At 30.5% G+C, this 115,343-nt stretch carries 109 protein-coding genes and 1 tRNA gene (2 of these 110 only partly in view); 32 read left to right on the top strand and 78 right to left on the bottom strand.

The window, feature by feature from the left end; translation table 11 throughout:
- Positions 1-99, top strand: partial view of a universal stress protein gene (locus DIS07_RS06405; protein ID WP_109404390.1) — the 3' end only. 693 nt of this gene lie to the left of the window's left edge; only the last 99 of its 792 coding nucleotides appear in the window; its start codon lies off the left edge, out of view; it ends in the stop codon at positions 97-99.
- 63 nt (positions 100-162) lie between these two features.
- Here the strand turns inward: DIS07_RS06405 and DIS07_RS06400 are convergent, their stop codons facing one another.
- The gene (locus DIS07_RS06400) at positions 163-393 is read right to left on the bottom strand and encodes a hypothetical protein (RefSeq protein WP_109404389.1); all 231 of its coding nucleotides are present in this window, start codon (positions 391-393) and stop codon (positions 163-165) included.
- Between the two features lie 22 nt (positions 394-415).
- Positions 416-3,154, bottom strand: a complete 2,739-nt coding sequence (locus DIS07_RS06395; protein WP_109404388.1) for a PD-(D/E)XK nuclease family protein — start codon at positions 3,152-3,154, stop codon at positions 416-418.
- A 79-nt stretch (positions 3,155-3,233) separates the two neighbouring features.
- On the opposite strand from DIS07_RS06395, the gene DIS07_RS06390 reads away from it, so the two are divergent.
- On the top strand, positions 3,234-4,010 hold the full coding sequence (locus DIS07_RS06390; protein WP_109404387.1) for an amidohydrolase: 777 nt from the start codon (positions 3,234-3,236) through the stop codon (positions 4,008-4,010).
- Between the two features lie 3 nt (positions 4,011-4,013).
- On the opposite strand, the gene DIS07_RS06385 is transcribed toward DIS07_RS06390, so the two are convergent.
- The 18 genes from DIS07_RS06385 to DIS07_RS06300 form a co-directional block, all read right to left on the bottom strand.
- Complete coding sequence (locus DIS07_RS06385) at positions 4,014-4,436, bottom strand: cupin domain-containing protein (RefSeq protein ID WP_181374552.1); 423 nt, start codon at positions 4,434-4,436, stop codon at positions 4,014-4,016.
- A 16-nt stretch (positions 4,437-4,452) separates the two neighbouring features.
- Positions 4,453-5,436: an acyl-ACP desaturase gene (locus DIS07_RS06380; RefSeq protein ID WP_109404386.1), complete on the bottom strand. Its 984-nt coding sequence runs from the start codon at positions 5,434-5,436 to the stop codon at positions 4,453-4,455.
- 5 nt (positions 5,437-5,441) lie between these two features.
- Positions 5,442-6,170: a lysophospholipid acyltransferase family protein gene (locus DIS07_RS06375; protein WP_109404385.1), complete on the bottom strand. Its 729-nt coding sequence runs from the start codon at positions 6,168-6,170 to the stop codon at positions 5,442-5,444.
- Between the two features lie 3 nt (positions 6,171-6,173).
- Positions 6,174-6,596 carry a hypothetical protein gene (locus tag DIS07_RS06370; protein WP_109404384.1) on the bottom strand — a complete coding sequence of 141 codons (423 nt, stop codon included), beginning with the start codon at positions 6,594-6,596 and terminating at the stop codon, positions 6,174-6,176.
- A gap of 94 nt (positions 6,597-6,690) precedes the next feature.
- The gene (locus DIS07_RS06365) at positions 6,691-7,806 is read right to left on the bottom strand and encodes a hypothetical protein (protein ID WP_146190712.1); all 1,116 of its coding nucleotides are present in this window, start codon (positions 7,804-7,806) and stop codon (positions 6,691-6,693) included.
- A gap of 12 nt (positions 7,807-7,818) precedes the next feature.
- A complete protein-coding gene (locus DIS07_RS06360) occupies positions 7,819-10,395 on the bottom strand; it encodes a TonB-dependent receptor (protein WP_109404382.1) in 2,577 nt (858 codons plus the stop codon).
- Between the two features lie 217 nt (positions 10,396-10,612).
- Positions 10,613-12,181 carry a glucose-6-phosphate isomerase gene (gene pgi / locus DIS07_RS06355; RefSeq protein WP_109404381.1) on the bottom strand — a complete coding sequence of 523 codons (1,569 nt, stop codon included), beginning with the start codon at positions 12,179-12,181 and terminating at the stop codon, positions 10,613-10,615.
- 5 nt (positions 12,182-12,186) lie between these two features.
- Positions 12,187-13,452 (bottom strand): M23 family metallopeptidase, encoded by a 1,266-nt coding sequence (locus tag DIS07_RS06350; RefSeq protein WP_109404380.1) that lies wholly within the window; start codon positions 13,450-13,452, stop codon positions 12,187-12,189.
- A gap of 100 nt (positions 13,453-13,552) precedes the next feature.
- Positions 13,553-14,323, bottom strand: coding sequence for a DUF3108 domain-containing protein (locus tag DIS07_RS06345; RefSeq protein ID WP_109404379.1), 771 nt, complete (start codon positions 14,321-14,323; stop codon positions 13,553-13,555).
- 105 nt (positions 14,324-14,428) lie between these two features.
- The gene (locus DIS07_RS06340; protein ID WP_109404378.1) at positions 14,429-15,346 is read right to left on the bottom strand and encodes a tryptophan 2,3-dioxygenase family protein; all 918 of its coding nucleotides are present in this window, start codon (positions 15,344-15,346) and stop codon (positions 14,429-14,431) included.
- Between the two features lie 91 nt (positions 15,347-15,437).
- The gene (gene hppD / locus DIS07_RS06335) at positions 15,438-16,601 is read right to left on the bottom strand and encodes a 4-hydroxyphenylpyruvate dioxygenase (protein ID WP_109404377.1); all 1,164 of its coding nucleotides are present in this window, start codon (positions 16,599-16,601) and stop codon (positions 15,438-15,440) included.
- Positions 16,602-16,649: 48 nt separating this feature from the next.
- Positions 16,650-16,961 (bottom strand): four helix bundle protein, encoded by a 312-nt coding sequence (locus tag DIS07_RS06330; protein WP_317045901.1) that lies wholly within the window; start codon positions 16,959-16,961, stop codon positions 16,650-16,652.
- An 85-nt stretch (positions 16,962-17,046) separates the two neighbouring features.
- Positions 17,047-18,204, bottom strand: a complete 1,158-nt coding sequence (locus DIS07_RS06325; protein ID WP_109404376.1) for a homogentisate 1,2-dioxygenase — start codon at positions 18,202-18,204, stop codon at positions 17,047-17,049.
- 282 nt (positions 18,205-18,486) lie between these two features.
- The gene (locus DIS07_RS06320; RefSeq protein WP_109404375.1) at positions 18,487-18,993 is read right to left on the bottom strand and encodes a ferritin; all 507 of its coding nucleotides are present in this window, start codon (positions 18,991-18,993) and stop codon (positions 18,487-18,489) included.
- A gap of 108 nt (positions 18,994-19,101) precedes the next feature.
- Entirely contained in the window at positions 19,102-19,302 is a 201-nt protein-coding gene (locus DIS07_RS06315) for a hypothetical protein (protein WP_235869102.1), read from the bottom strand.
- A 178-nt stretch (positions 19,303-19,480) separates the two neighbouring features.
- A complete protein-coding gene (locus tag DIS07_RS06310) occupies positions 19,481-20,536 on the bottom strand; it encodes an NAD(P)/FAD-dependent oxidoreductase (protein WP_109404373.1) in 1,056 nt (351 codons plus the stop codon).
- A gap of 71 nt (positions 20,537-20,607) precedes the next feature.
- On the bottom strand, positions 20,608-20,844 hold the full coding sequence (locus tag DIS07_RS06305) for a NifU family protein (protein ID WP_109404372.1): 237 nt from the start codon (positions 20,842-20,844) through the stop codon (positions 20,608-20,610).
- A gap of 4 nt (positions 20,845-20,848) precedes the next feature.
- Positions 20,849-21,988, bottom strand: a complete 1,140-nt coding sequence (locus DIS07_RS06300) for an Mrp/NBP35 family ATP-binding protein (RefSeq protein ID WP_109404371.1) — start codon at positions 21,986-21,988, stop codon at positions 20,849-20,851.
- Between the two features lie 164 nt (positions 21,989-22,152).
- On the opposite strand from DIS07_RS06300, the gene DIS07_RS06295 reads away from it, so the two are divergent.
- Positions 22,153-22,605, top strand: coding sequence for a hypothetical protein (locus tag DIS07_RS06295; protein ID WP_109404370.1), 453 nt, complete (start codon positions 22,153-22,155; stop codon positions 22,603-22,605).
- Positions 22,606-22,658: 53 nt separating this feature from the next.
- Here DIS07_RS06295 and DIS07_RS06290 read toward each other — a convergent pair whose 3' ends face one another.
- From DIS07_RS06290 to DIS07_RS06280, 3 genes are all read right to left on the bottom strand, one after another.
- Positions 22,659-22,994 (bottom strand): MGMT family protein, encoded by a 336-nt coding sequence (locus tag DIS07_RS06290; protein WP_109404369.1) that lies wholly within the window; start codon positions 22,992-22,994, stop codon positions 22,659-22,661.
- Between the two features lie 80 nt (positions 22,995-23,074).
- On the bottom strand, positions 23,075-23,746 hold the full coding sequence (trmB, locus tag DIS07_RS06285; RefSeq protein WP_109404368.1) for a tRNA (guanosine(46)-N7)-methyltransferase TrmB: 672 nt from the start codon (positions 23,744-23,746) through the stop codon (positions 23,075-23,077).
- A 9-nt stretch (positions 23,747-23,755) separates the two neighbouring features.
- On the bottom strand, positions 23,756-23,965 hold the full coding sequence (locus DIS07_RS06280) for a DUF6341 family protein (RefSeq protein WP_109404367.1): 210 nt from the start codon (positions 23,963-23,965) through the stop codon (positions 23,756-23,758).
- Between the two features lie 41 nt (positions 23,966-24,006).
- Between DIS07_RS06280 and DIS07_RS14985 the strand changes: the two genes are divergently transcribed.
- Positions 24,007-24,936, top strand: a complete 930-nt coding sequence (locus DIS07_RS14985; RefSeq protein WP_109404366.1) for a DUF6427 family protein — start codon at positions 24,007-24,009, stop codon at positions 24,934-24,936.
- Here the strand turns inward: DIS07_RS14985 and upp are convergent.
- A complete protein-coding gene (gene upp, locus DIS07_RS06270; RefSeq protein WP_109404365.1) occupies positions 24,931-25,584 on the bottom strand; it encodes a uracil phosphoribosyltransferase in 654 nt (217 codons plus the stop codon). The two genes, DIS07_RS14985 and upp, sit on opposite strands and share 6 nt — an antisense overlap.
- 271 nt (positions 25,585-25,855) lie before the next feature.
- Here upp and DIS07_RS06265 point away from each other — a divergent pair, with 271 nt between their 5' ends.
- From DIS07_RS06265 to DIS07_RS06230, 8 genes are all read left to right on the top strand, one after another.
- Complete coding sequence (locus DIS07_RS06265) at positions 25,856-26,752, top strand: DMT family transporter (RefSeq protein WP_109404364.1); 897 nt, start codon at positions 25,856-25,858, stop codon at positions 26,750-26,752.
- Between the two features lie 36 nt (positions 26,753-26,788).
- On the top strand, positions 26,789-27,655 hold the full coding sequence (locus DIS07_RS06260) for a YicC family protein (protein WP_235869101.1): 867 nt from the start codon (positions 26,789-26,791) through the stop codon (positions 27,653-27,655).
- Positions 27,656-28,255 (top strand): guanylate kinase, encoded by a 600-nt coding sequence (gene gmk, locus DIS07_RS06255; RefSeq protein WP_109404363.1) that lies wholly within the window; start codon positions 27,656-27,658, stop codon positions 28,253-28,255.
- Between the two features lie 75 nt (positions 28,256-28,330).
- Positions 28,331-28,912, top strand: coding sequence for a nicotinate (nicotinamide) nucleotide adenylyltransferase (nadD, locus tag DIS07_RS06250; protein ID WP_109404362.1), 582 nt, complete (start codon positions 28,331-28,333; stop codon positions 28,910-28,912).
- A 48-nt stretch (positions 28,913-28,960) separates the two neighbouring features.
- A complete protein-coding gene (locus DIS07_RS06245) occupies positions 28,961-29,818 on the top strand; it encodes a M23 family metallopeptidase (RefSeq protein WP_109404361.1) in 858 nt (285 codons plus the stop codon).
- Positions 29,818-31,317: a GH3 auxin-responsive promoter family protein gene (locus DIS07_RS06240; protein WP_109404360.1), complete on the top strand. Its 1,500-nt coding sequence runs from the start codon at positions 29,818-29,820 to the stop codon at positions 31,315-31,317. The genes DIS07_RS06245 and DIS07_RS06240 overlap by 1 nt, the downstream gene beginning before the upstream one ends.
- 206 nt (positions 31,318-31,523) lie before the next feature.
- Entirely contained in the window at positions 31,524-31,976 is a 453-nt protein-coding gene (locus DIS07_RS06235; RefSeq protein ID WP_109404359.1) for a 6-pyruvoyl trahydropterin synthase family protein, read from the top strand.
- 72 nt (positions 31,977-32,048) lie between these two features.
- Positions 32,049-32,585, top strand: a complete 537-nt coding sequence (locus tag DIS07_RS06230; RefSeq protein WP_109404358.1) for a hypothetical protein — start codon at positions 32,049-32,051, stop codon at positions 32,583-32,585.
- A gap of 46 nt (positions 32,586-32,631) precedes the next feature.
- Here DIS07_RS06230 and pth read toward each other — a convergent pair whose 3' ends face one another.
- The 3 genes from pth to DIS07_RS06215 all read right to left on the bottom strand — a co-directional run bounded on the left by pth (position 32,632) and on the right by DIS07_RS06215 (position 34,922).
- Positions 32,632-33,261: an aminoacyl-tRNA hydrolase gene (gene pth, locus DIS07_RS06225; protein WP_109404357.1), complete on the bottom strand. Its 630-nt coding sequence runs from the start codon at positions 33,259-33,261 to the stop codon at positions 32,632-32,634.
- A gap of 93 nt (positions 33,262-33,354) precedes the next feature.
- On the bottom strand, positions 33,355-33,963 hold the full coding sequence (locus DIS07_RS06220; protein WP_109404356.1) for a 50S ribosomal protein L25/general stress protein Ctc: 609 nt from the start codon (positions 33,961-33,963) through the stop codon (positions 33,355-33,357).
- Positions 33,964-33,980: 17 nt separating this feature from the next.
- On the bottom strand, positions 33,981-34,922 hold the full coding sequence (locus DIS07_RS06215) for a ribose-phosphate pyrophosphokinase (protein WP_109404355.1): 942 nt from the start codon (positions 34,920-34,922) through the stop codon (positions 33,981-33,983).
- A 124-nt stretch (positions 34,923-35,046) separates the two neighbouring features.
- Here DIS07_RS06215 and DIS07_RS06210 point away from each other — a divergent pair.
- A tRNA-Leu gene (locus tag DIS07_RS06210) sits at positions 35,047-35,128 on the top strand.
- Between the two features lie 47 nt (positions 35,129-35,175).
- On the opposite strand, the gene DIS07_RS06205 is transcribed toward DIS07_RS06210, so the two are convergent.
- The 21 genes from DIS07_RS06205 to nirB form a co-directional block, all read right to left on the bottom strand.
- Entirely contained in the window at positions 35,176-35,427 is a 252-nt protein-coding gene (locus tag DIS07_RS06205; RefSeq protein WP_109404354.1) for a heavy-metal-associated domain-containing protein, read from the bottom strand.
- A 296-nt stretch (positions 35,428-35,723) separates the two neighbouring features.
- The gene (locus tag DIS07_RS06200; protein WP_109404353.1) at positions 35,724-36,998 is read right to left on the bottom strand and encodes an alginate export family protein; all 1,275 of its coding nucleotides are present in this window, start codon (positions 36,996-36,998) and stop codon (positions 35,724-35,726) included.
- A 126-nt stretch (positions 36,999-37,124) separates the two neighbouring features.
- Positions 37,125-37,955, bottom strand: a complete 831-nt coding sequence (locus DIS07_RS06195; RefSeq protein ID WP_109404352.1) for an ABC transporter ATP-binding protein — start codon at positions 37,953-37,955, stop codon at positions 37,125-37,127.
- A gap of 5 nt (positions 37,956-37,960) precedes the next feature.
- A complete protein-coding gene (locus DIS07_RS06190; protein WP_109404351.1) occupies positions 37,961-38,812 on the bottom strand; it encodes an ABC transporter ATP-binding protein in 852 nt (283 codons plus the stop codon).
- A 37-nt stretch (positions 38,813-38,849) separates the two neighbouring features.
- A complete protein-coding gene (locus DIS07_RS06185) occupies positions 38,850-39,956 on the bottom strand; it encodes an ABC transporter permease (protein WP_109404350.1) in 1,107 nt (368 codons plus the stop codon).
- Between the two features lie 54 nt (positions 39,957-40,010).
- Positions 40,011-41,396 carry a CmpA/NrtA family ABC transporter substrate-binding protein gene (locus DIS07_RS06180; protein ID WP_109404349.1) on the bottom strand — a complete coding sequence of 462 codons (1,386 nt, stop codon included), beginning with the start codon at positions 41,394-41,396 and terminating at the stop codon, positions 40,011-40,013.
- Positions 41,397-41,682: 286 nt separating this feature from the next.
- A complete protein-coding gene (locus tag DIS07_RS06175; RefSeq protein ID WP_109404348.1) occupies positions 41,683-42,420 on the bottom strand; it encodes a Crp/Fnr family transcriptional regulator in 738 nt (245 codons plus the stop codon).
- A gap of 140 nt (positions 42,421-42,560) precedes the next feature.
- A complete protein-coding gene (dsrP, locus tag DIS07_RS06170; RefSeq protein WP_109404347.1) occupies positions 42,561-43,778 on the bottom strand; it encodes a sulfate reduction electron transfer complex DsrMKJOP subunit DsrP in 1,218 nt (405 codons plus the stop codon).
- Between the two features lie 26 nt (positions 43,779-43,804).
- Positions 43,805-44,938, bottom strand: coding sequence for a 4Fe-4S dicluster domain-containing protein (locus tag DIS07_RS06165; RefSeq protein WP_109404346.1), 1,134 nt, complete (start codon positions 44,936-44,938; stop codon positions 43,805-43,807).
- A 6-nt stretch (positions 44,939-44,944) separates the two neighbouring features.
- Positions 44,945-45,562 carry a cytochrome c3 family protein gene (locus DIS07_RS06160; protein ID WP_109404345.1) on the bottom strand — a complete coding sequence of 206 codons (618 nt, stop codon included), beginning with the start codon at positions 45,560-45,562 and terminating at the stop codon, positions 44,945-44,947.
- Positions 45,555-46,247 (bottom strand): nitrate reductase cytochrome c-type subunit, encoded by a 693-nt coding sequence (locus tag DIS07_RS06155; protein WP_109404344.1) that lies wholly within the window; start codon positions 46,245-46,247, stop codon positions 45,555-45,557. Before DIS07_RS06155 ends, DIS07_RS06160 begins: the two co-directional genes overlap by 8 nt.
- Positions 46,248-46,250: 3 nt before the next feature.
- Positions 46,251-48,575: a molybdopterin-dependent oxidoreductase gene (locus tag DIS07_RS06150; RefSeq protein WP_109404343.1), complete on the bottom strand. Its 2,325-nt coding sequence runs from the start codon at positions 48,573-48,575 to the stop codon at positions 46,251-46,253.
- 6 nt (positions 48,576-48,581) lie between these two features.
- The gene (locus DIS07_RS06145) at positions 48,582-48,818 is read right to left on the bottom strand and encodes a hypothetical protein (protein WP_109404342.1); all 237 of its coding nucleotides are present in this window, start codon (positions 48,816-48,818) and stop codon (positions 48,582-48,584) included.
- A 144-nt stretch (positions 48,819-48,962) separates the two neighbouring features.
- Positions 48,963-50,396 (bottom strand): rubredoxin, encoded by a 1,434-nt coding sequence (locus tag DIS07_RS06140; protein WP_109404341.1) that lies wholly within the window; start codon positions 50,394-50,396, stop codon positions 48,963-48,965.
- The gene (locus DIS07_RS06135; RefSeq protein WP_109404569.1) at positions 50,393-53,914 is read right to left on the bottom strand and encodes a nitrate reductase; all 3,522 of its coding nucleotides are present in this window, start codon (positions 53,912-53,914) and stop codon (positions 50,393-50,395) included. The genes DIS07_RS06140 and DIS07_RS06135 overlap by 4 nt, the downstream gene beginning before the upstream one ends.
- Before the next feature lie 127 nt (positions 53,915-54,041).
- A complete protein-coding gene (locus DIS07_RS06130; RefSeq protein ID WP_109404340.1) occupies positions 54,042-55,472 on the bottom strand; it encodes a NarK family nitrate/nitrite MFS transporter in 1,431 nt (476 codons plus the stop codon).
- A gap of 167 nt (positions 55,473-55,639) precedes the next feature.
- A complete protein-coding gene (locus DIS07_RS06125) occupies positions 55,640-56,302 on the bottom strand; it encodes a response regulator transcription factor (protein ID WP_109404339.1) in 663 nt (220 codons plus the stop codon).
- 54 nt (positions 56,303-56,356) lie between these two features.
- Entirely contained in the window at positions 56,357-58,168 is a 1,812-nt protein-coding gene (locus tag DIS07_RS06120) for a sensor histidine kinase (RefSeq protein ID WP_109404338.1), read from the bottom strand.
- A gap of 16 nt (positions 58,169-58,184) precedes the next feature.
- Entirely contained in the window at positions 58,185-58,769 is a 585-nt protein-coding gene (locus tag DIS07_RS06115) for a DUF4202 domain-containing protein (RefSeq protein WP_109404337.1), read from the bottom strand.
- A gap of 136 nt (positions 58,770-58,905) precedes the next feature.
- Positions 58,906-59,283 (bottom strand): nitrite reductase small subunit NirD, encoded by a 378-nt coding sequence (gene nirD, locus DIS07_RS06110; RefSeq protein ID WP_109404336.1) that lies wholly within the window; start codon positions 59,281-59,283, stop codon positions 58,906-58,908.
- Between the two features lie 104 nt (positions 59,284-59,387).
- Positions 59,388-61,904, bottom strand: a complete 2,517-nt coding sequence (nirB, locus tag DIS07_RS06105) for a nitrite reductase large subunit NirB (protein ID WP_109404335.1) — start codon at positions 61,902-61,904, stop codon at positions 59,388-59,390.
- A gap of 224 nt (positions 61,905-62,128) precedes the next feature.
- Between nirB and DIS07_RS06100 the strand changes: the two genes are divergently transcribed.
- The 5 genes from DIS07_RS06100 to DIS07_RS06080 are packed head-to-tail and all read left to right on the top strand — an operon-like array spanning position 62,129 to position 65,840.
- Positions 62,129-62,710, top strand: a complete 582-nt coding sequence (locus DIS07_RS06100) for a HupE/UreJ family protein (protein ID WP_109404334.1) — start codon at positions 62,129-62,131, stop codon at positions 62,708-62,710.
- A 3-nt stretch (positions 62,711-62,713) separates the two neighbouring features.
- Positions 62,714-63,013 carry a DUF1905 domain-containing protein gene (locus DIS07_RS06095; protein ID WP_109404333.1) on the top strand — a complete coding sequence of 100 codons (300 nt, stop codon included), beginning with the start codon at positions 62,714-62,716 and terminating at the stop codon, positions 63,011-63,013.
- 54 nt (positions 63,014-63,067) lie between these two features.
- Positions 63,068-63,496 (top strand): deoxycytidylate deaminase, encoded by a 429-nt coding sequence (locus tag DIS07_RS06090; RefSeq protein ID WP_109404332.1) that lies wholly within the window; start codon positions 63,068-63,070, stop codon positions 63,494-63,496.
- Positions 63,486-65,060 carry a S41 family peptidase gene (locus tag DIS07_RS06085; protein ID WP_109404331.1) on the top strand — a complete coding sequence of 525 codons (1,575 nt, stop codon included), beginning with the start codon at positions 63,486-63,488 and terminating at the stop codon, positions 65,058-65,060. The genes DIS07_RS06090 and DIS07_RS06085 overlap by 11 nt, the downstream gene beginning before the upstream one ends.
- Positions 65,061-65,075: 15 nt before the next feature.
- Positions 65,076-65,840, top strand: coding sequence for a UDP-2,3-diacylglucosamine diphosphatase (locus DIS07_RS06080; protein ID WP_181374550.1), 765 nt, complete (start codon positions 65,076-65,078; stop codon positions 65,838-65,840).
- Here DIS07_RS06080 and DIS07_RS06075 read toward each other — a convergent pair.
- From DIS07_RS06075 to metG, 3 genes are read right to left on the bottom strand one after another with little or no spacing between them, the layout of a single operon-like run.
- On the bottom strand, positions 65,837-66,739 hold the full coding sequence (locus tag DIS07_RS06075; protein ID WP_109404330.1) for a histone deacetylase family protein: 903 nt from the start codon (positions 66,737-66,739) through the stop codon (positions 65,837-65,839). The genes DIS07_RS06080 and DIS07_RS06075 overlap by 4 nt on opposite strands.
- Complete coding sequence (locus DIS07_RS06070; protein WP_109404329.1) at positions 66,740-67,321, bottom strand: hypothetical protein; 582 nt, start codon at positions 67,319-67,321, stop codon at positions 66,740-66,742.
- Between the two features lie 13 nt (positions 67,322-67,334).
- The gene (gene metG, locus DIS07_RS06065; RefSeq protein ID WP_109404328.1) at positions 67,335-69,389 is read right to left on the bottom strand and encodes a methionine--tRNA ligase; all 2,055 of its coding nucleotides are present in this window, start codon (positions 69,387-69,389) and stop codon (positions 67,335-67,337) included.
- A gap of 135 nt (positions 69,390-69,524) precedes the next feature.
- Here metG and DIS07_RS06060 point away from each other — a divergent pair, with 135 nt between their 5' ends.
- Positions 69,525-70,520 (top strand): S66 peptidase family protein, encoded by a 996-nt coding sequence (locus DIS07_RS06060; protein ID WP_449421194.1) that lies wholly within the window; start codon positions 69,525-69,527, stop codon positions 70,518-70,520.
- A gap of 31 nt (positions 70,521-70,551) precedes the next feature.
- Here DIS07_RS06060 and DIS07_RS06055 read toward each other — a convergent pair whose 3' ends face one another.
- Positions 70,552-74,289: a glycosyl hydrolase gene (locus DIS07_RS06055; protein WP_109404327.1), complete on the bottom strand. Its 3,738-nt coding sequence runs from the start codon at positions 74,287-74,289 to the stop codon at positions 70,552-70,554.
- A gap of 166 nt (positions 74,290-74,455) precedes the next feature.
- A complete protein-coding gene (locus DIS07_RS06050) occupies positions 74,456-75,352 on the bottom strand; it encodes a DUF1207 domain-containing protein (RefSeq protein WP_109404326.1) in 897 nt (298 codons plus the stop codon).
- 48 nt (positions 75,353-75,400) lie between these two features.
- Between DIS07_RS06050 and DIS07_RS06045 the strand changes: the two genes are divergently transcribed.
- The gene (locus DIS07_RS06045) at positions 75,401-75,760 is read left to right on the top strand and encodes a YraN family protein (protein WP_109404325.1); all 360 of its coding nucleotides are present in this window, start codon (positions 75,401-75,403) and stop codon (positions 75,758-75,760) included.
- Here DIS07_RS06045 and DIS07_RS06040 read toward each other — a convergent pair.
- Together DIS07_RS06040 and DIS07_RS06035 are read right to left on the bottom strand one after the other, a co-directional pair.
- On the bottom strand, positions 75,757-77,121 hold the full coding sequence (locus DIS07_RS06040; RefSeq protein ID WP_109404324.1) for a TlpA family protein disulfide reductase: 1,365 nt from the start codon (positions 77,119-77,121) through the stop codon (positions 75,757-75,759). The two genes, DIS07_RS06045 and DIS07_RS06040, sit on opposite strands and share 4 nt — an antisense overlap.
- 55 nt (positions 77,122-77,176) lie before the next feature.
- Entirely contained in the window at positions 77,177-77,533 is a 357-nt protein-coding gene (locus DIS07_RS06035) for a hypothetical protein (protein ID WP_109404323.1), read from the bottom strand.
- 79 nt (positions 77,534-77,612) lie between these two features.
- On the opposite strand from DIS07_RS06035, the gene DIS07_RS06030 reads away from it, so the two are divergent.
- Both DIS07_RS06030 and DIS07_RS06025 read left to right on the top strand, forming a co-directional pair.
- Complete coding sequence (locus tag DIS07_RS06030; protein WP_109404322.1) at positions 77,613-78,128, top strand: CvpA family protein; 516 nt, start codon at positions 77,613-77,615, stop codon at positions 78,126-78,128.
- Positions 78,129-78,181: 53 nt separating this feature from the next.
- Positions 78,182-78,568 carry a hypothetical protein gene (locus tag DIS07_RS06025; RefSeq protein WP_109404321.1) on the top strand — a complete coding sequence of 129 codons (387 nt, stop codon included), beginning with the start codon at positions 78,182-78,184 and terminating at the stop codon, positions 78,566-78,568.
- Positions 78,569-78,649: 81 nt separating this feature from the next.
- Here DIS07_RS06025 and DIS07_RS06020 read toward each other — a convergent pair whose 3' ends face one another.
- From DIS07_RS06020 to DIS07_RS05950, 15 genes are all read right to left on the bottom strand, one after another.
- Positions 78,650-79,279, bottom strand: coding sequence for a carbonic anhydrase family protein (locus DIS07_RS06020; protein WP_109404320.1), 630 nt, complete (start codon positions 79,277-79,279; stop codon positions 78,650-78,652).
- An 11-nt stretch (positions 79,280-79,290) separates the two neighbouring features.
- Positions 79,291-81,153 carry a SulP family inorganic anion transporter gene (locus DIS07_RS06015; RefSeq protein ID WP_109404319.1) on the bottom strand — a complete coding sequence of 621 codons (1,863 nt, stop codon included), beginning with the start codon at positions 81,151-81,153 and terminating at the stop codon, positions 79,291-79,293.
- A 75-nt stretch (positions 81,154-81,228) separates the two neighbouring features.
- Positions 81,229-82,017 (bottom strand): universal stress protein, encoded by a 789-nt coding sequence (locus DIS07_RS06010; RefSeq protein WP_109404318.1) that lies wholly within the window; start codon positions 82,015-82,017, stop codon positions 81,229-81,231.
- A gap of 11 nt (positions 82,018-82,028) precedes the next feature.
- A complete protein-coding gene (locus tag DIS07_RS06005; protein ID WP_109404566.1) occupies positions 82,029-83,609 on the bottom strand; it encodes a SulP family inorganic anion transporter in 1,581 nt (526 codons plus the stop codon).
- 84 nt (positions 83,610-83,693) lie between these two features.
- Positions 83,694-83,957, bottom strand: a complete 264-nt coding sequence (locus DIS07_RS06000) for a hypothetical protein (RefSeq protein WP_109404317.1) — start codon at positions 83,955-83,957, stop codon at positions 83,694-83,696.
- Positions 83,958-84,067: 110 nt separating this feature from the next.
- Positions 84,068-84,826, bottom strand: a complete 759-nt coding sequence (locus DIS07_RS05995; protein WP_109404316.1) for an SH3 domain-containing protein — start codon at positions 84,824-84,826, stop codon at positions 84,068-84,070.
- Between the two features lie 2 nt (positions 84,827-84,828).
- Entirely contained in the window at positions 84,829-86,598 is a 1,770-nt protein-coding gene (locus tag DIS07_RS05990; RefSeq protein WP_109404315.1) for a BatD family protein, read from the bottom strand.
- 24 nt (positions 86,599-86,622) lie between these two features.
- Positions 86,623-87,450 carry a tetratricopeptide repeat protein gene (locus DIS07_RS05985; protein WP_109404565.1) on the bottom strand — a complete coding sequence of 276 codons (828 nt, stop codon included), beginning with the start codon at positions 87,448-87,450 and terminating at the stop codon, positions 86,623-86,625.
- Between the two features lies 1 nt (position 87,451).
- Positions 87,452-88,498: a VWA domain-containing protein gene (locus DIS07_RS05980; RefSeq protein ID WP_109404314.1), complete on the bottom strand. Its 1,047-nt coding sequence runs from the start codon at positions 88,496-88,498 to the stop codon at positions 87,452-87,454.
- A gap of 2 nt (positions 88,499-88,500) precedes the next feature.
- Positions 88,501-89,505, bottom strand: coding sequence for a vWA domain-containing protein (locus DIS07_RS05975; protein WP_109404313.1), 1,005 nt, complete (start codon positions 89,503-89,505; stop codon positions 88,501-88,503).
- Positions 89,492-90,424 (bottom strand): hypothetical protein, encoded by a 933-nt coding sequence (locus DIS07_RS05970; protein ID WP_181374561.1) that lies wholly within the window; start codon positions 90,422-90,424, stop codon positions 89,492-89,494. Before DIS07_RS05970 ends, DIS07_RS05975 begins: the two co-directional genes overlap by 14 nt.
- A 157-nt stretch (positions 90,425-90,581) precedes the next feature.
- Positions 90,582-91,451, bottom strand: coding sequence for a DUF58 domain-containing protein (locus DIS07_RS05965; RefSeq protein ID WP_109404312.1), 870 nt, complete (start codon positions 91,449-91,451; stop codon positions 90,582-90,584).
- 119 nt (positions 91,452-91,570) lie between these two features.
- Positions 91,571-92,560 carry an AAA family ATPase gene (locus DIS07_RS05960; RefSeq protein WP_109404311.1) on the bottom strand — a complete coding sequence of 330 codons (990 nt, stop codon included), beginning with the start codon at positions 92,558-92,560 and terminating at the stop codon, positions 91,571-91,573.
- 202 nt (positions 92,561-92,762) lie between these two features.
- Entirely contained in the window at positions 92,763-94,913 is a 2,151-nt protein-coding gene (locus tag DIS07_RS05955) for a xanthine dehydrogenase family protein molybdopterin-binding subunit (RefSeq protein ID WP_109404310.1), read from the bottom strand.
- 18 nt (positions 94,914-94,931) lie between these two features.
- Positions 94,932-95,393, bottom strand: a complete 462-nt coding sequence (locus tag DIS07_RS05950) for a (2Fe-2S)-binding protein (RefSeq protein WP_109404309.1) — start codon at positions 95,391-95,393, stop codon at positions 94,932-94,934.
- A gap of 242 nt (positions 95,394-95,635) precedes the next feature.
- Between DIS07_RS05950 and DIS07_RS05945 the strand changes: the two genes are divergently transcribed.
- From DIS07_RS05945 to DIS07_RS05925, 4 genes are all read left to right on the top strand, one after another.
- Entirely contained in the window at positions 95,636-96,049 is a 414-nt protein-coding gene (locus DIS07_RS05945; protein ID WP_109404308.1) for a hypothetical protein, read from the top strand.
- 253 nt (positions 96,050-96,302) lie between these two features.
- The gene (locus tag DIS07_RS05935) at positions 96,303-98,387 is read left to right on the top strand and encodes a sensor histidine kinase (RefSeq protein ID WP_181374549.1); all 2,085 of its coding nucleotides are present in this window, start codon (positions 96,303-96,305) and stop codon (positions 98,385-98,387) included.
- A gap of 5 nt (positions 98,388-98,392) precedes the next feature.
- Positions 98,393-98,953 carry a response regulator transcription factor gene (locus tag DIS07_RS05930; protein ID WP_109404306.1) on the top strand — a complete coding sequence of 187 codons (561 nt, stop codon included), beginning with the start codon at positions 98,393-98,395 and terminating at the stop codon, positions 98,951-98,953.
- A 90-nt stretch (positions 98,954-99,043) separates the two neighbouring features.
- A complete protein-coding gene (locus DIS07_RS05925; protein ID WP_109404305.1) occupies positions 99,044-101,608 on the top strand; it encodes a choice-of-anchor H family protein in 2,565 nt (854 codons plus the stop codon).
- Between the two features lie 480 nt (positions 101,609-102,088).
- On the opposite strand, the gene DIS07_RS05920 is transcribed toward DIS07_RS05925, so the two are convergent.
- Entirely contained in the window at positions 102,089-102,424 is a 336-nt protein-coding gene (locus DIS07_RS05920; protein WP_109404304.1) for a single-stranded DNA-binding protein, read from the bottom strand.
- 157 nt (positions 102,425-102,581) lie between these two features.
- Here DIS07_RS05920 and DIS07_RS05915 point away from each other — a divergent pair, with 157 nt between their 5' ends.
- Genes DIS07_RS05915 through DIS07_RS05905 form a run of 3 tightly spaced genes read left to right on the top strand, consistent with a single transcriptional unit; the run spans position 102,582 to position 104,236 of the window.
- Positions 102,582-103,136: a GNAT family N-acetyltransferase gene (locus tag DIS07_RS05915; RefSeq protein WP_109404303.1), complete on the top strand. Its 555-nt coding sequence runs from the start codon at positions 102,582-102,584 to the stop codon at positions 103,134-103,136.
- Positions 103,126-103,476 (top strand): hypothetical protein, encoded by a 351-nt coding sequence (locus DIS07_RS05910; protein ID WP_109404302.1) that lies wholly within the window; start codon positions 103,126-103,128, stop codon positions 103,474-103,476. The genes DIS07_RS05915 and DIS07_RS05910 overlap by 11 nt, the downstream gene beginning before the upstream one ends.
- A gap of 52 nt (positions 103,477-103,528) precedes the next feature.
- Entirely contained in the window at positions 103,529-104,236 is a 708-nt protein-coding gene (locus DIS07_RS05905) for a hypothetical protein (RefSeq protein WP_109404301.1), read from the top strand.
- Positions 104,237-104,243: 7 nt separating this feature from the next.
- Here the strand turns inward: DIS07_RS05905 and DIS07_RS05900 are convergent, their stop codons facing one another.
- Positions 104,244-104,708 (bottom strand): CBS domain-containing protein, encoded by a 465-nt coding sequence (locus DIS07_RS05900; protein WP_109404300.1) that lies wholly within the window; start codon positions 104,706-104,708, stop codon positions 104,244-104,246.
- A 108-nt stretch (positions 104,709-104,816) separates the two neighbouring features.
- Between DIS07_RS05900 and DIS07_RS05895 the strand changes: the two genes are divergently transcribed.
- Positions 104,817-107,114, top strand: coding sequence for a M28 family peptidase (locus tag DIS07_RS05895; RefSeq protein WP_109404299.1), 2,298 nt, complete (start codon positions 104,817-104,819; stop codon positions 107,112-107,114).
- 55 nt (positions 107,115-107,169) lie between these two features.
- Here the strand turns inward: DIS07_RS05895 and pyk are convergent, their stop codons facing one another.
- The 5 genes from pyk to DIS07_RS05870 form a co-directional block, all read right to left on the bottom strand.
- Positions 107,170-108,597, bottom strand: coding sequence for a pyruvate kinase (pyk, locus tag DIS07_RS05890; protein ID WP_109404298.1), 1,428 nt, complete (start codon positions 108,595-108,597; stop codon positions 107,170-107,172).
- 4 nt (positions 108,598-108,601) lie between these two features.
- On the bottom strand, positions 108,602-109,072 hold the full coding sequence (locus tag DIS07_RS05885) for an IPExxxVDY family protein (protein WP_109404297.1): 471 nt from the start codon (positions 109,070-109,072) through the stop codon (positions 108,602-108,604).
- 91 nt (positions 109,073-109,163) lie between these two features.
- Positions 109,164-109,901 (bottom strand): ribonuclease III, encoded by a 738-nt coding sequence (gene rnc, locus DIS07_RS05880; protein ID WP_109404296.1) that lies wholly within the window; start codon positions 109,899-109,901, stop codon positions 109,164-109,166.
- Positions 109,902-109,907: 6 nt separating this feature from the next.
- Positions 109,908-111,161, bottom strand: coding sequence for a beta-ketoacyl-ACP synthase II (gene fabF / locus DIS07_RS05875; protein ID WP_109404295.1), 1,254 nt, complete (start codon positions 111,159-111,161; stop codon positions 109,908-109,910).
- Positions 111,162-111,168: 7 nt separating this feature from the next.
- Positions 111,169-111,405 carry an acyl carrier protein gene (locus DIS07_RS05870; protein ID WP_004569249.1) on the bottom strand — a complete coding sequence of 79 codons (237 nt, stop codon included), beginning with the start codon at positions 111,403-111,405 and terminating at the stop codon, positions 111,169-111,171.
- Positions 111,406-111,578: 173 nt separating this feature from the next.
- On the opposite strand from DIS07_RS05870, the gene purN reads away from it, so the two are divergent.
- On the top strand, positions 111,579-112,142 hold the full coding sequence (gene purN, locus DIS07_RS05865) for a phosphoribosylglycinamide formyltransferase (protein WP_109404294.1): 564 nt from the start codon (positions 111,579-111,581) through the stop codon (positions 112,140-112,142).
- 1 nt (position 112,143) lies between these two features.
- The gene (locus tag DIS07_RS05860) at positions 112,144-112,779 is read left to right on the top strand and encodes a ribonuclease H1 domain-containing protein (RefSeq protein WP_109404293.1); all 636 of its coding nucleotides are present in this window, start codon (positions 112,144-112,146) and stop codon (positions 112,777-112,779) included.
- A gap of 31 nt (positions 112,780-112,810) precedes the next feature.
- Here the strand turns inward: DIS07_RS05860 and DIS07_RS05855 are convergent, their stop codons facing one another.
- Positions 112,811-115,343, bottom strand: partial view of a carboxypeptidase-like regulatory domain-containing protein gene (locus tag DIS07_RS05855; protein WP_109404292.1) — the 3' portion only. Its footprint extends 137 nt past the window's final position; only the last 2,533 of its 2,670 coding nucleotides appear in the window; the start codon falls outside the window, past its right edge; the stop codon is at positions 112,811-112,813.

Here is a 115,343-nt window from a genome sequence, read left to right as displayed (position 1 = left end):
CGCAAACGCGGATTCTTTACTAAGCTTTGGGAAAAGAACACCATTTTAAAAGAAGAGTTTCATACTTCTAAGCCTTTGTTGATTTTAAAAGGAAAATAGTTTTGTAAAATTATTTTGAGATTTCTCAACTTCATTTCATTTCGTTTGAAATAACAAAATAATCTAGTATATAGGTTTGAAAGTTAAAACTTCTCCAAAAGAAAAATCATAACCTACAATACAGGTATATTTTGAAAAATGAGATATTGTATTATAATCTAAATCTGTCACAATTTCTGCTAAAGGAACAAATGCAAAAATTAACATCAAAAAAATAGACATTAGTTTTACACTTTTCGATTCTTTATCGGTTTCAGAATATTGAATTACAATAGGATTGTAGTTTTCTTTCATAGTTATAAAGATAATGAAATAATTAATATTTTAAATCAGCAGGCTCCAAAAAAGGGATTTCTAAATCGTAAATTTCTTTGATGTAATTCTTTATTTCCTCAATAAAACTGTCTAATCTTTCTTGGTTTATCTCTAAATCTGGTTTTCTGTAATTGGATGAAAAATTGACTGATAAAAAACCGTTATTTAAATTTTTGAACGAATAAATTCCGGCTTCTAAAGGTTTTGTAAAATTATAGTTTTTTGTTTTTGAGTAAATATAAGCATACAGCAAAACTTGAATCGCTTTGTGATGTTTATCATCACGTAAATCCTCAAAGTTGGGAACTCTTAAATTAGAACTACTTACCATTCCTGTTTTGTAATCGATGATTCTTAAAACACCATTCAATTCATCAACTCTATCTACTTGACCGTGAATTTTTATAGGAAAATCAATTCCGTCTATCTCGATTTCTGTAGCTAAATTTTCTTCTGTCGCAATAATTTTTAGTTGATTATTTTTATCACTTAACAACTCCTTTTCTTGATTTAAAAAATTAATCACAAATCGATTGGCAACTTCAAAAATTAGACGATTTCTTCCTGTAGATAAATCACCGTTTTTAAATTCTTCTTTAAAATACTTTGTCACCAATTTTTTGGTTTGATTTTTCATTGCATCAATGTCTTCAACCTTTAAATATTGACCGATAAATGCAGCATACAATTCATCTAGAGTATTGTGAACAACAGTTCCTAAAGTATTATACGCAACTGTTTCTTCTACATCTTCAAACTCTTTTAACTTTAAAACTTTCTGCTTGTAAAAAGCAATTGGGTTGTGCAAATAATTGGTTAACGCTGAAGGTGAAATTCCTTTTTCTGCTAATGTTTTCAAGCTTTCTAAAACACGTTTATCTTTCTTTATTTCTTTCAATGTTATATTTTCTGCAACCACTTTTGGAGAAATAATTTTCTGAACAATATCTGTCCTCATCATTTCTAATTGTGTTACAAATCGGCTTTTTTCTCCGCTTCCAAAAACATCGTGTTCTGTATTGTAAATGATAAAAACATTTTTGGCTCTTTGTAACAATCTAAAAAAGTGATAAGAAAAAATTGCATCTTTTTCTCTATAAGTAGGCAAACCAAATTCTAATTTTACATCAAAAGGAATGAAAGAGTTTTGTTGTGAATTTGCTGGCAAAACACCTTCATTGGTTGAAACTAAAATGATGTTTTCGAAATCTAAAACACGCGTTTCTAACATTCCCATTAATTGCAAACCTCTTAACGGTTCTCCTTGAAAAGATAAACTTTCTGAAGAAATTAATTGTCTAAAAAATTGTGCTAAGGTTTTTAAATCTGGGAAATATTGATACTCTTTTTGTAATGACTTTAGTTGATTAAAAGCTGTGTAGAATCGAAACAAATATTCTTTTTCTAACTCGCTAACATCTTCTTTTAATATATTGATGAGTGATAAAATTCTGTCTAAAAATTCATCTACAGATACAAAAGGAGAAAAAATAGAAATTATCGTTTCTTTTAAATCCTTTTTAAGATCTTTTAAAAATGGATGCAAATATGCTGTATTAATAAAGGTTTGATTTTGTTTGGCAACTTCATCAGAAAAAACAGCAATATTCGGCAAGAGATTGAAAATTGATTGATGTTTTAAAAAGCGAATAACATCTTTATAATAGAATTCGTTTACAACTGTTTTCTGTAGCTTTTCTTGAGAAATAAACAACTGAAAAACAGCAAAAATCAAACTTGTTGTAGGTACATCTTTTAAAGGATATCCCATTGTAATATTAATGGCATTGATGTTTTTAGGTAATGAATTTAAGGTAATTGGCAGCAACGTTTCATCAGCCAAAACCAGCGCAGTATTACTAAAATCATCGAATTTTTCTAAAATCTCACCTGCATATTTAACTTGGGTAGTGTTTTTTGAAGCTCCAATGAGTTCAATTTTTTTAGTTTCATTAAAAGAGCTTCCTAAGGTTTTTAAATCGTTTTTTTCATAAAACCTCCATTCAGTTTTGTACTTTCTTATGAATGTACCTGCTTGATGATTGGACTTAAAAAATGCAATATCTATATCCCAAAAAATATCAGAATTTCCCGTTTCTAACACTTTTTGAAATAAGAATTCTTCTGCTTTATTTAAAGCATTAAAACCAATAAAAAAGAATTTTTTGTTTGAATTATTTTCTAAAAAAGCATCAATTTTTTGATAAGATTCTCTATAAATTAAACCTTGATATCCAATCCCTTTTTCTTTTAAAAAGGTGTAAAATGGATTGTAAAAGTTATTCAATTTTTCTAAAAAAGAATAATGGTCTTTCATTAATTCAGTTTCTTTAAACTCTCCTTTTACAGACCACTTTTTTAAACGCTGAATATCTCTTAAATAAACAAAAATCTCTTTGGTATTGACTAAATGTTGATCTATTTCATTAAAATCTTGTATAACTGTAATTGCCCAAGAAGCGAATACATCAAAAGTTACAGGATCTTTTTCTATATTTTTATAAATGGTATAAAAATGAAACAGTAACTGAATATTATCTGCTTTTTCTATTCCAGAAATCTGATTGATAAACTGCTCTATATTTACAATTTCAGGTAAAAATCCAACAGAAATTTTATCTTTTATTGTTTGTTTTACAAATACTTTTGCTCTTTGTGAAGGCAGTATTAAAACCACATCTTCAAAAGAAGTTGTCGTTTTTAAAATAGCATCTAAAGTTTCTGAAATGAAAGATTGCATCAATTTTTTTGAATCAGTTGGAATTTCTAAATTACAAAAACTTACTTTTATATATCTTTAATCCATAAATTATTTTTTGATGCAAAACGAATTAAACGTAGTTGGAATTCAAGCTGATTTAGCTTGGGAAGATTCAGAAAAAAATATTACTTTTTTTGAGCATCAAATCAACTTGCTTAAAAATGTTGATTTAGTAATTTTACCAGAAATGTTTACCACTGGTTTTACAATGCATCCTGAAAAAGTTGCTGAAAAAATGAATGGAAAATCCGTTTCTTGGATGAAAAAAATGACGCAGAAACATAGTTTTGCCATTTGTGGAAGTCTTGTAATTGCTGAGAACAACAACTATTACAATCGTTTTGTTTTTGTGCATCCTTCAGGAAAAATTGAAACTTATGACAAAAGACATTCGTTTACTTTGGCTGGAGAAGATAAAGTCTATAATTCTGGAACTCATAAATTGATAGTAACATATAAAGGATGGAAAATTTGTCCGTTAATTTGCTATGATTTGCGTTTTCCTGTTTGGGCAAGAAACAGAGAAAATTACGATTTATTAATTTATATGGCTAATTGGCCAGTGGCTAGAATAAAAGCTTGGGACACTCTTTTAAAAGCACGTGCCATAGAAAATATGACTTATGTTATTGGAGTAAATAGAACAGGTAAAGATGCTAACAATTACGAGTATTCTGGTAATTCTTTAATTGTTGATTATTTGGGTGAAGAGGTTTCTTCTTTAGAAAACAACAAAATAGGTATAATTAAAGCTATTTTAAATAAACCTCAACAAAATAAAATACGGGAAAAACTAGGGTTTTTGAATGATAAAGATGTTTTTAAAATTCTCTAAGAATTATTCTTTAGCCAACACTGTAATAGGAATATCTACTGCACCTGCGTAAAAAACTACAATTTCTACAGGTTTGTTTTTTTCGTTAATTCCGTAGTGAATTTTATTTACCAATTCTACAATAACATCTCCTTCTTTTAAGATCAATACATTGTTGTTAATATCCACTACTTTGAGTTCACCTTTTAACAAAATACCTGAATTTATAACAGGATGATAATGCTTATGTAATTTTGTTTTAGGTGGAATTATAATTTTTAAAACCGTAACTTTTGGTTTCCCTTTTGGGTAGTTAGGTAATTCATCACCATTCCAACTTTTAGAAGTTTCTGCTAATTTTAATACTTGAATTTCTTTAATTTTTGAAGCTCCACAAGAGGTCAAAACCAGCAAACAAATCGTAAAAAATAAGAATTTTATTTTCATGTTAGTACCAAACCATTTAGCTTGGTTGTAACATCCATTTAAACTTAAAATCAGTATCTGGAACTACAATTCTTTCTGTAATTCTATACATTCTTTCTGGTAATTTCATTAAAAAATCACGTGCTTTTTCAGCTTCAGGAGTAAGGTTGGTAATCTTATCTATTTCCCAAGCTGAATTTAACTTCTTTAAGATATCTACATAGTCAAAACCAGTGTAAACTCCTAATCTTTGAGCAACGGCAGAAAAATCATCAAACAAGGTTCCTTTGGCATCAAAAGATTCCCTTAAATGCATTGCGGGCATTACAATTTTATGTTTCATCATATGATGAAAAGCCAACATCATTTCGCTTGGATCAATTTTAAAAATTTCTCTAACAAAATCGGTATATGCTTTATGGTGGCGCATCTCATCACCTGCAATAATTTTTGACATTTTTGCTAAGGCTTTATGACCTTTTTTACGGGCAATTTTAGCCACATTATTATGAGAAATATAGGTAGCTAATTCTTGAAAACTAGTATATACAAAGTTTTTATAAGGATCAGTTGATGTACCAATATCAAAACCATCTGCTATTAAATGCTGTGTAGAAATTTCTACTTCACGCATATTTACACGACCGGATAAATATAAATATTTGTTTAACACATCTCCATGTCTGTTTTCTTCAGCGGTCCAGGTTCTTACCCATTTTGCCCAACTATTGTCTGGATCTTGAGAAACTCCGTCTAAATCCAAAAGCCAAGATTCGTATGTTGGTAAGGCTTCTTCAGTAATGGTGTCTCCTACTAAAACAATCCAAAAGTCATCGTGTAATTCTTTAGATAATTCTCTAATTTCTTCTACTTCAGATATAAAAGAATCTTTCTGAGAATTTGGCAAAAAATCTGTGGGTTGCCAAACTTTTTCTGGTGTAATTAAATATTTATCTACGAAGTGTTGCATGTTCTTTTCTAAAGTCTGCATTACTTCAATCCTAATATTTTTTATCGACATGATGTTTATTTTATGTGTTCTGTAATGACTTTTTCAGTCTTTTCTAGCAATTCTTCAAAGGGTAAAGAATCAATTTTGATTGGCTCGTGAGTTGTAATTATCATTGGACTACCAATTCCCATTGGGAATTTTCCATATTTAAAAACTTTCCAAGAATTATTTATCGTTAAAGGTACAACATATCCGTCTTTATTGAACTTTGTAATTACTTTTAATCCATTTGAGGAAAATTTTTTGGGTTTTCCATTTCTACTTCTTGTACCTTCTGGGAAAATAATAGCTCCCCATTTGTTTTTATGAATTCTTTTTGAAAACTCAACCAATTCTCCTATTGCTTGTTTAGGATCTTTTCTGTTAATAAGAGCTGCTCCTCCATTTCTTAAATTAAAAGAAACACTTGGTATACCTTTACCTAATTCGATTTTTGCTACAAATTTTGGTTTATGTTTTCGAAAAAACCATCCAATTGGAGGAATATCAAAAGTTGATTGATGATTTGCAACAAAAATTAAGGTTGTGTTTTCTGGTAATTTATGCTTGTTAATTAATCTAACAGGAACACCAATGATCAACATCGATTTTACTAAGAAAAAGTTTAAAACATCAATTACTTTATGATGTGCTGCTCTACCAAAGATATTTAAACTTATCCATTGTAATGGATGAAAAATGACTAAGAATAAAAAAAACACCAATGCAAAGATTGGTGATAATATGTAGCTTAAAATTTTCATTTCTTAAAACCAGTTATTCCAAGGGATTCTTGATAAAATTAAAACCAATGCCAATCCATAAAAGATTACAAATGTTTTAAATTTTGCTGAATCCTCTGTCTTCTTTTTGTGTTTAGACCATCCTATGGTTATTAATATAATTGCTAAAATCATCATTATTGGATGCTCTACCGCTAATAATCTTGCCGTTTTATCTCCCATTACATCTCCTGCACCAGATTTTAGAGCTTTGTACCAAGGTGACATAAAGTACCAACCTAGACCAATTAATAATTGAATATGAGAAACAATTAAAGTAAATAATCCTACTCTTAAATCTTTATCTGTAAATTCTTTTTTTTGAGTTAATCCAATAATAGCATTAACAACTGTAAAAATTAAAATTGCTAAAACAAGATATGCCCAATAGGAATGAATGTCTTTCATAATATAGTTAGTTTAGGCGGTAAAGTTACAATTTTAAGTATAAAAAAACCACCTAGATTAAGGTGGTTTTTTAAAAATTTAAAAAGACTTTATACTATTGAAGAACGTATTCTCCTCCTGTTTTAATGACAGCCATAGTCCATACACCATTTGCACCGTTATAAATATTATAACTTACAAGGTATTTTTGTCCCTCTGCATCATTAGGAAAATTATTTAACAAAATAGTATTAATTTTTGCTACACGTGCTTCAACGGTTTCTTCATCTCTTCCCGATCTAACATCGAAGTTTCCGTATCTATCATTACCAACTAAAGCATAGTCTGCTGCAGTTAATGTGTACTTGATAGTATTATCGGGAACCCAATTAGTCCCATCATGTCCAAACTTAATAGTTTGATCTATTACGTTATTATATTTAGTCCAGTTTACTCCATCATAAATAAAGAAAGCTACAAAACTATATACAGTTCTATCATCTGTTCTACCATCACCATCGACATCTTGAGTATCAGTTACGTATAATTTATACATAATTCCTTCAATATCTCCCGCAACTTTGCTCTCATATTTAAACCTATCTTTTAAAAATACAGGTATTTTAGCTAAAGCTTCATCTTCAAAAGAGAATTGTGCTCTTGATTCTCCCATTGAAGTATATTCATCATCTGTTATACCCGTTGACATTTCCCATGTACCACTATTATTGATAAATCCATTGTTTAATTCTACTACACTAGCTCCGTTATAATATTTATACGTTAAAGAAACAAGAAGTCTATTTTCAGCACTTGGATACTTAGTATTTAAGAAAGCTACAATATCATTATAACTAGAAAAGTTTCCAAACCTTGCTACATTACCGCCTTGTGCTGTATAATCTGCAGCATCAACTTCGTAAACTGCCAAACTTTTTTCATCTCTTTTCGGATTGTACAACTTAAAAGTAACCGAAGCTAAAGATTCTTTACCCCAAGTAGGGTATTTTTTTGATAAAAAGCTTGGTAACATTTGTTTCGCATCATCTTCTGAGCTAAAGTTTCCGAAACCTAAATCTAAAGCATCATAATCATCATCTGTTAAAGTTATTTCCGCTTCTCCAGAAATTACAGTTTCAACAGCATCAAGTTCGCTGTATATATCTTCCATTGGGTTACAAGATGTAAACACCAAAGAAAGTATTACGAATGAATAAAATAATTTTTTCATTTTTTTTATTTTTTAAAATTTAATTTTTACATCTAAACTAAACGTTCTCCCAAACCCAAACCATACTAATGGGTCTGCTGCATTTAAAGCATCTGCAATATATTCTGTGTCTAAAAGGTTATTCACACGAAATGTTACAGTAGTATCAAAGTTACCAAATTTAAAACCGTGACGCAAACTTGCATCAACAGTGCTATAATTTGGAGCTTTCCAAGTATCTCCAGGTCTTGTAGTTATTGGACCACTTGAAGCGTAATCTAAAACATTAATTTGAGAATATAAATCTGCAAAATAATTGTAATCAAAAGTTATAGAAGTTCTGTCCCAAAACTTATACAACATCCCTAAAGCCGCAGTTGTTTGTGCTGCATCAGAAACTCTTAACCCGTCTATAGGTAAAGAAATAGTTCCTCTTTGATTTTGATTTTCATCAAAAAGAGGTTGGTCTATTAAATCGTTATTCCATCTCCAATCTCCTAAAGATAACATTCCTGTAAAGTTTAAGTTATCAGTTGGTCTGTATGTAAAATCAAATTCCACACCTTGATGTAATGCATTTACTCCAGTTAAGTTTGCAGTAAAATCTTCAGAACCAGGAATACTTGGGTCAGCTGAAACTCCTCTTGTAAAAGTTCTATCATTCCACTCTGTTCTATATAAGTTTATATTAGCTGCAAATTTTTCACCTCTAACACCATACCCTAACTCTAAACTAAAAATTTTCTCGTTTTCTGCATTTGGATTTACATCTTCGTTATTAAAATTTTGAAAAACTGCATCAAAATTAGCTGGTCTTTCAAAATATCCAATGTTAGCAAATACGTTTTGAACATCATCTAATCTATAGTTAGCTCCACCTTTAATACTATATCCATTAAGTTTAACTTTGTCTGTTGTTGCTAAATCTCTACCAGCTTGAGTACTTAAATCATATTGGAAATAATCAATTCTTTGGTAAGAACTTCTTTGTAAAGATGTAGAAATAAAAGCATCAAAGTCTTCAGTAGCATATTCTACTTGACCAAAGAATCCTAACCAACCTACTTTTCCATCATTGTTATACCCCATTTTATCTCCAACTCTTAATGGTGCATTAGGATTGTTTACATTATTTGGGTTTCCTCTACTATCAACATCTAAGAAATATTGACCTCCTAATAAATCGGTTACTTCTCTAAAGTGTTTTCCGGTATAAGTTCTCCAATCTAAACCAGCAATTAAACTAATTTCATCTGTTATTTCTGTTTTAAAAGTTGATAAAACTCCATACCACTCATGATCATTTCTCGAAGCTCTTAAAATTGCTTCAGATCCTAAAGCACCATTAGCTTTATTTATATTTACGATATTATCTAAATCTACAGGTTGATCTGACCCTCCTAACCTAACATTAAATAAATCTCTGTTAGTTCCGGCAGTACCACCACCACCACCTGTTCCATAAGAAACATAAGCTGCTGTTGATAAAGAAGTAACATCACTAATTGTCCAATAATGGTTTAAAGAAGTTTGTGATTTGTGGTAAAAGTTATCTTCTATATGAGTTACTTGTCCATTTTTATAACCCCAATCTGGGTTAAAACGAATTCCAGATTCAGCATTTCTGTAAGTAGAAATTGTGCTTCTATTTTGTCTTTGTCCGTGTCTTTGCGGAGCTCCAAAACTTGTAAAAGATAGTTTATGGTTATCATTTAACTCTTTTGAAAAGTTTATAAAATAATTAAACCCATTAAATTGAGTTCCATCAACATATCCTTCTCCAGAAATTTTAGCAAAAGAGACAGTAGCAGCTAAACCATTATCCATTAATCCTGTAGATAATGTAAATCCGTATTTTTGGTAACCATCATTACCAGTTGCAGCTATTATATTACCACCTTTTTCAACATCAGAAGTTTTTGATAAAATATTAATTGTACCACCAATAGAAGGTACAGCAACTTTAGCAGCTCCTAAACCTCTTTGAACCTGCATAGCAGATGTTACATCTGATAAACCAGCCCAGTTAGACCAATAAACTCTTCCGTTTTCCATATCATTAACAGGAACTCCGTTAATCATAACAGCAACATTTTCTGAATTAAATCCACGTAAATTAATACGACCATCTCCAAATCCACCTCCAGATTTAGTAGCATATACACCTGGTGTAGATTTTAAAATCTCAGGAAATTCTTGAGATCCTAATTTTCTTTCGATGTCTGTTGCCTTAATAGTAGAAACAGCAACAGGAGTTTTTCTATCTATTGCAAATGAAGTTGCAGTAACAACAATTTCATCTAAAACCCCACTATCTTCTGCTAATTTAATAGTGCCTAAGTTAGTTTTTGCAGAAGAAAAAGAAACTTCCATTGATTTATAACCAATAAAAGAAACTACCACAGTTCCTGAACTTTTGTTGGTTTTTAATACAAAATTTCCATCAAAATCGGTTGATGTTCCGTTAGTTGTTCCTTTTACAACAACACTAGCTCCAGGTAAAGGTTGATTTGTTTCATCAACTACTTTACCAGTAATTTTAGTTTGTCCTAAAACAGCGGCAGATACAAAAAGTAATGCCACAAATAATAAGTTTTTAAAATTTTTCATTATTTGAATTTATGTTATTAAATGTTCTGCAAAATTGATTTTTTTACAGAGTTATAATGTTAATTTAATGTTAATATTTAACAAGAAATTAAGACATTGAAAAGTAAATAAAATAACAGTTATCATCTGAAAATGAACCTATTATATATTAACAAGTTTATTAACAAAAGTTATTAAAAAGTTAAAATTTTGAGAGTTTTATTATCAATAATTTATTTTATTGATTTTTCAACAACTTATTAGCCAATTCTTTACCTAATTCTACTCCAAATTGATCATAACTATATATATTCCATAAAATTCCTTGAGTGTAAATTTTATGCTCATATAAAGCGATTAATTTCCCTAAAGACTTTGGTGTTAATTTATCAAAAAGTATAGCATTGCTTGGTCTATTTCCTTCAAAAACTTTGAATGGTAATAATTGATTAATTTTATCCTCATCTCCAGAAAATTTTAATTCTAAATGTACTTCTTCTTTTGTTTTACCAAAAGCCAGAGCATCCATTTGACCATAATAGTTTGCCATTAGTTTTTTATGATGATCTTCTAAACCATATAAAGATTCTTTGTAACCAATAAAATCAGCTGGTATTAATTTGGTTCCTTGATGAACTAATTGCATAAAAGCATGTTGCATATTAGTTCCTGTACTACCCCACACTATGGTTCCGGTCTGATATTCAATTTTATCTCCATTTCTATCTACTCCTTTACCATTACTCTCCATAATGGCTTGTTGTAAATAATCTGGAAGCTTTTTTAAATATTGAGAATAAGGTAAAACAGCTTCGGTTTCAGCATTGTAAAAATTATTATACCAAACACTTAACAAAGCTAAAATTACCGGAATGTTATTTTCAAAATTTTCATTTCTAAAATGAATATCCATTTCTTCAGCTCCTTCTAAAAGCGCTTTATAATTATCAAATCCTACAGATAAAGAAATTGATAAACCAACAGCAGACCAAAGTGAGAAACGCCCACCAACCCAATTCCACATTGGAAAAACATTCTTTTTATCGATACCAAAACTATCTACAGCTTCTAAATTTGTAGAAACTGCAACAAAGTGTTTTGGTATATCAAAAATAGTAGCAGATTTTAAAAACCAGTTTTTTATGGTTTCTGCGTTCGAAATTGTTTCTTGAGTTGTAAATGTTTTTGAAACTATAACAAACAAGGTCGTTTCTGGGTCTAACTTTTTAATCACTTCAGATACGTGATCTCCATCAACATTAGAAACAAAATGTGTATTTAATTGATTTTTATAAAATTGTAATGATTCTACTACCATATCTGGTCCTAAATCTGAACCTCCAATACCAATATTTACAACATCAGTAATTGATTTCCCTGTATATCCTTTCCATTTACCAGAAATTACTTTGTTAGAAAAACTTCTGATTTTTCTTAATGTAGACTGAATTTTAGGTTTAATGTCTTTACCATCAATCAAAACTGGCTCTTCAGAAGTACTTCTTAAAGCGGTGTGCAACACTGCTCTTCCTTCTGTAACGTTAATTGTTTCTCCGGTAAATTGTTTTTCAATAGCATCTTTTAAATCTATATCTTTTGCAAGATCTACTAATAAATTAATTGTTTCTTTTGTAATTCTGTTTTTTGAAAAATCTACTAATAAATCATCAAATTGAATTGAAAAATCTTTTTGCCTATCAGTATCTTTATACAAATCTTTTATGTTAATGTTTTGAACATTATTAAAATGATTTGTTAGTGCTGACCAAGCTGCTGTTTTAGTTGGGTTGATGTTTTTAAGAGCCATTTTCTTTAATTTTGTGCTATAGTTTCTATCACTTCTGGTGCTGTGACAGGAAGTTGTTTATGATCTAATTGATACTTAAGAGTTTTGATAAACTCTAAATATCTTGGTTTTATACTTTTCTTTAAAGGTTTTGCAGAAGGTAATTTTTGCTTAAATGGATCTACTTGTTTTCCATGTTTCCAAAAACGGTAACATACATGGGGACCGCCTGTATTTCCAGTCATTCCAACCCAACCAATAACTTCTCCTTGTTTTACATATTGACCTCTTTTTACTTTACGTCTTTTCATATGTAAATACTGAGTAGAATAAGTGCTATTGTGCTTAATTTTTACATAGTTACCATTACCACCTCTTCTTGCAGATTCAGTAACTGTTCCACTAGCTGTAGCTATAATTGGTGTACCAATGTTAGCTGCAAAATCGGTTCCTCTATGTGGTCTTACTCTATTACCATAATAGGCTATTCTTCTTCTTAAATTATATCTAGAAGATACTCTATACCTAAATTTTATTGGGGCTTTTAAAAATTGACTACGTAACATATTACCCTCTTCATCGTAATACTCTGGAATGCCTTTAATGGTATCTGGTATAAAACGAAATGCATACAAGTCTTTTCCTTTATGTTTAAATACTGCTGATTTAATATCTCCATAACCAGCAAAAAGGGAATCTTTTATATATTTTTCTTCAAAAACTAATTTAAATGAATCTCCTTTTTGTAGTTTATAAAAATCTAAAGTCCATGCATAAATGTCTGCAACCGCCCAAGTTAAATTAGGATTTAAGTGTAAACTATCCATAGTGTTGGAGAGATTAGAATAAATTTTCCCTTCAATAATTCTTTCAACAGTTTTTATAGGTTCCTTAAATCTTTGGGCAGTTATTAAAGAATCTTTAAAATCTAATATGGTTGCATTAATTCTATCGTGGTTATATATAAAAACTTGTGCTGTTTCTGTTGAGTCTTTAGAGGCTAGAATTGTATAAGGCCTTCCTGCTCTTACTCTTCTTACATCAAAAATTTCTTTAACACTTGATGTAATTTTATTAATCTTAGGATAAAAAACATGGTGTCTATCTAAAATAATTCCAAAACTTTCACCTTTTTTTATGGTGTCTTGAATTACTTTAAATTTATCTAAATTGTATCCATATTTAATAACAGGCTTAGGCTTTTCTTCTATTTTGTGTATGGTTTTTACCTCTTCTTTTTTGCATGTAGAAAAGGTTGTTAATAAAACAAGAAGTAATACTATTTTTTTCAAGAAGTTAGCCTTTAATTAAACTTCTCAAAAGTACAAATAAAATTGATTTTTAATGAAGCAATATTGATGAAGTTTCGATAACGGTTTCGTTAAAGCCTTTTTATTTTTTTAGAAAAGGATTTGCTAAACCTTTATAAGCTTCTAATTCTGCTCTAAGAGAACCTACTGCCAAATCTGCTTTCATTTTAACTGGAATTTTATTAGCATCATCTGTAATCCATAACGTAACACTTTCTTGTGCTTTAAAAACTCTACCAGATTGCACTAAAGGTCTAAATAGCATCGTTTTTATTTTGCCAAATTTAGTTTTTAATATTTGTCTACCTAAAAACCTTAATTTAAAAGGATATACTTTAGAATCCATAAACATATCGATTGCTATTTCTTCTCCTTTTTTCATTCCTTTTACATTTTTATTTCTCAAATAATAAAAAGAAGACAACATATCTTGTACATTCTTAAAAGTAACAGAAGTGTCTTTTTGTTCGGTAAAATCTTGTACATAGGCCTTATTATACTCGTAATTAAAAGAAGTTATTCTATGTTTTTTGTAACCTCCTTCATCAATTTTTCTTTTAAATAAATAAGGTTTTATAGTGTCTTTATCAAAATAACTTTCGTATTTATCATCTACTTTAAAAAACCATTTTATCATACCAGTTGTCCAACCAGTACCTTTAGTATGATAAACTTTTTTGCCATTATAAGCTATTTCTTCAACTTCTAAAATTGCGGTTCCAGCTCTTAAAAAACCACTATAGCTCATCTTATAGCGTAACCATTCTCCACTTTTAAAAGCTTGTTCTTTTTCTTGACTAAGGGTCGTTGTCAAAAGAAATAAGCTAAACACTAAAATAATCGTCTTTTTCATAAAAAATCAAACTTATAAAAAAGGAATGACAAAACCCGTTCCAAAATGAAAAAAAGTCATTTACTTTTAATTCGTAAATGACTTTTATAATAATTTTAAGAATTCTTAAAAAGTTCCCCAATTTTTTAACTCATCTTCATCCCACAAATATGGAAAGAAAATTCTACGTTGATATTTTGGATGCATATATTTACGCCAATTACTGCCTCCTGTAGCTTTTAAGTCGGAGTCATCTCCTCCTATATATTTTCCAGCAGCATTGTAATGAGCCATTACCCACTTAACATTAACCGTATAATCGTAATGACGCATTGCTTTGATTAAATCTTCGTTTCTTTGAACTTCTTTAGGTAGTTGTTTGAATTTTAAAGAAAGATTGATATCATTATAATCTTCCATAAAATCTATAAAATCTCCCATATATTTTTTCTCAAAAAGATTTAATAAGGTCGATTTTTGCCCAGTTGTATAGTTTTTACCAGCTGCTTGCCAATACAAATGATTATAGGCGTTTCTAAAGGATGAATTTCTATCAATAGTATCTCTAAATCTTGCATCAATCAAATTGATGAGTTCTGTAGAAGCAAACTCTATTTTACGATATTGCGCTGATTGAAAACCACTTGCAGGCGTTAAAGTGTTTCTAAACTTAAGATACTGTTCTCTTTCCATTCCATCAGCCATCACTGTAAAAGAACTGCATAACATATCGAAATAACGACTAATTCTACCTAAATGCATCGAAAATTTATCAGCGGTAATTTCTATTGATTTAGAGACTTGATCTATTTCCCACAACACCATTTTAAACAACAGTTCATTTACTTGATGGTACATAATAAATACCATTTCATCTGGCTGTGTTGTTCTTGGTGTTTGTAGTCCCAACAATGCATCTGTTTGAATATAATCCCAATAGGTAATTGGAGTACTGTGTAATAAACCCTCTAGCATAGAATCTACAGGAACACCCAACTTGTCGTACTTTTCTTCTATGGCTTTTAAAATTTCGTCTCTGTTCATTTTCTTTATATTCGTCATTGCGAATTTAATGAAGCAATCTGTTTATACAAAGAGATTGCTTCGTCATTCTTCCTCGCAAAGACAAAAATTTTTACAAAGTTCCTCTTTTTTGTTGTTCTCTTTCAATAGATTCAAATAAAGCTTTAAAGTTACCAGCTCCAAAACCTTTAGCCCCCATTCTTTGAATGATTTCAAAAAATAAAGTTGGTCTGTCTTCAACTGGTTTTGTGAAAATTTGCAATAAATAACCTTCTTCATCAGCATCTATCATAATTCCCAAGCCTTTGAGTTTCTCAATATCTTCTCTTAATTCGTGGCTAAATTCTTCCAAACGTCCTGGAACTGCTCTATAATATTCTTCTGGTGGAGTAGATAGAAATTCAACACCATTGGAACGTAATTGAGTTACGGTTGCAATTATATCGTCTGTAGCTACTGCAATATGCTGCACTCCTGCACCTTCATAAAAATCTAAATATTCTTCTATCTGTGAACGTTTTTTCCCTTCTGCAGGTTCATTAATTGGAAATTTGATTCGTCCATTTCCATTAGACATTACTTTACTCATTAATGCTGAATATTCTGTATGAATTTGCTTATCATCAAAAGATAAAAAGTTTTCAAAACCCATAACATCTTCATACCATTTTACCCAAATATCCATTTGATTCCAACCTACATTACCAACCATATGATCTATGTATTTTAAACCTGCAATTGGCGGATTGTAATCAGATTCCCATTTTTGGAAACCTGGTAAAAAGGCTCCATTGTAATTTTTACGTTCTACAAACATATGTACAGTTTCTCCATACGTGTAGATTCCTGCTCTAACAACTTCACCAAACTCATCTTTTTCAATTGTTGGTTCCATATACGATTTTGCACCTCTTGATGTTGTTTCTTTATATGCTTGTTTGGCATCTTCTACCCAAAGTGCTACTACTTTTACACCATCTCCATGTTTTACAATGTGTTCGTTTATTGATGATTTACTGTTTAATGGAGTTGTAAGCATCAACTTGATTTTGTCTTGTGTTAAGACATAACTCACTGAATCTTTTGCCCCAGTTTCTAATCCACGATAAGCGTGAGATTGAAATCCGAAAGCTGTTTTGTAGAAATGGGCAGCTTGTTTTGCATTACCTACATAAAATTCCACATAATCTGTTCCTAATAATGGAAGGAAATCTTGTGCCCCTTCAAATATTTTTTCTAAACCGTAGTTTACTGATTTTATTTCTTTATTACTCATTTTTTATGTTTTATAGAAAAGAGAATCAAGAAGCAAGAATAGAGACTTTTAGAGCTTATTTTGAAAGCCCATTGTCATTTTTTGAAATTCTTGAATTTTTAATTCAATCTTTGTTAATTGTTCTTTATTAATGTACTTCCTTTTAAATGCAATTATTAATTGTGTTTCTAGTTCGAAAGAAGAACCTAAAGCAATGTCAATAAAGTGAGAAAAAGATTTATCCGTTCTTGATGAACCTTCTGCAATGTTACTAGGAATTGAGATAGAACATCTACTAATTTGAGAAATTAGTCCAAATCTTTCATCTTTAGGAAAATTTTCAATTATAGATATAGACGTCATCAACAATTTCGATTCCAATTTGCCAAATCTTTAAATTCTTATAATTGTGCCTTTGCCTTTTCGCCATTCTCTTTGTTCTTTACTCTTTGCTCTCTTCTCTTTTTTACTCCAACCAAGATTTGTAATAATCTTCGTCTGCAATTTTCATTGCCTCTTCTGTTACCTGTAAGGGTTTAAAAGTATCAACCATTACTGCCAATTCTTCTGTAACAGTTTCACCAATGCTACGTTCTGTAGCTCCTGGATGTGGACCATGAGGAATTCCTGCTGGATGCAAGGAAATATGACCAGCTTCGATATCGTTTCTGCTCATAAAATCGCCATCTACGTAATATAAAACCTCATCTGAATCGATGTTACTGTGATTGTATGGAGCAGGAATTGAGTTTGGATGATAATCGTACAAACGCGGTACAAAACTGCAAATTACAAAGGCATTGGTTTCGAACGTTTGATGCACAGGTGGTGGTTGATGAATACGACCTGTAATAGGCTCAAAATCGTGAATTGAAAATGCATAGGGAAAATTATAACCATCATAACCCACCACATCAAAAGGATGTGAAGCGTATGTCATTTCAATAATTTCTCCTTGTTTCTTCACTTTGATTAAGAAATCGCCCAACTCATTATAAGTTTCTAATTCTTGGGGTCTGCGTAAATCACGCTCACAAAATGGCGAATGTTCTAACAACTGGCCAAACCAATTTCGGTATCGTTTTGGTGTGTAAACAGGGCTGTAAGATTCAACAATAAAAAGGCGATTATTATCATCATCGAAATCTAATTTGTAAATAATTCCACGTGGAATTACTAAATAATCTCCATATTTAAAGTCGAGATTCCCTAACATTGTGCGTAATTTTCCTGTTCCTTTATGGATGAAAATTACTTCGTCTGCATCTGTATTTTTGTAAAAATAATCTTTTGTCGATTCTTTTGGAGCGGATAAAATGATGTTACAATCTGAATTTGTTAAAACTATTTTTCTGCTTTCTAGATAATCGTTTTCTGGAGAAACTTGAAATCCTCTAAAACGATAAGATTTGATATTATTGGCTTTCGCTATTTTTGGTTTAACAGAATATTGTTTACCAATTTTTTTGACCATTGTTGGTCTGTGCTCGTGGTAAGAGTTGGTTGACATACCATCAAATCCAATAGTGCCAAAGAGTTGCTCATAATATAAGCTTCCGTCTTTTTTACGGAATTGTGTGTGTCTTTTGGGTGGAATTTCTCCTAATTTGTGATAAAAAGGCATAACTTTTAATGTAATAATGAATTAATAATTTAATGTAAAATGCTCTTAAAAGAACATTATTGATACATTATTTAAATTGCTCAATGTTACATTAAACGCTCATTCTGGGTTGCGCTTGATTAAGAATTTTAAGTAAGATAGTAAATCTGAATACATGTAACTCAATCGATTTCGTAATTGATACAAATATACAAAAAAGTGACTCTAATAATTTGTTAAGTTTTTTACATAAAAAAACCGAAACAAAATTGTTTCGGTTTTCTAGTTATTATTTTAAAAAGACTAAGCTGTTGGTAGTCTTTCATCAATCATTTTTAATGGCATATCACCCATTAATTCAAATACATCTAGAATACTTCTTACTGTATCTTCTTCTTCTACTTGCTCATTCACAAACCATTGTAAAAATACTTCTGATGCATAATCATTTACACTTCTAGCTTTACTAAAACATTTATAGATAGATTGTGTTACTCCTATTTCTTGATCTAAAGATGTTTCATAAATTGCTTGTAAACTTTCAAACTCATTATTTACATGAGGAATTGCAGGCGAAAGTGCTGCTCCTCCAGCATCATTAATAAAGTTAAAAATTTTCATTCCGTGCTCTCTTTCTTCTTCTGCTTGTTTGTAGAAAAATGCTTTACTATTTAATAATTCACGCTGATCACACCAAGAAGCCATGGCTAAATATGATGCTGACGCATGCATTTCTAATGCTATTTGCTCGTTTAAAACATCCATTACTTCTGGATGAATTGTCATTTGTCTTCTAATTGCCGTCTTCATAAATATTGTTATTTTCTATCAAATATACTGTAAAAACAGTTTATTTCTATAATTGGAATAAAATTTAAACCTAATCTAAATAAAAGGGAGTTCTTTATGGTAGTATAGTTAATAACTATAAAAACACAATTCGATTTCTTCTTTTAAATCTAGAAGCTTAGGAACTTCTAAATAGACAAGATGTTTTCTATCTGCTATAAATAACAATACAAAATTCTCGTTGTTGATAACATTCTCTAAATTTTCTGGAGAAGTATACTCATTTATCTTTTGACGCAATTGTAATAGCTGAGGAAAGGTGAGAAACATCTTTTTATGATCAATGACTAATTGATATTTACAAAAAGTAACTTTTTGAAGTTGTATATTGAATTGTATGTCTGTAAAAATACTCACGTTACAAAAATATGCATTTATTTAGAATAAATAAAGATAATTTTTGGTAATAATAACAAATTGAGATTGCCTCACTTTGTTCTCAATGATATTACTCAATCTTCTTAATCACTGCTTTTGGAGCTTCTTTTCTGGTTCCATCAAAACCATCTACTCCACCAACAGTAGTGTATTTCATTACATATTTTTTATCAGGAAAAATACGTTTGTAGGCACTTTGACACATTAAAGTAGCTTCATGAAAACCACACAAAATCAACTTTAATTTTCCAGGATAGGTATTTACATCTCCAATGGCATAAATACCTGGAATGTTAGTTTGATAATCTAAAGCATTATTTACTTTAATAGCGTTTTTCTCTATTTCTAATCCCCAATTGGCTATAGGACCTAATTTAGGTGACAAACCAAAAAGTGGAATAAAATGATCCGTTTCTATTATAAATGGTTCTTCACCTTTTTTAACTACTGAAACACCTTCAACTTTGTCAGTTCCAACAATTCCTTTTACTTCTGCTGGTGTAATTAAAGTTATTTTACCAGCATCCTTTAATTCTTGCACTTTATCAACCGAATCTAAAGCGCCTCTAAATTCATTTCTTCTGTGAATCAACGTAACCTCAGAAGCAACATCTGTTAAAAATATTGACCAATCTAAAGCAGAATCTCCACCTCCAGAAATAACCACTTTTTTATTTCTATAAAACTCAGGGTCTCTAATAATGTATTCTACTCCTTTGTCTTCAAAGTCTGCAATATTAGGAATAGGAGGTTTTCTTGGTTCAAAACTACCTAATCCTCCAGCAATGGCAACAATAGGCGCGTGATGTTTTGTTCCTTTATTTGTAGTTACAATAAAAGTACCATCTTCTTGTTTTTCAACAGTATCTGCTCTTTGTCCTAAAGTAAAACCAGGTTCAAATTGTTTAATTTGTTCCATTAATTTATCCGTTAAATCACCCGCTAAAATTTCTGGATATGCAGGAATATCATAAATGGGTTTTTTAGGATAAATTTCAGAACATTGTCCACCCGGTTGGGGTAAGGCATCTATTAAATGACAACGCAATTTTAATAAACCTGCTTCGAAAACGGTAAATAATCCTGTTGGTCCTGCGCCAATAATTAGAATATCTGTAGTAATCATTAATTAAAAATATCTGTTGAACAAAAATAAATGTATTTGAAGTAATTCTTTGTGACAAAAGTCACACAGCATTAAGCAACATTGATGACTTCTTCTATATGTGGAGCATACTTTTTTATAGTAGCTTCCACACCGTTTTTTAATGTCATTTGATTTACAGAACATCCAGTACAAGCGCCTTCTAACTGAACTTTAACAATGGTTTCTTCTATGGAAAGTAATTTGATATTACCGCCATCGCTCATTAAAAAAGGACGGATTTCATCTAATGCTTTTTCAACATTATTTAGAGTTTCTTGTGCTGTCATAACTTTACTTTTTAACTGCGCTACAACCACTCATATTTGTGATTCTTACAACTTCTGTAGGTGGTAAATTAGCGTTTCTTTTTAATAATTGAGAAACCATTTCTTTAGTAATTTGATTAAATGATTCTTCTAAAATGGTTCCATCTTGTAATGCCACAGGATGACCAACATCACCTGCTTCTCGAATACTTTGTACTAATGGAATTTCACCTAAAAATTGTGTTTTTATATCCTCTGCCAAATTTTTAGCTCCATCTTGTCCAAAGATATAATATTTATTGTTTGGCAATCCTTCTGGTGTAAAATATGCCATATTTTCGATAATTCCTAAAACGGGAACATTAATACTCTCTTGTTGAAACATTGCTACTCCTTTTTTTGCATCGGCTAAAGCTATATTCTGTGGTGTAGAAACTACTACAGCTCCATTTATAGGTAATGCTTGCACAATTGATAAATGCACATCTCCTGTTCCTGGAGGCAAATCAATTAAAAGGAAATCTAATTCTCCCCAAGCTGCATCGAAAATTAGTTGTTTTAATGCTTTACTTGCCATTGGTCCACGCCAAATTACTGCTTGATCTGGATCTGTAAAAAAACCTAAAGATAATAGCTTAACACCATAATTTTCTATTGGTTTCATTTTTGACCTTCCATCTACATTTACAGAAAGCGGCCTTTCTCTTTCTACATTGAACATTATATGTTGAGATGGTCCATAAACATCAGCGTCTAAAACTCCTACGTTAAACCCCATTTTAGCTAATGAAATAGCAGTATTTGCTGTAATTGTAGATTTTCCAACACCCCCTTTACCAGAAGCAATAGCAATAATATTTTTGATATTTGGAATTTCTTTTCCTCTAATCTGGTTTGGGTTTTCTTTTGGTGCTGGTTTTTCAACCTTAACATTAACTTTAACATCAATATTTTCAGCAACATTTGTTTTAATTGCTTTTGATATTTCGTTCTCAATTTTCTTTTTTGCCTGTAGAGTAGGGTTGCTAATAATTACATCAACATTTACTTCATTTCCAAAAATTACAACATTTGTTACGTTGTTATTTTCAATTAAACTTTTACCTTCTCCAGGAGCTGTAATCGTTTCTAACGCGTTATATATATCTTGTTTTTTAAAACTCATTTTTAGGTTTTAATTTATTCGGATTAATTCTAAATTGCAAAGATACAGTTAACTGATAAGAAATTAAAGTGAATAGATTAGGAATATTTATAGACTAATAGCCTGACTTTATTTGAGTTCAAAAAAAATTATTATATTTATGGAATAATTTTATCCCCCTTATTATGAAAAAAACAAACACCCTAAAGTCTGTTGTATTCTTCTTATTGATATCATTTTATTTTCAAACTTCATTTTCTCAAGATTTTGCTAAAAGTATTGCTTTAAAACCTTACTCTAAAATGTATGAGATGTCTAATAATATCGCCATTAAAAATGCGGTTTTAAATGATGGAAAATACACCTACAAATTTAAGGAAAGAGACATTTTGGTTGAAATTAAAAATGGTTTTTACTATGAATATCATCCAAAAAAAGAATTTATTAAAGCTAAAATTGATTGGATTTCTGAGTTTGAGTATAACTTAACCATAGTCGATTTAGAAATGAGAGGTGCGCCTTTTAAAATTGGTAGTATGCTTACCGCTAAAATTACTCAAATTAAAGGAAACAGATATTTCTATAAGTCTACTTTTAATAACAAAACTGGAAACGGAAGTTTTAAAAGGGTAAAATAACTTATTGTATTCTGTAAATTTGTTAAAAACTCATCAAGTTTTGATGAGTTTTTTTATGATAATTCATCAATAGGGTTCCAAAAGATTTTCTCCAAATCTTGAATTTGATTATCAATAACAACAATTCCTTCATTTTCCAATAGTTGCTGCATTAGGTTAGTTCCATCAAAATGATGTTTCCCAGTTAATATCCCTTTTTTATTGACTACTCTGTGCGCTGGAACTTCTGGTTCTTGACTTGCAGAATTGTTCATGGCCCAACCCACCATTCTTGCAGAACGGGCTGCTCCTAAGTATGTAGCAATAGCACCGTAGCTAGTAACTCTACCAAAAGGAATTAAACGTGCTACTTGGTAAACTTTATCAAAAAAATTATCAGTTTCTTTCACAATATTAAGGTCCTCTTTTTATAAGATTCTGAAACAATCTTTCGACTGCTCACAGGATAACAAGTTTAAAATGAAAAAAGCTAATACTTTAATCGAAATTTAATATAAGTAATAGGTTTACCAACTGCTAAGTATTGATTTTCATAAAAAGTTTGAGTCTCTATAACTTCTTTTGGAGCACCCTCATTTTTATAAACATTGTGGTTTGCAATTAGAATTTCATGACCCTCACCATGCAACAAACCTAAGGTATAACCGTGCATAAATTCGCTATCTGTTTTCAAGTTCACTATACCTTCTTCTTTTAAAATATGATGATATTTTTTTAGAAATGTAGCATTTGTCATTCTATGTTTAGTGCGCTGATATTTTATTTGTGGATCTGGAAAAGTAATCCAGATTTCAGAAACTTCATTTTCTCCAAAAATAAAATCAACTAATTCTATTTGAGTTCTAACAAAAGCAACATTAGGTAAATTTTCTTCGATTGCAGTTTTGGCACCTCGCCAAAAACGTGCTCCTTTAATATCGATTCCAATATAATTTTTATCAGGGTTTTTTCTTGCCAAAGCTATGGTATATTCTCCTTTACCACAACCTAACTCAACAATAATGGGATTATTATTATCAAAAAAAGAATGCCATTTTCCTTTGTAAGAAAAGTTAGTAATAACTTCTTCTCTTGTAGGTTGAATGACATTTTTAAACGTCTCATTTTCTTTGAAACGTTTTAATTTATTTTTACTTCCCAAGGTGTAAAATTAAGCTCTATCTTCAGTTCCTTCGCGTAAGAACTTGGCAGATTCTTTCATCCAGTACCAAAATAAAACTAACAAAACTGCAAGGAAAATCCAGTTCACAGTATTTGATGACCACCAATTAAAATCTCCTTTTCTAAACCAATCAAACGGAATGAATAATAAATCTGTAAATAAACTACCAATCCATCTAAAAATATTGTTTGCTATCATAACTTAATTATCTTTACCGTGCAAAAATAACAAAAGAAACAATGTTAACCAATTTTTTAGAGAAATCTAAACCAATCAATTTTATTATTTATTTAAGTTTGTTTTTTTGCTTCTTTTTGTTCGCTTTAATTTCTAGTTTTTTTGCTGATAACTTTACATGGACAAAAGTATTAGAGAGTACTCTTTTTTTTGTTCTTTTCTTGTCAATATTCTTCTTTTACAATTTTGTAGTTACTAAAAACAATCTCACATACGATCATTCTTATGCTTTCTTACTGTTTGTATTAACTTTGATCTTATTTTTAGAAAAACTTCTTGATTTTAATGTCCTTATATTATTACTCGTACATCTACTTTTTTTAAGGAAGGTCTATAGTTTACGTTCTTCTAAAACCGTAATTCAGAAGCTTTTTGATAGTGGTTTTTGGTTAGGAATTTTATTCATTTTAGAACCTTTTTCCTTACTTTTTTCTATTTTGATAGCAGCATCGATATTATTACATCAAAAAATAACCTTTCATAATTTGTTAACCCCTCTTACAGGATTTATTACTCCATTAATTATTTATTTTACTTATTTATTTTGGATTGATGGTCTAGAAGAATTTAAGCACCTATTTTATTTAAAAGTTAATAATAACATGTTTATTTTTGATGAAGATTATACTAATTGGGTATTTGGAGTGATTCTTTTATTAACTTTTTGTTCTGTATTGTTAAAATCACCGAGAGCATTGTCTGTAAATAATTCTTTTAAAAAAAGCTGGCTACTTTTAATTATCAACTTTATTATTGGTATATTTTTTGTTTTTTTAATTAAAGAAAGAAAAGGTGCCGAAGTCATTTTTTTAGCTATCCCCACAACAATAATAATGGCAAATGGTTTTGAAGTAATTCAAAAAAAGATAATTAAAGATATTCTTTTTGGTGGGTTTATTTTAGCAACAGTATTTGCTTTTTTTAGATTATAGTTTAGCTCCAAAAGCTAAATCTCCAGCATCACCCAAACCAGGAACTATATATCCTTTAGAGTTTAATTCATCATCAATAGCTGCAATCCATAAATGTGTGTTTTTTGGGAAATTCTCTTTGATGAATTCAATTCCTTCTTTAGACCCAATAACAGTAAGAATGTGGATTTCTTTTGGAGTTCCAAATTTTTTTATAGCTTCTATAACTGCTACCAAAGATTGACCTGTTGCCAACATTGGATCTGCCAATAACAACGTTTTCTTGTTTAAAGATGGTGCTGCAAAATATTCTACAACAATCTCAAACTCTGCATCATTATTTGAATGATGACGATACGCAGAAATAAAAGCATTTTCTACATCATCAAAATAATTTAACAATCCTTGATGCAAAGGCAAACCTGCTCTCAATATAGAACACAATACTATACTATTGCTAATTAATTGCTCTTGACTATTGCCTAATGGGGTTTCTATATCTTTAACAGAATAGGTCAATTGCTTGCTTAACTCATAACCCAAAACCTCACCTATCCTCTCAATATTTCTTCGAAATCGAAGAGAGTCTTTTTGGATCTTTACGTCTCTAATTTCTGCAATAAATTTATTTAAAATTGAGTTTTTTTCTTGAAGGTGATGAATAATCATTATAGGCAAATTATACAAACAAATGTAAAGCAATTACTTAAAATTTGTATATTGGCTATATAAAAAAATCAAAATAATATCAAAATCAATAAACCTAGGCTATAACAACAATTTAAGATTTATACTAGTTAGGTTTTAATAATACCACTATTAGTGGACTAACCAAAAGTTAGATAACCAAAGCGATAAGAGTTTCAGCAATTTGTTGAAACTCTTTTTTATCCTCAATTTAAATTTTATCATCAACTTTGCAAAAAGTTTTAATTACTCCATGAATTCAAGAATATTAGCATTAATTGCTGTTTTTATTGCTGCAATAATATATGGTCTAAACTACACCATAGCTAAAGACGTAATGCCTTTTTACGTAAAACCTTATGCTTTTATTTTATTAAGAGTATCTGGTGCAACTTTATTTTTCTGGTGTATTGGCTTTTTTATCAAATCTCAAAAAATCGAGAAATCTGATTATAAGAAGATTTTTTTAGCTTCTTTGTTTGGAGTAACTATAAATATGCTTGCTTTTTTTAAAGGTCTTAGTCTAACGACTCCAATAAGTGCTTCTGTTGTTATGGTAACCACACCAATTATGGTTTTAATTTTTTCTGCAATTTTGTTAAAAGAAAAGATATTAAAATTAAAAATAGTAGGAATCACAATTGGATTAATTGGAACTATTATTCTAATTGTCTATGGAAATACTTCTGAAAATAATGCTAATGATAGAATTTTAGGAAATTTTTTAGTCTTTGTAAACGCAAGTTCATACGGGCTTTATTTAGTATTAGTTAAAGGAATATTAAAAAAATACAACCCATTTGTTTTTATTAAATGGTTTTATTTATTTGGATTTATAACGGTATTACCCTTTAGTATTTTTGAATTTACAGAAATTTCTTGGTCAACTATGCCAAGCTCGATATACTTAAAAATAGGTTTTGTAGTATTATTTACAACTTGTATTACCTATTTATTTAATCTTTACGGATTAACTAAATTAAAGCCAACAACAGTAAGTGTTTTTATCTATTTACAACCAGTAATTGCAACTGTTTTTGCTTTGTTTGTTGGTAGTGATTCTTTAAATATTGTAAAATTCTTAGCCATTATTATTATTTTTGCTGGTGTTTATTTAGTTACAAAGCAAGTAGATAAACCAATCAAATAAAAACTATATTTGCATTTCATTTAAAATTACGATTGTATGATTCAATCTATGACTGGATATGGCAAGTCTGTATTACAACTACCTACAAAGAAAATAACCATAGAAATTAAATCTTTAAACAGTAAAAACCTCGATTTAAGCGTTCGTATTCCTTCTTATTACAAAGAAAAAGAATTAGCTGTTCGAAAAAAATTGGCTGAAGCCTTAATTCGTGGAAAAGTAGATTTTTCAATTTTTGTAGAAATGACTGCCGATGAAACCTCTACAACTGTAAATCATGGAATTGTAAAAAACTACATGCAACAACTTAGAAATGTTGTACAAACTGGAACTTCTGATGATGTTGAGTTATTAAAAATGGCTGTTAGAATGCCAGATGCCTTAAAAACTGAGCGTGAAGAATTAGACGAGAACGAATGGTCTGAAATAGAAAAAGGTATTCATATTGCTATTAAAGAAATTGTACAATATAGAATTGATGAAGCCGCTTCTTTAGAAATTGATTTTAAAGAAAGAATTGCCAACATCAAAAAATATTTAGAAGAAGTAAAAGATTTAGATGGTGATAGAATTGAAAATGTTAAAATGCGTTTACTAAAAGCAATAGACGAGTTAAAAGTAGAAACTGATGAAAATCGTTTTGAGCAAGAATTAATATACTATCTAGAAAAGTTAGATATTAATGAAGAAAAAGTTCGACTAGCTAATCATTTAGAGTATTTTTTACAAACCTTAGCAACTCCCGATTCAAATGGAAAAAAATTAGGATTCATAATCCAAGAAATGGGAAGAGAAATTAATACCACTGGTTCTAAAGCTAATTTTGCACCCATGCAAAAAGCAGTTATCCAAATGAAAAACGAGTTAGAGCAAATTAAAGAGCAAATTTTAAACGTTTTATAAATGTCTGATTTTAAAGGAAAATTATTTGTATTTTCAGCACCTTCTGGCTCTGGTAAAACAACCATTGTACGTCATTTATTAAAACAAGAAAGGTTTAATTTAGCCTTTTCTATTTCTGCAACTTCTCGAAAAGCTCGTGGAACTGAAAAAGATGGAGAAGATTACTATTTTATTTCTTTAAAAGAATTTAAAAACAACATTAAAAGTGATGCTTTTTTAGAATGGGAAGAAGTATATAGAGATAACTTTTACGGAACACTTAAAAGTGAAGTAGAACGTATTTGGGCTCAAAAAAAGCATGTTATTTTTGATATTGATGTTGTTGGTGGATTGCGAATTAAAAAGAAATTTCCAGAAGAAACACTAGCAGTTTTTGTAAAACCACCGAGTGTAGATGAGTTAAAAATTCGTTTAAAAAAACGTTCTACAGAGAGTGAAGATAAAATTAACATGCGCATTGCTAAAGCTTCTGTAGAGTTAGCTACAGCTCCACAATTTGATAAAATCATTAAAAACTATGATTTAGAAGTTGCTCTTAAAGAAGCTGAAGAATTGGTAGATGATTTTTTAGGATTAAAGGAAAATAAAGAAGAAAATTAAAAACGTGAAGATAGAAATATGAAGCCGTAAGTTAAACACAGACTACTTCAAACTCTCTTCTTCAAACTTTATAAAATGAAAATCGGTTTATACTTTGGTACATTCAACCCAATTCATGTTGGGCATCTTATTATTGCCAATCATATGGTTGAAAATTCTGATTTAGATGAAATTTGGATGATGGTAACCCCTCATAATCCATTTAAAAAGAAAAGTTCTTTGTTAGAAAACCATCATCGTTTTGAATTGGTATATAGGGCTACAGAAAACTATCCAAAAATAAGACCTTCTGATATCGAATTTAAATTACCTCAACCCAACTATACTGTGCATACTTTAGCGCATATTTCTGATATATATCCTGAGAAAGAATTTTGTTTAATTATGGGAGAAGACAATCTAAAAAGCTTACATAAATGGAAAAATTATGAAACTATTTTAGAGCATCATCATATTTATGTATATCCAAGAATTGCTGAGGGAACTGTGGAACATCAATTTAAAAATCACCCTAAAATTCATAAAGTTGATGCACCCATTATACAAATCTCTTCTACTAAGATTCGTAATGGAATTAAAAACCAAAAGAATATAAAACCTCTTTTAACAAAAGAAGTTTGGGATTATATTGATGAAATGAATTTTTATAGAAAATAGTTTCGCTTAAAATTCGTTGTATATTTGTGAAACATCAAATAATTTTCTGTGGCTAAAAAGAAAGGAAAACTTAAACGAAAACTAACTGATAAATACAGGTTGGTTGTTTTAAATGAAGACACTTTTGAAGAGCGTTTTTCATTAAAATTATCGCGATTAAATGTATTTATTTTAGGCGGTGTTTTTTCTATTTTATTAATTGCAGCTACTACAATTCTCATAGCATTTACACCTATTAAAGAATACATTCCAGGGTACTCATCAACAGCCTTAAAAATAAAAGCCGCTAAACTAACTTTCCAAGCAGATTCTTTAAAAACTAAATTGGCTATTTTAGAAAATTATACAAAGGCCATTAAACCAGTTCTTACTGGAGAAATTGAACCAGAAAGTATCGACTCTATTCAAACTGAAGCAAGACAACGTCTTATTGATGAAAGTAAGTTAAATGCATCTAAAGAAGATTCTTTGTTTAGAGAAAAAATAGATCGTGAAACTCGTTTTTCACTTCAAAATAATGCTAATAATAAAGTAAAATTGGTCTTTTTTGCACCATTAAATGGCACAATATCGCAAAATTTCGACACGACTTCCAAACATTTTGCAGTAGATATCGTTGCCAAAAAAGGAACTCCAGTTAAAGCAACTGCTGACGGTACCGTAATTTTTTCTGGTTGGACTACTGAAACTGGTTATGTAATAATTTTAAAACATAGTAAAGATTACATTTCTGTCTATAAGCATAACGGAACGTTATTAAAACAACAAGGAGATTTTGTGAAATCAGGTGAAGTAATTGCTACAGTTGGTTCTACAGGAGAACTAACAACAGGTCCGCATTTACATTTCGAACTTTGGAATAGTGGCTACTCTGTAAATCCAACAAATTTTATAGATTTTAAATAATGAGTATTAAATCTTTATTTGCTATTCCGTTTGCCAAATTTGCGACAAAAAAAGTCAATAAATGGGCAAACAATCCGCATAAAACTCAAGAAAAAGTTTTCAAAAACTTAATTGCAACCGCTAAAAATACAGCCTTTGGAAAAGATCATCATTTTGATAAAATAAATTCTTATAATGATTTTAAAAAATACGTAAAAGTTCAAGATTACGAAGGTTTACGGACTTATGTTGATAGAATGGTTGCAGGAGAATCTGATGTGCTTTGGACTGGAAAACCATTGTATTATGCTAAAACTTCTGGTACAACCTCTGGCGCAAAATATATTCCGATTACAAAAGAATCGATGCCAACCCATATAAAAGCAGCAAGAAATGCTTTGTTATTTTATATCGTGGAAAAAAATGATGCAAGTTTTGTAGATGGAAAAATGATTTTTTTACAAGGAAGTCCGGTTTTAGAAGATAAAAACGGAGTAAAGTTGGGAAGATTAAGCGGAATTGTAGCACATTATGTTCCTCAATATTTATTAAAAAACAGATTACCAAGTTGGGAGACGAATTGTATTGAAGATTGGGATACTAAAGTAAATGCAATTGTTGAAGAAACCCTTAATGAAGATATGACTGTGATTAGCGGAATTCCTTCTTGGGTGCAAATGTATTTTGAAAAATTAATTGAAAAAACTGGGAAAAAAGTATCTGAACTTTTCCCTAATTTTAATTTTTTTATTTATGGTGGTGTAAATTTTGAACCTTACAAGAACAAATTTGAAGCCTTAATTGGTAAAAAAATAGATTATATAGAATTGTATCCTGCATCAGAAGGTTTTATTGCGTATCAAGACAGTCAAACCGAAAAAGGGATGTTGCTACAATTAGATTCGGGTATTTTTTATGAATTTATTCCTGCTACTGAGTTTTTTGATGAAAATCCGACAAGGATTTCTCTAAAAGATGTAAAAATTGGCGTAAACTATGTCATCATTTTAAATACAACAGCTGGTCTTTGGGGTTATAATATTGGTGATACTGTAGAATTTACATCAACAAAACCATTTCGAATAAAAGTTACTGGTCGTATCAAACATTTTATATCCGCCTTTGGCGAACACGTTATTGGTAAGGAAGTTGAGAAAGCTTTAAATGATGCCATACAAGGCACTGATATCAATATTAGTGAGTTTACTGTAGCGCCACAAGTAAATCCAGAAAGTGGTTTACCTTATCACGAATGGTTTATAGAATTTGAAAATGAGCCAAAAAATTTGGAAAAATTTGCCCTTAAAGTAGATGCCTCTATGCAAGATCAAAACATCTATTATTTTGATTTAATTGAAGGAAAAGTTTTGCGTCCACTTATTATTAGAAAAGTTAAAAAAGGCGGATTTCATAATTATATGAAATCTATTGGTAAATTTGGCGGACAAAATAAAATTCCGCAGTTGTCTGATAATAGAAAAATTGCAGATGTTTTACAAAATTTTTTAATTGAAGAATAACAAAATATAATTATATATGGGAGGAGATTTTTTATTTATAGGATTAGCAATAGCTTTAGTTATTGTATACTTTTACAACAAATATAGAAACAGACGTTAATTAGTAATAGTTTGTCATTCCCAACGAAGTATGAGGAGGAATCTCTTTGTCAAAAGATTTCTCAATCGTTCCTCATTTCGAAATGACATATTCATAAAATTTTTGAATGAGTACAATTAGAATTACCAAGCAGTTTAATTTTGAAACTGGCCACGCATTATATGGTTATGACGGAAAGTGTAAAAATGTTCATGGGCATTCTTATAAACTTTCAGTTACTGTTTCTGGGGAACCAATTCAAGACAATACCAACGTAAAATTTGGAATGGTTATCGATTTTGGCGACTTAAAAAAAATAGTTAACGAAGAAATTGTAGATCTTTTTGACCATGCAACTGTCTTTAATAAAAACACACCACATATTGAGTTGGCAAAGGAATTAAAAGATAGAGGTCATCACGTAATTTTGGTTGATTATCAGCCTACCAGTGAAATGATGGTGATTGATTTTGCTGAAAAAATAAAAACAAGATTGCCAAAAAATATCAAACTGCATTCTATAAAATTACAAGAAACTGACACAAGTTTTGCTGAATGGTTTGCAAGTGAAAATTCTTAATTAATAAAAAACATTTAACTTAAAACAATATCAACTCTTTTAATCTGTTATATTTGACAAAAACTAATTCTTATGAAAGCATTTAAATATATAATTACATTTTTTGTAGCTACAATTACACTAATAGCTTGTAGTGATAATAATGATAATATTGTTGCATTAGATTTATCTGCAACAAATGTTTCTGGTACCTATAAAATTAGTAGCTTAAATGCTGATGTAACTAATACAACAGTTACTCAAGGGGCAACAGTTATTATATCTACAGCAAAAATAACAAGTGATACTTTTGAAGTTGATTTTGTATTAAATAAAAATGGAAAGTTTACAGTTAAAGGTCAATATAGAAAGATAAATACTGTAACTGCCGCGAATGGAGACGTAACAGTTATTCCAAAAATTATTAATATCGATAACTCTGGAAGTTATACCATAAACACAATTAATAGAACCATTAGTTTTAATGCCATAAATGACAATCTTTTAAAAGGTATATTTGATGTGAATTTCTTCAATGAAGATACATTAACAGTTACACAAGATTCAGAAGCTATTGATGGTTCTATTTCAACTGCAACAACAACAAAAATCATTTTTGTTAGAAAATAATAAAAACATTAAAAAAACTTGAAGCTGTTCCTTTCTGAACAGTTTTTTATTTCCCATTATAGGTATTCATAGTATTTGCTAAACCAGCAGTACCAAAAGAAGTAATCACTTTTGCTGAGGTTGGTAATCTTTCTATTAATTGGCTCGTTTCTTCTTTACTCCATTCACCTAAAACGAAATCTACTTGTCTTCCTTTCGAATAATTAGCGCCTACACCAAAACGAAAACGTGCATATTTCTGATGTCCTAATTTTGTTTCGATATCTTTTAAGCCATTATGTCCACCTGCAGAACCTTTTGCTTTTAAACGAATTGTTCCAAAATCAATATTAACATCATCGGTAATTACCAATAAATTCTCTAAAGAAATTTTTTCTTTATCCATCCAATATTTAAGCGATTTTCCACTTAAATTCATAAATGTACTTGGCTTTAATAAAATAAAAGTTCTTCCTTTAAATCGAAATCTAGCAATGTCTCCTAACTTTTCAGTTTCAAAAGCGGTATTGTGTTCTTCTGCTACTTCGTCTAGAATTTTAAAACCAATATTATGACGTGTATTGGTATATTTATCGCCAATATTACCAAGACCAACAATTAAAAATTTCTTCATCAATTCTTCTTTAGATTCAACTTTTATACCAAATAATTTAGAAAAGAAGTTTCTTAAATTCATACAACAAAAATAAGACAAGTTCTTAAGATAAATTTAACCCAATAAAAAAGCGTTACAAATTTGTAACGCTTTTCTAAATTATATTTGTAAAACTTATTCTGCAGCAGTCGCTTCTGGAGCTGCTTCAGTTGTTTCTTCTGTTTCTTCTTCAGCAACAGCATTTCTAGAAGTTCTAACTTGAACTACCACTGTATTATCTGGATGCATAAACGTATAGTCATCGTTCTTTAATTCGGTAACAAATAATTTATTTCCTATTTTTAATTTAGAAATATCAGCTGACACAAAATCAGGTAAATTAGCTGGTACAGCTTTTATTTTTAATTTACGGTTAGTAAAACGTAAAGAACCACCATTTAATACTCCTGGAGAAGTACCTGTTAATTTAACTGGTATGTTCATTGTAACTTCTTTATCATCAAATAATTGATAGAAATCTACGTGTAAAATTCTGTCAGTTACTGGGTGAAATTGAATGTCTTGTAAAATTGCTGGTATAGTTTGTCCATCAACATCAATTGATGCAGTATATACATTTGGAGTGTATACCAAGTTTTTAAACGCTTTTTCTTCTGCTGAAAAGTGAATTGGTGTTTTTCCTCCGTATATCACGCAAGGAACCATGCCAGCATTACGTAAGGCTTTAGTCGCTGACTTACCTACGCTTTCTCTTTTTGATCCTTTAATTGTAATTGATTTCATTACTTTTTATTAATTATTTACATTAAAAATTGTCCACTAATTGAGGTGTTATCTTGTACTTTATGCATAACAGCCGCAAATAATGGCGCGCAAGATACTACTTTTATTTTAGATGTAGACTTTTTTAACGGAATTGTATCAGAAACTATTAATTCTGTTAACGCAGACTCTTCAATTCTTTCGTAAGCAGTTCCGGATAGTATTGGGTGCGTACAAATTGCACGAACACTTTTGGCTCCTCTCTCTTTCATTAAATTGGCTGCGTGTGTTAACGTTCCTCCTGTATCAATCATATCATCTACCAGAATTACATCTTTACCTTCTACCTCCCCTATTACCTCCATATGACCAATAACATTAGCTTTTTTACGTTGTTTATAACAAATAACAACATCTGAATGCAAATGCTTGGAGTATGCATAAGCTCTTTTAGACCCTCCCATATCTGGAGAAGCTATCGTTAAGTTTTCTAATTGCAAACTTTTTATGTAAGGCATAAAAATAGTGGATGCAAATAAATGATCTACAGGTCTTTCAAAAAATCCTTGAATTTGATCTGCATGCAAATCCATTGTCATTATTCTTGTTGCACCAGCAGCTTCTAATAGTTTTGCAACTAACTTTGCTCCGATTGCTACTCTGGGTTGGTCTTTTCTATCTTGTCTAGCCCAACCAAAGTAAGGCATAACAGCAGTGATATGTCTAGCAGATGCTCTTTTAGCTGCATCTAATATTAAAAGCATCTCCATTAAATTATCAGAATTTGGAAATGTTGAACCAATAATAAAAACTCTTCTCCCACGAACAGATTCTTCAAAAGCTGGCTGAAATTCTCCATCACTAAAGTAGGTTATCTTTATATTTCCAAGCTTAGTACTATATTCTTTAGCAATTTTTTCTGCCAAAACTTTACTTTGCCTACAGGCAAATAGTTTTGGTGCAAGTTGATTTATAGACATTTATCTGTTTTTTGTTGTATTGTTGTAAGTGAACAAAAGTAGAAATTATTTATTGACTTTGAAATTTATTTTTTTACTTTAAAATAAAATAATTTAATACATTTGCAATCCTATATACACACTTGCTCAAGTGGCGGAATTGGTAGACGCGCTGGATTCAAAATCCAGTTCTTTCGGGAGTGTGGGTTCGATTCCCACCTTGAGTACAAAAAAGTCGAAGCTTTAAACTTCGACTTTTTCTTTGGTTATAATTTTAATTGTTAGAAACTTCTTGCAGACTTCCTTTTTTAATAACAGTACTATCTTCAGTTATTGGATAGCCTATTTTTTTTAAGTAAATCCGTATACCTTCCATGGCATTATGACTTATACAGTTAAAGTTTAAACTCCCTTTAGTAATATCAATTTCAATATTAGAAATAGTATTAAATTTATCAAGAGCAGCAATCACTTTATCTTTACAAGTATTACATCTTAAATTCTTGATGATTACTGTTGTTTCCATTTTACAAAGTTTTATGATGCGAAACTAGTATCTAAAGAGGACGTAAAAAATGATTTTTATCAGCTTTGATTAGTATTCTTTAAAGATAACCTTATGTAATTATAATAATCTTTATTAAAAACTTAATTTTTAAAACTTTTACTAATTATTTTTTAAAAGACAGCACTTCAATGTAAATACTAAAAACTAATTTTCTTAAAACAAAAAATCCCTCTTTCGAGGGATTTAAATATTAATTTATATAGTCTATTAACACTAAAACCAACCATACAACCAATATTATTTTTTATACTTATTTATTTTCCGCTTAAAAATTTAGGCTTAATAACTAACATAACCCAAGCCCAGTTTTGAGTACCTGCTGCGGCAGCCTCTGTAACTCCTTTTAATTCATACATTCCATCAGAAGCAAAAAGCTGTGAATATCCTGCAACTAAAGCAAACCCTTTAAATTTTCTTTTGTAAACTAAATCTATTTCTGTTCCTAAAGATTTTTCTCCACTTGCTAAAGCTTGCTCACCTCTAAAGTTTAATACTTTAGCCATTAAACTTGATGATTTACTTAACTTAAAATTAGCACTTGCGTGAATATCTACCAATCCGATAGAGTTTGCATGGTTACCTACATAGAAATAATCCATAAAACCATTAAATTTATGGTTGGTTCCATATAAAGGAAAGAATGCTCCTGTTTCACCTGCTCCAGCATCATTTCCACTAATTATTTCTAAACCTGCACCTAGTGTAACTTTATCTGATGCTTTTAAACTTGCATCTAAACCTAGTAAAAAAGCTCCTTTTACGCTAACATCTCCTTGTCTGTTTCCTGTTTGTAAAAATGCATTTGCCGCTAAACCAAAGTTTCCAGATTTATAGTTTAAGTGTGTACCTAAAGTTTGTAAATTACTTACACCATCAGCAGACCCAGCTCCATTAAAATCTTGAAATCCGTTATTTAGTAATAATAAACTACCTGTTAATTTTTCCCATTTTTGTTTCATATACAACATTTGCATTGTTTTGTAAGAGAAAAACCCTGCAGTATTGTATCCTGTTCCTTGAGAAATAAATCCAGTAGGATGTGAATAATCTTGATTAAAAGCCAAACCAAAATCCAACATAAAGTTTCCTTTTTTATATTTAATTAAAGCAGCATCATGATTTCGCCCTTGTTGCGCCCAATCTAATCCTCCTAAAATTCTTTGGTCATCATAAGACAATACTTGACGTCCTAACTTGGTTGATGTATTTTCCCCTAATTTAATTTCTGCCCAAGCTTGAAAAACAGCAAAAGAATTATTTTGATCGTAAGGTAAAATTTGTCTGTTCTCACCCCAAACCATAATATCTTGTAAACTTACATATACCCAATAATTATCTGTCATAAAACTTGAGTTTAACCTTACTCTGGTTGAAATACCAAAACCTGCATCTACTGCATCAGGAATTAAATTACCAAATCCATGACGATATTCTGATCTTGGTCTAAACTCTCCATCTAATGTAAACTGCGCTGTTGTAAATTGAAAACATGCTAACATTAGCCCTATAATTATGTATTGTTTTTTCATTTTTATTAGTTTTTGATTTATTTTTTATTTTGTTTTTTAAACTTGTCAAATATAAAAAGACAAAAATGTCTTATTTATGACTTTTCTCATGTTTTTATAGCTTCTTTTTAGTTGCAAATACTATTTTTAATGCTCTAAAAAGTCTATTAAATGTTTACGGTATTTATAATAATCATTGTGCTCTAACACCGATTTTCTTGTTCTTGGTCTTTTAAAATCGATATCTAAAATATCACCTATTTTTGCGCTTGGTCCACTTGTCATCATCACTACTCTGTCTGCTAAAAAAATAGCTTCATCAACATCGTGAGTAATCATTACAGCAGTGATTTTTTCTTTATTCCAAATTTCAATTAAGATATCTTGTAACTCACCTCTAGTTAATGAATCTAACATTCCGAAAGGTTCGTCTAACAACAATACTTTAGGTTTTATAGCAAAAGCTCTAGCAATACCAACTCTTTGTTGCATTCCTTGTGATAAATCGCTAGCTTTTTTATGAAACGCATCTTCTAAACCCACTTTTTGCAAGTAATATTTTGCAACATCTGTTCTTTGAGCTTTGGTTGCATGAGGAAATACTTGATTTACGCCCAACATCACATTTTGTAAAGATGTCATCCAAGGCATTAAACTTGGCGCTTGAAAAATAACACCTCTATCTGGTCCTGGACCTTTAATATGTTTCCCTAAAACTGCAATGTTTCCTCCAGAAATTGGATTTAACCCTGCAATCATAGACAACATTGTGGTTTTACCACAACCTGAATGACCAATGATAGTAACAAATTCTTCCTTACGAATTTGCAAATTCAAATCTTCTAAAACTACGTAGTCTCCTTTAGGTGTTGGATATACTTTTTTTAGATCTTTTAAATCTAACATAACATCTTTAGAAGGAAACTTAGTCTTTCCTAAAACCTCTTTTGTAATGGTACTTTCTGTTATCACTCTCATAATTTCTAATATCTAAATTGGTTTACAAAATCTTTTGGAGTTAACTCTGGCAAAATATACTCTGTTGTTGCTTCAGATTTTCGTTCATTACCTATGTCCATTAAATACTCTATAATAGCGTTTCTAGTTGCTTTATAACTGGTATTATCATTCATTTCGGTTTTATCTCTAGGACGCTCAATATCAATTTTAAACTCTGGTCCTAAAGTTGCTTTTGGTCCTGGACGTAAAGGAATAATTCTGTCTGCCATATAAATTCCTTCATCAACATCATTGGTTATTAATAGTGCTGTACGTTTGTCTTTACCCCAAATGTTTAAGATTTGATCTTGTAAATTTCCACGTGTTAAGGCATCTAATGCCCCTAAAGGTTCATCCATAATAATCATGTCTGGTTTCATAGCCAAAGCTCTTGCAACTGCAACTCTTTGACGCATTCCTCCTGATAATTCTTTAGGAAATTTGTTAATCGCTGGAGTTAAGTTTACCATATCTATATAATATGCTGCTTTACGTTTATAAACCTCTTTTTCGCGTTTTGGAAAAGCTTCTTTAACCGCCATTATTACATTTTGTTCTACTGTTAACCACGGCAATAAAGAATAGTTTTGAAAAATTACTCCTCTTTCGTGACTTGTATCCACAACGGGTTCTCCTTTAAATAACACCTCTCCACTTGTCGGCTGAATTAAACCGTTAATTAAGTTTACTAAAGTTGTTTTTCCACTTCCTGTAAAACCAACAATAGCAACAAATTCTCCTTCCTCTATTTTAAGATTAATGTTAGACAACACCTCTGTTTCATCAGTTCCTTGACCGTAGGTTTTGTATATATTTTTTAGTTCTAAATAAGCCATATTCTAGTATTAAAAGATTGAATTTTTGAATAAAAATTTATATTGCATCAGTTTTATCAAAAGACACCCAATTTTGGATGGTTAACATTAACCTATCTAACAAGAAACCAATAATACCAATAACAAACATTGCTACGATTATTTTTGCGTTAGAATCGTTGGCTCCGTTTTGAAATTCTTCCCAAACGAATAAACCTAAACCAGGACTTTGTGCTAATAATTCTATTGCAATTAGCACCATCCACGCTACCGATAATGTAATTTTCAATCCTGTAAAAATTAGCGGTAAAGACGATGGCAACACTACTTTAAATATCTTTTGGAATGTTCCCAATTTTAACACTTTAGCTACATTAATATAGTCTTTGTCTACCGTAGAGACTCCCATTGCAGTATTAACCAATGTTGCCCACATAGAACATAAACCCACACTAATAAAAGAAATGGTAAAAGAGCTATCTTCTGAAGAACCAATTAATACTGTTTTTACAATCATAAAGACTAATAAATACCAAACTACAGGCGATACTGGTTTAAAGATTTGAATAAACCAATTGAAAGCACTTTTTAATGTTGGACTTAATCCGATAAAAATTCCTAAAGGAACAGCAATTAATAAAGCCAATAAAAATCCTGCGAATACAGTTTGTAAACTTCTAAAAATTTGATCTACAAACGAAGGTCTTCCGGTATATACAATTGGGTCTTTTCCAGCTGCTATTCTTTTTTCATTTAAAGCAGCTGTTTTTTCTATAAAAGCAGCTTTATCAGCACTAATAATATTGTGATCTCTTAACAAAGACTGGAAAGATTCCCAAACCTGAGCTGGAGAAGGCAATGTGTTTGGTTGGCAACTAGAATCACCAGAAGCAATACAGGCTTTCATAGCATCTGCTGCTACTTGACCTTGATCTTGCAACGCTTTTGCAATTTTAAATTCTGCTTCTGTATTGTACAATGTTTTTGCTCCTAAGTGCCATAACCCTATAAATAAAATTATGGAAGCAAGTGGCACTATTACTTTACGTAAAAAAGCTTTGAAATCTTCTTTTTCTAACTTTCCTGTAAAAAGGTCTTTTAAGGTGATAAAAAAACTTAATCCCATAAATTTAGAGACCTTACCTAATGTTAAACTTGCTTTCATAATTTTAGTGTTTAGTGTTAATTGTTTTTATAAGTCTTAAGGAGTGTTGTGCTATTATTTTTTGTCTTTGTTTCCTATTTTAAAACTATTAATGTATCCTATTGGATCCTTTGCATCGTATTTTGTGCCGTCTATAAAATCTGTTGTTGCTGGTTTATAACCATCTGTTATTGGAATGTCTGATGCAGGAATATTACCTTCTTCTGCCAAAAGTGTTGCTGCTTTTTTCCAGATATCTGGTCTATAGATATCTTTAATGGTTTCAGAGTACCAACTAGTTGGTTTTGCATCAGGAATTTGCCCCCATCTTCTCATTTGCGTTAAGAACCAAATTCCATCAGAATAGAAAGGATATGTTGCATTGTATTTATAGAATACGTTAAAGTCAGCCATTTCACGTTTATCACCTTTTTCAAATTCAAAAGTACCTGTCATAGAATTTGCTAAAACCTCTTCTGGAGCGCCAACATATTGTGACATTGATAAGATTTTTACAGCTTCTTTTCTGTTTTCTGGTTTATCTAACCATTTACCAGCTCTGATTAAAGCTTTAGTTACTGCAATTGCTGTATTCGGATTTTCTTTCACAAACTTCTCTGTCATTACAAATACTTTTTCAGGATTGTTTTTCCAGATATCGTAGTTAGTTACAACTGGCACTCCAATTCCTTTAAAAACAGCTTGTTGGTTCCATGGCTCACCTACACAATATCCAAAAATTGTACCTGCTTCTAAAGTTGCTGGCATTTGTGGTGGAGGCGTTACTGATAATAATACTTCTGCATCAATTTGACCTTGAACATTTTCTTTAGTATACATTCCTGGGTGAATTCCTGCTGCAGCTAACCAATATCTAATTTCATAATTGTGAGTAGATACAGGAAATACCATTCCCATTTTAAAAGCTTTACCAGAGTTTTTATAATCAGTAATTACTGGTTTTAAAGCATCAGCTTTAATTGGGTGAATAGGTTTACCACTTCCATCTTTTGGTACATTTGGTTTCATTTTAGACCAAACATCGTTAGAAACAGTAATTCCATTTCCATTTAAATCCATAGAAAAAGGAGTTACTAATTTAGCTTGACGACCAAAACCTGCACCCGCAGCAATCGGTTGACCCGCTAACATGTGAGACCCGTCTAATTGTCCATCAATAACTCTGTCTAAAACATTTTTCCAGTTAGATTGTGCTTCAACAGAAACAAATAAACCTTCATCTTCAAAGAAACCTTTTTCTTTTGCAATAGCTAAAGGTGCCATATCGGTTAACTTAATAAAACCAAATGTTAACTGAGGTTTTTCAATTTCTAATTGCTTTGTTTTTGATGTTTTTGCATCAACAGTTGTTGTTGATTTTTTTGTCTCTTTACCACCACAAGCAAATAATAACATTGCTACTGATAAAATGTAAGTTGATTTTTTAAATATAGATTTCATTTTTTTAAGTTTTATTAATATACGTATTAATACTTATTTTTTTGACAAATATATAAGTAGATAAAGTTTTCATTCATGGAATTACCCATATTAAAACCTCTTTTTAAGACATGTTAAAAACTGCGACAAATCAGTTTTAAATCACAAATACCTGAATTTCAATTATTTGAATCTTATGAAGATTACTAACATTTTATACGTATTTAATTTAAGTACTAATTAGACATAAAAAAACCTTCAGGTTTTTAAACCTGAAGGAGCTATTTAATTCCTTTTATAAGTTTATTTAAGAATCTAAGAAATAGTTATGCTCACTAATTTCATTCTTTAAATTTTGTACATCATTAATCCCTATCTTCTTCCCTTTTGCAGTAATTAAACCTTCTTTTTTCAAGGCAGAAAAAATTCTAATAACTTGTTCTTCTGTGGTTCCGGCATAATCTGCATACTCTTTTCTACTTAAAGGTAAGTTTAAGAAACCTCTTAAATCTCCAAATTTTCTATGAATATAGAGTAATGTATCAATAACTCGTTCGCGAACAGTCATTTGTGAAATAGATTTTACTTTTGATTCACTTCTATTCAATTCATTAGCATAAAATAGCATCATGTCATAAGAAAACTTCGGGTTTTTTAATAATATTTTTTGCAAATACTCTTTAGAGAAGTAGTACAACTCTGTGTCTTGAAGCGCTACTGCACCAATTGAGTAATACTCTTGAGTACCAAAACCGCGATGTCCAATAATTTCGCAGTCTTTAGCAAAACGAACAATTTGCTCTCTTCCATTTATACCTGTTCTAAATACTTTAACTGTTCCTTGTTTTATAAAAAAGAGACCATTTACAGGAGCACCCTCAATAATAAACTGTTGCCCTTTTTTACATTTTAAAACAATACTTTGAGATTCCGATTCAGCTAAAAGAACATCACTGTACTTATGCACTAAACAATTCTCATTTTTGCAGACTGTAAATGAATCTTGTTTTTCTATAATTCTAAAAGATGAAGAAGTTGAAAGCATTATTATTTTTTTCAAAAATACGTAATAATACTTACTTTTAAAAAAAAGTACTTATTTTTAGAGTTATCTGAAAAAAAATCTTAATATATTATACACTTATAAAATTATTAGATACTTTTTTTAGAATTAGAAAACAAACTTCATTCTTTATAGCGAAGTTTACCAATTTCGATGTTGATAGCTACTTTTGCTAAAATTGTAAAAACTAAAGCGCCTAGAGCCCAAATACCCAAAGTAACTCCAATTTCAATTCCTGTTGGTGTATATTCTGCAATTTTTCCATATGGCCCGGGAATAAATCCTGGTACAATTAACCCAAACCCTTTTTCAATCCAAATGGCAACAAACAAAATAAAACATGCAAAATAGAGTACTTTTAAATTGTTTCTTAACTTGTGAAAAGTCAGAATTACTGTAGCTAAAACGTTTAAGGATATTGCAGTCCAAATCCAAGGTAATAATGCTGTTTTTCCATCTAAACCAAAAAACAAATAATATGCGCTTTCGCTGTGGTGTGTTGGTGCATAAAACTCTTTAAATAGTTCAGACACCAACATAATAATATTTATTTGAGCTGCAACAGTTACAACCATTGCTATTTTTTTAATGGTTTTATTAGGGACTTTAAATTCTGTAAAACTTCTTATAATAGCTAAAACTAAAATAATTAAAGCAGGCCCTGCAGCAAATGCAGATGCTAAAAAGCGTGGTCCTAGAAGTGCATTATTCCAAAAAGGTCTTGCTTGTAATCCTTGATATAAAAAGGCAGTAACTAAATGTATCCCCACAGCCCAAAAAACAGATAATATTGCTCCAGGTACATAAACCTTTTTCTTAGATTCTTTTCCTTGAAAATGCCTAAATAATATGTAAAAAGGAATTGTAATATTTAAAAACAAATAACCATTTAATACCAATACATCCCATGTTAGCATAGAATTAGGAAAATTAAAAACTCCAATGCCAGGTAACATATGCCATAAAACAGATGGCCCTCCCATATCAGCAATAACAAATGCCAAACACATTATTAATGCTGCAACTGCTAATCCTTCACCAATTAAAACTGCTTGTTTAAAATCGATATCTTTTAAAACATATGTTGGCATAACCAACATTACTGCTGCTGCTGCAACACCAACTAAAAAGGTAAAATTAGAAATATACAACCCCCAACTTACTCTATCGGTCATACCTGTTACGCTTAGACCTTCTTCTAATTGAATGGAATAACAATACATGCCTGTTAACATTACAAAAGTTAAAAGTGCCATCCAAATATGATATCTTTTAGATCCATGAGTAATCACATCTAAACTACCTTTTATTAAACTTTTAAAAACCTTAAATCGTCTCATATTTTTCTTTTATCAATTAAAAAAAATTAATCCATATAGTACCAAAACTTTGGTTCTGTTCCTAAATCTTCTTTTAATCTGAATACTTTTTTGTTTTCCAAAACCCAACGAATTGTACTATTTGGGTCTAATAAATTACCAAAAACACGTGCCCCGGTAGGACAAGCTTCTACACAAGCAGGATTTTTACCTGCTCTAGAACGTTGCACACAAAATGTACATTTTTCCATCACACCTTTCTTACGCATTCTGTTTCCTAAATAGTGTTGATTTTTGTTAACTTCAGCTTCAGGAACTTCTGGCTTACTCCAATTAAATCTGCGTCCATCATAGGGACAAGCTGCCATACAGTACCTACAACCTACACACCAATCGTAATCTACAACCACTAGACCATCTTCTTCTCTCCAGGTTGCTTGTACAGGGCAAACCTCTACACAAGGTGGATTATCACAATGAAAACATTGGGTGCCCATATAAAAATGGCCTTTTGCAGGTACTTCGTGATAATAATTATCATCTGCTTCATTAAAGTTAAACCCTTTACCATCTTTCATTTCATGAATTCGGATATACTCCATTTGTGAGTTTCTATCTTGATTGTTTTCTTCAACACAAGCACTTACACAATCCATGTAACCCTTACATTTCGAGATATTAAAGGCATACCCAAACAACACATCTTTTTCGGCATTTTTTGATGACATGTTTATGGTTTTACCAGTTCTAATTTGATAAGAACGAACCAACCTCTCTACAGTTTTTTTCTTCTCATCATCAGACATTAATTTGTAGTTGCCTTTAAACTGTTCTTCCCAATCTATCTGGGCTTTTTCTTTAGATTCTTTATCCGAAGTAACGCTTGTACAAGATGATACTGCTCCGGCTCCAATTAATAAACTTGCCGTTAATTGTTTAAATGCATTTCTTCTGTTCATTTTTACATCAAAAACCTGATCAAAACCATCTTTTTTGGTTTCTTCTCCTATAGATGCATTAACTGCAGCTTCTAAAAAATCGGTTTCAGTTAACTCTTCATTATTTTGATGAGATCCACACTCTCTTGTATTACTACCACAAGTACATGAATGTGTCTTTCTATTTTGCTTTTGCCTACTATTTAGGTTTAAAGAAAACCATTTGTTTTTATTATCACTCATGCCTAATTATTTTCTTTCTTTAATTTTTTGCGTATTAAAACGCGCTGGCCATCTACTCTCAAAGTGTGGCTTATGTGGATTATGACAGTTTACACAAGTCATGGATGCTCTTGGTGGTGCCCAACCTCCAATTTTTTTTCCATGAGCCCCACCTTTCCAATCTTTAAACTGTTTTGAATGACACTGACTACATAAGTTATAACTCTTATTAAAATCAATCTTTAAACCTGTTAAACTCTTTAACTCATCCATATTCTTTTCATTGTGACATGTCGTACAGCTCATCGTTTTTTTATCAGCATGATTTAAAACAATGTCCCAATGCGCCTTTTTAAAATCTTTGCTTTGTAATTTATTCAATGGTTTTGTATGACATTCAGTACAAGCATATGATTTTATTTTACTTTTTCTCTCTGGTATTAAAAATGTGTGATCTCCTTCACTAATTTTTATCATTTTAATATCATCAAAAAAATCTTCAGATGAAACTGAAACTCCATGATAATTTTTACTTTTTGCTTCAATTTTATCTGTAATACTATGATACTCTTCTTCTTTGTGTTTACAAGATGAAACTAAGATTATCAATAATAAAACATATATAATTCTGTTGCGTTTATTCATTTTTAATATTTTTTATAAAAATACCTATATCCTTAACTTCTTTGTTGTTTATAACATGGCATTGTCTACAATTAACACGTTCTGGATGAGAAACTCTAATTTCTTTTGGAGCACTTGGACCCGCATGACAAGACAAGCAATTTTCATGCATTTGTATTTGATGGGGAATTATAGGAGGACTTGTTAAAAGAGCATTATTATTTCCAACAACAGGTGCTTTTAACTTCTGATATTTTCCTGATTGAAATAGTGTATTTTTTTGCTGTTCTACATGACATTGTTTACAACTCACTAATTCTGGATGAGGTACAACTGGGGTATAAGCACTGTATTTTTCTACAAAACCTCCATTTTCATGACATTTTAAACAACTATTTTCGCCTACATTTTGTTTTTCATCTATTGGATGCGGAATACTGGGTGGCGCTCCATGATAAGCTCTATTTTTATAATATGTCTTTAAACTTCTTTCGTGATTCTTATCTATTGGCATATTTGCATAATCAATTGCAAATTTAGATCTCTCAAAAACTCCTGTTTCCGAAGGAATAATTGGTGTAAGATTACCTCCTTTTAAGGGGATATAGGCCTCCTCTTTGCCTGATTCATAACTATAATTCCATACCGTAATAAAAGCAGCGAAAAGAATTACAAATAATGATATGATTCCTAATCTTTTTTTCATGGCTTAAGCTTTTTCTATTCTTACCGCACACTTCTTATAATCTGGCTCTTTAGATATGGGACAAAATGCATCTAAAGTAACGTCATTAATCAACATATTTTCGTCAAAAAATGGCACAAAAACCTGTCCTTTAGTAGGCAAACCTCTTTTATTTATCGATGCAGGTAAAATACATGAACCTCTTCTAGAAATAACTTTTACATTTTCTCCATCTCTAATTCCCATGTTTTTAGCATCTTCTGGATGAAATTCTACATAAGAGTTCGGAACTGCTTTATGTAAAACTGGAATTCTTCTCGTCATTGAACCCGTGTGCCAGTGTTCTATAACTCTCCCTGTATTTAACCAAAAAGGATATTCTTTATCTGGAAATTCTGCAGCAGGCTCATAAGGACGTTGCCATATAACAGCTTTTCCATCTGGTTTCCCATAAAAATGAAAATCTTTCCCATTATCACAAGCCGGATCATACTTAGCATTAAACCTCCATTGAGTTGATTTTCCATTAACATAAGGCCAGATAGCTCCAGATTCTTTTTTCAGAACTTCTAGTGGCGCCATTCCATGTTTAGCACCTTCATGAAACTGACGATATTCGTTGTAAATTTCTTCAACATGATTTTCTTCGCTGTAAGGAAATAAATCACCATACCCCATTCGTTTTGCCACCTGTATGGTCATCCACGCATCTGGTGTAGTTTCACCTGGGCCTTCTACCATTTTATCCCAATGTTGCGTTCTACGTTCTGAATTTCCGTACAATCCAGATTTTTCAATATGCCATGAAGCTGGTAAAATAACATCGGCAACATCTGAGGTTGGTGTAGGAAAAACATCAGAAACTACCACAAAACAAGATTCTTTTTCCATTGCAGGTCTATATCTGCTTGTTTTTGGTAAAGACACTAAAGGGTTTACAACTTGTGTCCAAATAAATTTAATGTCACCTCTATCTACTGCTCTAAACATTTCAGTTGCATGATAAGTAGGTTTTGAAGGGATTCTTTCTACAGGAACTTTCCAAATTTTTGCCGCTAAAGCTCTATGCTTTGGATTCATTACCACTCCTTTTGGTAGTTTATGTGTAAATGTTCCTACTTCTCTTGCTGTACCACAAGCAGAAGGTTGTCCAGTTAATGAAAAGGGTCCATTACCAGGTTGTGAAATTTTACCCGTTAATAAATGAATATTATACATCAGGTTATTCATCCAAGTTCCTCTTGTGTGTTGGTTCATTCCCATACACCAATAAGAAACTACTTTTTTATTTGGATCTCCATAAATCGAAGCCAAATACTTAATGTCTTTAGCAGAAACTTTAGAATATTTTTCAACTTTCTCTGGAGTATAATCTTCTAAAAATGTTTTATACTCATCAAAATTAATTTTTATTGGTTTGTCTTTAAAGCTAAATTTGTCTTCCATTCCATACCCTATCTTAGTAAGCCCTTTACTAAAGTTAATATGATTATCAACAAATTTCTTATTCATCCAACCGTTATTTATAATTTCATAACAAATGGCATTAGCAACTGCTAAATCTGTTTGAGGTTCAAATAAAATAGACCTATTAGATGCAGTACTAGATCTTGTTGTTCTGGTTGCAAAATCAATAATTTTTGCTCCTCTTTTATTTTTTTGTTCTAACATTCTCGAGAATAAAACCGGATGCATTTCTGCCATATTATTTCCCCAAGTAATAAAATAATCTGCGTGCTCAATATCTTCGTAACAACCCATTGGTTCATCTGCACCAAAGGTGGTTAAAAAACCTGCTACCGCACTAGCCATACACAAACGAGCATTACAGTCTAAATTATTGGTTCCGATAGCCCCCTTCATTAGCTTAGAAGCTACATATCCTTCAGGAATGGTAGACTGACCAGAAGTGTACATGGCAACAGCATCTTTACCATGTTTTTCTATGGTAGATTTCATTTTACTAGCTACAAGATCTAAAGCTTCGTTAATTGGCGTTTTTATGTATCTACCATTTTTCTTAACAAGTGCGTGGGTTAATCTATCACTAGCCTGAATACACATAGTTTGATGATATCCTTTTACACACAATAAACCTTTGTTTACCGACGATTTTGGGTCCCCTTTCACAGCAACTGCTTTACCGTTTTCTACACCTACTAAGATTCCACAACCTACTCCACAAAAACGACAAGGTCCTTTTTTCCATTCTAAATTCCCATCAGTAACTCCTACCAATTGCTCATTAGCAAAAACAATTCCTGGAAACATAGTTGCTGCCGCAGACATTGCTGCTGTGGCTGCCATTTTTTTAATAAAACTTCTTCTGCTTGATAATGGTGCACTCATTTGTAATTATTTTTTTGGTGTATTAAAGCCAGAAACTAACGCAAGTAATTTTAAACTTTTAAAAGTTTCTATTTTCTGTTTTAAAATATCGTCTTCTGTATCGCTCGCTGTATCGGTAACAAGAACAAGAACCTCTTTATTATCTGCAGGAATTATTTCGCAATTCTCTAAGGCAGTTAACTCATTTACAAGTTGTTCTTTTTGTCCTGTATGTGGATGTGCTAAGTAGCTTTTTATAGGCATTTAATATTTTGTTTTTTATAATCGGATAAAACTATCTTTTATTCTTTTATTATAATATGATAATTATCATGCAACAAAAAAACCCTCTTTCTAAAAGAGGGCTGAATATGATAGTAATGTGTATATGATTTTAAAAGTCTAGATTTATTTTACTAAAACTCTTTTTTTGAAATTGCTTTTTGGAGCTTCACAAAGTGAACATATGTAGGTTTCTGGCAAATCTTTAAACAGAGTGTTTTTAGATATGTTTTGTGTAATGTCTCCATAAGTTTCATTGTATATTGTTAAACAGTCTTGACATTGATATACTTCTTCTTCTAAAGTTTCTTTTTTGTTTTTTTGAACAACAACTTCTTCTTTTTCAGAACCTAATTGATCAAAATACAACTGACTCAATTCCATCAATAAACCAGGTAACTCAACCTTATCTACATCTTGAACATGTGTAATGTATTCTCTTGTATTTGGGTCAAAATTTTTAGCATATAATAAGTTGTAAGTATCTCTTGTTTGAAAATTTCCAATCAATTCGGGTTGTTTGTTTTTCTCTACAACAATAGATGTAAAGTAATAAGAAGACTTGCTGTAATCTGTTATTCCAAAGGTTAACCCATAAGTACTGATGTCGTTTTGATCAAAATTTGTAACTAAATATTTTTTTAGATTTAAAGCATCTTTATTTGCCACAGGTAAATGCCAATTTAATTCTAACATCGAATGACGCACATTAATACCTCTTTTACCTAAAAATTTTTCCCAAACTAGTTTAGATTCTCTTGGAATTCCTTTTACTATAAAAGATTTCCACGGTGTAATAGATATTTTACCAATCTTATTTTCTGAACACAATTCACACATATCCTTTAGAAAAGAAATGTCGTATTTGTTATTTCTCCAATACAAACCCAACCAATATTTATCTATTCCAATTTTGTTCATCCCTTCAAAATAAGGAAAGGGATAAAAAGAGACTTCTAAAGGTTTATCTACTGTTCTATTGTTGGTGTCTACAGCATCACTTACCAATTCAAAAATGGTTTCAATAGTTTCTGGTTCTTCTTGAAGGATGTTTTCTATGGCAGTTTCAATCTTATCTAAATCCCAACTATAGATTAATGCAGGATACATTTTTGTAGTTTTCCACTCAGGTAACCTAATGTACAAATACCAATAATCTTCGTGTTCTGAAGCAATAAAATTGATGTGTCCTGTAAATAATGGAACCAATCTTTGTTTAGGATCTGTAAGGTTTATTTTTAGTTTCGATTTTGCACCAAATTGTTCTAAAAGGTATAAATATCTATCACCTGTTAGCCAAGAAGTACTCGGAAAAATATCTGCACAAACATAAGAAGAAACAACATTTTCTACACCCACTTCATTAAAGTCTACAACTTTTAATTTATCAAATTGATTTAAATCTTCTGGTTTTACTTTTTTAGGCAATAAAATATCTTGCCTAGACCCAAAAGAAATGGTTTTACAACCCAAACTTTCTACAGAATCGCAAATGTATTTTAATTCTCCAGGAGATAAAACTCCTCCTTTAACAATAACTCGATTTAACAACTTGTTCATATTCCTACTTTTGCGTTATTCAGTATTTCTCTCACTTCTGTTTTACAACTTCCACAACCCAAACCTGCACCTGTTTTATTACATAATTCTGTAAAATTGGTACACCCATTAGCAATGGCTTCTTCAATATTTCCAGAACCTACTTGACTACAAGAACAAACCAATTCTCCTAACATTGGCACATCATTAGAAGCGCCTCTTAACAATGTATTTCGTTTGTCAGACATTTCGATTTTGCTTTCTATCATTGTTTTGAATTCTGCAAATTCGTTTTTATCGCCCATTAAAACTGCGCCAATTAACAAATCGTCTTTAACAATACACTTTTTATAATAACGTTTAGAGATGTCTGTAAAAATAACTTCTTCGTAACTATCATCGTTTTCTGGGACTTCAATTTCGCCAATACTACATAGATTTAAATCGTTAAATTTTAAGATATTCATTAATACAGAACCTTTGTAAGATTCACTAATATCTCCTGCAATAAAATTAGCCAAAATACCCGCTTGTTCTTCTGCTGCTGATGTAATTCCAAATAATTTGTTGTTAAATTCAGCTATTTCACCAATGGCAAAAATATCTGGATGAGAAGATTGTAAATGTTGATTTACTTTGACACCTCGTCCGCAAATAATTCCGTTATTTTTGGCAATTTCAATGTTTGGTCTTGTACCAATTGCATAGACAATTGCGTTGGCTGTAATGTATTTTCCAGATTTTAAGTTGATGGTTAATTCGCCTGTATCTTCATCATCAAAAACGGTACTTACTTCATTATCAAAATAAATTTGAATACCTCTTTCTTGCACATCTAAAGACAATAATTTACTTGAAATTTTATCTAATTGGCGTTCCATTAAACGAGAAGCTCTTTGAATAATAGTAATTTTTACATTTTTATGCTTCATTGCAGCTGCCAACTCTAAACCTAATAAACCTCCACCAACAATAACTACGTGTTGTTGTTCTGGTGGTAAACCTGTGTTGTCTAAATATTTTTTAAACTGATCTGCATCATTTTTATTACGCATTGTAAAACGACCTGGCAAATCGATTTGAACATCTCTTGGAATAAAAGCACGACTACCTGTGGCTAAAATTAACTTATCAAAATTGTGAATTTCTCCATTAGAATCTGTAACATTTTTTTTCTCTTTATCAATTTTATCAATAACCGTTTCTGGATGAACTTTGATATTTAATTTGCTTAACTCAGCATTTTTAATCTTTAATAATTGTTCCCAAGAAAGTTCTTCAGTGATATATTCTGGCAATAAAACTCGGTTATAGAAGAGGTTAGATTCTTTCGAAAAAACGTGAATTTCATCAACTTCATTATAATCTCTATAATTCTGTAAAAATCGAAAAGCCGCTGCACCAGCACCTGCTATAATTATTTTCTCTTTTGGTTTTTTATATTTTGAAACTGAAACTGAAGTAAACTTAAAATCTGGTTCTTTTGAAACAGGGTCTATGTGCGTGTTTGTTAAATTATTGGCTCTATTTAAATTACTTTGCAACACTTTACCCCAATGCATAGGTAAAAATACCACACCTTTTTTAATAGCATCTGTAATTTTAGCACGAACCCTAACTACACCATTTGTGCTTTTAATTTCGGTAATATCACCGTCTTTTATATTATTTAAATAGGCATCAACTAAATTAATTTCTAATACAGGTTTTGGATAATGTGTTTTTAATCTTGATACTTTTCCTGTTTTTGTCATTGTGTGCCACTGATCTCTAACACGACCTGTAGTTAAAATCAACGGAAATTCTTCGCATGTTTTTACGGATGTATTTTCTAAGGATGATGGGATATTAAAAATGGCTTTTTGAGATGGAGTATAAAACTTTTTATCTTCAAAAAGACGTGGAGTTCCAGAATGACGATATTCATTTACTGGCCACTGAAAAGTACCTTCGTTTTTTAATCGATCATAATTTAAGTAAGAAACATCAATATTTGTGCCTTTGGTCATTGATGCATATTCATCATAAATTTCTGATGCGTTGTTAAAATTAAAGCCTCTAAAACCCATTCTTTGCGCAAAATCGCAGAAAATTTCTACATCTGGTCTTGCTTCTCCTGGAGCCTCAATTTCTTTTGGCAAGTAGGATATTCTTCTTTCAGAATTAGTCATTGTTCCTTCTTTCTCTAACCAAGCAGCAGCTGGCAAAACCAAATCAGCAAATTTTACTGTATCTGATTTATGAGAAATTTCTTGTACAACAACAAACTTAGAATTTGCCATTGCTTTTTCTATTTGATTAGAATTTGGTAAGCTTACCAATGGATTTGTACACGCAATCCAAACTGCTTTTAATTTTCCACTTTCCAAAGCATCAAACATTTCTGTAGCTGTTAATCCTGGTTTTGGGTTGATTTTATCTACCCCCCAAAATTGTGCAACTTCTCTTCTGTGTTCTGGATTCATTAAATCTTTGTGAACCGCTAATAAGTTTGCCATTCCTCCAACTTCACGACCACCCATAGCATTGGGTTGCCCAGTTAATGAAAAAGGGCCAGAACCAGGTTTACCAACTTGACCAGTAATTAAAGATAAATTTAAAAGTGATACATTTTTATCTGTACCCACAACACTTTGGTTTAGACCCATTGCCCACATACTGATAAAACCACTAGACTGTCCAATAATTTTGGCTGCTTTTTGGATATCATCTTCTGAAACACCACAAATTTTAGACGCTTCTTTTAAACTTGTTTCAAAAATGAGTTTTTTGTAATCTTCAAATCCTTCTGTATATTTTTTTATAAACGTTTTGTCTATCCATCCTTTTTTAAACAAACATCTTGCGATTGCATTGTATAAAACGACATCAGTTCCAGGAATTAATTGCAAATGTAAATCTGCAAAATTTGCTGAGTCTGTTTTACGAGGATCAATTACAATAATTTCTACATCCGGATTTTCCTCTTTTCTTTTTTCTATCCTTCTAAATAAAATAGGATGACACCAAGCAGGATTTGCGCCTGTTATTAAAAAAGTATCTGCCAATTCTATATCTGCATACGAAATAGGCACACTATCTTCTCCAAAAGTTTTTTTGTAACCAACTACAGCAGAACTCATACACAAACGTGAGTTTGTATCAATATTATTCGTTCCTAAAAAACCTTTTGTCAGCTTATTAGCTATATAATATTCTTCTGTTAAACTTTGTCCTGATACGTAAAAAGCTACAGAATCTGGACCATGTTTTTTGATAATGGATTTAAAAACATTAGCAGCTCTATCTAAAGCAGTATCCCAAGAAACACGCTCCCTTGGATGTGAACGAGACCATCGCATTTCTGGATATAAAATTCTGTCTGAAATATCATTGGCAACATAATGCAAGTTCATCCCTTTAGAACATAACATTCCTTGATTTACAGGATGGTCTTTATCTCCTTCAACAAAAACCTTGTTGTTATTGTCTTTTTTTACGATAATTCCACAACCTACACCACAATAAGAACAAGTTGTTTTAATTTCTTTTTTCATCATTTTAGACTCAGGTTTCATACTAAATAAGGCATTAAATTTTTACTATCCAAACTTTGATTTTATTATTCTGAATACCTTAAAAAACAGTACTTTGAATTTGTAAATCAATAAAAAAAGATACCTTAAATTAGCTTTTTACTTTTACAGGAATTAATTCAGGTGCAATTATATTTCCATTGTTTTTAACTTCTTCCTTCTCTTCTTCTAAAGAAAATTTAATTGTTAAAGCAACAATACCAGTTACCACAACTACAAAACCAATTAACAAATAACCACTAGAAACTGCACTTGAAGATGCTGCCGCTTGTGCCGTTTTTATAACCTGTTCTCCTAATCCCTCGTTAGCAGTAATAGCCGCTTTTTCTGCAAATGCAGATTTAGATTTTAACAACATTGCAGCTAAAAAAGCACCAACATTACCACCAGCACCAACAATACCAGAAACAGAACCGATGGCCTTTTTGTTGATAAATGGCACTACAGAGAAAGTTGCACCTTCTGCCATTTGAACACTCAAACTAAATAAAATTAATAATACAATACCTACAATTAAACTAGTGGCACCTGAAAAAGAAATCAGAACTATGCCTTGTAGTGTTAATATAAAAGATAAGAATAATACACGACCTCTTAATCCTTTTAGTTTTCCGAACTTATCACCAAAAAAACCACCCAATGTTCTTGCAAAAATATTCATTAAAGCAAAAGACAGAACAATATTCCCTGCTGTTACCCTTTTTAATTGAAAAGTATTTTGCAAATAATCATCCATGGTTCCGTAAACTGTTAATTCTATTCCAAAACTTGCAGCATACACTACAAATAAAATCCAAACTCTATAATCTTTTAATACCTCTAAAAAACCTATTTGATCTTTCTTTGTAAAAATCATTTCTCCTGATTCTTTTAAATCTTTAAAATTACCTTTTGGTGTATCTTTTGTAAAAAAGAAATATATAATTCCCATACAAAAACAAATAATACCTGCAATAACCATAGAATACCTCCAAGCCTCTGCATCTGCTACTCCAAAACTTACTACAGCGGCTGCAATTAAAGGCATTCCTAATCTATTGGCACCACCACCTAAATTACCCCATCCTGCAGAAGTTGCATTTGCAGTACCAACTATATTTGGCGCAAACATTAGAGAAGTATGAACTTGTGTAATTACAAAAGAAGCTCCAATGAAACCAATAAATAACCTACAAACCAAAAATTGAGTGGGTGTTTCTACTAGACCACAAAGAATAACTGGAATAGCACCCAACATCAACAAATATGTATAACACAATCTTGGACCATATTTGTCACACAATTTACCTATTAATAAACGAGCAAAAACTGTCCCTGACACAGCTAATATGATTGAATTCCATTTTTGATCAGGTGTTAATCCTAAATCTTTTACTACATCTGGCATAAAAGGAACAATGCCAAACCAAGAAAAGAAGCATAGAAAAAATGATATTGATGTAATCCAAAATGTACGAATTGATACGTTCTTAAAATTGAGTAAACTTAACTTAGTTGCTTTCTCTTGAGATAAATTTGACATGATACATATTTTTATATCACAAAACTAAGTATAAATACTTAATTTATGTGTATAAAATTACGTAATTTTTAATTATTAGAGATTTAACAATGGATGTTTTTTATTTTAAGAATATCTTAAAAAAACAAGTTGAAAATGAATTGATTTTAAATTACCTGAGAAGAAAACTATGTTAAATTGTACTCTTTAGCCTTATTTGTTAGCTCCATTAGGTTTTTTACCTCTAATTTTTTCATCAAATTAAAGCGATGTACCTCTGCTGTTCTTTTGCTAATTTTTAGTTCGTCAGCTATATCTTTATTATTTTTTAACTCTAAAACTAAACTAAGTATTTGTTTTTCTCTTTTAGTGAGTTTAAATGGTAATTCTTTTGGAGCCTCAGTTAAAGGTTCTATTGAATTATTAGTATTTCCATTAACAAAATTACTCATAATTATTGCAGTAACATCACCTGTAAAATATTTACCCCCTGAGGCAACTTTTGTTAATGCTTTAATAAATTCATCTTTGCTTGCTCCTTTTAACAAATATCCATCAGCTCCGGCTTGGATAGATTTTACAACATATTCTTCAGAATCGTGCATAGAGAGCACCAAAGTTTTAACATCTGCGTGGTTTTTATTAACCTTAGCAACTACCTCAATACCGTTCATTTCTGGCATTCTAATATCAACAATTAAAACATCTGGTTTGTTCTTAGCAATTACTTCTAAAGCTTCTTTTCCGTTTGAAGCTTCATCAATAACTGTTATTCCTGTTTGATCTTCTAAAAGTGCTTTGATACCATTTCTAACCAAAACATGATCGTCTGCTAATACTACATTTATCATAAAAACAACTCATTTATACTTACAAAAATACGCTTTTTAAGTAAAACTACGTATTTAAATTGGGATGTTAAACGTTACTCGTGTTCCTTTTCCTGGTTCTGAGTTTAAAAACATCCTTCCATCAATATATTTAATCCTTTCTTTCATAAAGGTCATTCCCATTCCACCATCACCATTTTTTACTTTTTTAACTTTAGAAGGCTCAAAGCCTATACCATTATCATCAATAACAATACTTAGTATTTTTTTACTATGTGAAAGTGATACCAAAATGTGTGAAGACTCTGCATACTTAATAGCATTATTAATTGCCTCTTGAGTAATTCTATAAATGTTGATTTCTTTTAACGAATCTAAACGTAGATTAAAATGCGTTTTATTGTAAAATATGATTTCCTTACTTGTTAACCTCCCTAATTCATGGGTTAGTTTTGTAATTGCGGGCACAATTCCATGATCTGACAACTCGGGAGGTGTTAAATTAAAAGTTGCAGTTCTTACACCTTTTATAATATTAGTTGTCAACTCTTTTAAGTCTTTAATTTTTATTTTCGTTTTGTCTAAATCATTAATATTTATACTTTCTAAATTGTATTTTAAACCCGTTAACATTTGTCCAATTCCATCGTGAACGTCTTTTGCAATTCGGTTTTGCTCTTTTTCTTGATTTTCAATAATCTTACTTGAGATTATTTTTTGTTGATTCATTTTTTCTTCAAAACTTATAGCAGTTAATCTTTCAATTTCTAATTGAGCCATTTTCCTTTCAGTAATTTCTGAGGCTATAATCAACAATTCTAAACTATCTTCAGAAGGTATATAAGGGATAATTGACATTTCTAACCAAATTGTTTCGTCATTCTTTAAAGTTCCTTTTACTTCTCCTTGCCAACCTGTTTTTTTATTTTGATTGATTAAATTTTCAATTAAAAGCTGCTCACTTTCTTTGTTTGATAAAATTTTCCAAAACAAAATTTCTTTATTAATTTTTGATAATTTAAACAGACGAGAAAATTTGTTTCCGATGTGAATTACATTTCCACTTGCAGAAATTCTAGCAAACAACAATGTTTCATCCATTGCGTGGCTTAAAGCACGTAATTCTTTGATTGATTTTTCTTTAGCAAAACTTAATTCATCGGCATCAAAAGCCATTTTCTTTGCTTTTTTTTCTGCGGATAATAAATCTGACAATGTAGCTCTTACTGATTTTGCTGTTGGCCAAAAGATAAATAAAAACTCCACTAAAAGAATCAATAAAGTTAGCGCCATTAGTGAAAATTCTAACTTACGTAACCAATCAACTTTTTCTTCAGCTTCCAAATCATATTGATTTACAATATCATCCATCATCAACAAAAAAGAACGCTCGTTTTTGGTAATTTTTTTGATATTTGATGCTAAAGAATCAATAGAAATTGCTGGATTTTCATCCAATTGATTTACTATAAGTTTTGAAGCATTACTTATGGTATCAAAAACTGAGTTTATAGCACGAAACTTATTTTTTATTTTTTCACTATTATTTTTTGGAAGTCCTAAAGAATCATTACCATTCTGCAATGAATAATGAGAAATCTGCCATAAATTTAAAGTTTCTCGAATTTTATTTTTGAGAAGAATTCTACTTTTTTCATCATTAGATATAGAAAGTGAAACAACATCTTTTGTCAATTTCTGACTCAACATTCTTTGCCTACCAGCAACGTTAATTATTGTAGAATCACTTTCTTGATTGTCTAAATGATTGCGAACTAAAATTTGACTAACAATTACAGAAAGCGCAATTGTACTTAAAGCAATAATGTACAAACGGCTTAATTTATCAAACGTTCTTTGGTCTAATGAATTGCCGTTTTTTGTCATTTTAAAATTACATTTTTTAAGAAATAGCTTGTTTTACTAAGTCTAAACTTTTTTCTGAAAAAGGTAACTGTAAAGCAGCTTCATGTCCTTTTTCAGACATTTTTACCCAAGTTTTTTGTAAAATATCAATTATCTTTTCATCAGAATGTTTTGCTGCAAATTCATCAAAGTAATAATCTAAAAATACCAAGCAAATCACATCTTCTAAAGCTTGAGATTCTTCGTTTTTCTTAATTAATTTTTTAAGGATAATTTTCTTTACTCTATCTACAAATTCATCATCAAAACCTACTTGTCCTAAAATTTCACCTGTAGTATTTGCGTGCATTTTTTTAAGTGTTTCACGCCATTTTAGATAGCCAACTCTATCCATAGGAAACTCGTTTCTAGCAATTTGCCATCTGCAAATGTGTTGCGCTCTTGCAGCTATTTGCAAGGCTTTTGATGCATTTGGATTGAATTGCAACAGCTTTCTTGTCATCCTTTGAGAGTACAACAACTCTTTTGGATACTCAAAACCTGCAACTGCATAAGTATTAGGATCTTCAGCGTTTTTTTTATCAATTAAAGCAATTGCAGTTTCAAATCTTGTTGGCTTCATTTTTTGGTTTTCTTAAATTAGATTTGATTGCCTTTTTGATTAAAATGGAAAACCTAACAACATTGAATGCTAAATAGATTTTTCGATTTTACTTCATTTCTCTCAAAATGACATCATTATAAATTTATAAAATCTTTTATTCTAAAAAGCCAATATACACATTTTCTCCTTCAATTTTTACAGGATATGTAGCAATAGCATCTAAATCGCCATTTAAGTTTTCTCCATTTTCTAATGAGAATGTTTTTTTGTGCAAAGGACAAGCTACTTTTGGCAATCCTTTATCATCACCAATCATACCTCTACTTAGCACCATTTCCATTTTATGTGGACATACATTTTGGCAGGCATACCATTTGTTAATTCTCGCAAAATTAAACACTGCTATTTGTTTGTTTTTGTATTTTACGCAAGCACCACCATCTTTTGGAAAATCTTTTGTTGATGCTGCTTTGAACCAAACTTTTACGTCTTCTAGTTTTGTGGTTTTATATTGTTCGAGTATTGCTTCCATTTTTATTTAGTTTTTAAAGTTGAATGTTTAAAAGTTCATAAAGTTTTCAATTGGAAAGTATTTTTAACTTTCAGACTTTACAACTTGAAACTTTTTAACTCATTTTACACCCAAGGTTCTGGCATTTTTTGATCTCTCATTGGTACAAAAACAATGTTATCATCTTCTTCATCAGAATTTACAAAATGATTGAATCGCTTCATTACTTCTGGGTCATTTACAGCTTGAGTCCATTCGCATTCAAACTTGTTCACTAAGGTTTGCATCTCTTTTTCAAGATCATCTACAATTCCTAATTTATCATCAATAATCACTTCTTTTAAATAGTCTAAACCACCTTCTAAACGCTCTTGCCAAGCAGCAGTTCTTTGTAAAGGTTTTGCAGTTCTCATATAGAACATTAAATATCTATCTAAGTATTTGATGACAGTTTCGTTATCAATTTGTTCTGCAAATAATTCTGCGTGTCTTGGATTTGCACCTCCATTTCCACCTAAATATAAATTCCAACCACCTTCTACAGCAATCAAACCAAAATCTTTACCTCTTGCTTCTGCACATTCTCTGATGCATCCAGAAACTCCACCTTTAATTTTGTGTGGTGCACGAATACCTCTATATCTGTTTTCTAATTCGATACCAAAACTGACACTTTCATCCATACCATATCTACACCAAGTAGAACCTACACAGGTTTTTACGGTTCTTAACGATTTTCCGTAAGCGTGTCCACTTTCAAATCCGTGAGAAATTAATTCTTTCCAAATTAATGGCAATTGATTTAAAGTTGCTCCAAACAAATCGATTCTTACTCCACCAGTAACTTTGGTATACAAATCGTATTTTTTTGCAATTTGCCCAAGAGCGATTAATTTGTGAGGTGTAATTTCTCCTCCAGGAACACGTGGCACAACAGAATAGGTTCCATTTCTTTGAATGTTTGCCAAGAAACGATCGTTTGAATCTTGAATTGCATATTCTTTGTTAGCAGTATCTGCGTGAATTGTTGCCATTAATGATGCTACTAAAGGTTTACACAGCTCACATCCATGACCTCCATTTCCATGATTGTCTAACACTTCATTAAAAGTGGTATATCCTTTTACTTCAATAATTTTATATAAATCTTGTCGGTTATAATCAAAGTGTTCACAAACTGAATCTTTTACTTCAATTCCTAGAGATTTTAGTTTAGCTGTGGTTAAATCTGCCACCATTGGTTTACAACCTCCACAACCTGTACCTGCTTTTGTACATGAAACTACATCACCTAAATCTTTAGCTTCACCACTTTCTATTACTCCACAAATTTGACCTTTAGTTACGCTCTCACAAGAACAAACTTGGGCTTCGTCTGGTAAATCCATTACATCGCCAAAAGCAGCCCCACCATCACCAGCAGGTAAGATTAATTGAGCTGGGTCTTCAGGAATTTTCATTCCGTTTAAATAAATTTGGTGTAACATACTATAATCTGATGCATCACCTACTAAGATTCCTCCTAAAAGTTTTTTTCCATCATGGCTCACATTTATTCTCTTATATAAATGTTGTGTTTTATTTTCAAAAATGATGGAATGACCTTTACTCGCCGGCATAAAGGGCTCTCCGAAACTAGCTACATCAACTCCAATTAATTTTAATTTGGTAGACATATCTATATCATCTGGCATTAAGCTTTCTTCTTTTCCAAGAATTTGCTCAACAGCAATTCCAGCCATATCATAACCAGGAGCCACCAAACCATAAATCATTTGATTGTACAAAGCAACTTCTCCAATTGCATAAATATTTTCATCAGAAGTTTGCATTTTATTGTTTACCACAATTCCTCCACGAACTCCCATTTCTAAACCACAAGTTTTTCCGAGTTCATCTCTTGGGCGTATTCCAGCAGAAACCACCAACATATCTACATCTAAAACGTCATCTTCACCAAACTCCATCCCAACGATAGAACCATTTCCAAGAATTTGATTTGTTGCTTTACTCAAATGAATGTTTAATCCAATAGATTCTAGTTTTAATTGTAATACTTGACTACTTCTTGCATCTAATTGTCTTGGCATTAATTTAGGTGCAAACTCGACAATATGAGGCTCTAAACCCATATCCATTACTGCTTTTCCTGCTTCTAAACCTAACAAACCTCCACCTAAAACAGCTGCTTTAGCTTCTGGTTTTGTCTCTTTTATTTTTGCTGCGTAAGACAACATTCCCTCTAAATCTTCTATAGTTCTATACACAAAGACTCCTTCTTTTTCTACCCCTTTTATTGGAGGTACAAAAGCAGAAGAACCTGTTGCTAGTACTAAATAATCGTAATTAAATGTTCTGTTTTTTGCAGTAATAATTGTTTTTGTATTTCTATGAATATCCGAAACACGTTCATCAACTATTAAATCAATTCCGTTTTCTGAATACCATTCTGCAGGTGCCATTTCCAAGGCTTTTGCATCTTGATTTTCAAAAAACTCACTTAAATGAACTCTATCATAAGCAGGTCTTGGTTCTTCACCAAAAACAATGATTTTATAATCTCTATCTTGAGATTGAGCTACAAATTTCTCACAAAACTTATACCCCACCATTCCATTTCCTACAACAATAATTGTTTTCATAATTACGTATTTTTGAATTACAAAACTAAGTATTTATACTTATTTTTATGTATTTTTAATCAATATTTTTACGTATTTGTTCAATTATTGTCGATTATTAAAAATGAGTACTTATAATTTTAGTATTATTAAAAATATAGCTCTAAAAATTGTTAATTGTACATTAGTATTTTCTATGAAATTTTGTTTTAATACCTTTGAGTCTTCTTTAAGATTTCTATAAAATGAGTGATTTTGTACTTTACTTAAAAATGGGACTTACCCATGTATTGGATATAACTGCTTACGATCATATTTTATTTTTAATTGTTTTAGCTGTTGTTTTCAATTTTAAGCAATGGAAAAAAGTATTATGGTTGGTTACTTTATTTACTATAGGTCATTCAATAACTTTAGCTTTATCTGCATATGGAATTCTAAAAATAAGAGTAGATTTAATTGAATTTCTAATTCCATTAACCATATTTATCACAGGAATGGTGAATGTTTTTACTGCTAAAAAATCATCAATAGGAAAAGAAAACATCAACTTAATTTTTGCAGTATTATTTGGTTTAATTCACGGACTTGGTTTTTCTAACTATTTTAAAATGATGGTTGGAAAGGAAGAAAACAAACTATTTCCTCTTTTAGAATTTGCTTTAGGTATTGAAGTGGCTCAAATTATTATTGTTCTAGGAATTCTATTTGTTGGAACACTTTTACAAAGCTTTTTTAGAGTTACCAGAAGAGATTGGGTTATAGTTACATCGTCAATAGTAATTGGGTTTGCTATACAAATGATGTTAGATCGAGTTTTTTGGTAAGTAATGAAAAGCACTATCAAATTCACTTTTACATCAAAAATGTGGCAAGACAATGAACCTTTTGGGTGGTTTTTTGTTTCTATGACCAAAGAAATGTCATCAGAAATTAGGCAATATTTTAAAAATCAAGAAGAAGGTTGGGGCAGAATGAAAGTTGTTGCAATTGTAAAAGAAATAGAATGGAAAACCTCTATTTGGTTCGATACAAAAAGGAACATCTATTTGTTGCCAATAAAGGCAGAAATCAGGAAAAAAGCGAACTTAAAGGTCAACTCTGAATTTAACATAAGCATTTTATTGTAAATTTTGACTAATTATTAACTTCTCAATTCATCAAATCTTTTTACTTTCGTTCTGATGACAGAAAAGAAACAATTAAAATATGATAGAGCTTATTTAAAAATGGCTCGCGAATGGGGAAAGCTATCGCATTGTAAACGCAAACAAGTAGGAGCTTTAATTGTAAAAGGTAGAATGATTATATCTGATGGTTTTAACGGAACACCATCTGGATTTAACAACTGTTGCGAAGATGAAGATGGCTTAACAAAATGGGAAGTTTTACATGCAGAAGCCAATGCAATTCTAAAAGTAGCAGCATCCACGCAGTCTGCAAATGGTGCTACTCTATACATTACTTTATCTCCTTGTACTCAGTGTAGTAAACTTATTCATCAAGCTGGTATAAAACGTGTAGTTTATGCAGAAGCATACAAAGATCTTTCAGGTATTCAATTTTTAGAAAAAGCTGGTGTAGCCGTAAATCATTTACCTTATGAAGCATAAAAATAGTCTTCCAATATACTTTTCTATTGCAGTTGTTTTCGGAATATTAATCGGAATTTCTCTAAACGGAACATCAACTAATGTTTTATCATTATCGAAAAACTCATCACAAGAAAAAAAAATAAAAAAACTCATCAATTTTATTGAGAGAGATTATGTAGATAAAGTTGATACCGATAATTTGTTAGATGGAGCCATTAAACAAATGTTGGGAAAATTAGATCCACATTCAGTTTATATTCCTAAAGAAAACCAACAAGCCAATATCGAAAATATGCAAGGTAATTTTGTTGGAATTGGCGTACAATTTAGAATGATAAACGATTCTATTACCGTTATTCAACCGATAAAAGGTGGTCCAAGTATCAAAGCAGGAATTAAAGCAGGAGATCGAATTTTAATGGCAAATCAAGACACTTTGTATGGTAAAAATATGTTTAGCAACAAAGTTCCTAGTTATTTAAAAGGAAAACCAGATACTAAAGTTGCACTTCAAGTCTACAGAAAAAGTAACGATTCTTTGTTTAACATAGATATTATCCGTGGAAAAGTAAACATAAAAAGCGTCGATTTAGCCTATATGATTAATGATACTGTCGGTTATATTAAATTAGATCGTTTTGCAAGAAATACCTATCGTGAATTTAAATCATCTTTAAATTCTTTAATTGATAACGGAATGACAGATTTAGTTTTGGATCTTCGTGGAAATGGTGGTGGCTTTGTTGATATTGCAAACAGTATTATAGATGAATTTTTAGAAGATGACAAACTCATCGTTTTCACAAAGAATAATAAAGGAGAAATTGATGAATCTTTCGCAACATCTAAAGGTGATTTCGAAAAAGGTGGATTATATGTTTTAATAGACGAAAACTCAGCCTCTGCTTCAGAAATTGTAGCTGGTGCCTTACAAGATAATGACAAAGGAACCATTATTGGTCGTCGTTCTTTTGGTAAAGGATTAGTGCAAATAGAAATGGATTTAGGTGATGGTTCTGCCGTTCGTTTAACAACTGCTCGATACTACACACCAACGGGCAGATCTATTCAAAAACCTTATTCTAAAAATGGTAATGCTAATTATTACAGAGATTATCAGAAAAGAATTCAAAGTGGAGAGTTATTAAATAAAGATAGTATAAAAGTTATTGACTCTTTAAAGTTTAAAACACCTAAAGGAAAAATAGTTTATGGTGGTGGCGGAATTATACCTGACGTTTTTGTAGCCATAGATACTACTTCTTATATGTCTAATTTTTACTTTAACACTATTAATAACTTTGCTTTTGATTATGTAGATAATAATAGAACTAAGTTAAAAAAATGGACTGTAGAAACTTTTATTTCTAGTTTTGATAAAGATGAAAAAGTTCTTGATAATTATCTGTCGAGTATAAAAGATAAAATAAAACCCTCATTTAAAACCAAAAAAAGCATAAAACGTTATCTAAAAGCTTCTATAGCCAATACACTTTTTGGTGATGTTGGTTTTTATAGAATTATTCATCAAGATGATAAAATGCTACAAAAAGTATTAGAGTTGGAAAGTAAAGAGGAATAGCTTTTCTTTGTACCAATGATTTCAATCAAAACTTCTAAAGATAAGAAAGTCTACTTTGCCTCAGACCAACATTTAGGTGCTCCAACACCGGAAGCTAGTTTTCCAAGAGAAAAAAAGTTTGTAGCTTGGTTAGATGAAGTAAAAAAAGACGCCGAAGTTATTTTTTTATTGGGTGATTTATTTGATTTTTGGTTCGAATACAAAACCGTTGTTCCTAAAGGATTTGTTCGTGTTTTAGGAAAATTAGCCGAAATTAGAGATAGCGGAATCCCTATTTATTTCTTTATTGGTAATCATGATTTATGGATGACAGATTACTTTGAAAAAGAATTGAATATTCCTGTTTATCATTCTCCACAAGAATTTCTTATCAACAACAAACTCTTTTTAATTGGTCATGGTGATGGTTTAGGACCAGGCGATAAAGGCTACAAGCGCATGAAAAAAGTATTTACATTTCCTTTCTTTCAATGGCTGTTTAGATGGTTACATCCAGATTTAGGGGTTCGTTTGGGGCATTATATGTCTGTAAAAAATAAATTAATTTCTGGTGATGAAGATGCAAAATATTTGGGTGATGAAAATGAGTGGTTGGTTTTATATTGCAAACAAAAATTAACCCAAACACATTACGACTATTTTATATTTGGTCACAGACATCTGCCTTTAAATATTGAGTTACAATCCAATTCTACATATATTAATCTTGGAGATTGGATACAATATTTTACCTATGGAAAATACGACAGTACTTTTGAACTGTTAACATATAAAGGCTAAAAATAGATATCTTGAGCCAAGCGAAATGTATTTGCATGTGCATTAACTATAACTCCAATATCTGCCGAATAACCCCCACCCATAGAACACATAACAGGTGTTTTAGAATCAAAACAAGTATGTAAAACAAAACGATCTCGTTCTTTACAACCTTCTATAGTAAGTGCTAATTTGCCAAGTTTATCAGTCTCAATAACATCCACTCCACACAAATAATAGATAAAATCTGGTTTTTCTTGTTGTATAAGTTTGGGTAAAGTTTCTTTTAAAATGAACAAATATTCATCATCTTTAGTATTATTTTCTAAAGCAATATCTAAATCTGAGATTTCTTTTTGAAAAGGATAATTACTTTTTCCGTGCATAGAAAAAGTAAAGACTGAATTATCATTTTTAAAAATTTCGGCAGTTCCATTTCCTTGATGCACATCTAAATCTACAATCAAAATTTTATCCACGAAACCTTTACTTTGCATATATTTTGCACCAATAGCTTGGTCATTTAGCATACAAAATGCTTCTCCTCTATTTGAAAAAGCATGATGCGTTCCGCCAGCAATATTCATGGCAATTCCATTTTCTAAAGCAAATTTGGATGCTTTCATGGTACCATCTGCAATAACCATCTCACGCTCGATTAGAACCTCTGAAAGCGGAAAACCAATTTTTCTTGCTGCTTTTTGAGAAAGTGTAATGTTTAATAACTCAAAAAAATACTCTGGGTCATGTACCGAAAAAAAGTATTTATTATTCGGAATTTCAGGTTCAAAAAAGTTTTCTGGAGTACAAGTACCATCGTACAACAATTGCTGAGGTAACAAATCGTACTTTTCCATAGGAAAACGATGACCTTCCGGTAATGGGTGTTTATAGATAGGATGATATGCTATTTTTAGCATTTATTTATGACACTTATTATTATAATAAATAACAATCTTTTCGAGTCCATACCTGATTCTAAATTCTTTCTTTTTAATTTTCTCAACTAAACTTGAACAATCTGAAAAATAATCTAAAGTTCGCTCTTTTAATTTCCCAAAAGGAGGATTATAATACCCCATATTTGTAAGGGTCATTTCATTCGCTCTTTTTAAAAAATATTGCATAGAAGATGTATTTATACTAATTCCCCCAGCTCCAGTTGAATTAAAATGATTAAGAATTCCATATAAGTGAACCTCTTTCCCCAAAATTAACTTTTGAACAGCAACATATTTTTCACTTTCTTTAAGTTTAAAAAAATGATATGTTTGTCTTTCTTTTTTGGAATATTGAATAATTAATTTTTTGATTTTTGAAAAGTTAATTTCTGTAGATTTACCATTAGCATACTTTTTGTATTTAAAAGATTTTGTTTTAAACTTCCCAATAACTCCACTTATTGTGTCTCCAGTTTTAAGAATAATCTTTGCTGGTTTATTTTGAGCTAAACAAATTGAATTTGTAATGATTAATAAAATAATACAGATTTTCTTTTTCATTTGAACGTTTTAATTAACTCACAGCTTGCCCATTTTTAACAGCTTTTTCAGGTTCTACAAAAGCCAATTTTCCATCAGGAGTATCTGTCATTAAAATCATTCCTTGACTCTCTACACCCCTAATTTTCCTTGGAGCTAGATTTACTAGAACAGAAACCTGTTGACCGATGATATTTTCAGGAGAAAAACTTTCTGCAATACCAGAAACAATAGTTCTTGTATCTATACCAACATCAACCTTTAGTTTTAAAAGCTTCTTAGTTTTTGCCACTTTTTCTGCTCCTAAAATAGTACCAATTCTAATATCTAGTTTCGTAAAATCATCAAACTCTATCGTTTCTTTTTGAGGTTCTACCACTTTGTTTTCTTGCTCATTAGCTAATTTTGTTGCTTCTAATTTAGCCAATTGTGCATCAATGGTTTTGTCTTCTATTTTAGAAAACAATAATTCTGCTTTATTTATTTGATGCTCAGCTTCAATTAAAACATCATTTTCTGTAACGTTTTCCCAAGAAAGATTTTCATCAACATTTAAAATGCCTTTTAATTTCGACGAAGTAAAAGGTAAAAAAGGTTCAGAAACCACAGCTAAAGCAGCGGCGATTTGTAAGGCAACATACATAATTGTTTTTGTACGTTCTTCATCTACTTTTATAACTTTCCAAGGTTCTTCATCAGCCAAATACTTGTTTCCTAATCTGGCTAAATTCATTAATTCTTGAGAAGCTTCTCTAAAACGATATCTTTCAATAGATTTCCCAATAATATTCGGAAACTCTTTTACAGCTGCTAAAACATCTTCGTCAACTTCTGTAAAATCATTTGGAGTTGGCACAATTCCGTCATAATATTTATTAGTTAATACTACAACTCTATTAATAAAATTACCAAAAATGGCAACCAATTCGTTGTTGTTTTTTGCTTGAAAGTCTTTCCAAGTAAAATCGTTGTCTTTACTTTCTGGCGCGTTTGCAGTTAACGTATAACGCAATACATCTTGTTGATTTGGGAATTCTTCTAAATATTCGTGCAACCAAACTGCCCAATTTTTAGACGTTGATAATTTATTGCCTTCTAAATTTAAAAATTCGTTTGCAGGCACATTTTCTGGAAGTATATAATCACCATGTGCTTTTAACATACTTGGAAAAATGATACAGTGAAAAACAATATTGTCTTTCCCTATAAAATGAACCATTTTAGTATTGTCTTTTTTCCAATAATCTTCCCAATTTTTTCCTTCTCTTGCTGCCCATTCTTTGGTAGAAGAAATATATCCAATAGGAGCATCAAACCAAACATATAATACTTTGCCTTCTGCACCTTCTACTGGCACAGGAATTCCCCAATCTAAATCTCTGGTTACGGCTCTTGGCCTTAATCCGTCCTCTACCCAAGATTTTACTTGCCCGTAAACATTAGGCTTCCAGTCTTTTTTATGCCCTTCTAAAATCCATTCTCTTAAAAAAGCTTCGTGTTTATCTAAAGGCAAAAACCAGTGTTTAGTTTCTTTAACAGTTGGCACATTACCCGTAATTGCAGATTTAGGGTTGATTAAATCAGTAGCGTTATGGCTTGTTCCACAGTTTTCACATTGATCTCCATAACTTTCTTCAAATCCACATTTTGGACAAGTTCCTACCACAAATCTGTCTGCTAAAAACTGATCTGCTTCAGCATCATATAATTGAGCAGAAATTTCTTCTACAAACTCTCCTTTTTCATACAAATTTGTAAAAAATTCTGAAGCAGTTTTATGATGAATTTCTGCGGATGTTCTTGAATAATTATCAAAAGAAATCCCGAAATCAGCAAACGATTTTTTGATAATTCCGTGATATTTATCAATAATATCTTGAGGAGAAACCCCTTCTTTTTTAGCTCTCATAGGTATGGCAACTCCGTGTTCATCAGAACCACAGATGTAAGCCACATCTTTACCAATTCCTCGCAAATAACGTGCATAAATATCTGCAGGAACATAGACTCCAGCTAAATGACCAATATGAATTGGACCATTAGTATAAGGTAAAGCAGCTGTAATTGTATATCTTTTTGGAGCACTCATGGTGTTTCTTTAATTTTTTTGGACTAATTTTTGAAGTGCAAAAGTACGAAAAAGCAATTTTTTAAAACCATTGAAAATAGATACATTTACATTGATGATAGTAAGATTGTTAGATTATTAGAAAAAAGATACATTTTGAGAAAATTAATACCACTCTTTCTTGTTTTAATGATGCCATCATCATTAATAAACGCACAAGAAAAACTAAAAACACCTACATATTTACAAAAAGGAGATAGCATTATAATTTTGGCACCAGCAGGAATTTTAAAACCAAGCAGAAAAGCAGTTGTTTTAGAAGCAAAAAAACTGGCAGAAAGTTGGGGCTTAAAAGTGGTTTTAGGGAAAAATATGTTTAATAACGGAAATCATTTTGCTGGTTCTGACTCAGAAAGAGCTGATGATTTTCAAAAAGCGTTAGATAACCCTAATATCAAAGCAATTTGGGTAGCAAGAGGAGGTTATGGTTCTGTACGTATTTTAGATAAATTAGATTATACTCAATTTTTAAAACATCCAAAATGGATTATCGGATATTCTGATATCACTGCGTTTCACAACCATATTCATAATTTAGGGGTAGAAAGCATTCATGGAATGATGGCAACCAGTTTAGAAGAGAAACCTGAAGAAATTATTGAAACCATTTCAAGTTTTAAAAATGCACTTTTTGGTGAAAACTTGAGTTATACAATTTTTTCATCAATATATAATAGAAAATCATCAAAGAAAATTGAAGGGCAAATTATTGGAGGAAATTTAGCAATCTTAACCTCAATGTTAGGTTCTAAAAGTCAGTTAAATACTGATGGTAAAATTCTTTTTATTGAAGAAATTGGCGAATATAAATATTCAATTGACAGAATGTTGCAAAGTCTAATAAGAGCTGGATATTTTAAAAATGTAAAAGCAGTAATTATTGGAGATATGAGTTTAATTAAAAAGAATTCCACCAAATGGGGAAAATCTATAGAGCAACTGATTTTAGATGTGATTCCTGAGAGTATTCCTGTATTATTTGATTTTCCTGCTGGTCATGAAGCAGACAATAGAGCTTTGATTTTTGGTAGAAATGTGAAGTTGTCAATCTGCAGTGATAGTAAACAGTCAAAAGTTATTTTTAAAGAATAGTTTTGAGTTTGAATTTTGGATAAATAAAAAATTACTCTTTTAAAATCTTAGTTGTAAAGCTTTGATTTTCTGAATATACTTTTAATAAATACAATCCGCTTGATAGATCTTCAACATTAATTTCTTTAAAGTTTTGATTTATCACTTTTAGTTTTTTCCCTAATAAAGAATAAATTTCAACTTTTTGAATTTCATTTTTATTAGACTGTATAACTAATTTGTTTTTTACTGGATTGGGATAAATACGGGTATCATCAATAGAAAAGATTGGAGTGTTTAAGGTGTTGGTTTGTTGTACATCATCAAAGTAAAAAGTTGAAGTATTAGATCCATCACCAACTTTATCAATATCAAACATAAATACTAATTTATCATAGGGGCTTGCTCCTAATTGAGAAAAATCCCAAAAAAGTGTTTCCCAATTTCCAGAAACGGTTGTATTTGTTACTAAAGCAAATGCACTATTTCCATTCTGTTGCTCTAATTTTATTTGCATTTTAGTACCTATTGGCGCTTCTGTCCAAACTTTTAAAGTGATATATTTATTATTGCTGAAGTTTAAAGGGTTTGTAAGATTTACATAAGAACCTGCCCAAGGTTGTCCACCATTTCTTACAATTTTAGCCAAATTTGTGCTTGAGTTTCCATTGTTTTGAGGAGAAGTTACTGTTTCTACAGTAGTTGTTCCACCATCAAAATTATTAAAATCTGATGTTTTTGGAAACGTTTCAAAATCAAAAGGTAAACTGTTTTCTTGTGCTACAGGACAACTAGAACCATTTGTGGTAAATTCCATTTTACCAATATTAAATTCACCCTGATCTACTACCATTTTTAAAATATGAGTTCCTTGAGTAAGCTCTATATTAACAGTTTTCGAGTTCCAATTATTCCAACCACCTGTTGCATTAAAACGAATGTCATCACTTACTTTTTGACCATCAATTTCAAAATGAATTGGGCCACCTTCATTTGAGTTGCCAGAAGCAAATCGCATTTTTAAAGCATAACAACCAGAAGATTGCACGTTAATAGTATATTCTAACCACTCACCAGCAGAAATCCAACCTACAGTGGCTCCTTCATTAGCTACAGTTATAGCATCTACATATTCTGTTGTTCTAAAATCACCTTCATTATTTACAGAAGCATCAAAATAGGAGATATTTTGACCAACACCACCTTCAAACTCATCATAATGACCTGCCTCAATAATTCCTGGAATAGCGTGTACAATATTATTATATGGTTTTTGATCTCCAACTTGAATATTAATAACATTCGTATAATTAAAACCAGATGAAGTATAAATTTTAGCATACATACCATAAATACCAGCAGTTAGATTCGCAGCAGAATAATTGTATGGAGCAGCAGTATCTTCACCTAATAATACATCATTATTGTAAAATTCTACTTTTGTAATTCCGTTTGCTGATGTATTTACAGTTAAGTTTATAGTTCCACCAATACTAGTTTGCGTTTTATCAGCTTCTATTATTCCAGAAATAGCATTTCCTCTGTTAGTTGCCATTTGATTTGCTGGCACTGTAAGTTGAAATCCATCTGAATAAGTTACAGTAATTTGATTGTCTGAATAATTATGAGCAACATAGGTTTTAGTTCCATTATCAGAAAAAACAGCTGCAATAGGATAATCTGCAGTTATGGTTGCATCTATTTTACCTAATGCTTTCATGGTGTGCAACCAATGATAAGTTTGCGCATCAGAAATTCCAAATTTTAGGGTTCTGTTTGAGCTTAAATCATATAAATTAAGAGCTTCATCAGGGTCTAAAAAGGATAGGTATTTCCAAATTGTATCGTGCCATAAATTAGGATTGGTATCATTAGGGTTTAAAATTCCTGTATATTGTTTTAATTCATCCCAAATAGTTTGTACATAATTGGTATTATGCCCTAAATACAAAGAACCAGCATGCATAGGATATAATTCTATAACATAAGAAGCTGTAATGTCTGAGGTCCAAAAAGTACCATTATCGTAAGAATTTCCCCAAACACGAGAAACTAAACTATATTGTTGATTTGATTGAAAATTACGTTTGTACATATCAAACCAATATTCTTCAATAGCGGTTTGTTCTGTGGTGTAAATGTAAATTCCTAAGTCTCTAATTTCATCATTCTCTGTGATGGTTCCCCAGTGAATTAAAGACGATGCAAATTGCATGCTTTCTGACGTAGATTCTTGGTCATTTCCTTGAGGGAAAGTTGCAAAACCATTAGCCCAACTATGTCCTGCATAAGGACTAAAATTTCTTAAAAAAGGAAAGGTGTCATCATTTCTATTTGGTGATGCTGCGTCTCTAATAAGTAAATTTACCATTTCTCCCCATTGAGAAGCCCAACCAGGTTTAAATTGTTCTAAAAAAGCTGCTGCATGAATAAAGTATCCCCAATGAAAATGATGGTCGTTAATATTATTATCTTGCCCATGACCAGCAGGATACCCCAACATTGTAGACCATGAATTATTGTAATAGAATAAAAATGCAACTTCTCCATTTTGATAACTTAACCAATCTTCTAATCGTTCTTTAATTGTCGCGATAATTTTATCTCTTGCTACAATATTTCCTTTCTGATTTGCAATTCTTGCAGTTTGAATTAATCTATTCATAACCTGACCTTCATTGTAAGAATCTGTCCATGTTGCTAAACCATCATTTTCTATAGATGCTATTTTAGCATTTAGTTCATGAGGTTTAAAAGAGTTACTATATTGAGATAAATTAGGTAACGTTGGTAAAATTCCTCTAAAAGTATTTTCAACGGTAAATTCATTACCCTCTAAAGTTTTAATTTCTCCTCTCACATTTTGATAACTATATCCTGAAGGATTAGCGGAGTTAGTTGCCAAATTTGCCCATTGATGGGGTAATAAACCTAACAATACATTAGAATTGCTTCCTTCCTTAACATCTGTAGTTACTGCAAATGTTGAGGTAACTTTTGATGTTGAAGCATTGTAAGACCAATTTGTAGTTGTTTCAGTAGGAAAAACATAGGCGTATTTTTTATATTCTTGAGCAACTGAATTAACATTGGTTGTAGACTGAGGCAACATTGCCATAGACCAATAATTTTTTCCATTTAACACCGATGAATAAATAGTTCCAGATTTAGACCAAGAGCTTCCAGTTGGTGCATAAATAACAAAATCTGCTCCATTTACAGCGTTTTCAATCGTTATCATTTCATTAGAAATAGATACATTTCCAGATTTGATATTAATTTTAACGGTTGCATTTGTGTTTTTTGAAAAATATAGAAACGGCATTCCAATACCTGAAGTAGCTTCCATTTCATTAGTTCCATCATTCCAATTCATAGTAACTGTCCAATCAGAAAAATTGGAAACTGTGGTTTTAGTAGTAGACAAGTTTTCTAAACCAATTTCAATAGGAGAAGAATCTCCAATTGGCCCCCAAGGAATATAGGTAACAATTAAACCATTATCTGTGGTTTTCATTGTCATAGGATAATTAAATAAATTATCTGCGTGATTAGATTTTATAAGAGTAGACCACCAATCGTTAGTTGGTACTGGTTTTGTAGCTGCATTTCCAGATGTTTGTGGAGCTCCTGAAGGGAAACCATTTCTTCCTGCTGAGTCTGCTCCTGGGTAATTAGTTGTATAACTCCCACTTCCAACAGTGGTTTGAGAAGAGGTATTAAAAAAAGTAATTAATAATAATAATAAAAAGAGTGTTTTTTTAAGAATTGAATTTGAAGATAATTTCATAAAATTACTTTGAGAGTCGATTATTCTCAAAAGTAACTGAATTAAACTCTTAAACTAAATAAGTTTCCTATACAACAACTACACAAAATAGGCTGTTTATGTTAAAAAAATGAAGAAAGCACAACATTAACAATACAGTTAAAAAAGTAATAGAATAATTATTATTTTATAGCTCCAAATTATAATAAAAAGCTAAGGAAATCCAACTAGTTTTTACTTCGTTTTCTAATCTGGAATATGGTAAATGACCATTGTAATATTCAAAACGTAAACTATTGTTGTTTTTAAATGCATACCCAATTCCGCCATTAAAATCTGCATTAAAATTGTTGTTTTCTAAAAAACGAAAATCATATCCTATAAAAATTCTACTTAAAAATTCGCTTTCAGACTCAAAGTTTTTAAAAACACCACCAGTTTGAAAAGCTAGTTTTTTACGATTACTATTTGTTCTAATTATGTATGAAACTCCTCCATATAAACCTAATTTTTCCTGATTATAGGCATATAAAACTTCAATGGTTTCATAATTAGCTGAATCTACTTTCCAATAATCAGGATTAGTAATTGTGGTGTAACCATTTTTTAGCAAAAAATCATCACCTAAATGAGAAGATCTGTGATACAAATTGATACGCAAATAGTTGTTTTTGTTCAAAACAAAATCGTTGTGCAAATAGATGAAATAATCAGTATTAAAAAGAGAGTGTGTAACACCATTAAAGGTTGCAGAATTCTCTTCACGAAAGACAAACTGATTATCAATATGCCCGCTAACCGCTAATTGATAGTTGTTTTTTGCATATAATTTTTTAAAAACATTCGCTTTTAAATTTACCAGAACTTTATAGGAATTAAATTGAAATCCGCCAGCAGATTTGGCGGTAAGAGGACTCACTTTAAAAGCACTACTATTATCTGTTGGACTGAATAACAAGAAAGGAAAAATTCGATTTTTTTGACTTAAAAAAGGCTCATATTTATTATTATTATTTTGACCAAAACTTGAAGAAAAACAAAAAAGAAAGAGTAAAAAAGAAATTAGATTTTTATAAAAATTCATTTCAATTAATTTGATTTAAAAGTAATCAATAATTTGTAAATTCACCTAATGGCACAACATAATGAATTAGGAAAAAAAGGAGAACAATTAGCCATCGATTTTTTAATTAAAAAAGGCTATATAATTCTTGATAAAAATTACCGCTATTTAAAAGCGGAAGTAGATATTATAGCACTAAAAGGTGAAATTTTAGCGGCAATTGAAGTAAAAACAAGAACCTCAGATTATTTTGGAAACCCAGAAGAGTTCATAAATCCAAAGAAAATTAAACTATTACTTTCTGCCATAGATAATTATGTTGTAGAAAGAGATTTAGAGGTAGAGGTCCGTTTTGATATTATTGCCATCATACATAATAAAAAAGAAACAAAAATTGAGCATTTAGAAGATGCTTTTTTGCATTTTTAAAGTTTTTCGATAAACTTCTTTACATCTTCTAAAGCATCAGGTTTTGCAATAATTTTTTTATTTGCATCGAGCATAAAATAACTTGGTGTAGATATAATATTATAAGTTCTTGCAATTTTATTTTCCCACTTATTTAAACCCAAAACGTGGTGCCAATTTGGTAAGTTTTGTTTGTAATTTTTCCAACCAAAATCATTAGTTTCTAAAGAGAAAGCAACCACTTTTACTTTTTTATTTCCTTGTAAAAATTTATGAATCTGAGGAATTTCTCTCAAACAATGAGAACAACCTGTACTCCAAAAAATTACTAAGTAGTTTTCAGCAGCATTTAAGGTAGATAATTTAAAAGTTTTTCCATTTTCTTTCCATGAAAAATCTGGTGCTATTCTACCAACTTCGGCAACTAACAACCCTAATTTTTCTTCTTTAAACTTTTTATTTTGAACTCCTTCAGGAAGTTTATTGTAATGTTTTTCGAATAGATAATCAATCAGCACTAAATTTTTAGAATTCTCAAACTGACTAATTAAAAACTCAATAACATCTTTTTTAAAGACAACATTATCTATTTTAGTTAAAACAGTATCAACTGATGTTTTAAAAAGTTTTTGTTGTGTCTCAGGATCATCAGAATAATTAATATAAAATACATAGTCTGTAATTCTATCTACTAAAAATGAAGAGTTCATAAGTGCTTTATTATTAAAATCCATTTTATCAAAAAAAGTAGTAATCATTTTTTTCATATACTCTTGTGGAGTAGAAATCAATTCTGAAGAACTATTTCTAAACGATGCTTTTACAAACGGATGTATATACATTCCTTGAGAGGCTTCTAAATATTTATTTTGAATGCTTTTTACTTTTTTAATTGCTGCTTGATAGGCTAATTTTAAATCTAGATTTGGCTTTTTTAACGAAGTAACTTGAATAGAATCTATAGTTTGTTGTGCCTTAGAAATTAAATCTAAATAGCTTTTGTAAAAAATATTTTCTTTAGATTCTGAAAAAACAACAGATTGATTTGGGTAATCTGGGTGAAACCCAAAACCAACATTTTCTTTATTAAAAAAGAAATCTACAAAACCAGCTCCTTCTAATCGATATGTAACTCTATAAGCACCAATTTTAGTTTCTTTTGGCAAAGTAAAACTAAAATTACCAATGGCTTGTTTTGTTCCTTTAATTAAAACTGAATCTATTTTTATTTTTGTGTTTTGCACAAATTTTTGTCTAGCTCCCTCAATTTTATATAAGATAACCCAATCGCTTTTAATAGTTGGTGTCATTGTACCTTGAATAGTATATTGTGAGTAAGAAAACGCAGATGTTAAAAATATAAGTAATAGTAGTTTTTTCATTTGATTATTAGGTTTTAATCTTCTTAAAAAAGGTTTTCAATAAGTGTACCAAAGTTTAATCGAAATAAGATAGGGATTCGAAATAGGTAAGAATGGCCTCTTTCATTAAAACTGTTTGCTCACCGGGCTTTAAATTAGGTAATTCAGTAAGTATTCTGTAATGCGGCCAACCATCATCATCAAAAAAATCGAATTCATAATAGCCATAAGGTTCTAATAATTTACAAATAGCGATATGCATTAAGTTTACTTTCTCATCCTTTTTAAAGGCTCTATGTGCTTGTCCCAATTCTTGAACCCCAATTAAATAGATAATTGCATCTATGTTTAACTCATCTCCATCAGCAAATTGATCTGTTAATTTATTTACTAATTTATCCCATTTTTCTTTTAGGCTAATTATTTTTGGCATACTACTTGTTTATGAGGTAAATATACAACTGACATTTTTAATTTTTGAAAAAAAGATGTAGGTTTGAAAAAATTATTTAATGAATATTTTTGATATTATAATAGCTGCACTACTATTGTTTGGTTTTATAAGAGGCTTAATGAAAGGACTGTTTGTTGAGGTTGCTTCTTTAGTAGCTCTAGTTGGAGGGGTATATGGTGCTATTCATTTTTCTTATTTCGTTTCAGATTTTCTAAAAGAATCCGTATCTTGGGACGAGAAATATGTGACTTTAGTAGCCTTTGCAACTACTTTTGTTATTATTATCATTATAATTGCTCTGTTGGGTAAGGCACTAACCAAGATAGCAGATTTTGCTTCTCTTGGCGTTTTAAATAAAATTTTAGGTGGTGTTTTTGGAGCTATGAAAATAGGTCTTGTATTAAGTGTTATTTTTATTTTCTTTGGAAAAATCAATGATTCTATTCCTTTCATAGAAAAAGAAACTTTAGAAGAATCCATTTTATACAAACCTGTAAAAAAAATAGCCCCTACTATTTTTCCATCTATTATTAAAGAAGAAAAACAGGTAAAAACCCCTGATAATATTATATAAATTTATGTAGCTTTTTTTGTAAATTGCTGCCTTGTAAATAAACAACCATCACTATGAAAAAAGTTTACAAATTAATATTCTTATTCAGCTTAGTAGCGCTAATGTCTTTTGATAAAAAGGATTGTTCATCTCTAAAAAATAGTACATTTAAATATAGATATGCTAAAAAAGATGTTTTAGTTGTCTTTGGAGTAAACGATTATGTTGAATACCATAACAACAAAGAGCACTATATAAAATCAGATATTGAATGGAAATCAGATTGTGAATACAATTTAATTATTAAAGAGACTAATTTACCTGATTTTCCTTTTAAAGTAGGTACTAAACTACAAATTAAGATAAATAGTATTAGAGGCAGGAAAGTTTATTACACTTCTTCACTTGGTGGAAGATCTTGGGAAGGAAGAATGACTAGAGTAAATAATCGAAACAGATAAACTTTAGTAAATATAAAAATAAACAAAAGACCCAAGATTTAAATCTTGGGTCTTTTGTTTATTCGCTATTAACTTTAGTTATTATAGTAAGTTTACTTTACCTGTTTGCAAAGAATATACTCCGCCAACAATTTTAATTTCACCATTATCTTCTAATTCTTGTAAAATTCCACTTTTTTCTCGAATTCTATCTATGGTTAACAAGACATTGTTTTCTACAGTTTTAGCAACAAAGTCTTTGTTTGTTGAGTTTGTTTCACCATTAACTTCTTCTGATGATTTTTTTACGGCTGGAATAATATTGTCTAGCATTGCAGTAATGTTTCCTAATTCTACTCCATCACAAGCTGCTTTAACTGCGCCACAACTTTCATGGCCTAATACCAAAACTAATTTACTCCCTGCCACTGCACAAGAATATTCTAAACTTCCTAAAATGTCTGTATTTTCGAAATTACCCGCAACTCTAGCTACAAAAATATCACCTATAGATTGATCAAAAACTTGTTCTACAGGTACTCTCGAATCTATACAAGATAAAACCACTGCTTTTGGATATTGTCCCGTAATAGTTTGTTTTACCAAGTTTAAATGAGCAACTTGTTCTAAATTATTATTTATAAATCGACTATTTCCGTCCATTAAATCTTGTAATACATCATTAGGTGTTAAACCTTCTTGCACATCTTTATTTATTGCTGTTTTTCTCATTATTTTTTATTTTAAAATTTATCTTTTATATTTTGTTTTACCCAAGCAACACACTCATCAAAAGTATTAAAAATGTGTTCTTCGGGAATAAAATCTGGAATAATATCAATTCTTTCCATCATATATTTTGGTTGTTCTAAGAGGTCTACAAATAGAACTTCAATATTTTTAGTTTTCAAGTCTTGTAACATATCTTCCATAGCATATAAACCTGTTTGATCCATATATTGCATTCTTCCTAACCTCATAATTACTAAAGAGGCAGTAATGGGTATTTGTTGATATAATTGTTGAAACTCACTTGTAGAACCAAAAAACAAAGGTCCTTTTAAATGTTTTATAAAAACTTCTTCTGTTAAGTTTTTAGGAAAATCTTTCTCATCTGCCCAAGCTTCTTCTTTTAATGGTTTTACATCTGATCTTTTTGCAGTTAAATCTCCAATTTTTTTCATAAACATTAAAGAAGCTATAACTAAACCTATTCCGACTGCATAAATTAAATCCCAAAACGTTGATAGTACAAGTACTATTATCATAATAAGTACTTCTGAACTTAATTTTATAGGTCCAAATTTAATATCTTTTGGAAGGTAAGGAATTGCTTTTAATCCTTTATAATCCATTACTCCTATCCCTACTGTAATTAAGATTCCAGCCAATACTGCATTTGGTATTTTAGATGCTATATCTGCAAAAAGCAACATCACTATTAACAACATTATCCCTGCAATCATTCCAGAAAGTCTTGTTTTTCCTCCGGCATTAATGTTAACAACCGTTCTAATTGTTGCACCTGCCCCAGGTATTCCGCCAAACAAAGAAGCAATACTATTTCCAATTCCTTGACCAATTAATTCTTTATTCGGTTTGTGTTTAGTTTTAGTCATATTATCTGCTACAATACTTGTTAGCAATGAATCTATTGCCCCTAAAAGCGATAATGTTAATGCTGTAAAAATATAGGGTGTTATACTACCTAATGAAAAGTCTGAAAATATTTCCCACTTAATCTGAGGTATTACACTTGGTATTTCTTTAATTGTTATATAATTTAAATTAAATCCATAGGCAATTCCAGACATGGCAATTAGAGCAACTAAGGTGCTTGGAATTTTTGTAGTTATCCGTTTAAATCCGTAGATAATAATAATAGTTCCTAATGCTAAAAGCAATTCTAACCAATTTATATTTTTAATTGCTCTTGGCAATACTCTTAACGCCCCAATGGTACCTGAAGCACTTTTTGCAGCCAAAGTTTGTGATTCATTTAAAATTTGAGTTTCAGAGATTATTTTTCCTCTTTTAATAGTTTCTTCAAAATTTTCTAAAACTAAAATTCCTTCTTTAACTTCTTCTTTTAAAATATTCTCTAAGATAAGTTCTTCCGCTTGTGGTTTAAATTGAGATACAAATTCAGTGTCCTTTTTTGCATCATAACCTAAAGAAGGTAAAATCTGAGTTAGAATAATAATTACCCCAATAGCAGTCATAAAGCCAGAAACCACTGGATAAGGAATATATCTAATATACCTACCTAATCCTAAAATACCAAGTCCTATTTGGAATAATCCTGCTAATAAAAAAACCGTTAAAATTGCTGGTAATGCTTTATTTATGTCTCCTTCATTGGTCGCAATAATACCAGCTATAATAACCATACTTACTGCTGTCATTGGAGCTGTTGGCCCAGAAATCTGAGTATTAGTACCTCCAAAAAGAGCTGCAAAAAAGCTAATAAAAATTGCTCCATAAAGTCCTGCAGTAGGTCCTAATCCTGAGGAAACACCAAAAGCTAATGCCAAAGGAAGAGCAACTATACCAGCTGTAATTCCTCCAAAAGCATCACCTTTAATATTAGAAAAAAAGTTTTTCATATCAATAAAATAGTATGGTAATGTAAAAAACTAAAGTTAACTATTCAAATTTAAAATAAACCTATTTTGCTATGTTTAATTTGGCGATAAAATTAAAGAACAATCAAAAGTGTTTATTATGTTTTGTAAAGATGTTTTTGATTTTTTTAAACTTTCTTGTTTTCTATCTATAAATAATAAATTGATATTACTCTTAGATAAATACTTAGAAATATTTTTAACAACATTATCACTTTCATCAAAAACATACTCTTTATAAGCTACATCATTATCTTCTTTAACAAAATTTTCATTTTGGTCTAATATTCTAAATCTAGTTAAAGGATTTTTAATATTGTCTAAAAGATTACCAATAATATGATTTTTTCTAAAAGCACTTAGACTATTTAGAACACCTGGCTTTAAGCTATCATTAACCTCAAACATTTTTTTCTCAGAAGCAATCATAACCATTCCCTTAAATTCTTTAAGAATAAAGTTGATGACTTTATCTCCAGTAAATTTTAAAAATTTAGGTTTATTTTTTCCTAAAACTATAATGTCTGGATTAACCGTTTTTATGTGTTGACTGATTTCATCTTTAAGGTTACCAATAGAAACTTTGTAATCTACATTTATATTACTGCCTTTTTTGGCTTCTAAAAGGAGCTCTTTTACTTTATTAGAAGTGGTAATAAACTCTCTGTTTATAGTTCTTATGGCAGAAAGTTGGCTTTCTTTACCAATCATTTCTGATGGTTTTTTTACACATAAAAACTCGATATCTGCTTTTATTACTTTTGCTAAATTTAAAGCACTTTGAATGATATTATCAATAGAATTATTAACATCGGACAAAACCAAAATTCTATATTTTTTATTCATGATTTTTAAATTTAAGCCGTTTTTTTTCTAAGTTTAAAAAACTCGATATAACTGGTAGGATTTTCAATAATTCCTCTTTCAGAAATTAACTTAATATCTATGTTTCTTTCTTTTGCCTTTATTGCAAAATCATCCAAAATTTCAATGATATCGTTATCTAAATACCTCGTCTTTCTTACGTCTAATTCTAAGTAAGTATCTCTTGGTAGGCTATATAGTTCTTTTAAGATTGCACCTTTGTTAAAAAAGGTAACTTCTTCAGCCAGTGTCATTTTAATTTTGTGTACTCCATTACTTTTATCTTCAATATGCAAAAAGTGAGAGTTTTGAAAACTTTTGATTAAGATCACAATTATTCCAACTCCTAAACCAAGACCAATACCGACTAATAAATCTGTAAAAACAATACCTAAAACAGTTACAGTAAATGGGATAAACTGTTTCCACCCTAATTTATACATCTTTTTAAAGAGTGCAGGTTTTGCTAATTTATAACCTACTACTAATAAAACTGCCGCTAAAACAGAAAGTGGTATTTTATTTAATAAAGTCGGAATTAAAATCACTGAAATTAATAAAAAGAAACCGTGTATTATCGCACTCATTTTTGTTCTTCCTCCTGATTGAATATTAGCAGAACTTCTAACAATTACCTGAGTTATAGGCAAACCTCCAATCATACCAGAAATAATATTTCCTGTTCCTTGAGCTAACAATTCTCTATTGGTTGGTGTTACATTTTTATGAGGATCCAATTTGTCTGTTGCCTCAACACATAAAAGCGTTTCTAAACTTGCTACCAAGGCAATTGTAAAACCAACTACCCAAATTTCAGGATTAGATATTGCACTAAAATTAGGGAAACTAAATTGCGACATAAACATATCGAAACTATCAGGTACTGGTACGCTTACCAAATGTTTTGAGCTAATACCGTATTTAGAATCTTGACTCGTAATAAAAAAATACACAATTCCAAAAACCACAGCAACCAAAGGACCTTGGATTAGCTGGAAAATTTTTCCTTTTTTCGATAAAACATTACTCCAAAGAATTAATATTCCTAAACCTATAAACCCAACAATCGTAGACCCTAAACTAATATTATTTAAAGCCATAAAAATTTCTGAAAATGTATTCTGTCCATCTACTTGGAAGAAAGCAAAATCTCCTTCTGGATCAGAATCAAAACCAAAAAAATGAGGTATTTGTTTTAGAATAATTATAATTCCAATACCTGTAAGCATTCCTTTTATTACTGATGATGGAAAGTAATATCCAATAATTCCTGCTCTTAAGAACCCAAAAATTATCTGAATAGCTCCACCAATTACTACTGCTACTAAAAAGTTTTGATACCCCCCCAATGTACCTATGGCAGTTAAAACTATTGCTGCTAGACCTGCTGCAGGACCACTAACTCCAATCTTAGAGCCACTTAAACCCCCAACTACAATTCCACCTACAATTCCCGCAATAAGACCTGAAAAAAGAGGTGCTCCACTTGCTAATGCAATACCTAAACATAAAGGTAATGCTACGAAAAATACCACAATACTTGCTGGTAAATCACTTTTTATGTGTTTAAACATATATAAAATATTTTTTACTCTAAGCATTTTACTTAGAGTTTGTTAAATTAAAATGAATTGATTTTTAATACTAAAACTGAAATGTTATAGCACAAATTTTGGTGGTGGTGTAGTAATCTTTGGATATTCTGAAATGTAATTATTTGAATGAAAAATCACACTTATAGCATTTGAAAAGTTATCCAATAATAAAGATTTGTTAGATGATGAAGGATGAATTTTTAACTCAGAATCTACTTTAGACTCTGAAGATTCTTTTCCTTTACTTTCCTCTTCTTCTCCAAAATCTATAAGCATAGATAAATTATGACTACTATCTGTAAGGCTTATTACTGTAGGCGATACCATTAGGGTTAGAAATAATACCGAAAAAAAAAGTGCAATCTTTACTCTCAACTCAAAATTTATTATTGAAGCGTTAAAAATATGAAAGCTTTTTAAAAAATATGTTAATTTTTTTAAAAATCTTCTAATTCTTTAATTTCTGAAGAAATCATCCAACCCAATTTACCATCTGCTAATTTTATTTTTTTCCAATTGTCAACAGCATCTAAAACAATCACTTTTGTTCCTTCATGAAGTACAAATATTGCTTCAGAATTTAAAGTCGGTGCATTTCTAACTTCTGTTTTTTCTGCAAAAACAATGGCTTCTTTATTGTTTTGTGAAAAATTATATTGGTTGTAAGTAATAAAAATTGATAGCACTAAAAAGAAAAAACAAACCATACTTGTTATAAAAAACAGTCTCTTTTTAGAAGAAGAATAAGCATAGTAGTAAAATAAAAATAATAATCCTCCTAAAAAAGAAAATAGAACAACTACCATTGCCCATTGGTTGTATGAAATTTTTTGCAAATAGCTTGTATTTAATTTCTGAATAAAAGTTTGAGGTAAATCCTCAATATTATCTAATGCTAAACGTTTTGCAAATACTAAGTTGTTTTTTGCATCTTCGTTTAAAGGATTTAATTGTAATGCTTTCTCGTAATAATATATAGAGGGTCCAACTTTATTGAGCTTGTAGTAAGAGTTTCCTAAGTTATAATACAATTCTGATGAAATAACTTTATCAGATTCTATTTTTTTATAAGCAGAAATAGCTTCTTCAAATTTTCCTTTTTTGTACAATTCATTTGCAGAAACAAACAAGCTATCTAAACTTTGCGCAGTAACTTGGCTAGCAATTATTAACAGTAAAAAAAGTACTTTTCTCATAATTACAACTGTTTATCTAATTGAACAATAACTTCTTTTGCTCGGTCAAACTCTGCTTCCATTTCAGTATCTGTAATTGGAGTATATCTTGCAAAATCCGAACTTTTTAAAACATCAATAAATTGCTTTTTAGTAGTTTCATCGACATTTTTATCTTTTAAAATTTGTGTGATTTTCTCTTTGCTGATATCTGTAGTTTCTATCCCTAACTTAGCTTTTAAATAATTGTGTAAAGCACGTTCTAAAGCTTCGTAAAACGCTTCTTTATTACCCAACTGTTTTTTGGCTTCAGACAGGTATTTCTTAGCTAACCTATTAGCTTTTCTTAACTTATTTCCAACAATATCATTACTTCTCGCTTCATTTTGTTTTCCTATAAAAACACCAACAGGAATCGCGATTAAAGGCAACAATAATAGAAGGTAGTATAAATTTGATTTAAAAAAATCTTCTTTCTCTAAAGCTTCAAAAGAACTTTTAGTTTGAATATATCTAAAATTCTTCCCTGTTAATTTAACGGTTTGTTTTTGTACAGAATTATCAAATTTATCGGTATTTGTAATCAACTCTTTTCCTTCGATAACATCTACATATAAATCTTCAGATGAAAGTGTGTAATATTTTTCTTCTTTTGGATTAAAATAAGAAAAAGTAACATTTGGTATTTTATATTTCCCTTTATATTGTGGTACCACAGTATATAAATCGGAAACTGTTCCTGAAATTCCTGATGAACTTACTCTAACTTTTTCTTTTCTTTCTGGTTGATACTTCTCTAATTCCACAGGAGTAGTAACTTCTGGCAATTCGAATAATTTTAAGTTTCCTTTTCCGGTAACACCTACTTTAATTTGAGAACTTTCGTTAGATTTTAAAATATCTTTACTAAGTGTAACTGCAAAATTAAAATCTCCAACAGCTCCAGTAAAGTTTTCTGGTTTACCTTCTAAAGGAAGACTTTTTGGGCGAATAACTTTTTTAGCAGACGAAAATTCTTTTCGAATATTTCTTGTAATTACATTTCCAAAAAAATCTGCTCTTCCTGTTGGAACTCCGATTACAATATCCATTTTCATTGGATCTAAAACCAAATTACCCGTTTTTGTTGGAATTAATAATGCTTTTTGCATGACTACATATCTGTAATCTTCACCATTATATTTTCCCATTTTTACAGGAAAACCATTCATTTTTATATCTTGATTCCAAAAACCACTATATTTTGGTGCTTCCGATACTCCATAATCATAAACATTAATGTTTTCACTTACATAAAGTCTGTATTCCACATAAATTCCTTCTCCTACATAGGGTCTAGATTTAGAAATTTCTGCCACTAAATGAATATTTTGTTGAGCTATATAATTAGGATCATTAGGGTTTTTAGGCAATTCTACAGCATCTAAAACAATAACTTTAATGGGTTTAGATTTAATTGTTTTCCCTCCAATTTTAATACTAGCAGCACCAATATTTACTTCTCCTTTTCTTTTGGGTTGAATAATATAAGTGTAGGATTGCGAAAAACTTACTTTTCCATTGATCCAAGATTGACTAACCGATTGACTTGGACCACCAACAACTTTAAAGTTTTTAAAATCTGGGGGAGAAAAATGATCTCCTCCTTGTTTGTTAATAGAAAACTCAATTCGCAAACGCTGATTTACACCCAACTTATTTTTACTCACTTTAGCAGTCAATTCTGCTTCTTGAGCTACAACAGAAACTGTTAGTAGTGTTATAATTATTGATATGTAAAATTTCAACTTCATCATCTATTTCTTAAGATTACTAATTTACCAATCTTTTTCTTGTTTAACCTTTTTACCTTTTGCTTTTCTCGCATTCATTTTTTTCTGAGTCTTTTTCTCTTCGTTATTTAAACTTTCTAACAACTGTTTAATTTGCTGAGGCGTCATTTTACCTTGCTGAGGTTTCGGTTTTTTCTTGTTTTTATCGTCTTTATTGTTTTTAGGATCTTGTTTTTTGTCTTTATCCTTATTCTGATCTTTATCTCCGTCTTTATCGTCTTTTTTATCCTTGTCTTTATCTTTTCCGTCTTTGTCTTTATTCTTGTCTTTGTTTTTATCGTCTTTATCTTTTCTATCCTTGTCTTTGTTGTCCTTGTTATCTTTGTTCTTGTCGTTTTTATTGTCTTTATTTTGTTTATCCAACAACTTTTTAGCGACAGCTAAATTATAACGCGTTTCATCATCATTAGGGTTATTACGTAAAGAATTTTTATACGCATCTACAGCTCCTTGATAGTTTTTAGACTCCATCATAGCGTTACCAATATTATGGAAAGCTTCTGCTCGTGTAAATTTATCTTTAGCTGTTTCTGCCGTTAATTCATATTGCGGAATCGCTTCTTTATAGTTTTTACTTTGATACAAAGCATTTCCCATATTATATGATGCTTTATCATAATTCGCGTTCTTTCCTAGAGCTTTTCGATATGCTACAGAAGCATCTGTAAATTTTTGTTTTTTGTATAAATCGTTTCCTTGACGCAAGAATTTTCTGGCTTTTCTTTGCGCTGCAATAGAATCTTTTTGCGCTAAAATTTCTTTGGAAGAAAATAGCACTAAAAAGACTAGCAAAACATATTGTAAATTTTTCATTTTATTTCTTTGGATTTTCTTCATTAAACAAATCAACTTTTTTCAGCCATTTTGTCTTCTTTTCAAATAAAAATATATCTGCAACTAAGAATAGCAAACCTAATGCCAAAAACCATTGAAATTGATCTTTATAGTCTGAAAATTGTTTGGTTTCAAACTCATTCTTTTCTGCATTTGCAATAATATCTGCAATAACTTTCACAGGTTTTTCGGTTACATTTCCATCAATATATTCTCCATCGGCAGCATCTGCTATTCCTTGTAAAATATCTGGTTTTAGTTTGGTAATTACAGTTTCTCCTTTTCTATCTTTTTTGTAACCAATCATAGAACCATTCAATCGCATCGGAATTGGGCCACCATTTTCTGTTCCTACCCCAATAGTGTAAATTTTTACACCATCATTTGCTAAATTATTAGCAACTTGTTTGGTTTCTTCTTGATGATCTTCACCATCAGAAATAATAATTAAAAAACGATTTGTTTGTTCATCATTATTATAATACGTTTTAGCTAATTCTAAAGCTTCATTAATGGCTGTTCCTTGGCTAGAAACCATATCTGGATTTGCATTTTGCAAAAACATATTCGCAGCTGCATGATCTGTAGTTATGGGTAAAAGTGGGTATGAGTTACCTGCATAAATAATGATTCCTACTCTATCTGAACCTAATTTATCAATGATTTTAGAGATGATTTGTTTTGCTTTCTCTAAACGATTAGGAGCAATATCTTCTGCCAACATACTTTTAGAAACATCTAATGCAAAGACGATATCTACACCTTCTCTTTTAACAGTTTTTAGTTTGGTTCCCATTTTAGGATTTACTAAAGAAATAATTAAAAAAGTAATTCCGATTAAAAAAACAACAAGTTTTAAAGTTGATTTAAATACTGATGAATTTGGTGCTAATCTTTGTAATAAATTTAGGTCAGAAAATTTCTTTTGCGTTCTTTTTTTCCACCATAAAACCAATAGAAATATTACAATCATTCCTGGAATAATTGCAAGTAAAGTAAAATAAATTGGTTCTTCTATTCTGTACATTTTTATATAAAACTCTTAAATAATGTATTTCTTAATATAAATTCTAACAACAAAAACCCTAATCCTAAAAAAACAAAAATTCTAAATTTTTCTTGATAATTATAATACTTAAACTCTTCTATTTTTGTTTTTTCTAGCTTATCAATCTCATCATAAATTTCTTTTAATGAGGTATTATCTGTGGCTCTAAAATACTTTCCTTCTGTTTTTTCTGCTATTTCTTTTAAGAGGGCCTCATCTATTTCTACTTGCTGCTTTCTAAACTGTAATTTACCTGTTCTTGGATCTCTGCTCCAGGGGAAATCTGCCATTCCGTTGGTTCCAATTCCAATGGTATAGGTTTTAATTCCTAACTCTGTAGCCAATTCTGTGGCAGTTCTTGGGTCTATATTTCCTGAATTGTTAACTCCATCCGTCAATAAAATAATAACCTTACTTTTTGCGGTACTTTCTTTTAATCTATTTACGGCAGAACCCAAGCCCATTCCAATAGCAGTTCCGCCTTCTAATTGCCCCCATTTAAGTTCGGAAATAGTTCTTTTTACAATGCCTTTATCACTTGTAATTGGTGTTTGTGTGAAACTTTCTCCTGCGTAAACTACAATTCCTATTCGATCATTTGGTCTTCTATCTACAAAATTAATCGCTACTTTTTTCAGGGCTTCTAAACGATTTGGTTTTAAATCTCGAGCCAACATACTTGCAGAAACATCAATTGCCATCACAATATCTATCCCTCTGTTTGATTTTGTTTTTTTACTTACCGAAACATTTCTTGGTCTTGCTAAAGCAATAATAATTGTTGCTAAAGCCAGTAATCGTAATACATACAAAAGTGGTTTTAATTTAGATAAGATCGAATCTGCCTTAAACCCTTTTATACTTGGTATCGTTAATACTGCAGCATCTTTTTTACGCATGAAAAAATACCAAACTGCTAATAATGGAATTAAAATTAGCAGCCATAGAAACTCAGGATTTAAAAATTCAAAATTACTCCAATCCATCTTCTTTGTCTTTTTCTTCTACAATTGGTTTTGGTTTTAAATTACTGATAATGTCTTCAGCATCTTTTCTGTCTTCTTCGATTTCTGGCGCTAATGGTTTCGATTTTGCAAACTTTACTAAATCGGCTTCTCTTAATAAGCTTTTTAGTTTATCAATAGTTTCTTGTGAAGTCAAAATTACATCAGCATCTTTAAAATCTTTTAACATATCTAACACCTCGTCTGTAGTTTTTTCTAGTGCAGGAACATTTAATTCTCGCTCAATATAACCACGAACAATTTCTGTTAACTCACTGTAATATTCTTTGGTTTGATTGTTTTGCCAAAGTTGTTTTTCGTCCAATTCATTTAAACGATAAATTGCTTCTTCGTAAGGAGGTAAAGCTCTATAAGTTGGCTCTTCTTCTTCCTCTTTTCGCTTTCTAATAACAAACCAGTAGATCCAAAAAGCAATGATAGCCAATGCAGCTAAAACTATATAAATGTAGATTTTAAAATCATCGAAAGTATAAGGTTCACTTTTAATGGATTTAATAGGAAACTTCTTTACTTTGGTTGTGTCTACAGCTACTGTAGCTACATTTACCAATAACGAATCAGTTAAATAAGCTTGATTTTTAACAAAAATTTGTTGCTGCGGAATGTAAAATGCGCCACTATCAAAACCTGTTAAAATATATTTTCTGATTAATGAATTTTTTAAGGTATCTGTTGCAGTAGAATCGATAATTTCTAATCCTTTTAGTTGCAGTTTTGGAATGATAACATTCTGAATTTCATCAACAGAAATCTTTAAATTAAACTGCTCGCCTATTCTAATATTTGTAGTGTCTATTTCTGCTTTTACCATAGGTTTTTGAGCGAAAGCAGAAAAACAGAAAAGAGAAAAAAGAAAAAAGAAAAGGCCTCTCACCTTAATCCTCTCTCTGAAGGAGAAAAGACGTTTAGCTTGTGCTTTTCTAACGCTTCTAATAAAATTTATATTTTTTTTCAACTTTTAATATTTCTTTGTTTTTTATTTCAAACAGTGTCCAATTAAGTATTTCTTAACTTTGGGAAGGTTAAAAATGGGTTTTTTACCTTCCTTTGTGTTTAAAATATCCTAATAATTTTTTTACATAACTTTCATCAACTCTTGTGTTAATGGTACCAGCACCTCCTCTTTTAAAAGTGTTTATATAATAATCTTGTAAGCGAAATGCATTTGCTTTGTAACTATTTCTAACCGATTTAGATGATGTATTAATCAATTGAACAGTATCGGTTTCAGAATCTAACATGGGCACCATTCCTAAATTTGGAATTTCTTCATCATGTTTATCATATACTCGAACACCGGTTAAATCGTGTTTTTTTGCCGCAATTTTTAATGTTTTTTCGTAATCATCATCCATAAAATCGGATAACAAAAAAACAATAGCCCTTTTTTTCATCACACTAGATAAAAACTTTAAAGCTGCGGCAATATTTGTTCTTTTACTTTTAGGTTTAAACTCGATTAACTCTCTAATAATTCTTAAAACATGGCTTTTTCCTTTTTTAGGAGGAATAAAAAGTTCAACATCATCAGAAAATAAAATTAATCCAACTTTATCGTTATTTTGCGTAGCAGAAAAGGCTAAAGTTGCGGCAATTTCTGTAACCGTTTCTTTTTTAAATTGATTGGAAGTACCAAATAATTCTGACCCAGAAACATCTACCATTAATAGCATCGTTAATTCGCGTTCTTCTTCAAAAACCTTTACATAAGGTTCGTTGTAACGTGCAGTAACATTCCAGTCTATCGCCCTAACATCGTCTCCAAATTGGTATTGTCGCACTTCAGAAAAAGTCATACCTCGACCTTTGAATGATGAATGGTATTCACCTCCAAAAATATGATCAGACAAACGACGTGTCTTAATCTCTATTTTACGAACTTTTTTGAGTATTTCTTTTGTATCCATTTTTCAGTATGCAGTCTTCAGTTTGCAGTCTTCAGTCAGCATTTTATAATTAAAGTATTCAGTAAATCAGAATTGAGTAAGCAACTGCTAACTGAAAACTAATTTTACTGCCAACTTTTTTAAGGCACTTCTACTTCGTTGATAATTGAGTTAATAATGTCTACAGAAGTTACATTTTCTGCTTCAGCTTCATAAGTAATTCCGATTCTGTGACGTAAAACATCAGTTACAACTGCTCTTACATCTTCTGGAATTACATAGCCTCTTCTTTTAATAAAAGCAAAACATTTAGCAGCTTTTGCCAAATTAATACTTCCTCTGGGAGAAGCTCCGAAACTAATTAAATCTTTTAATTGTGGTAAGTTATATTTTTCTGGATAACGTGTTGCAAAAATGATATCAAGAATGTACTTCTCAATTTTTTCATCCATATAAACCTCGTTTGCAATCTCTCTAGCTTTTATAATTTCATCAACAGATATTACAGGGTTTACAGTTGCAAATCCTCCAGTTAAATTCTGACGCATAATTAATTGCTCATCTTGCAAGCGCGGATAATCAATCACCACTTTTAACATAAAACGGTCTACTTGCGCTTCAGGTAAAGGGTAGGTTCCCTCTTGTTCAACAGGGTTTTGAGTTGCCATTACTAAAAACGGTTCGTCTAATTTAAACGTTTCATCACCAATAGTAATCTGACGTTCTTGCATTGCTTCTAACAAAGCAGATTGTACTTTTGCTGGCGCTCTATTTATCTCATCTGCTAAAACAAAATTGGCAAAAATTGGTCCTTTTTTAATTTCAAAACTATTTTTTTGCATGTTGTAAATCATAGTTCCAACAACATCCGCAGGTAATAAATCTGGAGTAAACTGCACTCTACTAAAACTACCTTGAACCGCTTTAGACAAAGTATTTATAGCTAAGGTTTTTGCCAACCCAGGAACTCCTTCTAATAAAATATGACCGTTCCCTAAAAGCCCAATTAACAAACTTTCTATCATTTGTTTTTGTCCCACAATTACTTTATTCATTTCTAAAGTAAGAATGTCTATAAAGGCACTTTCTTTCTCTATTTTTTCATTAATAGCTCTTACATCTACATCCATTGTTAATATTGTATTAGATTTAATTTTTACGAAAAACAAAGCTACAATTTTAACAAAATTATTCTGTTAAAACAAGGTTAAAGATAAAGTACTTTTCTAATAGTTTTTATTGCGTTTTTTGGGTATTATTAAGAAAATAACACCTTAATTCTAAATTTTTTGTGAAAAGTGAATTTTAATTAGAAATATTCATAACATTGGGTCAACCAAAAACTGATATATTTTTTAAATTATTAACAAATGGTTGACTGTACAAACGTTTTCCTAAAGCTGCATTAATTGCATTTGCAACTGCACCTCCTGCGGGTGGTAAACCTGGTTCTCCTAAACCTGTTGGTGATTTTTCATTTTTTACAAAATGTACCTCAACTTTTGGCGTTTCTTGCATTCTAATGAGTTTGTAAGTATCAAAATTTTTTGAATTTGGTTTACCATTACTAAATGAAAAATCTGAATACATGGCATGTCCTATTCCGTCTAAAACCCCTCCTTGCACTTGATTTATTGCTCCTGTTGGGTTTACAACGATTCCACAGTCTACAGCAACGGTTACTTTTTTAATTACTGGCAACCCATTTTTTAAAACAATTTCTGCTATTTCTGCAACATGAGTATTATGACTGTAATAAGCAGCAAATCCTTGATAAACTCCTTCAGGTCTTTTACCCCAATTGGCTTTTTCTCTGACCAGTTTTATTGTATCTTCCATTCTCTGTCCAGAATATTTTATATTTTTATCTTTTGTGTTTTTTACATTTTGAAGTAAATCTAAGCGCAATTGAATGGTATCTACATTTAATTCTTCTGCCAACTCATCGAAAAAACTTTGTTCAGCGAAAGCCAAGAAATTAGTGTATGGTGCTCTCCAAGCTCCTGTTGTAATGTTACTTTTATAGTTTTCTGTTTCTACTTTATAATTGCTAATACAACCAGCTGGAAAAAAATGCGGAATTAAACCGTACATGTTACCATTAATTGCTGCCTCTTTTAAGTGGTACCCGGTAATCTTTCCATCTTTTAAAGAAGCTGCAATTCTATATTTAATAGCAGGTCTATACCTACCTGCTGTCATATCATCTTCTCGAGAAAAAAATACTTTAACGGGTTTGTTTGCCAAACTTGAAATTTCTGCAGCTTCTAAAGCAAAATCTCCATACAAACGTCTTCCAAAACCCCCACCCATTCTTGTCATTTCGCAATGAATGTCTTTAGGTTTTCTGTCTAATAATTTGGCTACCCTATTTACTGTCCAATTTGGAGTTTGAATTGGACCTACTAAATGTACTTTTTCTGCCGAAACATCAGCATAAAAATTCATTGGCTCTAAACAATTGTGTGGTAAAAAAGGAGAGTGGTAAGTTCTTTCCAATACTTTATCGGCACTAGCAAATGCTTTTTTTACATCTCCATCATCTCTTCGTACATTAAACTTTTTACCATCTAAAATAAGGTTTAATATTTGATTGTGATTTTTAGTAGATTCTAATTTTTCTTTGTTCCATTGTGCTTTCAATCCTTTTTTTCCTTTCATTGCTGCCCAAGTAGAAGAAGCTAAAACTGCAATTTTATTGCCGAATTTTATCACTTCCACAACCCCATCAACTGCATTGGTTTTGGTAGCATCAAAAGATACTAATTTTTGACCAAAAGCAGGAGGTCTTAACACAGCAGCAATCATCATATCCTCTGTCTTAAAATCTAAACCATACAAGGGTTTTCCAGTGATGATTTTATCAATATCTACATTTATTGCATCTTTGCCTATAATCGAAAAATCTTTTACTTTTTTAAGCTTTACATCTTTTGGAACTTCTAAAACTGCTGCTTCTTTTACGACATCTCCATAACCTAATTTTTCTCCATTAGCATTGATGATAAATCCTTTTGACGCTCTACAAGTACTCGCATCTACTTTCCATTTGACAGCAGCTGCATTTACCAACATTTGTTTTGCTGTAGCACCGGTTTGTCTTAAAATGTTCCAGCTTCTGCGAATTGATTGACTACCACCGGCAACTTGATTAGAAAAGTTTTTAGTATCCAAGGCAGCCTGAACCACATTTATTTTATCCCACTCAACATCTAACTCTTCTGCTATAATCATTGGCATTGATGTTTTTACACCTTGTCCAATTTCTGGGTTTGGGGAAAAAATAGTAACATACCCTTCATCAGATATTTTAATGTAGGCATTAAAATCGTTAAAATTTAAACTCTCTACATCTAAGGGCATTACTACATCTTTTTTACAAGCTGTTAATAAATTGAACCCAATTAACATACCTCCACTTGCTAATACTGATGCTTTTAAAAAATTTCTTCTGCTAAAATTTGTATTAATTTTTGTTTTCATTTATTTAAATCTTAGAAATTAAGACATTTTTTCTGCAGCAAACTTAACTGCTTTTTCTATTCTATTATATGAAGCACATCTACATATATTTCCTTGCATTGCTTCTCTAATTTCTTCTTTTGATGGATTTTTATTCTCTGTTAAAAATGCTGATGCTGTCATTATCTGACCTGCTTGACAATATCCACATTGCGGAACATCAATCTCTTTCCAAGCTTCTTGTACGGGGTGCTTACCATCTACAGATAAACCCTCTATAGTAGTGATTTTTAATCCATCTAAAATAGAAACTTGCATTTGACAACTTCTTGTAGCTACTCCATCTATATGTACAGTACAAGCTCCACATTGGGCAATTCCACAACCGAATTTTGTTCCTACTAAATCTAGTTCATCTCTTAATATCCATAAAAGAGGTGTGTCTGCATCTGCGTTTACAGTGCACTCTTTTCCATTAATATGAAGTGTATAATTGGGCATAAAAATTTAAATTTAAATCATTTTGTAAGTTACAAAAAAATGTTTTTCATTATTTATTAGGAGGTTAAATGCACTTTTTTTGTGATGTTTTTAACACATAACAATCAATACTCCTAAGAATAACACTAGAAAATAAATAACTTCATATTTTAAGTCATTAAATCGATATACAATACTGATTAATATCATAAAATATGATGTTATTATCATTTAATTTTACCTATAACCATAAATTATTTCATATGAAACCTTCACAACAAACTATGATTTCATTTTATGAAAATCTAGGTAAATTATTTTACGCAATAGCTGCTGCAGACAATATTGTCGAAGAATCCGAATTTAATGCATTAAAAGAGGTTGTAAAAAGTAAATGGACAAAAGTTGATGCTGTTGATGATGATTTTCATTCTGATGCTGCTTACCAAATTGAAACTGTTTTTGATTGGATGAATAACGAAGGCTTTTCAGATTCAAAAACTTGTTATAACGAATTTTTAGATTTCAAAAATGAACACCCTTCTTTATTTACAAAAGAAATAAACAGTCTTATCATAAAAACTGCTGGAAAAATTGCTGCTTCTGTTGCAAACATTAATAAATCTGAGTTAATGCTAGTTGCGAAATTGAGTTTGGATCTAAAAAAAATCGTCTAAAATTACATTTTAGACGACCTCATTTTTCATTGCAAATTGCCCTTAATTATTTCCCTCCTAAAAGCAATAGCTCATTCACTAAAATTTCGGTTACATATCGCTTTTCACCTGCTTTAGTTTCATAAAAGCAACATTTAAAAACTTTTTTGACATGTTCAATACTCAATATTGAGTATATTTTAAGAGATTTTAACATTTTTAATGTAACTTTTTAGAAGTTTTCTTAATTTTATAAGGTATCATGACCCAACTTTTGAAAAAAAGAAAATTTAACTTCTTAGATTATCTATTAAACCCTTATGTGATTTCATTTTGTATCACAATTGGTGTTTTGTTGCTACTTCCTAATTATTTTAACAAGTATCTTTTGATTGAAGGTAATGATAAGAAATTTAACACTAAAGATAGTCGTTTCTTTTATGAAGATATCGACAATGATGGGTTAAGCGAAAAAGTTATTTTAATTAACAATAATGAAACTAAAAAGGCTAGTTACATGTTGTTTCATGATAACGGAGATTTAATAGATCAATTTAACCTAGATACTGAATTTGATTTGGATAAACAAGCTTGGTTTCAAGATACTAATGCCAATAATATCAAAGAGATTTATATCCTTACAAAATCTAATGATTCTATTTTTTTAACTATTCAAGAACATATTAGTTGGGAAAAACCCGTAAAAGAAAAGGTATTTGTTGATGCCATAACTCCTTTTAATGGAGTCTATCATTTTAGAGGAGGAAGACCCAGTAGTTTATATAATTTAAACTACCCTAAAAAGTATGTTCACTTTAGCATTTGTGTTGGATATGGTGGAAATCCAAGAAGTGTATATAGATATGACCCTACAACAAAAACCATTCTTAAATCTCCTCATTTAACCAATTCTTTTGGAATTTCTGATTTTTTTGATGTTGATGATGATGGAAAAGCAGAAATATTTTTAGGTTCTTATGCAACTGCAAATACTATCGATTCTATCTTCACTAAAAAATCAGACTCTAAGATTTGGATGAACTTTTTGGACGATAATTTAACCTTCTTATTTGAACCCAAGGCTTATCCATTTATTGGCACATTATATCAAAAGGGGATTATTGAAAATGAACAAAAATTTATCATTTCATTAATTGATTCAAAAGAAAAAGAGAAAGGAACTTCAAAACTACTCAAACAAAATACTCAAGGAGAGATTGTTTTAGAGAAAATTTTGGACAATTGTGATTACTCCAAAATTAAAAAAGTTAAGAACGATGAATTTTTAACCTTAGATCAATTAAATAGAAAAATTAGAGTTTTTAATTATGAATTAGATCAAATCGATGAAATATATGTAGGAGGAAATTATGGTTCATACTATACTTATGATATCAATAAAGACAATAGAAAAGAACTTATACTTTATGATAACAATGTGTACACACTAACAATTTATGATGAAAGTTTAAAACATGCCGTGTCTGTTTCACTCCCAACATCAAAAACAAAATTGGTAGAAATAGGAGTACGCTATCCAAATGCAACTGACTCTCAAATATTCATTCATTTAGAGAGTGGTGTGTTCTATTATAATTATGTCTTAAACCCCTATTATCCAGTTCGTTTTCTTTTTTATTTTGGTGTTTATGGTTTTGTATTGTTACTCACTTTTTTAATTGCAAAAGGGCAACAAATTCGTGAACAACGTAAACGAAAACTTGAAAAGGAAATTGCAGATTTACAATTAAAAACAATTAAAAATAAAGTAGACCCTCATTTTGTATTTAACGCAATGAATACCATTAGCGAAATGTCTTTGATGGATGACAAACTAGAAATAGATCGTTTTATCAGTCGTTTTTCTAATTTTATGCGAGGTACTTTAGAGCATTCAGATAAAATTTCTACCACTCTTAAAGAAGAAATTACCTATACAGAAAACTTTATCAAACTACAGCAAATCCGTTTTAATCATCAATTTGAATATTCCATTTCTGTAGACAAAAACATTGACAAATCTTTTAAAATTCCAAAACATAGCATTTTTAGCTATGTAGAAAATGCACTAAAATACGGTTTACCTTCTCAAGAAAAAGGGAATTTAAAAATTAAAATAGATAAGATAAAACAGCAAATTGTTATTCAGATTCAAGACAATGGTGCTGGTTTTAACAAAGCCAACAAAAAGAATCATAAAGGAACAGGAAATGGATTAAAAATTATGAATAAAATTTTTAATTTATACGAAAACAGATACAAAACAAAGATTGAACATACAGTGCAAGAATTAAAAAACGAAACTGAAATAAAAGGGGTTTTGGTAACTATCAAAATTACACCCAATACCAAAAATTAAACGCTATGAGTAAAATAAAAACTGTATTAATAGACGATGAAACCCGTTCTTTAAACCGTTTAAAAATATTACTAACCAACTTTAAAGAAGTAGAAGTTATTGGCGTTTTCGAAGATGCCGATTTAGGAGTTGCCTTTATTACCAAACACGAACCCGATTTGGTTTTACTAGACATAGAAATGCCCAAAAAATCGGGTATAGAAATTGCTGAAGAAATTAACAAATTAGCTATTGATACTAAAATTATTTTTGTTTCTGCACACGACCATTATGCTATTAAAGCCATTAAGACTAGTGTGTTTGATTACTTGTTAAAACCGATTTCTATTGACGAGCTTAAAATTGCTTTGCAACGTTTTACGACAAAATATCAAATAGATTTAAGCCAACGTGAATTACAAATTATTCGTGAACTTGCCAATGGTTTAAACTCTAAAGCTATTGGCGAAAAACTCTTTATTAGCAGACATACTGTAGATACTTATCGTAGAAAAATTTTAGAAAAAACGGGCTGCCATAACTCTTCAGAGTTGATAAAGTTTGCAACATCGCGTAATTTGGTGTAGTAAATTTACTCATTGTTGAGTATTGTTATACTTTCTTTTAATTACTAGGTTTTGAGATTTGTTTTTGACTTTAGTTGAAAATTTATTTTTATGAGGAAAATTACAATATTTATCTGGTTTTTATCAATCTTTTCAGTTGCTCAAGAAGTTGAGAAAAAAAGTCTAATTTTTAAAGAAATTGGATTTAATAGTTCGTTTTTAAAGAAACAAAGTCAAAACGTTATATATAATATTAAAGATTTAAGATGGACTAATAAAATAGATCAAGACAATGATGGATATGATAGGTCAAGAAAATTAGAATTTAATCCTGATGTTAGTAATGGTTCAGCAACAATTTATGCAAATATTTATTATAAACTATCATCATCAACAAGATATGTTTTTTATAAAAAGACAGGTAATATTGGTATTTCTGGTAACACTAATAGATATTATAGTGTAGATATTAATTCTCTTAACAGGGGAATTTATGATTTTAGAATTGATTTAGTTGATGCTAACACCAAGGTAGTTAAAGATTTTGAAAACGCTAATTCAAAAGCTATTCTAAATGACGAAAGATTTGAAAAAACCTCTGAGGATCCAACTCAACAAACATTTAACATAACATCTGCCTCGTGGACAAATATTGTCGATAATGATAAAGATGGCTATCGTAGTTCAGGAAGACTGGTCTTTAGACCTTCTGTGAGCTCTGGAACTGCTACTGTATACGCTAGAATTTACCGAAAATTATACAACTCAAACAATTATAGCCTATACAAAACAACCAATAATTTTAGCATTTCTAGTGTTGCTTCAAACTCTTACAATATTGATATTGGTGGTGCTAACGGTGAACTCGCTAGAGGAATTTACGACTTTAGAATTGACCTCTTTAAATCTGGCTCAACATCAATTAAAGCTACTAGAGGACCTAGTAATGATCCTGATTTAAATGACGAAAGATTTGAAAAAACCTCTGAGGATCCAACTCAACAAACATTTAACATAACATCTGCCTCGTGGACAAATATTGTCGATAATGATAAAGATGGCTATCGTAGTTCAGGAAGACTGGTCTTTAGACCTTCTGTGAGCTCTGGAACTGCTACTGTATACGCTAGAATTTACCGAAAATTATACAACTCAAACAATTATAGCCTATACAAAACAACCAATAATTTTAGCATTTCTAGTGTTGCTTCAAACTCTTACAATATTGATATTGGTGGTGCTAACGGTGAACTCGCTAGAGGAATTTACGACTTTAGAATTGACCTCTTTAAATCTGGCTCAACATCAATTAAAGCTACTAGAGGACCTAGTAATGATCCTGATTTAAATGACGAAAGATTTGAAAAAACCTCTGAGGACAACTCTAACAATACAAATTGTATCTTTGTAAAAGATACAGATGCTTTTAAAGCAACTAAAAATAACATAGAAATAGTTTTAGAAAACTCAAAGACCCTAAAAGGGTTTCAATTTGATGTTGAAATACCTATTGGGTTTACATTTCAAATTCCAGATCTTAAAAAGTCACCTTTATTAGATAATTTTCAAGTTTCAGGTTCTTATATCAATAGTAATACTATAAGAATAATTGCATTTTCTCTAAATAATGCTGTAATAAGTACTAACAAACAATCTCTGTTAACCTTACCAATCTACATTGACAAGAGTGTTACAGAAGGTAAATATCAGATTCCAATTACTAATAAAATTATCTCAGATGTAAATAATGATAATATAGCATCCAATTGTACTGCTGATGGTACTGTGACTGTGAAAAGCGGTATTCAAGGAGATGTAAACAGCGATTTAGTAGTTAACATTCTAGATATTCTTGGTGTTGTTGACCATATTTTTGGAAATACTCCAAGTAATTTTAATAGTGCTTTAGCGGATTTGAATACTGATAATACAATAAATGTACTCGATATTTTAGAAATTCAAGATATTATATTAGGTAGTAACACCTCTTCTAAATCAACAATTAATCATAGTAAAACAGACCTTAATTATTTATTTATCAAAGATTTGACAGTTTCCCCAGATTCTAACAATAAACTAGAAATTAAGCTAAAAAATAATAACATTATAAAAGGAATGCAGTTTGATGTTGAATTACCAAGTGGGGTTACATTTAACCCAAGTGATATTGAAAGTACAACAAGGTTAGATGGATTCAATGTAAGTTCCAATAAGTTATCGGGAAATACTTATAGAGTTTTAATTTTTTCCCTAACTTCTAAAACATTACCTGTTGGAGACGGAACAATTTTAAAATTGCCAATTTCAATTAGCTCTGATATTTCTTTAGATACATATCCAATTACTTTTACAAAGGTTACGCTTTCAAATACTAATAATGTCAATGTTGCTTCAACTCCCGAAACAATTGGTAATATTATAATCAACACTTTAAGTAATTACGAATTAGAAAAGAATTTCTCTTTTTTAGTTTTTCCAAACCCAGCAAAAGACAACATTACTATTACTAGTAGTTTTGAAATTAACAAAGTTGAAGTTTACTCCCTATTAGGAAAACGTGTAATAGAAAGTACAACCACTAAATCAATAAATATCAAGAAATTATCAAACGCTATATATTTTGTAAAAGTAATAACAAAGAGGGGAAGTGCTATTAAAAGGTTCGTAAAACAATAGTCTTTTGAGGGGAAATTCTGCTTTGAATTAGTATAACAAAGGTTATAAAGATTGCTTCACTTGTTTAGTTATTAATAAGTGAAGTAATCATTTTTTATTTTGGTAGATTATTAATAAACCTAACAACACTTATAGCTTTGTCTAAATAAAATCACCAATTTTTATTCTTTTTAACACTGATAAATGAATTCTAGAATTTAAGGCTTAACCAAATTAATTTAAAATTCTTATTGGTTCTTTTCCAGAGATTTTGCTTCTGTAGTTTTTACCATTTCTTGTTAACTCATAAAACCTTTCCCTCTTTATTTACAAAAGAAATAAACAGTCTTATCATAAAAACTGCTGGAAAAATTGCTGCTTCTGTTGCAAACATTAATAAATCTGAGTTAATGCTAGTTGCGAAATTGAGTTTGGATCTAAAAAAAATCGTCTAAAATTACATTTTAGACGACCTCATTTTTCATAGCAAATTTCCCTTAATTATTTCCCTCCTAAAAGCAATAGCTCATTCACTAAAATTTCTGTTACATAACGTTTTTCTCCACTTTCTGTATTATAGGTTCTGTTAGTCAATTTTCCTTCTACTGCAATTTCTTGACCTTTATTTACATAGTTTTCTACGATGTTTACGAGACCTCCTTTTATTACAATATTGTGCCAATACGCACGCTCAACTTTGTTTCCTTCTTTGTCTTTGTAACTGTCATCTGTTGCCAAGGAAAATTTTGCCATTTTGTTTCCATCTTTAAAGGTTAAAATTTCTGGATCTTGACCTAATCTACCAATTAATTGTACTTTGTTTCTTAACGCATTCATAAGATAAGTTTTTATTTATATTGAATTTCATTAGTTCAATTCAACACTGCAAAGTTGCAATACCATCACATTTTTATTCGGTTACAAAACAATTACTTTCGGTTGTAATTATTTGTAAACGTTTGTAATCGTATAATTATGCCTATATTTGACATCTATGCAATTCTACTTAGAAACAGAAAGACTTATTCTTAGAGAGATTCAAGACAGCGATGTTAATGGAATGTTTGAGTTAGATTCGGATGCTAAAGTACATCACTATTTGGGGAGAAATCCTATTTCAACAAAACAAGAGGCTAAAAAAAACATAAATTTTATTAGACAACAATACAAAGAATTTAAAATTGGCCGTTTTGCAGTTATCGAAAAAAAATCTGGGGAATTTATGGGTTGGTCTGGTTTAAAATTAAATAAAGGAAAAAAGGAAGCTTTAAATGGTTATCAAAATTTTATTGATATTGGCTATCGATTTATTCCTAGGTTTTGGAATAAAGGATACGGTCTAGAGTCTGCTGTTGCTTGTTTAAATTATGGGTTTACAAAAAAGAATTACAATGTTATTTATGGAGCAGCTGATATTGAAAATATAGGTTCTAACAAGATTTTACAAAAAATTGGATTGCAGTTTGTAAATGAATTCGACTATAAATATGAGCAAAATATTATAAAAGTAAATTGGTATGAACTAAAAAAAGAAAACTATGGAAAATAGAAAGTGCTTAGAATGTAATGAAATTGTTAAAGGTAGAATTGATAAAAAATTCTGTTCTGATTATTGTAGAAATGCATACAACAATAAAGTAAATAAAGACAGTAAAAACCTAATTAGAAATATTAATAATCGTCTCCGAAAAAATTATAAAATATTATCAGAATTAAATACTTCAGGAAAAACAAAAGTGTCTAGAACTAAACTATACGATAAAGGTTTTGATTTTAATTTTTTAACTTCTATTTATACCACAAAAACAGGAAACACTTATTTTTATATCTATGATCAAGGCTACTTGCCCTTAGAAAACGAAACCTTTTTACTAATTAGAAGAGATTAATTTGTAACATTTATATTCTTATTGATACCTATAAATGTATTAACAATATGCTATGATTTTTTTAACTTCTAATTTTGATTCTTCAATTCTCATTTTTATTTTCATTACTGTTGCTATCGTATTAATCTTTATTTCTTATTATTTTGGTTCAAAACAGAAAGTTTTAAGAACCCTTTCTAAACTTCAAGACAAAAGAATTATGAGTCTAAAATCTAATGAGTTCTCAAGGGTTACAGGTAAAGCACTTCATGTAAAAACGCCTCTATTAGCTCCTTATAGTAAAAGAAAGTGTATTTTCTATTCAATAAAAATTGAGCAAAAAAAGAGTAGTGGAAAAAATAAATATTGGAGAACTATTATCAAAGAAGAAAAAGCTCAGGAATTCTTTTTAGAAAAAAATGGCGATTTTGTAATTGTAAAACCCAATCAAAATCCTAAGAATTATCTAAGCCATTTAGTCGTTGATAAAAAAACCAATTCTGGAACCTTTAAAGACCCAACTCCAAAATTTGAGACACTGCTAAACCATTACAATATTAAAAGTGAAGGTTTCTTTGGTTTTAATAAAACGCTTAGATACTCTGAAGCTGTTATAGAAATTGGAGAACAAATTACAGTGGCAGGTATTGCAAAATGGAAAAGCCTAAAAGAGGCCATAGACGGATATTCTTACTCTAAAATTGTTGAATTAGAAAGTTCCGACAAACAGAAATTAATTATTACAGATCTACCAAATATTAAATCGAAAAAGAGGTTATAGAAATTTTCTACCAAGTATTTCCTTTAACATTATCTGCCGCTTTTAATACATCTTTCTGACTTAGTTGGCCAATTAATTTACCATTTTCCACAACAGGAAATCTTCTTCTTCTAGATGAAATAAACTTAAATGCAGCATCAAAAATATTCATATTTTTATCAATGGTATCAACATCTGTTACCATATATTTTCCAACAGTATTATTTCTATCTGATGGCATATTATAGTATTTACTTTCAGATATATGTTTGATGCAATCTGTTTCAGAAATAATACCAACCAATTCATTTTTATCATTTACTACAGGACCACCAGATATTTTATGGGTGATTAATTGATGAATTACATGATCTAAAGAATCTTCTGCTTTAAAAGTAATTAATTTTTTTGTCATATAATCAGACACTAAAATTTGTGCTTCTTCTTTACCTTGACTTGTATCTCTTTTTCCTTGAAAGCTCTTGATTCCCATAATAGTTCGTTTTTAGTTTGATTTTAAATTTACCAAAATTTCTGTCTTATACAACATTTACAATAAGTTTTTTTTATTTCTTACATTTATAAAAATTAAACAAAATAAATGAAATCCTTTTCCACGCTTGTTTCTGTTCTTATAATTCTTGGTGTTGTATATTGGAGTTTTTCTGACATGAAACCGTCATTACCATCAGAAAAATCGACTTCTAAAACTGAATTTTCTTTAGAAAATGCTTTATTTCATTTAAAAAATATTAGTACTCAAGTACATCATGTTGGTTCTAAAAATCATAAAGAAGTACAAAATTATATTGTAAGAGAATTGCAAAATATGGGTTTAGAAACAGAAATTCAAACCCAAACAGCCATTAATAAAAAATGGTTTGCAGCTACAACTTCAGAAAATATTTTAGCAAGAATTAAGGGTTCTGAAAATGGTAAAGCTTTACTGCTTTTAACACATTACGATTCTAACCCACATTCAGCTTTAGGAGCAAGTGATGCTGGTTCTGGAGTAGTTACTATTTTAGAAGGTATTAGAGCTTTTTTAGCAAAGAAAACAAAACCAAAAAATGATATTATTATTCTTATTTCTGATGCTGAAGAATTAGGATTATTGGGCGCAAAAGCTTTTGTAAACGCACATTCTTGGGTAAAAGATATAGGTTTGGTTTTAAATTTTGAAGCTAGAGGTAGTGGTGGCCCAAGTTATATGTTAATGGAAACCAATGGAAAAAACAGCAAACTATTAGGTGAATTTTTGGCTGCAAAACCCAATTATCCTGCTGCAAATTCTTTAATGTACAGTATTTATAAAAAACTACCAAACGACACCGATTTAACCGTTTTTAGAGAAGAAGCTAATATTAATGGGTTTAATTTCGCTTTTATTGGAGATCACTTTGACTATCATACAGCACAAGATTCATATGAACGATTAGACAGAGAAACACTCTTACATCAAGCAGATTATTTTACTACCACAGTGAATTATTTTGCGAATTCAGACTTGTCTAATCTAAATTCAGAAGAAGATTTTGTCTATGTGAATTTTCCTTTTATCCGATTATTAACTTTTCCTTTTACTTGGGTAACCCCCTTATTAATTATTGCAGTTGCTCTTTTTTTAGTATTGATTTTCTTCGGAATAACAAAAAGAAAACTTTCTTTAAAAGGGATAATAAAAGGTTTAGGCATTTTTCTTATGTCTATCCTTTTATGTGGAGGAATTTCCTTCGGATTATGGAAATTAATATTGATGATTCACCCAGAATATAAAGATATGTTGCATGGATTTACGTATAATGGATATCAATACATTACTGCTTTTGTATTTTTAAATCTTTGGATATTATTTAAATGTTACAAATACATCCATAAACACCAAAAAACAACTGATTTATTAATTGCTCCCATTCTAATTTGGCTAATTATCAACTTTTTAATTAGTGGTTCTTTAAAAGGTGCTGGTTTTTTTATTATTCCTGTTTTTTGCGCTTTAGCCATTTTAACATTAGCCATCTTTATGGATTTAGAAGAAAAATCGAAACGAATTTTATTCACTATTATATCAGTACCAACCATCTACATTTTTGCGCCTTTAGTAAAAATGTTTCCAGTAGGTTTAGGATTAAAAATACTCTTTGTCAGTGCCATTTTTATCGTTTTAGTTTTTGGATTGATGATTCTTACTTTTCATCAAAACAAAAATTTTTGGATGCAAAAAACTGTTGGTTTTTTTGCAATTATTTTCTTTGGTTTAGCAACTTATAATAGTGGTTTTTCTTATGATAAAAAGAAACCCAACAGTTTGGTTTATATTCAGAATTCTGATGATAAAACTGCTTATTATGGAACTTACAACCATACTTTAGATGAATATACCAAACAAATTTTTGATGAAAACGCAACTAAAGGAAGCATTTTAAATGCAGAAACTAGAAGTAAATATAATACTCGTTTTACTTATCATAAAAAAACCGATTTTAAAAACCTTCAATCATCAGAAATTACATTAGATTTAGACACCGTAATTGGTAACAAACGTTTTATAGAAATATCGATTTCTTCAGAAAAAAAGGCAAATAAATTAGAGTTTATCACTAAAAAAGAACTCAAATTGCATCAATTTAAGGTTAATGATGTTTTGGTAAATGATGGTAAAAATTACATAGTAAAAAAAGGAACTTTCTTGATATATCATATAGGAAATCAAGATAAAGCGGTAACGCTTTCTTTTAGTGTTAGTAAAGAATATGAATTTGACATTATTCTAAATGAAATCTATTATGATTTATTAGAAAACCCCAAATTTATATTAACCCCAAGAACTGATAAAATGATGCCAATGCCTTTTGTAACAAACGATGCTATTATAATCTCAAAAAAAGTGAAGTTATAAAAAAAGCATTCTTAAAAAATTAAGAATGCTTTTTATGTTTTATAGATTTTGTTTTCTACTCTATTTCAGAAACACGTAAAGTATTTACCATACCCTGCGCTTCAGCAGGCATAGAAGTAAGATTAATCATAAAATCTCCTTCTTTAACAAATCCTTTCTCTTTAGATATTTTGTTAATGTCTACCACTGTTGCATCTGTCGTTAAGTTGGCATCATAGAAAAAAGCTTTAACACCCCAAAGTAAATTTAGTTTCCCTAAAATTCTTCTTTCTGAAGAAAAAACTAATATTTTAGCTTGTGGTCTCCAAGCAGAAATCTGGAAAGCAGTATAACCACTTCTAGTTAATGTAGAAATTGCTGCTGCATCAATATCATTAGCCATTAAAGCGGCATGATGACAAACAGATTTTGTAATAAATCTATTGGTTCTAATATGCGGAGCCTCATGAGGTACTTTTATCATTCTAGAGTTCTCAACAGCTTTAATAATTTCTGCCATTTTTTGAATAACTCTTGCAGGATGTTTCCCTACTGAAGTTTCTCCAGAAAGCATTACTGCATCTGCACCATCTATAATTGAGTTTGCTACGTCATTTACCTCTGCTCTTGTTGGTACAGAGTTATCTATCATAGTCTCCATCATTTGAGTAGCAATAATTACAGGAATTCTTGCTCTTTTTGCACGTCTAACTAATTTTTTCTGGATTAAAGGAACGTCTTGCATCGGAATTTCTACTCCTAAATCTCCACGCGCTACCATTAATCCATCGCAATATGGAATTAAAGCATCCATATTTGCAACCGCTTCTGGTTTTTCGATTTTAGCAATAACTGGAACTCTATATTCTGAATGTTCATCAATTAGATCTCGTAACATTCTTAAATCTTCTGGGGTTCTCACAAAAGATAAAGCAATCCAATCTACTTCTTGCCCTAAAGCAAAAATTGCATCTTCTTTATCTTTTTCTGTCAAAGCAGGAAGTGATATTGCTGTGTTAGGTAAGTTTACACCTTTTTTAGATTTTAAAGGTCCACCAACAATTGTTTTTACCACAACTTCATTTTCTTTGTTTGTAGAGATTACTTCAAACAAAAGTTTTCCATCATCTACCATAATCTGTTCTCCAACTTTTACATCTTTTGGAAAACGTTGATAGGTCATATACGCTCTTTCTTTGGTTCCTGTACATTCATCAGTTGTAAAAGTAAAAATATCTCCATCGGCTAACTCGACACCTTCTTCCATTACACCAACTCTAAGTTTTGGTCCTTGTAAATCGGCTAAAATGGCAACATTATATCCATTTTCCTCATTTATTTCTTTAATGGTTTTTACCGTCTTTTTTACATTGTCGTAATTTGCATGAGAAAAATTAATACGAAATACGTTTACTCCTTCTTTTGCTAATTCTTTTAAAATTTCTTTACTATCTGTTGCAGGTCCTAATGTTGCAACTATTTTTGTTTTTTTATAATCAATCATATAATTAAAATATTAAAAAGTCTTTCGACTTTAAAGTGTTTTTATCTATTGAATATGCCGTAATAACATTATCAATATTTTTAATTTTTTGTACAGTTTTCATTACAAATTCATATTCTGATTCTCCACATATTTTTAAAAAAAAATCTACTTTTTTCTTTTCAGGAATTAAATATGTCTTTGTTTCTGATGTTAATAATAACTCGTTAGATACTGTTTGGTTTTCCCTTCTGTAGCTATTTGCTATTAAAAACCAATCGTAACCATATTTTATGTTCTCGTAATTATAAATAGAAAATGAAGCTTTCTTTTTTTCTCTAGTAAATTCTAAATCTTCTTTGGCTTTATAAAACTTTGTTTTTAAAGTTTTGTTAAGTAGGTACGCAAGTTTATAGTCTTCTAAGGTAGAATGGATTCCAATTAAAGAATATTCTTCTTCACAAAAATCATCTAATTCTAAAGCATATACCTGCATAAATTATAATTACTTATAGTTTTTATGAGTTAGCTAAATTACGAATTAGTTTACGAGTTTTGTGTTAATTTAACGAAAACGTTATCGCTTATTAAGTTAAATTTATTTGGTTTTGAAAAGCGTAATACACTCTTTTCGAAGCTTGTTCTTCTGCTTTTTTCTTAGAGGTTGCTCTTCCTTTAGCAATTTGTTCGCCATCAATACTAATCTTAACACTAAAGTGCTTAACAGACTCATTACCAGAGTCTTCATAAGTATCGAAAGCGTATTTTTTCTTTTGTTTTTGGCACCACTCTATGATAAGTCCTTTATAACTTGTAATTTTTCCTTCTAATTTTTCAATATCAACATAAGGAATTATTACATTTTCATAGATAAATTTTTGACAAGTATTGTACCCTCTATCTAAATAAATTGCGCCAATTAGTGCTTCGAAAATATTTCCGTGGATATTATCGCCAACATTGGCTTGATCTATATTACTTTTTACAAACCGGATTAAATTTAAATCTTTACCCAGTTCGTTTAAATGTTCTCTACTTACAATTTTAGAGCGCATTTGTGTTAAATATCCTTCTGTACCTGAAGGAACTTTTTTGTATAAATAAGCAGCAATAACAGAGCCTAAAATAGAATCTCCTAAGAACTCTAAGCGTTCGTAATTAATAGGTATTCCTTTTCTATCTAACATTTGCACAGATCTGTGTGTAAATGCTTTTTTGTATTTGTTAATTTTTCTAGGTGAGAATTTTAGAAGTTTTTTTAATTCGATATATAATTCAGCATCCTCTTGTTTATGAGGCTTCACTATTTTACGAATAAAATTCATAGAGTATTAATCTTCTAACTTTCTGAATGCAACACAAGCATTATGACCTCCAAAACCAAATGTATTACTCATAGCTACTTTAATTTCTCTTTCTTGAGGTTTATTTAGCGTTAAGTTTAATTCTGGATTAATATTATCATCTATAGTCGAATGATTTATTGTTGGTGGTACAATACTATGCTTCATTGCTAAAATAGAAGCTATAGATTCTATAGCACCAGCTGCACCTAATAAGTGCCCAGTCATAGACTTTGTTGAATTGATATTGATATTTTTAGCATGTTCACCGAACACTTCTGAAATTGCTTTTAATTCAGCAACGTCTCCTAAAGGTGTAGAAGTACCATGTGTGTTAATATGATCTACATCCTCTGGATTAATGCCAGCATTTTCAAGACAGTTTTTCATCACAGCAATAACACCAATTCCTTCTGGGTGTGGAGCTGTCATATGATATGCATCAGATGACATTCCTCCTCCAATAACTTCTGCATAAATTTTAGCTCCTCTAGCTTTAGCATGTTCGTAACTTTCTAAAACAATTGCTCCTGCTCCTTCCCCTAAAACGAAGCCATCTCGTTCTGCATCAAATGGTCTTGATGCTGATTCTGGACTTTCGTTTCTCTCAGATAAGGCTTTCATTGCATTAAACCCTCCAACACCAGCATGAGTTACCGCTGCTTCTGAGCCACCTGTTACAATAACGTCACAATGTCCTAATCTAATATAATTTAAAGCATCTATCATTGCATTAGCCGATGAAGCACAAGCTGAAACTGTTGTATAGTTAGGTCCCATAAATCCATTTTTAATAGAAATATTACCGGGTGCTATATCTGCAATCATTTTAGGGATAAAAAATGGGTTAAATCTTGGTGTACCGTCTCCAGCACCAAAATTAATAGCTTCATTTTGGAAAGTTTCTAAACCTCCTATTCCAGCTCCCCAAATTACGCCAACACGTAATTTATTAATGGTTTCTAAATCTAAATTAGCATCTGCGATTGCCTCATCTGAAGCAACCATAGCATACTGGGTAAATTTATCCATTTTTCGCGCCTCTTTTCTATTGATAAAATCGGTCGCATTAAAATTCTTTAATTCACATGCAAAACGAGTTTTGAACTTGGCAGCATCAAAGTGTGTTATAGGTGCTGCTCCGCTAACTCCGTTAACAAGGGCGTTCCAATATTCTTCAATATTATTACCTATTGGCGTTAATGCGCCAAGTCCAGTGACTACAACTCGTTTTAACTGCATATAAATATTACTTTTTTGCTTCTTCGATATAGCTTACGGCTTGACCTACTGTTCCGATATTTTCAGCTTGGTCGTCTGGAATTTGAATATCGAATTCTTTTTCGAATTCCATAATTAACTCAACAGTATCTAAAGAATCTGCTCCTAAATCATTTGTGAAGCTAGCTTCTGTTGTTACTTCATTATCGTCTACTCCTAATTTATCTACGATAATAGCTTTTACTCTTGATGCAATGTCTGACATAATTTTTTGTTTTTTAAAATTTAAATCGGGGCAAAAATACAAATCTTTACAATTATAACTAATTTTTGTCCGAAAAATGATTACTAAAAGTAAAGAAAAATAATTAATCTCCCTTTAAAAATAATCAATTTGTTAATAATTATTCTTTTTTTTGTAACCTAGATTTATAGTATATGAAGCGTATTGTTGTTTTTGCTTCTGGTTCTGGAACGAACGCAGAGAACATTATTAAGTATTTTAATCAAACTAAGACAGCTATTGTTACTAAAGTGTTGTGTAACAATGAACATGCCAAAGTTTTTGAAAGATGTAAAAATCTGAATGTAAACTGCTTACATTTTAAAAAAGAAGATTTTTATACTTCTAATTTTATACTAAATGTATTACAAAAAGAAGCCGATTATATCATTTTAGCTGGTTTTTTATGGAAAATTCCACAAAATATTATTGATGCTTTTCCTGATAAAATCATAAATATTCATCCAGCTTTATTGCCAAAATATGGAGGAAAAGGTATGTATGGAATGAACGTTCATAGAGTTGTAAAAGAAAATAATGAAACAGAGACAGGTATCACAATTCATTATGTAAATGCCAATTATGATGAAGGAGCCATCATTTTTCAGGCAAAAACAGCACTAAATGACAAAGATTCTCCTGAAAAAATAGCCGAAAAGATTCATATTCTAGAACAAAAGTATTTTCCTAAAGTAATAGAAGAAGTAATTTTATATTAAAATGCCTAAAAAAAAGTTTTATGTAGTTTGGAAAGGGAGAACAACTGGTGTTTTTTCTTCTTGGAAAGTATGTAAACAACAAATTGATGGTTTTGAAGGCGCTCAATACAAATCTTTTACCAATTTGAATGAAGCTAAAGTTGCTTCTTCTAAAAAATACGAAGATTATAAAGGTAAAAACACCAAAAAACCAACATTAACTAAAGCAGAGAAAGCAAAATGTGGTTCGCCTATTTTAGAAAGTATTGCTGTTGATGCTGCTTGTGCTGGAAATCCTGGAAAACTAGAATATAGAGGTGTTCTAACACATGACAAAAAAGAAATTTTTAAGAAAGGCCCTTTTAATAAAGGAACCAATAATATTGGCGAGTTCTTAGCTTTGGTTCATGGAATAGCGTTTCTAAAACAAAGAAATAAAGAAGATATTCCAATTTATTCTGATTCTAAAATTGCCATGAGTTGGATTAAACAAAAACGTTGCAAAACCAACATTCATTTTGATGCTTCTAACAAAGACTTGTTAGAACTGATAAAAAGAGCTGAAAAATGGTTGAAAGTGAACTCTTTTAAAAACCCAATTCTTAAATGGGAAACCAAAGCGTGGGGAGAAATTCCTGCTGATTTTGGGCGGAAGTAAATTCAGTACGAAGTATGCAAGACTAGAAATTCTATAGATTGTATCCAATAGAAAACAGCAAAATTCTGGGTAAAATAAAGGTTCTTCTGTCTGAAATTAAAAAGTCGTTAAAGCTATTGCTTTGTTTAAATTGAGCATTAAATAAATTCTGTGCTTTCAGTTTAAAAGACCAAGCACTATTTTCTTGTCTGTACGATAGCGTTGCATTGGCTATTTCATATACATTTTTTTGATTGAGTGTTTTGTTTTGATAATTGCTTTTGGTGTAATCGAAGTTAAAAATAAAGCCCTCTAAAAAATCATAATCAACATTAATAAACGGTGATGTGGTGGTAAACTTTGAGGTATTATTACTAGATATAAATCTACCAACATTTTGTTTAAATCCGATTTCTAAAGTCGGGAAATCATCAAACAAGGTTTCAATAGCAATCTCATAATCGTAATTTTTATTTTTATTGGTTTGCAAAACATTATCTATTTGCTGTAAATATTGATTGTTAAAAAAACCAACATCAAATTTGTATTTAAGCTCTTTTATGGTTTTTTCTAAGTGAATATTTCCTCGTAAACTTTCTGATGGATTGTCAAACAATTGCGCTGTTAAAAATTGATTGACTCTCAGTGCAGGGTTTGTGTTATTGGTGTCAAATTGAACTGTATTTCTCACTCCTTTTACTTGTTTGTTATAACTTAAAGAAGAAAAAAGGAGTAAACCTCTGTATAAGCTAAACCTGCTGTAATAAATTCTTGCTGCATGAAATAGATTATTTTGCAAACGCTCATTTCCTCTAAAAACGGAATTGTATGATTGTAAGAAAAACCGATTTGCAAACCTGCTAGCATCAGAAAAAGATGTTTTTAAATTATAGTTAATTGTTATTTTTTTTGATTTATTAAACTCAATTTTTGCTAAAAACTCAGGTAAAATCACCCACTTATTTTGGTCGAGTTGTGTTTGCTGATGTAAACTCCAATTGTAATTATGAGCAAAAACACCTTGTTTTACGGTAAAAATTCCAGTTCTAAACTTATACTGTACTCCTACAAACAAATCGTTCAATTTAAAATCTAGGTCGTTTCCAAATCCGTTTTGAGCAAAATTATTGGTAGTTCCATCATCTAAGGTTTGGCTATCATCAGTAAAAAATTGTTCTAACAATAACTTGTTACCCATAGTTGTATAGATATGATTGTTGTTGTTTACCTCCCAAAAATGTTTAAAAACGGCATCTATATTTTGTGTTGTGGTATTTTTAATTTGATTAATGAGATATAGACTTTGCTCAGTAATCGGAATTAAGCCATTAAACGCATTATCTTGAGTTTGCCAAAAAGCGTTTTGGTTATTCTTATCAAAAACATAATTAACAATAGATGAAAACGTGTGTTTGTCTGATTGTCTTTTATGCCATTCTATATTTTGGTTGATGTAAGTCGCTATCAAATTTCTATCTGTACCAATCGTATTCGTATTTGCGGCTACAACTGAAACAAGACTATTTTCATTTGCATTATTCGTTCTTTTTATTTGAGTTCTAGCATACCATTTTTCTTTGTCATTTGGTGTATATTCTACATTTAGATTACCTATACCCAACGTATTGTCTGCTACAGTGGTATTTGTTCTGTCTTCTGTTAATGTTGCATATTGATTTTGGGTTTCTATAGCATTTTTAATATCAGAATTCGAAAAAATAAAATACCCAGCAACATCTAGTTTAGAAGATGTGGTTTTTGTAATATTCAATGCCCCAAATTTTTGTCGACTTTCTACTACATCTCGATTTTGTAGAAATTGCGAAAAATCTCCGCCTTTGTAATTAAAGTTTCCGCTAAAAATAGCATTTACACCTCCAGAAAAACTCATATAGTCTCTGAATGTAAAGGTTTTTTCGCCAATGTTATTGATATTTCCAATAAAATTGACGTTGGTTTTAGGTGAATAATAAAACAAATTGGCACTTGTTTTGTAAAAATTTGAATTGCCTTTACCTGCTTCTAAATCTCCAAATACAAAGCGTTTTTTATCTTCTTTGAGTTGGATATCCATAGCCATATCATCAGAATCTGTGAGTCCTTTTAAAAAAGCTACTTCGTTATAATTGTCAATTACTTTTACTTTATCTACAGCATCTGCAGGTATATTTTCTACCGCCAATTTAGAGCTGCCCCCAAAAAACTTTTTACCATCTACCAGCATTTTAGTTACTTTTTTCCCTTGTACTGTAACACTACCATCTTTGTTTACTTCTACACCTGGTAATTTTTTGAGTACGTTTTTTAGTTTACGCTCAGAACCGTCTATAAATTTTTGAGTATTGTAAGTGGTGGTATCTCCTCTAACAGTTACTGGCATTTCTATAACCACCTCGTCTAATTGTTCTGAAGATTGTTGTAATACAAAGTCTTTCTTTGTCGATTTTAATGCAACAAACTCATAATTTATTGGTTTGTACCCTAAATAGGAAATGCTAATGGTAATGGTATCTCCTTTTGCTAATACTAATTTATAGTAGCCTTCATTATCTGTAATGGCAAATTGTAGATTTTTAGATACATCT

The sequence above is a fragment of the Polaribacter aquimarinus genome (assembly GCF_003129485.1).
Lineage (GTDB): Bacteria > Bacteroidota > Bacteroidia > Flavobacteriales > Flavobacteriaceae > Polaribacter > Polaribacter aquimarinus.
This window is presented reverse-complemented; position numbering and strand designations above follow the sequence as displayed.

Excerpts from the sequence above, each read along its gene's own strand:
- DIS07_RS06400 (WP_109404389.1), bottom strand. The coding sequence starts at position 393 with ATGAAAGAAAACTACAATCCTATTGTAATTCAATATTCTGAAACCGAT.
- DIS07_RS06395 (WP_109404388.1), bottom strand. The coding sequence starts at position 3,154 with ATGCAATCTTTCATTTCAGAAACTTTAGATGCTATTTTAAAAACGACA.
- DIS07_RS06390 (WP_109404387.1), top strand. The coding sequence starts at position 3,234 with ATGCAAAACGAATTAAACGTAGTTGGAATTCAAGCTGATTTAGCTTGG.
- DIS07_RS06385 (WP_181374552.1), bottom strand. The coding sequence starts at position 4,436 with ATGAAAATAAAATTCTTATTTTTTACGATTTGTTTGCTGGTTTTGACC.
- DIS07_RS06380 (WP_109404386.1), bottom strand. The coding sequence starts at position 5,436 with ATGTCGATAAAAAATATTAGGATTGAAGTAATGCAGACTTTAGAAAAG.
- DIS07_RS06375 (WP_109404385.1), bottom strand. The coding sequence starts at position 6,170 with ATGAAAATTTTAAGCTACATATTATCACCAATCTTTGCATTGGTGTTT.
- DIS07_RS06370 (WP_109404384.1), bottom strand. The coding sequence starts at position 6,596 with ATGAAAGACATTCATTCCTATTGGGCATATCTTGTTTTAGCAATTTTA.
- DIS07_RS06365 (WP_146190712.1), bottom strand. The coding sequence starts at position 7,806 with ATGAAAAAATTATTTTATTCATTCGTAATACTTTCTTTGGTGTTTACA.
- DIS07_RS06360 (WP_109404382.1), bottom strand. The coding sequence starts at position 10,395 with ATGAAAAATTTTAAAAACTTATTATTTGTGGCATTACTTTTTGTATCT.
- pgi (WP_109404381.1), bottom strand. The coding sequence starts at position 12,181 with ATGGCTCTTAAAAACATCAACCCAACTAAAACAGCAGCTTGGTCAGCA.
- DIS07_RS06345 (WP_109404379.1), bottom strand. The coding sequence starts at position 14,323 with ATGAAAAAGACGATTATTTTAGTGTTTAGCTTATTTCTTTTGACAACG.
- DIS07_RS06340 (WP_109404378.1), bottom strand. The coding sequence starts at position 15,346 with ATGAACAGAGACGAAATTTTAAAAGCCATAGAAGAAAAGTACGACAAG.
- hppD (WP_109404377.1), bottom strand. The coding sequence starts at position 16,601 with ATGAGTAATAAAGAAATAAAATCAGTAAACTACGGTTTAGAAAAAATA.
- DIS07_RS06325 (WP_109404376.1), bottom strand. The coding sequence starts at position 18,204 with ATGCCTTTTTATCACAAATTAGGAGAAATTCCACCCAAAAGACACACA.
- DIS07_RS06320 (WP_109404375.1), bottom strand. The coding sequence starts at position 18,993 with ATGAAGACGGCAATTAGAAGACAAATGACAATTCATCCAGAAGTAATG.
- DIS07_RS06315 (WP_235869102.1), bottom strand. The coding sequence starts at position 19,302 with ATGTTTCTCACCTTTCCTCAGCTATTACAATTGCGTCAAAAGATAAAT.
- DIS07_RS06310 (WP_109404373.1), bottom strand. The coding sequence starts at position 20,536 with ATGATTACTACAGATATTCTAATTATTGGCGCAGGACCAACAGGATTA.
- DIS07_RS06305 (WP_109404372.1), bottom strand. The coding sequence starts at position 20,844 with ATGACAGCACAAGAAACTCTAAATAATGTTGAAAAAGCATTAGATGAA.
- DIS07_RS06300 (WP_109404371.1), bottom strand. The coding sequence starts at position 21,988 with ATGAGTTTTAAAAAACAAGATATATATAACGCGTTAGAAACGATTACA.
- DIS07_RS06295 (WP_109404370.1), top strand. The coding sequence starts at position 22,153 with ATGAAAAAAACAAACACCCTAAAGTCTGTTGTATTCTTCTTATTGATA.
- DIS07_RS06280 (WP_109404367.1), bottom strand. The coding sequence starts at position 23,965 with ATGATAGCAAACAATATTTTTAGATGGATTGGTAGTTTATTTACAGAT.
- DIS07_RS14985 (WP_109404366.1), top strand. The coding sequence starts at position 24,007 with ATGTTAACCAATTTTTTAGAGAAATCTAAACCAATCAATTTTATTATT.
- upp (WP_109404365.1), bottom strand. The coding sequence starts at position 25,584 with ATGATTATTCATCACCTTCAAGAAAAAAACTCAATTTTAAATAAATTT.
- DIS07_RS06265 (WP_109404364.1), top strand. The coding sequence starts at position 25,856 with ATGAATTCAAGAATATTAGCATTAATTGCTGTTTTTATTGCTGCAATA.
- DIS07_RS06260 (WP_235869101.1), top strand. The coding sequence starts at position 26,789 with ATGATTCAATCTATGACTGGATATGGCAAGTCTGTATTACAACTACCT.
- gmk (WP_109404363.1), top strand. The coding sequence starts at position 27,656 with ATGTCTGATTTTAAAGGAAAATTATTTGTATTTTCAGCACCTTCTGGC.
- nadD (WP_109404362.1), top strand. The coding sequence starts at position 28,331 with ATGAAAATCGGTTTATACTTTGGTACATTCAACCCAATTCATGTTGGG.
- DIS07_RS06240 (WP_109404360.1), top strand. The coding sequence starts at position 29,818 with ATGAGTATTAAATCTTTATTTGCTATTCCGTTTGCCAAATTTGCGACA.
- DIS07_RS06235 (WP_109404359.1), top strand. The coding sequence starts at position 31,524 with ATGAGTACAATTAGAATTACCAAGCAGTTTAATTTTGAAACTGGCCAC.
- DIS07_RS06230 (WP_109404358.1), top strand. The coding sequence starts at position 32,049 with ATGAAAGCATTTAAATATATAATTACATTTTTTGTAGCTACAATTACA.
- pth (WP_109404357.1), bottom strand. The coding sequence starts at position 33,261 with ATGAATTTAAGAAACTTCTTTTCTAAATTATTTGGTATAAAAGTTGAA.
- DIS07_RS06220 (WP_109404356.1), bottom strand. The coding sequence starts at position 33,963 with ATGAAATCAATTACAATTAAAGGATCAAAAAGAGAAAGCGTAGGTAAG.
- DIS07_RS06215 (WP_109404355.1), bottom strand. The coding sequence starts at position 34,922 with ATGTCTATAAATCAACTTGCACCAAAACTATTTGCCTGTAGGCAAAGT.
- DIS07_RS06205 (WP_109404354.1), bottom strand. The coding sequence starts at position 35,427 with ATGGAAACAACAGTAATCATCAAGAATTTAAGATGTAATACTTGTAAA.
- DIS07_RS06200 (WP_109404353.1), bottom strand. The coding sequence starts at position 36,998 with ATGAAAAAACAATACATAATTATAGGGCTAATGTTAGCATGTTTTCAA.
- DIS07_RS06195 (WP_109404352.1), bottom strand. The coding sequence starts at position 37,955 with ATGAGAGTGATAACAGAAAGTACCATTACAAAAGAGGTTTTAGGAAAG.
- DIS07_RS06190 (WP_109404351.1), bottom strand. The coding sequence starts at position 38,812 with ATGGCTTATTTAGAACTAAAAAATATATACAAAACCTACGGTCAAGGA.
- DIS07_RS06185 (WP_109404350.1), bottom strand. The coding sequence starts at position 39,956 with ATGAAAGCAAGTTTAACATTAGGTAAGGTCTCTAAATTTATGGGATTA.
- DIS07_RS06180 (WP_109404349.1), bottom strand. The coding sequence starts at position 41,396 with ATGAAATCTATATTTAAAAAATCAACTTACATTTTATCAGTAGCAATG.
- DIS07_RS06175 (WP_109404348.1), bottom strand. The coding sequence starts at position 42,420 with ATGCTTTCAACTTCTTCATCTTTTAGAATTATAGAAAAACAAGATTCA.
- dsrP (WP_109404347.1), bottom strand. The coding sequence starts at position 43,778 with ATGAGACGATTTAAGGTTTTTAAAAGTTTAATAAAAGGTAGTTTAGAT.
- DIS07_RS06165 (WP_109404346.1), bottom strand. The coding sequence starts at position 44,938 with ATGAGTGATAATAAAAACAAATGGTTTTCTTTAAACCTAAATAGTAGG.
- DIS07_RS06160 (WP_109404345.1), bottom strand. The coding sequence starts at position 45,562 with ATGAATAAACGCAACAGAATTATATATGTTTTATTATTGATAATCTTA.
- DIS07_RS06155 (WP_109404344.1), bottom strand. The coding sequence starts at position 46,247 with ATGAAAAAAAGATTAGGAATCATATCATTATTTGTAATTCTTTTCGCT.
- DIS07_RS06150 (WP_109404343.1), bottom strand. The coding sequence starts at position 48,575 with ATGAGTGCACCATTATCAAGCAGAAGAAGTTTTATTAAAAAAATGGCA.
- DIS07_RS06145 (WP_109404342.1), bottom strand. The coding sequence starts at position 48,818 with ATGCCTATAAAAAGCTACTTAGCACATCCACATACAGGACAAAAAGAA.
- DIS07_RS06140 (WP_109404341.1), bottom strand. The coding sequence starts at position 50,396 with ATGAACAAGTTGTTAAATCGAGTTATTGTTAAAGGAGGAGTTTTATCT.
- DIS07_RS06135 (WP_109404569.1), bottom strand. The coding sequence starts at position 53,914 with ATGATGAAAAAAGAAATTAAAACAACTTGTTCTTATTGTGGTGTAGGT.
- DIS07_RS06130 (WP_109404340.1), bottom strand. The coding sequence starts at position 55,472 with ATGTCAAATTTATCTCAAGAGAAAGCAACTAAGTTAAGTTTACTCAAT.
- DIS07_RS06125 (WP_109404339.1), bottom strand. The coding sequence starts at position 56,302 with ATGATAAATGTAGTATTAGCAGACGATCATGTTTTGGTTAGAAATGGT.
- DIS07_RS06120 (WP_109404338.1), bottom strand. The coding sequence starts at position 58,168 with ATGACAAAAAACGGCAATTCATTAGACCAAAGAACGTTTGATAAATTA.
- DIS07_RS06115 (WP_109404337.1), bottom strand. The coding sequence starts at position 58,769 with ATGAAGCCAACAAGATTTGAAACTGCAATTGCTTTAATTGATAAAAAA.
- nirD (WP_109404336.1), bottom strand. The coding sequence starts at position 59,283 with ATGGAAGCAATACTCGAACAATATAAAACCACAAAACTAGAAGACGTA.
- nirB (WP_109404335.1), bottom strand. The coding sequence starts at position 61,904 with ATGAAAACAATTATTGTTGTAGGAAATGGAATGGTGGGGTATAAGTTT.
- DIS07_RS06100 (WP_109404334.1), top strand. The coding sequence starts at position 62,129 with ATGAGTGATTTTGTACTTTACTTAAAAATGGGACTTACCCATGTATTG.
- DIS07_RS06095 (WP_109404333.1), top strand. The coding sequence starts at position 62,714 with ATGAAAAGCACTATCAAATTCACTTTTACATCAAAAATGTGGCAAGAC.
- DIS07_RS06090 (WP_109404332.1), top strand. The coding sequence starts at position 63,068 with ATGACAGAAAAGAAACAATTAAAATATGATAGAGCTTATTTAAAAATG.
- DIS07_RS06085 (WP_109404331.1), top strand. The coding sequence starts at position 63,486 with ATGAAGCATAAAAATAGTCTTCCAATATACTTTTCTATTGCAGTTGTT.
- DIS07_RS06080 (WP_181374550.1), top strand. The coding sequence starts at position 65,076 with ATGATTTCAATCAAAACTTCTAAAGATAAGAAAGTCTACTTTGCCTCA.
- DIS07_RS06075 (WP_109404330.1), bottom strand. The coding sequence starts at position 66,739 with ATGCTAAAAATAGCATATCATCCTATCTATAAACACCCATTACCGGAA.
- DIS07_RS06070 (WP_109404329.1), bottom strand. The coding sequence starts at position 67,321 with ATGAAAAAGAAAATCTGTATTATTTTATTAATCATTACAAATTCAATT.
- metG (WP_109404328.1), bottom strand. The coding sequence starts at position 69,389 with ATGAGTGCTCCAAAAAGATATACAATTACAGCTGCTTTACCTTATACT.
- DIS07_RS06055 (WP_109404327.1), bottom strand. The coding sequence starts at position 74,289 with ATGAAATTATCTTCAAATTCAATTCTTAAAAAAACACTCTTTTTATTA.
- DIS07_RS06050 (WP_109404326.1), bottom strand. The coding sequence starts at position 75,352 with ATGAATTTTTATAAAAATCTAATTTCTTTTTTACTCTTTCTTTTTTGT.
- DIS07_RS06045 (WP_109404325.1), top strand. The coding sequence starts at position 75,401 with ATGGCACAACATAATGAATTAGGAAAAAAAGGAGAACAATTAGCCATC.
- DIS07_RS06040 (WP_109404324.1), bottom strand. The coding sequence starts at position 77,121 with ATGAAAAAACTACTATTACTTATATTTTTAACATCTGCGTTTTCTTAC.
- DIS07_RS06035 (WP_109404323.1), bottom strand. The coding sequence starts at position 77,533 with ATGCCAAAAATAATTAGCCTAAAAGAAAAATGGGATAAATTAGTAAAT.
- DIS07_RS06030 (WP_109404322.1), top strand. The coding sequence starts at position 77,613 with ATGAATATTTTTGATATTATAATAGCTGCACTACTATTGTTTGGTTTT.
- DIS07_RS06025 (WP_109404321.1), top strand. The coding sequence starts at position 78,182 with ATGAAAAAAGTTTACAAATTAATATTCTTATTCAGCTTAGTAGCGCTA.
- DIS07_RS06020 (WP_109404320.1), bottom strand. The coding sequence starts at position 79,279 with ATGAGAAAAACAGCAATAAATAAAGATGTGCAAGAAGGTTTAACACCT.
- DIS07_RS06015 (WP_109404319.1), bottom strand. The coding sequence starts at position 81,153 with ATGAAAAACTTTTTTTCTAATATTAAAGGTGATGCTTTTGGAGGAATT.
- DIS07_RS06010 (WP_109404318.1), bottom strand. The coding sequence starts at position 82,017 with ATGAATAAAAAATATAGAATTTTGGTTTTGTCCGATGTTAATAATTCT.
- DIS07_RS06005 (WP_109404566.1), bottom strand. The coding sequence starts at position 83,609 with ATGTTTAAACACATAAAAAGTGATTTACCAGCAAGTATTGTGGTATTT.
- DIS07_RS06000 (WP_109404317.1), bottom strand. The coding sequence starts at position 83,957 with ATGGTATCGCCTACAGTAATAAGCCTTACAGATAGTAGTCATAATTTA.
- DIS07_RS05995 (WP_109404316.1), bottom strand. The coding sequence starts at position 84,826 with ATGAGAAAAGTACTTTTTTTACTGTTAATAATTGCTAGCCAAGTTACT.
- DIS07_RS05990 (WP_109404315.1), bottom strand. The coding sequence starts at position 86,598 with ATGAAGTTGAAATTTTACATATCAATAATTATAACACTACTAACAGTT.
- DIS07_RS05985 (WP_109404565.1), bottom strand. The coding sequence starts at position 87,450 with ATGAAAAATTTACAATATGTTTTGCTAGTCTTTTTAGTGCTATTTTCT.
- DIS07_RS05980 (WP_109404314.1), bottom strand. The coding sequence starts at position 88,498 with ATGTACAGAATAGAAGAACCAATTTATTTTACTTTACTTGCAATTATT.
- DIS07_RS05975 (WP_109404313.1), bottom strand. The coding sequence starts at position 89,505 with ATGGATTGGAGTAATTTTGAATTTTTAAATCCTGAGTTTCTATGGCTG.
- DIS07_RS05965 (WP_109404312.1), bottom strand. The coding sequence starts at position 91,451 with ATGGATACAAAAGAAATACTCAAAAAAGTTCGTAAAATAGAGATTAAG.
- DIS07_RS05960 (WP_109404311.1), bottom strand. The coding sequence starts at position 92,560 with ATGGATGTAGATGTAAGAGCTATTAATGAAAAAATAGAGAAAGAAAGT.
- DIS07_RS05955 (WP_109404310.1), bottom strand. The coding sequence starts at position 94,913 with ATGAAAACAAAAATTAATACAAATTTTAGCAGAAGAAATTTTTTAAAA.
- DIS07_RS05950 (WP_109404309.1), bottom strand. The coding sequence starts at position 95,393 with ATGCCCAATTATACACTTCATATTAATGGAAAAGAGTGCACTGTAAAC.
- DIS07_RS05945 (WP_109404308.1), top strand. The coding sequence starts at position 95,636 with ATGAAACCTTCACAACAAACTATGATTTCATTTTATGAAAATCTAGGT.
- DIS07_RS05930 (WP_109404306.1), top strand. The coding sequence starts at position 98,393 with ATGAGTAAAATAAAAACTGTATTAATAGACGATGAAACCCGTTCTTTA.
- DIS07_RS05925 (WP_109404305.1), top strand. The coding sequence starts at position 99,044 with ATGAGGAAAATTACAATATTTATCTGGTTTTTATCAATCTTTTCAGTT.
- DIS07_RS05920 (WP_109404304.1), bottom strand. The coding sequence starts at position 102,424 with ATGAATGCGTTAAGAAACAAAGTACAATTAATTGGTAGATTAGGTCAA.
- DIS07_RS05915 (WP_109404303.1), top strand. The coding sequence starts at position 102,582 with ATGCAATTCTACTTAGAAACAGAAAGACTTATTCTTAGAGAGATTCAA.
- DIS07_RS05910 (WP_109404302.1), top strand. The coding sequence starts at position 103,126 with ATGGAAAATAGAAAGTGCTTAGAATGTAATGAAATTGTTAAAGGTAGA.
- DIS07_RS05905 (WP_109404301.1), top strand. The coding sequence starts at position 103,529 with ATGATTTTTTTAACTTCTAATTTTGATTCTTCAATTCTCATTTTTATT.
- DIS07_RS05900 (WP_109404300.1), bottom strand. The coding sequence starts at position 104,708 with ATGGGAATCAAGAGCTTTCAAGGAAAAAGAGATACAAGTCAAGGTAAA.
- DIS07_RS05895 (WP_109404299.1), top strand. The coding sequence starts at position 104,817 with ATGAAATCCTTTTCCACGCTTGTTTCTGTTCTTATAATTCTTGGTGTT.
- pyk (WP_109404298.1), bottom strand. The coding sequence starts at position 108,597 with ATGATTGATTATAAAAAAACAAAAATAGTTGCAACATTAGGACCTGCA.
- DIS07_RS05885 (WP_109404297.1), bottom strand. The coding sequence starts at position 109,072 with ATGCAGGTATATGCTTTAGAATTAGATGATTTTTGTGAAGAAGAATAT.
- rnc (WP_109404296.1), bottom strand. The coding sequence starts at position 109,901 with ATGAATTTTATTCGTAAAATAGTGAAGCCTCATAAACAAGAGGATGCT.
- fabF (WP_109404295.1), bottom strand. The coding sequence starts at position 111,161 with ATGCAGTTAAAACGAGTTGTAGTCACTGGACTTGGCGCATTAACGCCA.
- DIS07_RS05870 (WP_004569249.1), bottom strand. The coding sequence starts at position 111,405 with ATGTCAGACATTGCATCAAGAGTAAAAGCTATTATCGTAGATAAATTA.
- purN (WP_109404294.1), top strand. The coding sequence starts at position 111,579 with ATGAAGCGTATTGTTGTTTTTGCTTCTGGTTCTGGAACGAACGCAGAG.
- DIS07_RS05860 (WP_109404293.1), top strand. The coding sequence starts at position 112,144 with ATGCCTAAAAAAAAGTTTTATGTAGTTTGGAAAGGGAGAACAACTGGT.